The sequence below is a fragment of the Streptomyces sp. NPDC127197 genome (assembly GCF_042672405.1).
In the GTDB taxonomy this organism is placed as follows: domain Bacteria; phylum Actinomycetota; class Actinomycetes; order Streptomycetales; family Streptomycetaceae; genus Streptomyces; species Streptomyces flavusporus.
The window spans coordinates 1-114,475 of record NZ_JBHXVG010000009.1; the positions used below are offsets into that span (position 1 = coordinate 1).

Consider the following 114,475-nt stretch of genomic DNA (forward strand, 5'->3'; position numbering starts at 1 on the left):
GGCCTGGCCGTGGGGCGCGGTTTCGCCCCGGGGGGGTTTAATGCGCTTGGCCGTGTCCGTGGTGGTGTACCTGGTGGGGGTGCGGGGTTGGTGGTTGTTCGGGGCGGTGTTGTGGGGGGGGGGGGCCGGGGGGTTTTCGCCCTGCGGGGGGGGCGGGGGCGGCCGGCGGCGGGCCCCGGGCCCGGCTCCGCGGGCGCTGAGCACGGGGCACCTGAAAAAGGGGGGTGAACAGGAGCGCGAATGGTCAGGATGGAGGCATGGGATTCCATGTCGACTCCGAGGCCGGGCGGCTGCGCCGCGTCATCCTGCACCGGCCCGATCTCGAGCTCAAAAGGCTCACGCCCAGCAACAAGGACGCCCTGCTCTTCGACGACGTCCTGTGGGTCCGCCGGGCGCGGGCCGAGCACGACGGGTTCGCCGACGTGCTGCGCGACCGTGGCGTCACCGTCCACCTGTTCGGCGATCTGCTCACCGAGGCCCTGGAGATCCCGGCGGCCAGGAAGCTCGTCCTGGACCGGGTCTTCGACGAGAAGGAGTACGGGGTGCTCGCCACCGACCACCTCCGTGCCGCCTTCGAGGGCCTGCCCTCGCGCGAGCTGGCCGAGGCCCTCGTCGGCGGCATGACCAAGCGGGAGTTCCTGGAGGCGCACCCCGAACCGACCTCCGTGCGCTTCCATGTCATGGAGCTCGACGACTTCCTCCTCGCACCCCTGCCCAATCACCTCTTCACCCGTGACACCTCCGCCTGGATCTACGACGGGGTCTCCGTCAACGCCATGCGCTGGCCGGCCCGCCAGCGCGAGACGGTGCACTTCGAGGCGATCTACCGGCACCACCCGCTCTTCCGCGACACGGGCTTCCACGTCTGGTCCGAGGGGCAGGCCGACTACCCGTCCACCATCGAGGGCGGGGACGTCCTGGTGATCGGGAACGGCGCCGTCCTCATCGGCATGAGCGAGCGGACCACGCCACAGGCCGTCGAGATGCTCGCGCACAAGCTGTTCGCCGCGGGCTCCGCGCAGACCATCGTGGCCCTCGACATGCCCAAACGGCGTGCCCTGATGCACCTCGACACCGTGATGACGATGGTCGACGGTGATGTCTTCACCCAGTACGCGGGGCTCGGCATGCTCCGCTCGTACACCATCGAACCGGGCGTCGGCGAGAAGGAGCTCAAGGTCACCGACCACCCCCCGGAGCACATGCACCGGGCGATCGCCGCCGCGCTGGGCCTGAGCGAGATCCGGGTCCTGACCGCGACCCAGGACGTGCACGCGGCCGAGCGCGAGCAGTGGGACGACGGCTGCAACGTCCTCGCCGTCGAGCCGGGCGTCGTCGTCGCCTACGAGCGGAACTCCACCACCAACACGCACCTGCGCAAGCAGGGCATCGAGGTGATCGAGATCCCGGGCAGCGAGCTGGGCCGGGGGAGGGGCGGGCCGCGGTGCATGAGCTGTCCGGTCGAACGGGATGCCGTATAGAAATCCCACCGGGTGCATAGAAATGTCGACAGTCGTATAGACTTCCAGGAGTCCGTGTACCCGTACCTCTGGAGCGCCCGATGGCGACAGCCCCGACCTCACTCGCCGGCCGCCACTTCCTCAAGGAGCTGGACTTCACCGAGGACGAGTTCCGCGGCCTGATCGAGCTGGCCGCCGAGCTGAAGGCCGCCAAGAAGGCCGGGGCCGAGACCCAGTACCTGCGGGGAAAGAACATCGCGCTGATCTTCGAGAAGACCTCGACGCGCACCCGCTGTGCCTTCGAGGTCGCGGCCGCCGACCAGGGCGCCTCCACCACGTACCTCGATCCCTCCGGTTCGCAGATCGGGCACAAGGAGTCCGTGAAGGACACGGCGCGCGTCCTCGGCCGGATGTTCGACGCCATCGAGTACCGGGGCGACAGCCAGGCCAACGTCGAGGAGCTGGCGGCGTACGCGGGCGTTCCCGTCTACAACGGACTCACCGACGACTGGCACCCCACCCAGATGCTCGCCGACGTGCTCACCATGACCGAGCACAGCGCCGAACCGATCAAGGAGATCGCCTTCGCCTACCTCGGCGACGCCCGCTTCAACATGGGCAACTCCTACCTGGTCACCGGCGCCCTGCTCGGCATGGACGTCCGTATCGTCGCTCCGAAGTCCTACTGGCCCGCCCAGGAGATCGTCGACCGGGCCCGCGCGCTCGCCGAGACCAGCGGCGCCCGCATCACGCTCACCGAGTCCCTGGACGAGGGCGTCCGGGGCGCCGACTTCGTCGCCACGGACGTCTGGGTCTCCATGGGGGAGCCCAAGGAGGTCTGGGACGAGCGGATCGCCGCCCTCAGCCCGTACGCCGTGACCATGGACGTCCTGCGCGCCACCGGCAACCCGGACGTGAAGTTCCTGCACTGCCTGCCCGCCTTCCACGACCTGGGCACCAAGGTCGGCCGCGAGATCCACGAGCGGCATGGCCTTGAGCATCTGGAGGTCTCGGACGAGGTCTTCGAGTCCGCCCACTCGGTCGTCTTCGACGAGGCGGAGAACCGGCTGCACACCATCAAGGCCGTGCTGGTGGCAACGCTGGCCTGACCAGCGCCTTATGCTGTCCGGCGGCCCGGAGCCACCCCTTCCGCGGTCGCCGCGCGACCTGACCCGGTCGCACCCGCACCACCAGAAACGAGCACCACCCGTATGCCCCGCATCAAGTCCCCCGCCCTGCTGGTGGCCGATTCCGGCGCCGACCGCGAAGGTCACGGCCTGAAGCGCACCATGGGCCTGTTCCAGCTCATCTGCTTCGGCGTCGGCGCCATCGTCGGTACCGGCATCTTCGTCGGCCTGTCCGACTCGGTCGCCCAGGCCGGCCCCGCCGTCGTCGTCTCCTTCGTGCTCGCCGCGATCACCTGCGTGTTCACCGCGTTCGCCTTCGCCGAGCTGGGCGGCGCGATCCCCGTCTCCGGCTCCTCGTACTCCTTCGCCTACGCGGGCCTCGGCGAGACCACGGCCTTCCTGGTCGGCTGGTGCCTGCTCCTGGAGTACGGCGTCTCGGTGTCCGCCGTCGCGGTCGGCTGGAGCCAGTACGTCAACGAACTGCTCGACAGCCTCATCGGCCTGCAGCTGCCCGCCGCGCTCTCCGCGAGCCCCGGCGACGGCGGGGTCGTCAACCTGCCCGCCGTCCTGGTCATCGCCATGGCCGCCGTCCTGCTGGTGCGCGGTGTGCGCGAGAGCGCCCGGGCCACCGCCGCCATGGCGGCGCTCAAGCTCGCCATCCTCGTCGCGTTCTGCGCGATCGGCTTCAGCGCCTTCCAGGACGGCAACCTCGTGCCGTTCGCCCCGGCCGGACTGGCCGGCATCGGCGCGGGCACCACGGCCGCCTTCTTCTCGTACATCGGCTTCGATGCGATCACCACCGCCGGTGAGGAGGCGAAGAACCCGCGCCGGGACATCCCGGTCGCGATCCTCGTCTGCATCGGCCTGGTCACCCTGCTGTACTGCGCGGTCGCCCTGGCCGCGATCGGCGCCATCGGCGGCGACGAGGTCGGCGGCCGGCCCGCCGCGCTGTCGTACGTCGTCGACCAGGTCACCGGCTCCGGCGTCGGCGGCACAGTGATCGCCTTCGGCGCGGTCGTGGCCATCGCCTCGGTGGTGCTGGCGGTGATGTACGGCCAGAGCCGCATCCTGATGTCGATGTCCCGGGACGGGCTCGTCCCGCGCATCTTCGAGAAGGTGTCGCCGAGGACCGCCACGCCGGTCGCCGGCACCTTGATCATCGCGGTGGTCTTCGCCGTCCCGGCGGCCTTCGCGTCGCTGGACTCCGTGGTCAACCTGTGCACCATCGGCACGCTCGCCGTCATGGCCGTGGTCAATGTCGCGGTGATCGCCCTGCGCCGCCGCGAGCCGGACCTGCCGCGCACCTTCCGGGTGCCGCTGTACCCCGTGGTGCCGCTGCTCGGCGTCGCCTTCTGCCTGTACCTGATGTACGAGACCGGCCGGGCGACCTGGATCCAGTTCGCGGTGTTCCTCGCGGTGGGGCTCCTGGTGTACGTCGGCTACGGGCGCCGCAACTCGCGGCTGACCGAGGTCACGCCGGACGAGGGCGCCGCTGACGAGGTACTGCAGGGAGTCTGAACCACACCGCCTTGCCGGACTCGGTGGGGCGGTGACCGCAGGAGGAGCTGAGGGTGCGGATCAGCAGCAGACCGCGCCCGTGCTCCTGCCACGGGTCGGGGGGGCCGCCGTCGGGCCGGGTGAGGTCGCCCGGCGGCGCCGGGTCCGGGTCGTGCACCTCCACCTGGCAGGCGGTCGGCAGCAGCTCCAGCACCAGCTCTATCGGCGCGTTCCCGGCGGTGTGCTCCACGGCGTTGGCGACCAGCTCCGCCGTGAGCAGCTCCGCGGTGTCACTGTCGGCGCCGTGCTCCAGCTCGGCCAGCGCGGAGCGGACCAGCGTGCGTGCCACGGGCACGGCCGCGGCGGAGTGCGGCAGTGCGACACGCCAGGAGGCGGAGGCAGGGGGGCGTTCGTACAAGGCGAGTCCGTTCGTGGAGCAGGCTCCTGGGGCCGACATTCAGGCTGTCCTGCTTTCAACTTCAGGAATGGTACGACGCCCCTCGAAAGGGTCCCACGAGGGGCATCGCCGGGACCTTCGGCCCGTATGACCGGCTTACCCGGGTGAACGGGCGGTCTCGCACCGCTGCTCCCGCCGTTACCACGTTATTGACGTCCGATTACCTATGTGACGGGAGCGCGCCCTGGGACCAGGCCTGTGACCAGGCGTTATCGCGCAATCGTGACGGTAGTCACAGATAGGTGATAGCGTCGTGGGTAAGAGGTTCAGTGAGGCAGTGCCCGCCCGAGGAGGCCGCACCCCATGAGTCCCTTCACCGGCTCCGCCGCTCCCACCTCACGCTGGCGCCATCTGCGCGTCGACCGCACCGATGGCATCGCCACCGTCACCCTCGCCCGCCCGGAGAAACTCAACGCCCTCACCTTCGGCGCCTACGCCGACCTGCGCGACCTGCTCGCCGAGCTGGCCCGGGAACGGTCCGTGCGCGCCCTGGTGCTGGCCGGCGAGGGACGCGGCTTCTGCTCCGGCGGGGACGTCGACGAGATCATCGGGGCGACCCTGGCGATGGACACCGCCCAGCTCCTCGACTTCAACCGGATGACCGGCCAGGTGGTGCGGGCCCTGCGGGAGTGCCCGTTCCCGGTGATCGCCGCGGTGCACGGCGTGGCGGCCGGCGCGGGGGCCGTCCTCGCCCTGGCCGCGGACTTCCGGATCGCCGACCCCACCGCCCGCTTCGCCTTCCTCTTCACCCGGGTCGGCCTGTCCGGCGGCGACATGGGCGCCGCGTACCTGCTGCCGCGGGTCGTCGGACTGGGCCACGCCACCCGCCTCCTCATGCTCGGCGAGCCGGTGCGGGCACCGGAGGCCGAGCGGATCGGCCTGATCAGCGAGGTCACCGACGAGGGCAGCGCCGACGAGGCCGCGCAAGCGCTCGCGCGCCGCCTCGCCGAGGGCCCGGCACTGGCGTACGCCCAGACGAAGGCGCTGCTGACGGCGGAGCTGGACATGCCACTGGCGGCGGCAGTCGAACTGGACGCCTCGACGCAGGCCCTGCTGATGAACGGCGAGGACTACGCAGAGTTCCATGCGGCGTTCAAGGAAAAGCGACCTCCAAAGTGGAGGGGACGGTGAGTGTGCCCACCCCAGGGGCGCGGGGAACTGCGCGACCAGCCACACACAACCCGCAGTCGCCAGACAAGACCAGCCACCCCCTACGAGTCGCAATCATCGGCGGCGGCCCCGGCGGCCTCTACGCCGCGGCGTTGCTGAAACGCCTCCACCCGTCCCGCAAAATCACCCTCTGGGAACGCAACGCCCCCAACGACACCTTCGGCTTCGGAGTCGTCCTCTCCGACGAAACCCTGGGCGGCATCGAACACGCCGACCCGGTGGTGTACGAGGCCCTGCAGCAGCACTTCGTACGGTGGGACAACATCGACATCGTGCAGGGAGGCACCCAGCACACCTCCGGAGGACACGGCTTCGCCGCCCTCGGCCGCAAACGCCTCCTCGAGATCCTGCACGACCGCTGCCGCGCCCTCGGCGTAGAGCTCCGCTTCCGCACCGAGGCCCCGCACCCGGCCGACCTGGCGGACACACACGACCTGGTCATCGCCGCCGACGGCGTGCACAGCAGCACCCGCGAGGCCTACGCCCACATCTTCCGGCCCCAGGCGGCAGTCCACCGCTGCCGCTACATCTGGCTCGCCGCGGACTTCCCCTTCGACGCCTTCCGCTTCGAGATCGCCGAGACCGAGCACGGCGTGATGCAACTGCACGGCTATCCGTATGCGGCCGACGCCTCCACCGTGATCGTCGAGATGCGCGAGGAGGTGTGGCGGGCGGCCGGGTTCGCGGAGCTCGACGAGCAGGAGTCGATCAACCGCTGCGCCAAGATCTTCGCGGACGCGCTCCGTGGCCGGCCCCTGCGCTCCAACAACTCGACGTGGACCACCTTCCGCACGGTCGTCAACGAGCGCTGGTCGCACGGCAATGTCGTCCTGCTCGGCGACGCCGCCCACACCGCCCACTTCTCCATCGGCTCCGGCACGAAGCTCGCCGTCGAGGACGCGCTGGCGCTCGCGGCCTGCCTGGAGGAACAGTCTTCGCTGCAGCGGGCGTTGGCGGCGTACGAGGAGGAGCGCAAGCCGGTCGTCGCCTCCACGCAGCGCGCGGCCCGCGCCAGCCTGGAGTGGTTCGAGAACCTGGAGCTGTACCTCGGCCGGCCGCCCCGCCAGTTCGCCTTCAACCTGCTCACCCGCAGCCGCCGGGTCACCCACGACAACCTCCGGCTGCGCGATGCGCACTTCACCGAGGCCGTCGAGCGCGAGTTCGGCTGCCCGCCCGGCACGCCCCCGATGTTCACCCCGTTCCGGATGCGCGGCCTGACCCTGCGCAACCGGGTCGTCGTCTCGCCCATGGACATGTACTCCGCCACCGACGGCGTCCCCGGCGACTTCCATCTCGTCCACCTCGGCGCCCGCGCCCTCGGCGGCGCCGGACTGGTGATGACCGAGATGGTGTGCATCAGCCCCGAGGGGCGGATCACGCCCGGCTGCACCGGCCTCTACACCGGCAAGCAGGCCGAGGCGTGGAAGCGGATCACCGAGTTCGTGCACACGCAGGCGCCGGGCACCGCGATCGGCGTGCAACTCGGCCACTGCGGGCGCAAGGGCTCGACCAGGCTGATGTGGGAGGGCATCGACGAACCGCTGCCCCACGGCAACTGGCCGCTCGTGGCCGCCTCACCTCTCCCGTACAAGCCGGGCAGCCAGACCCCGCGACAGCTCTCCCGCGCCCAACTCACCGATCTGCGCGAGCAGTTCACCGCCGCGGCCTGGCGGGCCGCCCGCGCGGGCTTCGACCTGCTCGAACTGCACTGTGCCCACGGCTATCTGCTCTCCGGCTTCCTCTCCCCGCTGACCAACCTGCGCACCGACGCCTACGGCGGCTCCCTCGCCAGACGGCTCCGCTTCCCGCTGGAGGTCTTCGACGCCGTACGGGGCGTGTGGCCGGAGGAGAAGCCGATGACCGTCCGCATCTCCGCCGCCGACTGGGCCGAGGGCGGGACCACGGCCGAGGAGGCCGTCGAGATCGCCCGGGCCTTCGCCGCGCACGGCGCCGACGCGATCGACGTGTCGACCGGGCAGGTGGTGGCCGACGAGCGGCCGGAGTTCGGGCGGTCGTACCAGACGCCGTACGCGGACCGCATCCGTCACGAGGCGGGCATCCCGGTGATCGCGGTCGGCGCGATCTCCTCCTGGGACGACGTCAACTCCCTGATCCTGGCCGGGCGCACGGACCTGTGCGCGCTCGGCCGCCCGCACCTCTACGACCCGCACTGGACCCTGCACGCCGCCGCCGAGCAGGGCTACGAGGGGCCGGGCGTCGCCTGGCCGGCGCCGTACTGGGCGGGCAGCCGCCGCCCCCGGACCGGACGCACGGACGCCCCCAAGCCCCGCCTCACGCTGGGGGGTTGAGTTCCGCCTGCCCGCGTCACACGCCGACGAAGGCTGCGCCGGCGTCCCTCAGGCGTTCGTGCAGGCCACGGAAGACCGCGGCCGAGCGGACGCCGGGCCAGTTCGCGGGCAGCAGGCGCGCGGGCAGGCCGGGGTCCGTGTAGGGCAGATGGCGCCAGGAGTCCAGGGCGAGGAGGTAGTCATGGTAGGCCTCCTCGGGCGGGGTGTCCGTGCGCCGCTGCCAGTCCTGCAGCACGCGCGCGTGCCGGTCGAGGAACGCCTCGTGCTGCTTGGCGATCGCGGCCAGGTCCCACCAGCGGGCGACCGCCTCCCCGGTCGGCGCGAAGCCGAGGTGCTCGCCGCGGAAGAGGTCGACGTACGCATCGAGGCGCAGCCGCTGGAGGGTGTGCCGGGTCTCCTCGTACAGCCGGGCCGGGGCGATCCACACGCCGGGCGCCGCCGTGCCGAAGCCGAGGCCGGCCAGCCGGGAGCGCAGCACGTGCCGCTTCTGCCGCTCCGACTCGGGAACCGAGAACACCGCGAGCACCCAGCCCTCCTCCTCGGGCGGCGCGGTCGCGTAGATGCGCCGGTCGCCGTCGTCGAGCAACTGGCGGGCGTCCGGGGAGAGTTCGTAGCCGGCCGCGCCCTGCTCCGTGCGGGCCGGCACGAGCAGACCGCGCCGTTTCAGCCGGGACACCGACGAGCGTACCGAGGGCGCGTCCACCCCGACCGCGGCCAGCAGCCGGATCAGCTCGGCGACGGGCACCGGGCCGGGCATGGAGCGGCCGTACGCGCCGTAGAGCGTGACGATGAGAGACCGGGGAGCGTGCTGGTCGGACACGTTGATCATCTTAGGTCGTGCGGATCACTGCTGGTCACCCTCGGTACGTAGGCGGAACCTCTGAAGTTTTCCGGTCGCCGTGCGCGGCAGGGCGTCCAGGAAGACGATCTCGCGCGGGCATTTGTACGGCGCAAGTTCGGACTTGACGAAGCCGCGCAGCGCCTCGGCGTCCCGCTCGGCGCCCTCCTCGAGGACGACGAACGCCACCACGGCCATGCCGCGTGCCTCGTCGGGCCGCCCGACGACCGCCGCCTCCACCACGTCCGGATGACGCAGCAGCGCGTCCTCGACCTCCGGTCCGGCGATGTTGTACCCGGCGGAGATGATCATGTCGTCCGCGCGGGCGACGTAGCGGAAGTAGCCGTCGCTCTCGCGGACGTAGGTGTCGCCGGTGATGTTCCAGCCGCCCCGCACGTACTCGCGCTGCCGTGGATCGGCGAGGTACCGGCAGCCGACCGGTCCGCGCACGGCCAGCAGTCCCGGCTCCCCGTCGGGCAGTTCGCGCCCGTCGCCGTCCACCACGCGCGCGTGCCAGCCGGGGACGGGCAGGCCCGTCGTGCCGGGCCGGATGTGCTCGTCGGCCGCCGAGATGAAGATGTGCAGCAGCTCGGTGGCGCCGATGCCGTTGATGATGCGCAGGCCGGTGCGCTCGTGCCAGGAGTGCCAGGTGGCCGCGGGCAGGTTCTCGCCCGCGGAGACACAGCGGCGCAGACAGGTCACGTCGTGTCCGTCGAGTTCGCCGAGCATGGCGCGGTACGCCGTCGGCGCGGTGAACAGGACCGACACCCGGTGCTCGGTGACCGCGGGCAACAGCTGTTTCGGACCTGCCTGTTCGAGCAGCAGCGCGGTGGCGCCGGCCCGCAGCGGGAAGACGACGAGACCGCCGAGACCGAAGGTGAAGCCGAGCGGGGGGCTGCCCGCGAAGACGTCGTCCGCGTGCGGGCGCAGTACGTGCCGGGAGAACGTGTCGGCGATCGCCAGGACGTCCCGGTGGAAGTGCATGCACCCCTTCGGGCGGCCGGTGGTGCCGGAGGTGAAGGCGATCAGCGCCACGTCGTCGGCCGCGGTGTCCACGGTGGGGTACGGGGTGTCCGGCGCCGGGCGGTGCAGCAGGTCGTCCGGGGCGTCACCGCCGTACGTCGTGATGTGCAGCCCGGGGATCTCGGCCTTGGCGAGGTCGTCGACGGCACGGATGTCGCACAGTGCGTGCCGCACCCGCGCCATCTCGCAGATCGTGCTCAGTTCGTGCGGGCGCTGCTGGGCCAGCACGGTGACGGCGACCGCGCCCGCCTTCAGCACCGCCAGCCAACAGGCGGCCAGCCAGGGCGTGGTCGGGCCGCGCAGCAGGACCCGGTTGCCGGGGGCGATCCCGAGGCCGGAGGTGAGGATGTGCGCGAGCCGGTCGACGCGGGCGCGCAGCTCGCCGTACGTCCACGGCTCGCCGTGCGGGGTGCGGAACGCCGTGCGGTCGTCCGGGGGGCCGTGGAGCAGTTCGGCGGCGCAGTTCAGCCGTTCGGGGTAGCGCAGCTCCGGCAGGTCGAAGCGGAGCTCGGGCCACTGGTCGGGCGGCGGGAGATGGTCGCGCGCGAAGGTGTCGACGTGGGCGGAGCGGGTCAGTCCGGCCATGGCGGTTCGCCCCTTGCCTGGTGGGCGTCGGGTGGGCTCGCACAAGGAGCGTATCGCGTTGGTGACGACAGTCAATAGAGCGCGATACCGTCGAGGTGTCCCGCTCCGGAGGGAGGACGGCAGTGCCCGCATTCTCACTCGAACCGGATAAAACCGCCTGGTGTGCCGAGCTGCGCACCCTCGCCGCCGAACGACTGCGCCCGCTCGCCGAGAAGGGTGAACCCGGGCACGTCAACCGGCCGCTCCTCGCCGAACTCGGCCGGCTCGGGCTGCTGCAGCGGCTGTTCACCTCCGGCGCGCTCGACCTCTGCCTGATGCGCGAATCCCTCGCGTACGCCTGCACGGAGGCCGAGACCGCTCTCGCCCTCCAGGGCCTGGGCGCCCACCCGGTGCACGCCCACGGCACCCCCGCCCAGCGGGAACGCCTGCTGCCGGGGGTGATCGAGGGCACCACGGTCGCGGCCTTCGCGCTGAGCGAACCGGGGGCGGGGTCGGACGCGGCGGCGCTGTCCCTCGCCGCCGAGCCCGACGGCCCGTCCCGCTGGCGGCTCACCGGGGAGAAGTGCTGGATCTCCAACGCCCCCGAGGCCGACCACTACACCGTCTTCGCGCGGACGACCCCGGGTGCGGGCGCACGCGGGGTGACCGCCTTCCTCGTGCCGGGCGACCGGCCCGGCCTCACCGGCACCGGCCTCGACATGCTCTCGCCGCATCCCATCGGGGCCCTGGACTTCGACGCCGTGCCGGCGACGGCGGACGACGTGCTCGGCGAGGTCGACCGCGGCTTCCGCGTCGCCATGGGCACCCTCAACCTCTTCCGGCCCAGCGTCGGCGCCTTCGCGGTCGGGATGGCGCAGTCGGCGCTGGACGCGAGCCTCACGCACACCGCCCGCCGGGAGGCCTTCGGCGGCCCGCTGAGGGACCTTCAGACCGTGGCCCACCGGGTCGCCGAGATGGCGGTACGGACGGAGGCGGCCCGCCTGATGGTGTACGCGGCGGCGACGGCGTACGACGAAGGCGCCGACGACGTCCCGCAACGCGCCGCCATGGCGAAACTGCTCGCCACGGAGACCGCCCAGTACGTCGTCGACGCGGCCGTCCAGCTGCACGGCGCGCGGGCGCTGCGCCGCGGGCATCTGCTCGAACACCTCTACCGCGAGGTGCGCGCACCGCGCATCTACGAGGGGGCCAGCGAGGTCCAACGCGGCATCATCGCCAAGGAGTTGTACGCGAGCCTGGAGGCGACCCCGTGACCGCCGAGCGCATCGACCCGCCCGACCTCTCCCCGGCCACCGGCTTCTCGCACGCCGTCGTCGCCACCGGCTCCCGCACGGTGTTCCTGGCGGGCCAGACCGCCCTCGACACCGACGGCAAGGTCACCGGGACCACCCTTCCCGAGCAGTTCGAGAAGGCGCTGACGAATCTGCTGACCGCGCTGCGGGCGGCGGGCGGCACCCCGTCCGACCTCGCCCGTGTCACCGTCTACGCCACGGACGTCGCCGCCTACCGCGCTCACGCTGCCGAACTGGGCAGCATCTGGCGGCGGTTGGCGGGCCGGGACTACCCCGCGATGGCGGTCGTCGAGGTCGTACGGCTGTGGGACGAGGAGGCGATGGTGGAACTCGACGGGTTCGCGGTGCTGCCGTAGGGCCTGTCCGGCAGTCGGGACGGCCGGCGTAACAGTCGCCTCCGAAGGGGTGACGATCATGCTCGTGGGGATGCGCGGTCCCGGTCCCTGTGGAAGTACCTCACAGCAACCCCCTGCCACCTGGAGGTCGTTCCATGTCCCTGCCCCTGCGCACCGGCCTCGGCGCCGCCGCCACCGCCGCGCTCGCCCTGCTCGCCACCGCCCCCGCCCAGACTGCGACGGCCGAACCGTTCGAGATGGTCACGGTCGACCGGACCGGCCGTGTCGGCCGACGGCACCGTCACCCTCTCCGGCACCTACCGCTGCAGCGGCGCCACCGGACCGGTGTACGTCAGCTCATCGGTGCAGCAGACCTCGAACTCGTCGTCGGACCGTCACAGCTTCGGCGGGACCCGTGCCGAGTGCGACGGCGAGGCGCACCGCTGGGAGAACACGCAGCAGCTGTCACCGGGCGCGGTGGAGCCGGGCGAGGCCAGGGTGAAGGCCACGATCATGGAACTGAACTTCGAGAGCGGCCTGCCGCTACCCGTCTTCCACGCGTCGCAGCAGGAGGACGTCACGCTGGTCGCGGGCTGACCCCTCCGATCGCCCGGCGCCCGCCACCACCTCACACGGTGGCGGTCGCGGCCGTGAGGACGTCGACCGTGCGTCCGTTGCGGCTGTCGTCTACCGGCGGCCGCGCATGAGCAGATGGAGGAAGTACGGGGTGCCGATCACGGCGGTCATCAGGCCGGCGCCCAGCTGAGCCGGCGCGATCACGGTTCGGCCTGTCAGGTCCGCGGTGCAGACGAGCACGGCGCCCAGGAGCACCGCGACCGGGACCACCCGGGTGTGCTGCCGGCCCACCAGGGCCCGGGCCGCATGCGGTGCCACGAGCCCCACGAAGCCGATCGTGCCCGCGGCGGCCACGGCGGTGGCGCTGAGCAGGACACTCAGCACGAGGAAGCCCAGGCGGCCGCGTGACAGGTCGAGTCCCAGGAGTCTGGGGGTGTCCTCGTCGAGCGATATGAGGTCGAGTTCGGTGCGCCGCAGCACCGCGACGAGCACGCCTGCGGTGAGCACGGCCGCGAGCGGGACGACGTCCGGCAGGGTGCGCCCGTAGGTGGAGCCCGACAGCCAGGTCAGGGCCTTCGTCGCGTTGAACGGGTCGGTGAGAACGATGAGCAGGCTGATCAGTGCGGCGGTCCCGGTGGCGACGCCGAACCCGACGAGGACGAGCCGGTTCTGCTGGAACCCGCCTCGTGCGGCGAGCCCGAAGACGATGACGGAGCTGATCGCGGCGCCCGCGAACGCCGCGCCGGCCAGGCCCCACGATCCGGCCACGGGCGCCGTCGTGACGAGGAGCACGGCGCCGAGCGCGGCCCCGCCGGAGACGCCCAGGATGCCGGGTTCCGCGAGCGGGTTGCGGGTGACGGCCTGGACGAGCGTGCCGGCCAGGGCGAGGGCCGCGCCGGCGAGGAGTGCCGCGAGGACCCGGGGCACCCGGGTGTCCAGGACGAAGCCGACGGTCCGTCCTGCCCTGCCCTGGGCCCAGTTGACCACGTCGCCCAGCAACAGCTTGCTGTCACCGATCAGTACGGCGGCGATCGTCACCCCGACGAGGACGGCCACCAGGACGGCCGTGGTGGTCAGGAAGACGGCCCGGCTCCTGATGCGCAGCCGTTCGGATGCGGCGGCTCCCGCGGTGTCCCGGACCCGTGTGGCCATCACGATCAGGAACACCGCGCCGACGAGGCTGGTGGCGACGCCCGTCGGTACGGCGACCGCGACGTCCGCCGGCACGACGGCGCGCAGGAGTACGTCCGAGCCGAGCACCAGCGCGGCACCGGTCAGGCCCGCGAGGGGAAGGCTCGCGCGCGCCCGGGTGAACGCACGGAACCTGCGGGCGAGGGGGCGTACGAGGGCGGGGGCGCACAGGCCGACGAAGCCGATCGGTCCGGCGAGGGTGACGGCCGCCGCGGAGAGCAGCGCCGCGAGCACGACCGCGGTGATCCGGGTGGGGCGGACCGGGACGCCAAGTCCGCGGGCGGCGTCGTCACCGAGGGCCAGGGCGTCGACCCGGCGGGCGACGAGGAGCAGCCCGACGAGCCCGGCGACTGCGAGCGGCGCCATCTGCAGCACGCCGTCGAAGCCGTTCTGGGAGATGCTGCCCTGGTTCCACTGGTAGAGGCCCTCGGTCTGCTGGGGGAACAGCAGGAGGAACCCTTCGGTGATGGCGGTGAGGCCGAGGGTGAGGGCGCTGCCGGCGAGTACGAGCCGGACGGTGCCCGCGCCCAGTCCGGACAGGCCGAGCACGACGGCCGCCGCCGCGAGGCCGCCGACGAACGCGACGCCGGAGGAGGCGAACAGCGGGAGCGAGACACCGGTGACCGCGGCCAGGCCGAGGGCCAGGTAGGAGCCGGCGTTCACCGCGAGGGTGTCGGGTGAGGCGAGTACGTTGCGGCTGACCGCCTGCAGGGCGGCGCCCGCCATGCCGAGGACGGCCCCGACGAGCAGCCCCGCGGTCGCCCTCGGCAGCCGGGAGGCGATGACGACGGAGGCGTCGGCGGGGTCGGCCCGGCCGGTGAGTGCCTTCCACACCTCACCGGCGCCGACGGCGGCCGTGCCCTGCGTGATGTCCACGACCGCGAGGGCCGCGACCAGCAGGGCCAGAGCGGCCGTCACCGCGGCCGCGCCCGTCCGGGACGTGGCCGCCGGCGGACGGGTGGCGGGAGTTGTCGCGGTGACGGCCATGGCGCTACTTCGTCAGCTCGCCGACGAGGGCGTCGATGTAGGCGCCCATCGACTCCTGGCCGCCGAACATCCAGATTCCGTCGGGCAGTCGGTGGACGTTGCCCTTCTTCACGAACGGCAGCGAGGTCCACACCTTGTCCTTGGCCAGGGCGCCGGTGAACGGAGTGCTGCTCTTGTCCCCGTCGTTGCCGATGTAGGCGAACTGCACGTCGTCGCTCAGCTTGGTGAGCCCCTCGACATCAGTGGTGCCGAGCCCGTAGTCCTTGTCGCCCTCGACGGTCCAGGCGTTCTTCAGGCCGAGCTGCTCGTTGACCGCGCCGATGAGCGAGCCGCTGGTGAAGGGCCGGATCGAGACCTGGTTGGAGATGTCGTAGCCGTCGGCGAAGGCGAGCTCCGCGCCGTCGAGACCGGCGTCCGCGAGGGCCTTCTTGCCCTCGGCGACCTTGGTGTCGAACTCGTCCTTGAGCTTCTCGGCCCGCTCCGTGGTGCCGGTGGCCTTGGCGATGAGGTCGAGGTTCTTCGTCATCTGCCCGATCGGGTCGGAGGCGTTGGCGGACTGCACCTCCAGGACCGGGGCGACCTTGCGCAGCTGCTTCACGGCGGCCGGCGGCAGGTCGGTGCTGGCGACGATGAGGTCCGGCGACAGGGCGGCGATGGTGTCCATGCTGGGTTCGCCGCGGGTGCCGATGTCCTTGGGCTCGTTCTTCAGCGGGACCACGGTGTCCCAGGTCTTGTAGCCCTTGACGTCGGCGACGCCGACCGGGTCGACACCCAGCGATATCAGGAGCTCGACTTCGTGCCACTCGGTTCCGACGACCTTCTTGGCCGGCCCGTCGAGTTCGACCTTCGCACCGGAGGCATCGGTGAGGGTGATGCCCTCGCCGGCCTTCTTCGCGTCGTTGCTGTCGGCGGCGGGCTCGGTCGTGCCGCAGGCGGTCAGGGCAAGGGCCGCGGCGGTGGCGGCCGCCGCGGTCGTCAGGAGGCGTCTCATGAGGGTGTGGTGAGCCTTTCGCTTCGCGTGTGGTGTCGGCCGATCGCGCGGGTGCGCAGCCGGCCCGTGACGGGGTCGGTGTCGACCTCGACGCGGATGCCGTACGTGTCGGTCAGCCGCTCCGGTGTCAGTACGTCCTGGGGGAGGCCGTCGGCGACAACCCGTCCCTTGTGGAGCAGCACGATCCGGTCGGCGACGGCCGCAGCCTGGTCAAGGTCGTGCAGGACAGCACCGACGGCGATCCCGTGCTCGTCCGCCAGATCGCGGACGAGGTCCAACAGCTCGATCTGGTACCGCAGATCGAGGTAGGTCGTCGGCTCGTCGAGCAGCAGCACACCGGTCTCCTGCGCCAGGCAGCCGGCCAGCCAGACGCGCTGGAGCTGTCCTCCGGACAGGTGCTCGACGCCGCGCTCGGCGAGCTGCGTGACGCCCGTCATGGCGAGTGCACGGTCCACCGCCGCCCGGCCGTCCGGATCCGCCTTGCCCCAGCGGCCCCGGTAGGGGTAGCGGCCGAACTCGACGACGTCCCGTACGGTCAGCCCGCTGGGGGTGGGGCGCCCTTGGGTCAATAGGGCGACATGGCGCGAGAACTCACGAGATGTCAGGGCCAGGCCGTCGATGTCGGCGTCGATGACGAGCGTGGCGGTCCGGGGCCGCTGCAGCCGTGCGAGCGTACGCAGCAGCGTCGACTTCCCGCTGCCGTTCGGACCCACCAGGACGGTCACCTCGCCGGGCCGCAGCGCCAACGACGCGTCATGCACGACGTCCACGCCCTCGTACGCCACGGTGACACCCGTGGCCGACAGTTCATGACCGCGGGGACGCATGGCGGCAGAGATCTCATCACCGGCTTTCACGGCAGGTAGGTTAGCCTAACCTTAGGGGTTGTTGTGAAGAGGGAGGGGTGGCCGAGCGCAAGACGAAATTGCGCCAGACTCAGAAATGCAACCTTTTACGCGGTGTCTGGGAGGCGAAGCCGCCGGTGTCGTGGTGCTCGGCGTGGGCGAGCAGGACGGTGTGGTCCCCGGCGGTGACGTAGTCGTCGACCTCGGCGGCAACCCATGTCGCCGAATCCGGCAGGCGTGGCAGTTCCTCGCTCGGCGACCAGGCGACTTGGTCGAACTTGTCCGGGCCCGAGCGGGCAAAGGCCGCGGCGAGACCGGCCTGGGGCGTGCCCAGGACGTTGAGGCCGAAGCGGCCGGTGCGGCGGGTGATCGTCAGCAGTTGTGAGCGTGCGTCCAGCGACACCAGCACCATGGGGGCGTCAGGGACAGGGACACGCAGACGCTGACCGTGGTGCCGTGCGGGCGTCGGCCGTCCATGGCGGTGACCACGGCGACCGGGGACGCGACGGTGGCCATGGCATCGCGGAACGCCTGCTGCGCTGCGGTGTCGGGTGGCGGGGAAGCGGCGGCGGGCATTATCGGGCCGGTTCCGTGACGCGCGGGTCGAGCCCGTACTGGTCGCGGGCCGAGAGGTGGTCGCGCAAGGTCCAGCCTTCCCGGACGACCTCAAGAGCGCGGGCGGAGCGCGGGTCGTGCGGGCTGGGTACGGCGTCGGCCAACTGGCTCGCGCTCAGGGGCTCGTCGATCTGGTCGTAACCGAGCGGCAGGCCGATCATGGCGCCGAGGTAGCGCACGCGCTGGCGCAGGTCGACGGACTCGTCCAGCAGACGCTGCCGGTCGAGGGCGGCCCGGCGGGAGGAGGCGATGGTCGGCATGGAACCGGCGAACATCTTCACCTCGTCCGGGTCACGCCCGGCGCGCTTGGCGGCGTCGCGCAGTGCTTGGCGCTGGGCCCGGCCGTCTTCGATGGTGTAGGGGTTGGCATAGACCCCGTCGGCGTAACGGCCTGCCAGTTCCAGGCCGTATCTGCCGCCGCCTGCCTGGAAGATGACCGGCTGGCCCTGCTCGGACGGGGGGATGGGCAGCGGGCCGCGGGAGGCGACGTGGTGGCCCTGGAGGTTGACCGGCCGGATCTTGCCCATGTCGGCGAACCGCTTTCCGGGTACGTCGAGGACCCACGCGTCCTTCTCCCAGCTGCCCCACAGGGCCTGCACGATCTGGACGACCTCGTGGGCGCGCTCGTACTTCTCGGTGCGCGGGGGAATCGGGCGGCCGAAGTTCGCCGCGGCGGCAGGATCGGAGGTGGTGACCGCGTTCCAGCCGGCCCGGCCGTGACTGATCACGTCCAGGGCCTGGTCTTCGAGGTCCACGTCCAGGACCGGGGTGTCCGCGAAGAACAACAGCTGGATCTTGCCGCGTTCGGCGGCCTGTGCGTACCGCACGAACTGGTCCATGTCGGTGTAGCTGGACAGGTTCGCCCCCGGCAGGCGCCATGCCCCGGGTTCGGCTCCGTAGCCGCTGGTGAACTGCATGCACAGAAGCATCTGTCGGCTTGTCATGGTCGCTCCTCCAGGCGAGGCGAGAAAAACGGAGGGTGCATCCGTTTCCCTTTCGGCAATACGGAGGCATCCTCCGCATTGTCAAAAGGGCGGGATCCGACGAGCCGGAGAGGTGTGCCGTCACTGCTCTGCTCTGGACCGCTCAGCGGCTCAGGCAGATGCCAGCTTCCGGATGCGCGGATGGTTCTCCAGCGCCCACCGCACGGTCTTCGGCGGGCGCCCGAGCAGGGTTTCCAGCTGGTCGGTGACGCCGCGGTACCCCCCGCCGCCCATCAGTCGGGTCAGGGTCTTCAGGTGTTCCGCAATGTGCGGAAACTCGGCCAGGGCGCTGTCCACGTAGGTCTCGTTCCAGGTTTCGATCTCTTCGGGAACGTAGACGACCTGGCGTCCCAGTACGGCCGCGTAGTCCTCCGCGAACCCGTGCATGTCCTTCAGTTCCGGACCGGTGAGGTCGTAGGACTTCGAGATGTGCGGCGCCGGGTCGGCCAGGATCTTCACGCACAGCTCCGCCACGTCGTAACCCGCGATGGGCGCGAGCCGCTGGTGGCCGAAGGGCAGGCGCAGTTCACCGTCGCTCAGCGGGCCCAGCGCCAGCCAGGTCATCAGGGGGTTCTCGACGAACATGGCCGCCCGCACGTTGACGGTCGGGAGGCCGGACCAGTCCAGCACCTGCTCGGCGATCCAGTGGGCCCGTTGCTGCGGCGACCACTGGGTGACGAGTCCGCCGAGCCATGCACGCCGTTCTTCCTCCGGCGCTGTCATCTTCTCGAACGTCATGAAGGACTGTTCGTACTCGGAGATGTTGACGAAGACCTCGATGTCGCCCTGGGCGCGCGCCGCCGCGGCCATCAGGCTGACGGCGTCCGTGTAGTACGGCGACAGGCTCATGCTGAAGTAGATGCGGCGGCAGCCCTTCAGCGCGGCGGTCACGTCGGCGATGTTGAGCAGGTCACCGATGAACACCTCGGCCCCTGCCTGGCGGAGCGAGTGCGCGCGTTCGTCGTCCTGGCGCACGAACGCGCGCACCGGGTGCCCTTGTTCAAGCAGCATGTCGATCATCGTTCGGCTCACACCACCGATTTCGCCGGCGGCACCGGTGATCAGGATGGGGTTGCGCTCTGGCATCACTGTGTCCTCTGTCTGGTGGGGGTGAGTCAGCTGTTCAGGAGGTCAATGAAGGCGAAGGTGAAGTCGTCGAGCTCGACGGCCACTTGTGCGTGAGCCGTGGGCTCTGCTCCAGCCGGACGGTGCCGGCCGGGCGGATTCTGCGGAGCGTCATCGGGGCGCCGGGCCGTCGATGCGGGCGAGGAAGTCCAGGAGTGCGGCGTTGGTCTCGGCGGGACGCTCCTGCTGTGTCCAGTGCCCGCATCCCGGCAGCACCACCACGTCGTGCAGTTGAGGCGCGACAGCGCTCAGCGGGTTGCCCGATCCGCCCTGGCCACGGAACATCTCGCTCAGCGAGCTGCCCCCGTCCAGGCCGCGCAGCGAGGTGACCATGTCGCGGTCTCCCACCACGTACAGCGCGGGGACGTCGATCCCGCGGCCCCGGAACGGCGCGAGCAGTTCGTTGTTGCGTTCGATGTTCCGGTACCAGTTGAAGGCTCCGGTGAACGCCTGCTCGCCGTGCAGGGCGAAGTCCTCGGCGTACGCCTGGATGTCCTCCTCCGTCAGCCAGGCCGGGAGAGCGGGCGACTCCGGCATGGTGTCCAGCAGGCCCAGACCGTCGGGTATGACCAACGGGCGGGGCTCCCTGCCGAGGGGGTTGTCGCCCGAGGCGCCGACCAGGAGGCGGCGGAAGGAGTCCGGGATGTCCTTGGCGAACTCGGCGTCGGCGACTCCCGGTTGCTGGAAGTAGACCTGGTAGAAGCCCTCGCCGTACTGGGTGCGGGTGATCGAGGGCGGGACCATCCCGCCGGGCAGGATCGGCGGAATACTGAGCCCGGCCACCGCGCGGACCTTGTCCGGACGCAGCATCGCCGCGGTCCAGGCAACGGGTGCACCCCAATCGTGACCCACGACGACCGCCTGCTCCTCCCCCAACTCCTCGATCAGGGCCATCACATCGCCGACGAGGTGGAGCAGGGTGTAGGACGTGACGTCCGGCGGCTGCTCGCTGCGGGCGTAGCCGCGCTGGTCCGGGGCAACGACCCGGTATCCGGCCGCCGCCAGCGCCCCGAACTGGTGACGCCAGGAGTACCAGCTCTCAGGCCAGCCGTGCAGCAGCAGGACCAGCGGCCCCTGCCCCTGCTCGGCGATGTGCAGCCTGACCCCGTTCACGTCGACGAAGCGGTGGGTGAGCGAACTCTCCACAAGGAATTCCTTTGACTCGGTGAGTGCGTGCTACTGCTTCAGCTGGGCGTACATGGCGTCCAGGTCGGCGGACAGCTGGGACTTGACCCAGCGGGTGGTGTCGTCGGCCAGCACCTCGTGCGCCCCCGCCTCGATGCCGTCGAGCGCGGCCACGGCGACGTCGCGGGGGTCGGCCTTGGGCGCGTCGATACCCGACGTCATGTCGGTGTCGACGTAGGCCACGTGGAGCCCGGTCACCGCGATGCCGCGCGGCTGCAACTCCAGGCGCAGCGAGTTGGTCTGCGACCACAGGGCGGCCTTGGAGGCGCTGTAGGGCGTGCCGTCGGCCAGCCAGGACAGGGCGGAGTGGACGTTGAGGATGTGACCCCCGCCGTTGCGCTCGATGATCGGCGCGAAGGCCCGGGTGACCAGCAGCGGCCCGTAGAAGTTGGTCTCCAGATCCCGGCGCACCTCCTCCATCGGGGAGTTGAGGTACGAAGCGCCGACGGAGGCGCCGGCGTTGTTGATCAGGATGGTGACGTCCTGGGCCTGCTCGGCGGCGGCTGCCACGGATGCGGGGTCGGTGACCTCGAGCGCCAGCGGAACGGCACCGGGGTGCGTCACCGAGCGCGGGTCACGGGCCGAGGCGTAGACCTTGCCGGCACCGCGCGCGTAGAGCTCCTCGACCAGCACCTTGCCGATGCCCCGGCTGCCTCCGGTGACGAGGACGGTGGCGCCCTTGATCGCTGTCACGACTACCTCCAGAAAATGGGAAACCGATCGGTTTCATTCACCGTAAACCGATCGGTTTCTGCGTGCAAGTCGTATGAGCGCGGCGCGCGGCGTCGAGGTGAAGTCGGTGGATCTCGGGCTTCCGGGAAAGTCGGCCGGCATCCGTCGGTTCAGGCCGTGCTCGCCCGGCCTGCGGCGGGTGACGTCGCGAGCCCGCCGACGGTGATCGACGCGGCCTGGTTGCGCGAACTGTGCCTGGCGGGCGGCGCGGACGACGCGGCCACGGTCGGCCTGGGCTCCCGGGACCTGGTCGGCGGGCGCAGGTGGAGCGAGGAGCTCAGGCGGAGTTCAGTGGAGGGGCTTGCGGAGTGCCGCGTCGTACGGCTCGGCGCCGCGGGGGTGCCCGGCCGGCACCTCTTCGCCCCCCGCAGAGGGACCCGGTCGCTGGTGCCTTATGAGGGGGAATGGATCAGGCCCCTGGGTGACGATCAGCCCCACGTCTGCGGCGGCTCGACGGACGTAGTACTGGCCGCGGGCCTGTCCACGAAAGGGTTGCGGCCTGGGGGAGGGGTCGTCCAGGGCGAGATGGCGTCGGGCATGTCGCCCATGTGGATCTCGGCGTTTCTGCTACGGCCATCGGGCTTCGCTCCGATGGCCGGAAGGCAAGGGCGTGAAGTCACGGGAACTGCTCCGGCTGCCGGAGACGGGCATCAGTCCGGAGAGCGCATCAGACACCGAGCCTGCTCGAAAAGGGATGCGTCAGCGCATGCCTGCCGCGTCGAGCAGGGTGGCCACCGTGGGCGCGATGAGCCCGGTCAGCTTGTCGGCTCCGATCCCCGCGCGGGCGCTGGCGCCGTCGAAGACCAGGCTGAGCTGCCGGGCCAGCAGGTCGGGATCGTTCGCCCCGCCCTGTTCGGCCTCGGACCGGAAAAAGGCTGTCAGGTTCCCCTTGACCTGGTGGGCCACCCGGCTCGCGGGGTGGCTCGGATCCTTGAGCTCGATCTGCACGGCCAGGTACCGGCAGCCCTGGAACTCGGGCGCACCCGCCTGTAGTTCCACCTGCTCGAAGACGTGCAGGATGCGCTCGCGGGGTGAACGGCCGTCGTCCGCGGCGGGCAGGAGCGTCGCCACGTAGGCAGAGGCGCGCTCCTCCAGGCTCGCTGCCAGCAGTTCGTCCTTGCTCTCGAACAGCTGGTACAGGGATCGCTTCGACACCCCCGCCGCCTTGCACAGCGCCTCGACGCCGATACCGACACCCTCTCGGTAGGTGAGCGTGGCCGCCGCCTCCAGCAGCCGCTCTCTGGTACTTGGCTTCGCTTCCGTGGTCATACCGCGAGATTAACTCGATGCGGACGAATTGAAAACCGATCGGTTTTCAGGGGGTGCCGGGGCGATGTCCGGCGCCGCGCACAGTTGATCGGTTGATTTCGACGACCTCCTCCAGGGTGGGCGTGGACGTGAGGGCGGCGAAGTGCTCCATCAGGCGTCACGCGTGCGCGGGGCGTCGGCCCGGTCGGCGGCGCCCAGGGCCGGCTCCAGTTCCTTAAGGGTCAACTAGGTGCAGTAGGCGGGCGCGCCGGGCTGCTGGCGCCAGGAGTCGGCCAGCGGGCCGGCGTCGAAGGGGTCGAAGCCGGTGTCGTCCACGAGGTGCATGGCCACGCGTCGTGCCTCATTGGAGTCGGCCGCGACCGGGATGGCGATGCGGCCCGGGGTTCCCGCCGGAACGCCCTTGGTCTGCTGGGTGCCGGCCAGGGCGGCGTTCCATGCCTTGACCACGGGCCGCCCCAGCTGCTCGGCGATCCACAGGCTTTCCACCCGTCCGTTGTCCACCGCGTCGATGTGCCCGTTGAGGTGGGGGTGGTAGTAGTTGGAGGTGTCGATGACCACCGTCTCGCCGGGTGCGGAGGCGAGCAGGCCGGCCAGTTCCGGGACCCGGTGGAAGGGGATGGACAGGATGATCACGTCCTTGTCCTGGACGGCAGCGGCAGGGGTCGCCGCGCGCGCTCCGAACTCCAGCACGTCGTCCGGGACGGCCTCGGGGCCCCGGGCGTCCGCCACCTGAACGTCGTGCCCGGCCGCACTCAGCTTGCGGGCCAGATTCCCCCGATCGCCCCTGCACCGATAACAGCAATTCTCATGATTTGTCCCTTCGAAGATTGCACCACCCCTGAGGGCGGCAAGATGTGATGAATGTGCGGACGGGGCTGCTGGCCGTCGCCGGGAAGTCCCGTCGGGTCCCGGGTGCCCCGGCAGCCGACTATGAGGGAGCGGCCCGTGGTCTACGCGTCGTCGTCCCGCTCGCAGTATCCGCTCTCGATGAGCATGCGGAGACGGCCGAGTGACTCCTCGTCAGTGGCGCCGGTGCCGCTGATCCAGGCAACGGAAATCGCCGCGAGGAACAGGTCGTAGCCCTTCACCGACGGACGCACGTGCCCCGCGAGCTGCGCGGCCCGCACGTACTCGTCAGTGGTGGTGATGAGGGTGTCGCAGGGAAGCGTGAGCGGGTTGCCCGGCTCTTGCGCCCGGGCCGCGGCCATGAGCGGTTCCGGCAGTCCGCTGAAGGCGCTGAAGTACTCCTCCATCGCCCGCAGCCACTGCCGCAGCACCTCGGAGGCGTCACCGAGCTGGGCGATGTCCGCCTGGCGGGCCACCAGCTCCTCGGAGCGCGTCTGCAGCACGGCCGCCAGCAGCGCCTCCCGGGTGGGGAAGTGCCGGTACAGCGTGCCGGGCCCGACGCCCGCCTCCTTGGCCACCGCCTCCAGAGACGTGCCGACCCCATACTTCAGAAAGTGACGCTGCGCTGCTTCCAGGAGGGCGGCACGGTTGCGCTGGACGTCCACACGGGGCCTGCGCCCCTGCTGTCCACTGGCGCCCATACGCCCTCCCGCCTTTTGCGACTCACCAAAACGGAGGCTGTCTCCGTGCACACCCCACACTAAACGGAGGCAGCATCCGGTCAACTCGAATCGCCGCTCCGCCGACATCTGGAAGGGCACGCCCGACCCAGGCGCCCGGCCACACGGCGCCGGGGATGGGCACGATGTGCCCGCCGCGGGTGAGCAGCCAGGCCAGGGCCAGTGGGGAGACGGTGATGCCCTTGGCGGCGGCCAGGTCGGCGAGGCGGTCGACGGCCTCGACATTCTTCCCGAAGTTGCCGGGCTGCCAGCGCGGGTCGTGGACGGCGCCTGACCCACACATACGGCAGGAGAGCCGATATCCGCCATGCCGCTGCCTCCCACCAGCGATACTGGACGCATGGATGCGACGACCACCGCCTCCCGCGCTGAGGTGCTGCGGGACCGTTACCGCAGTCGGTTGCCCGAGTGCCTGCAGGAGCTGGCCGGCCCTGTTGAGGGCACCGTCGACCTGCCGCTCCACATCGTCTGGTCCGGGCGGACGAGTTACAGTCTGGACCGCCCGAAGTCCCGCATGACGCTCTACCGGACGGTCCTCGCCGAGGGCCTGCGCGAGGACCTGGCGGCTTTCCTTCACCACCGGCTGCTGGCCGAGCAGTGGCCCGTTCTGCGTCGCTTGGTCAGCCCCTACATCCGCGAGGTCTGGGAGGACGCCTTCCCCGAACTGCCCCGCACCGCTCCGGCCGACACGACCACCGCGTGAAGCTCACCCCGCTCCACGAGCGTCTCCTTGCCGACATCCTCGACCTCGGCTCCCCCTATCCTCTGGTCCTCACCGGCGGATACGCCGTGCAGGCCCACGGCCTGGTCGAACGCATCAGCCGTGACCTCGACGTCGCCACCGAGAACCCCGCCCCGATGGACGAGATCGTCGCCTCCCTCACAGCCGGCCTCACCACGCATGTCCAGACCGACCCGCTCAGCGGCCGGTTCCTCGTCACCGACCCGGACACCGGCGAGGAGTGCGAGGTCGACGTCCTCAAGGAGGCATTCTGGGCCCCACCTGCCCAGACCCCCTACGGCCCGGTTCTATCCCTCGACGACGTGATCGGTACCAAGGTCCGCGCCCTCGCCGACCGCGGCACCGTCCGCGACCTCATCGACGTCCAGGCCGCCTCCCGCCACCGCTGACCTCGAAACCCTCGGCCGCCGCCGCGCCCACGACGAGTTCAGCCTCGAGGACCTCCACGACCGGCTCACCGGTGCGGACTGGTACGAGGACGAGGACTACGCCGCGTACGGGCTCACCTCCCGGCAGATCGAAAAGCTCAAGAGGTGGGCGCTGGAGTGGGCGGAGGACCTGGCGGCGCGGATCCATGACGAGAACGCCTGACGGGAGGCCGTACCCCTCTCCCGTTGGCATGATCACGCGCTGGTCGTGGTGTCGAGGAGCTCGGCCCGGACGGTCTTGCCGCCGGACGGGTAGGAGACGCAGTCCCAGTGGTCGGCGAGGGTGGCGACGAGCGACAGGCCGCGCCTGCCGGCGCGGAGCGCATCGGGCTCGGAAGGATCCGCGGGTAAAAGTCCCCGCGGGCGTCGGTGACTTCCGCGCGCAGGCGCCCGGCCGACGGCTCGAAGACGAGCGTGAGCCGGAAGTCGCGGCCCGGCACGCGGCCGTGAAGGACGGCGTTGGCGGCAAGCTCTGCGACGACGATTTCAGCACGCTCCGTAAGGTCCTGCGGAGCGCCACAGGAGCGCAGCTCGGTCACGGTGAGGAGCCGGGCGAGCCGGGCGCCGCGCCGCGTGGACGACAGCAGTTGCGTAAAGGTGTGGGCGGGGGCGTCGAGTTGGGGAACGGCGTGGTTCATGACGCCAGCGTGGCGGCCGGATGCGGGTGGGTACGAGCGTGACGCCCCGTACGCGGAGTCAGTGTACGGACACGCGAAGTGGACAGTACGCCGGGAGTGCCATCACGCTGAGTGGTGAGTGGGGGCGGTAAGGAGCTCGTCGCGGTGCGGTACGGAGAGAGGGGCGGCGGATGGACATCGTCGAAGGGGACGAGGCCGGAGCCGAGCACGCAACCAGAGGCGCCGGCGCACGGGCGGTTCCGGCGGGGGAGTGGGAGCGGGAGCCTCCCCCGTCCGACAGCTTGCGCACGTTCGGCGCGGTCGTCCAGGCACTGCGCGAGCACGCGGGGCTCAGCCGGGTCGACCTCAGTGCCCGGGTCCAGTACTCCAAACACACTGTGGAATCGGTGGAGTTGGGCCGCCGGATGCCGGACCAGGCGTTCGTGGAGCGCGCGGAGGAGGCACTCGGCAACACCGGTGCGCTGCGGAAGGCCGCCCGTCATCTGACCCGGGGCGAGGCGGGTCTCGCGACGTGGTTCCGCCGGTGGGCGCGGCTGGAGCGGGAGGCGGTGAGCCTGTGCACGTACGAGTGCCGGTTGGTGCCGGGATTGTTGCAGTCGGAGGCGTATGCGCGGGCGGTGTTCGACAACAGCATCCCGCTGCTGACCGATGAACAGACGGAGGCTCAGCTCGCCGCACGGATGGAGCGGCAGACGATGATGAAGGAGCGGCCGACCGTGCCGTTCGGCTTCATTGTCAGTCCTTAGCGGATCGGAAGTTCGCTGGTGATTCATGTTCGTGACAACGAGGACGGTGACGGCTTGATCTTGCACACCGCGCGTCTCTTCATCGACGGCCCGATGAGAAGGGTCCTGGAGCTCGCCGCCGCGGTGCGGGATTCCGGGGGATCGCTGTCCCTCGACATTGAGCTGCGGCGTTTCATCCGGACCACGCGCGCGACCGTCGCCACGGACTGGGTGTGCCCGCTCGCCACCGTGACTGCGCTGCTCGACCATGTCGCCGGTCTCTGCGCCGACGGTACAGAAGCCCCGCCCCGGGAATTCCGGCAGTTCCTGGAGCGAGCCGGCGCCGGAGCGGACGCCGCCGCGTACCTGCACTCCCTGGCGGAGAAGCTCCGCGCCCTGGAACAGGACCCGCAGGACGACTACGACGAGCTCCCTTTGTCCCGCTGGGAGATCGACGTCAGATTCCCCCAGCTTTCCGGATTCGGGGTCAACTGGGTGTACGAGGGGGAATTCGCGACCCTTGAGGAGTCCCTGGAGGCCGCGATCGATTCCGAGCACCCCTACTGCGGTGAGTTCCTGGCTCCGCTCGCCGCGGAGGCCCAGTCCGCGCTGGTGCTCTTCCCGGGGGAGCGGGCCATGCAGGACGGCTTGTCCCCCGTCGTCGGCTGGGCGACCCCCCAGGCGCTGCGTGACCTGCTCCAGGCCGTCGACGACCACATGCAGCAGGAACACGTCGCACTGCCCTGACCCGACATCCACCAGAGGTCCCGTCTGCCATGCCGTCCGTGAACCGGTCCGCCACCTGTCCCGACCGTGAAACCGCCCTGTGGGCCACGCAGCAGGTCGTCACCGCCAACGAGCGGCTCATCCACCGCTGGCTCGCCCAGGGCACTCGCCCGCGCCTGACCATCGAGGCGTCCTGGCCGTCGCGGCCGGAACCGGTCGGCCGGGTGCTGTTGCAGGCGATGATGCCGGCGGGGCGGGAGCCCGTCGATGTGCGTGCCGCGCGGGTCGTGCTCAGGCGGGACCCGTCCGCCCCGCACGGTTTCGTCGTCCACGCCACGTTCCCCGTCTACCTGTAGCCAGTCCACCCCCGATCATCGGTAAAGGCCGATCCCCGTGCCCTTGAGCCCTCTCGAACACGACCGCCGCTACGGCGAACTGGACCAGGTGGTCCGTGCCTACGTCGGGCAGCCGGCGGACGACACCCCGGACGCGCCCGGCGAAGCCTTGACGGCCTACCTCCGGTATACCTGGCACACCCGGCCCTGGGCACTGGCTGTCGCCGAACGACAGGTGCGGGAGTACGCCGAGAACCCGCCCGGACGGCTCCGGCTGCGACTGGGCGAGTTCTACGCCATTCCCGACGTGGGCCTGCCCGAAGGCGAGGTCCAGGAGTGGCTGTTCACCCTCGCCGACCACCTCAAGCGCAGCATCGAGCAGGGCGAGGTGCCGCCGCCCGCCACGCTCGCCACCCACTGGGAGTGGCATGCTGGCCCGTTGCTCGCGCGCGAGAGGCGAGTGACCGTGATGGATGCGGCCCTGGGGTTCCTGGCGGCGGCGCCCGTTGCCGCGCGCCGCCGCCGACGGAGGGTGAGAGCGAGTGCTCAGCGGGGGTGAGTGTTCACTCCGCACCGACTGCGGCGAGGAGCTCGACCCGTGACGGTCCCGGATCGGAGTAGTGGGGCGCCGTGCGGCCGAGTTCGGCGACCATTCCCTCCAGGCGGGGGTCGGTGAACGTCTCCTCGGCGGTCGCCAGCAGCGAGCCGATGTCCGCGAAGGCCCGCAACAGCTCGGGATCCCGCAGCTTGGCGGTGTCCAGCGCCCGCCTGAAGTGCCAGTCGCGGTCGTCGGTCTCGTACGGGACCGGGACGTCGTGTGTGGCGGCGTCGATCTCGGCGAGCCGGTGCCGGTCCCAGTCGGCCAGGCCCTGCTGGATCGGGGCCAGGGAGGTCCGGGTGAACTCGTCGAACCGCAGGGCGAGTTTCTCCGGCTCGTCGGGGCCCGCCGTGCGCAGGAGGTCGCGCAGGGCGGTGGCGTGCAGGGCGCCCATGGACATGCCCAGGCCGAAGAGCGGATTGGTGGTCGCCCAGGCGTCGCCGACGCTCAGCACTCCGGTCGCCACCGGCCGACCGCCGATCACGAACCGCCGGTGCCTGCTCTCCATGCCGGACATGGCCATGATCCCGCTGATCGGCTCGCCCTCCTCGGCCAGATATGCGACGTCGGGGAACAGCGCCACCGCCCGGTGCCAGGCGCCGGCTTCGCGCAGCCCCCGCAGGGCGCGGTCGCGGCGGGACACCCCCACGGACAACGCCCACGTCCCCGCGTCGCCCTCGATGGCGACGGTCGTCACGCTGTCGTAGTGGGCCACCCGCCAGACCGGCCACTTCGGCAGCTTGCCGTCGGAGGAGCGGAAGTACCGGGTGTAGGCGAGGAATCCGTTCTCGGCGCGCTCCTCCACCGGTCCGGGGGCGCCGAGGTCCCGGAGCATCCCGCCCAGCGGCGAGTTGCGGCCGCCCGCGTCGACGACCAGGTCGGCGTGCACGGCCTCGCCGCCACGGGTGAGCACCCCGGCGACATGTGGCCGCCCGGGCACCCGCTCGTGGCCGGTCAGGAGTGCGGAGACGGCCGTGTCACGGCGGACGGAGAGCCCCGGGGTGCGGGCGGCCACGGCGGAGAGCGCGGCCTCGACGACAGGGCGCCGGGCGGCCATCATGGCGAACCGCTCATCGCCCGGACGCCGACCGCCGATGGCGTCCAGCCCCCACGCGCCACTGAGCAGATTGCACGGCACGCCGCCCAGCGCCGTCAACTCGGAGACCACCTCGGGCAGTTCGTCCACCAGCGTCCGGAACGCCGCCGGCAGCAGGATGTGCGGATGCCGGAACTGGCCGACTCCGGGCCGCTCCCACACGTCCCACGCCTCTTCCGCACCGCCCCGGGGAGCGCCCGGATCCCGGTCCAGCACCGTGACCCGGTGCCCCTCCCGGGCCAGCAGCATCGCGGCCGTCATGCCGACGGGTCCGGCTCCCACCACAACTACGTCCATCTCAGTGCCTCCTGGTATCGATCAGCGACAGGAGCCACCCTCGGTCTGCTCGCTGCTCACCCACCAGACAGGTCCGGTGCCCGCGGTTGCTCGTTTCTGCTCGGTTGCTGCTCACCCGGTCACTGCGGCGTCAGCGGGCATCCGTCCCGTAGATCTCCCGACGCCACAACGCGTCGCAGACCCGCGCGATGCCCACGCTCAGGTGTCTGCGGTACGTGCTGAAGGGCAGCCCCAGCCGCGCGGCGACCGCCTCCTGGGTGGGCGCGCCGTGCAGATAGGTCGCCGCCACCGCCCGGTGGTACTTCTCGCCGCCCCGCTCCGCGCGCAGCGCGTCGACGGACTCGGCCAGGAGGTCCGCCAGTTCGGCCCCCGGCCCGGCGGTCAGCCTGCTGCGGGCGAGCGGGTTCAGCGCGAGATCCTCCGCCCGTGAGAGTCCGCGCAGTGCGTCCCGTACGGCGGTGTCGAACTCCGGCCGGGACAGTACGGCGTACTCGGCGCTCCGCCCGGAGACCACGGCCGGTGTCTGGGGGACGCCGGGCACGCCCGACAGCATCAGTCGGGTCCTCTGCTCCGCCCACGCCCGCACCGACTGTGTCCGCCAGTCGACCGTGTACAGGTCGTACGTGAGGTGCCCGACCCGCGGTCGGTTCCCGATCGTCGTCAGACCGAGGCTCGTCAGATAGGGCCGCCAGAAGTCCCCGGAGCGTATGGCGACGTACATCCAGGCCACCCGCCCCTCGGCGCGGGCGACCTCGGCCACACCCCGCCACTGGTGGAGGTCCTCGACCGGTGAGATCTTCGGGTAGCGCGGCGAGGTCAGGGAGAAGCGGGCCATCGCCAGATGCTCCCCGTCACGCAGTGCGGCCGTGCTCCGGGTGTGCGACCAGGCCGCCGCGACCACGGGGTCGACGTCCTCGCCGTGCGGCTCGGTCAGCTGCAGCCAGGCCGAGAAGCCCACGATCTCGTCGTCCCGCGTGGTGCGGCAGACCCGGAACGCCTCCGGCTGCCGGTCCAGCCAGAAACGGGCGGCGGCCGCCGAATCGGGCCCTTCGACCTCGGTCACCAGGTCTAGAACCGTGGCGTGGTCCGCCGGTTCGCAGGCGGTCGACACCACCTCGCCGCCGCGCCAGCTGTTGTAGTCGGCCATGTGCCGGCCGGTCCGGTACAGGAACATGAACGCGCCGACGGCCGGGAGCATCCCGCTCTCGGGAGCCGACCGGATCTGTTCGAGCAGGTGGCGGCTGAGCCGACCGTGCAGCTCGGCGAAACCCTCGGGGTCGCGCCAGCGCAGGTCCGCCTCCAGCACCTCACGCACCACGTCGTGCGGGAACAGGCCGTGCCGGGCGGACTCGACGAAGGGCAGGCCGCGCAGCCAGGCGAACATCGGCGCCGCTTCGTCCCCGAGTACGGCACGCAACAGTGTCTCGGTGGTCACGTACGCGTGGGCGCACACTTCCAGGGCCCGGCGGTGCACCGGGGAGGGGACCTCGCCGATCAGCCGGGGCAGCAGGGTGGCGATGGCGTCCCGGCTGGGCTCCCAGCCCGCCGACCCCGCCGAGTCCCCCACCGCCACCGCCGCCGCGAGCGCCAGGGCGAGCGGGTGGCCACCGGTGAAGGCCAGCAGGGCGGACCGCGTCCCCTGCGGCACGCCACGGGCGCGCAGGAAGGCCGTGGCCTCCTCCGGGGCGAGGTTGCGCAGGGCGACCGTGCGCAGCAGATCGGCCCAGCCCGGATCGGAGATCCACCCCGCGTCCGGTGGCTGCCGCCCCGCGACGACCACCAGCGCGTCGGCCGGCAGCCGGACCAGGAACCGGTCCCGCAGCCAGCCTTCGAGCCCCTGGCAGCGCTCGAAGGTGTCGACGAGCAGGACGGCCCGCTCGTCGGTGAGCACCGCCCCGGCCTCCTTCTCGAACGCCTCGGGCGTGGGCTCCATGAGCCGGCCGTCGACCTCGACCACCTCACGTCCCGCCGCCCGCGCCTCGGCGGCGAAACGGCGCAGCAGCATGGACTTCCCGATGCCGCCGGGCCCGTGCACGTACAGCACCGCGGGCGCCTTCGCTTCGCCGGACAGCGCGGAGCGGAAGAGGCCCAGCTCGGCCATCCTCCCCGTGAAGACGCGGTCCCGCGCCTGCTGTACCTGATCCCCCACCCTGTTCGCCCCACCGCTCATGGAGCCCCCCTCTCCGGCCGTGACCCACACGGCCAACGGCAGACTCACACCACAAGGGCCCGCCAGCAAACTGACGGGTCCTCAGGGATGCGGTGAGGCTGGGGCTTTACGATGGCCGGTGGTCGAACCGGCCGCATGGAGAGCGTGGTTCGGTCACGACCCCTCGGCGGCAGACTTCAACGCCTTCAGCCATGCCCTCAGAGCGCCTTCCAGGGCCGTGCGCATCCCCTCCGGGTCGGCTTCCACCGGTGCCCCCGCCCAGGATTCGAGGGTCGTGACGACCGTGGCGTCCCCGTCCGGCTCGAAGATCCAGACGTGGACGCCCTCGATGCCGTGGGCCGGGCCGCCCCACACGGTGCGGCGCAGGGGGCGTACCTCCATGACGCGTGAGCTGATGCTCATGCCCGCCGTCTCCCAGTCGAAGACACTGCCCTCGGCGAAGTCCCCGGACAGGTGGGCCTTGTCGATGCCCACGTTCCAGCTCGGCCAGGCGTTGACGTCGGTGTGCAGGGCCCAGAGCGTTTCGGGGGTGGAATCGATGGTGGTGGTCAGCTCGACGATGACGGGGGCTGAACGGTCGATGTCCTTCATGGCTTCCTTCTCTGCGAATTGGTCGTACAGGGTGCTCAGTCCCGATCGGCGATCCAGGAACCGTGGATTCCGGCGGCGGCCCTGCGCGGCAGGTGCACGGTGGCGACGGGCGCGGCCGTGATGTCGGTGGCGTCCAGGACGAGGAGCTGGGAGGCGTCCGCGTGCAGGTCACTGACGACGGTCAGCAGATAGCCGTCGTCCTCCGAGGTGCCGTGCTCGGCGGGTACGAAGAGCGCCTCGCTGGGCAGTCGCCCGTCGCCGACGCTCCGGACGGAACGTGCCCCGGTGGTTCGGTCGTACTTGACGACGCCGAAGTTCCCGACGCCCCGGTCGTCCGGGAAGGAGATCGCGTACTGGTAGCGGTGCCTGCGGCCGGTGAGCTCCTCGTTGATGGTGGGGAACTCCACGACCAGGTCGTCGACGGTCTGCTCGCGTACGGTGCCGGCCACCAGGTCGATCACCCACTGCCGGTTGAAGGAACGGGAGTTGGGGGTGGCCCCGCGCTCCGGTGAACCCACCCACCAGTTCCAGGACCGGCGGAAGCCCTCCCGGTCCACGGTGGGGCCCTCCAGCACGATGCGCCCCCGGTCGTCCTCGTAGGCGTTGGCCGCGTGCAGCATCGATCCTGGCTCAATGCCGAACCACCGGACCTGCGCGGCCCCGCCCTCCCCGCGCGGCAGCACACCGATCCTGGCGGGCTGCTCGTCCTTCCAGGCGTAGGGGATGCCCGAGGTCTCCGTGGGGTCGAAGGTCACCGTTCCCTCGACGAAGACCACGTACCGCTCGGTGACGGCGAAGTCGTGCTTGAGTGACGCACTGGCGCCCGGCACGTCCTCGCTGCGCAGCAGTTCCCCCTTCTCCGAGGCGACGTGGTGGGTCAGATACGGCGGGAACGGCGAGGAGCTGAAGAAGTGCAGTTCGCCGGTGGCCGGGTCGTGCTTGGGGTGGGCGGTCATGACGTCGGTGAGCTTTCCGTCGAAGTCGTACGGCCCGACCGTCTCCAGCTCCGGTGTCAGCTCGAAGGGCAGGTTGGACTCGCACAGCGCCAGCAGCCGGCCGGCGTGCTCGATGACGTGGGTGCCCGCGGTGCTGGCCGTCAGGTCCGGGCCGTGCTCGGTCATGTAGGGCGCCCCGCCCAGCGCCGGCGTGCGGACCCAGCGGTTGCGATACCACTCGGCACGCCCGTCGCGCAGCCGGATGCCGTGCACCATGCCGCTGCCTTTGAACCAGTGGGTGGGGGTGACGCCCGGCTTGGGGTTGTGGCCGTTGCGGATCAGCCGTCCGGACAGTTCGGGGGGCAGGTGCCCCTCGACGCGCAGGTCATGGGCGGTGATCTCGTCGACGTGCGGGGTGTAGTGGCCGGTCAGATAGGGCTTCATGAGGGTTCCTTCTCTTTGATCGGTTCGCTGGTACGGGTGGTGGCGCGGGTGCCGATCCTTTGGTGGGCGCCTGCGCCGATCGCGGCCAGCACGGCGATGACGGCCGCGCCGACGAGGGCGCGGCGGTATCCGTGCGCCAGGGTTGCCGGGCCGGCCACGGCGGTACCGGCCGCCGGTGCCGCGAGGGAGGCGAGGACCGCGAGGCCCAGGGCCCCGCCGACCTGCCGCGTGGTGTTGACGAGCCCGCCCGCCACGCCCACGTGATCTGCGTCCACGCCGGTCACGCCGAGCGCGGTCAGCGGCACGAAGGCGAGACCGAGGCCGAGGCCGATCAGCACGGTCGGGCCGAGCAGGTCGGTCAGGAAAGTGCCGTCGAGCGGAAGACGGGCCAGCCAGAACAGTCCCGCGGCGAGGAGCGCGAAGCCGGGCACGAGCGTTCCCCGCAGCCGTCCAGCCAGCGCGGAGGCCGCCATGAGGGCGGCTGCCAACGGGAGTTGGGTGAGTCCGGACTTCCACGGGTCGTAACCGAGGACCTTCTGCTGGTAGAGCGGCAGGAAGAAGAAGGTGCCGAGCCACACCATGCCGAGCGGCAGCATGAGCAGATTGCCCGCCACGACCGGCCGGTTGCGCAGCAGCGCGGGAGGGATCAGCGGGTTCTCCGCGCGGCGTTCGACCGAGACGAGGTTCAGCAGCAGGAACACCCCGGCCACCGGCAGCAACATGCCGAGCGTGGTGGACCCGTCGTCCCGTGCGCCGAGGCCGTACACGAGCAGGACCAGGCCGGCGGTCATGACGAGAGCACCCGGCAGATCGAGCCGACCGGTGCGGCCACGCGCGTCGCGGGGGACGAGGCGCGGCACGGACAGCAGCAACGGTACGGTGCCGATCGCGCTCACCGCGAAGACCGACCACCAGCCCACGACGTCGGTCAGCACCCCGCCGAGGAGGACCCCTGCCGCGCCGCCCGCCGCCGTGGCCGCTCCCCACAGGCCGAGCGCCCTGCCGCGGACCGGGCCCGGCGAGGACTGCGCCAGCAGGAGGGCCAGGGCGGCTGGTGACAGCACGGCGGCGCCGACACCCTGCACCGCCCGCGCGGCGATGAGCGGTCCTGCCCCCGAGGGAATGCCCGCCGCGAGCGATCCGGCGGCGAACAGGGCGAGCCCGGTGAGGAAGACCCTGCGGCTGCCGAACAGGTCGGCCAGCCGTCCGCCCACCGGCAGCAGGGCGCCGAAGGCGAGCACGTAGGCGCCCACGACCCAGGTCAACACGGCCTGCCCGGCGCCGAGATCACTCCCGATGGCGGGCAGCGCCACGTTCACGACGGACGTGTTGAGGACGACGAGGAACTGCGCGGTGGTGAGCAGGGCGAGTACGGCACCGGAGCGCTGTGCGGGTGGATGCGGGGAGGGTGTGAGAGCAGGCATGACGGCCTTTCAGACGGCTGGCCGGGCAGACGGACGCCCCACGGTGGGGCTCCCGGGCTGTCGATCGCGTCGGCGCTGCCCATGCTGTCCCGGCTCGCCGGGCGGCCCCCAGATCAGTCGGATGCTCACTGGTGCTCAGTGGTGCTCGCCGACGACACGTGGCTGGCCCACGCATCGACGTAGGGTGTGCCTTGTCGTGTCGATGCGCCGCACGCGGGGGTTCAGGGGGGATGGCGATGGAGCGGGTGCCCGGCAGTCTGGCGGAGCGGCTGAACTCCGCGCGGGACAGGGCGTTCGTCGGACGGTCCGCGGAGTTGGGGCGCTTCGGAGCCGCTCTGCGACAGGAGCCGGGCGCGGGGGCCGTCCTCTACGTGCACGGTCCCGGCGGGGTCGGCAAGTCGGCGCTGCTGAGGCGGTTCGCTGACGAGGCCCGCGACGCGGGACGCATCGTCGTCGAGGTCGACGGCCGGCTCATCGACCCCTCGCCGCTCGGTTTCGAGGCGGAGGCGGCCAAGGCGGCGGGCGCGGGCCCCGGGGACGAACTCGTCCTCCTGGTCGACGCGTTCGAGCGCTGCCAGGGGCTGGAGGGCTGGCTGCGCGACAGGTTCCTGCCGCACCTGCCCGAGCGTGCCGTCGTCGTGATCGCGGGTCGGCTGCCGCCGAGTACGGCGTGGACGGTCGACCTCGCCTGGAGCGAGGCCCTGGAGATCCTGCCGCTCGCGCCGCTGGACCCGGCCGCCTCCGCCGCCCTGCTGGAGCGCAGGGGGGTGGCACCCGCCCTCCACCAGCCCGTGCTGTCCTTCACCGGCGGCCACCCCCTGGCGCTGACTCTCGCGGCCTCGGTCGCCGTCAGCGACGCCGGCCCGCAGGCGACCTGGGAACCGACCCCCGACGTCATCGCCGCCCTGCTGGCGGCCCTGATCGGTGAACTGCCCTCTCCCACACACCGGATGGCCCTGGAGACGGCCGCCCACACCATGACGACGACCGAGGGGCTGCTGAAGGCGGTGATCGGCGAGCAGGACGCCGCAGAGATGTTCACCTGGCTGCGCGGCCTGCCGTTCGCCCAGTACGGCCGCCACGGCCTCTTCCTCCACGACCTCGTTCGCGAGATTCTCGACCGGGACCTGCGCTGGCGCGACCCGCAGGGCTACGAGCAGATGCACCGCCGGGCCGGCCACCATCTGCTGGCCCAGGTCCGCACCTCGTCCGGCGCCGACGTGATGAGCGCTCTGCGCGCACTCACCTACCTCAAGCGGTATGGCCCGATGGCGCCCTACTTCCAGGACCTGGACCAAGAAGGAGACGTCTACGAGGACAGCCTGCGCCCCGAGGACCACGAAACGCTGGTGAGGATGGCGCGGGAGGTCGAGGGCGAACGGTCCGCGCGGTTCGTACGGCACTGGCTGGCGCACCAGCCCTCGGCGTTCATGGTGTACCGGCGCACCGACACGGGCGAGACCGTCGCGTTCATGACCTGGCTGCGGATGACCGCGCGGAGCGAGGAGGCCGAGGCCGACCCCGTCGTGGCGGCGGCCTGGGACCACGTCGAGCGGAGCGCGCCGCTGCGCCCGGGCGAACACTTCCTCCTGGCCCGCTTCATGGTGGATCCGGTGACGTACGGCGGGATATCCCACGTCGGTCACCTCATGCAACTGCGCATCTGCGTCGACTGGATCAGATCCCAGGGACTGGGCTGGTCCTTCATCCTCAGCTCCGACGCCGCGCTGTGGACGCCCCTGATGTCCCACCTCGGGCACCGGCAGGTGTTCGAGACACCGTGGGACCAAGGGCGCGTGTTCACGGCGTTCGCCTGTGACTGGCGCGTCACCCCGCTGGAGATCTGGTTCGACCGTACGCAGCCGGGGGCCCTCTCCGACCCGTCCGTGCTCCCGGCTGCCGACCGGCCGGACGAGGCGGCCCTCACCCGGGCCGACTTCGACCGGGCGGTCCGGGACGCCCTGCGCGCCCTGCACCACCCCGACGACCTGCGGTCCAACCCGCTGCTGTCCAGCCGTACGGTCGCCGTCGAGGCCGAGTACGGCAACAGCGATCCCGTGGACGCGCTCAGGCGCCTGCTCACCGAGACGGTCGAGGCGCTGCTCGACGAACCCCGAGCGGTGAAGGCGCACCGGGCGGTGGCGACGACCTTCCTGGAACGACCGCGCACCCAGGAGGCGTCCGCGCAGCGGCTCGGCATCCCCTACAGCACCTACCGGCGGCATCTCGCGCAGGGGATGGAGCGCGTGTGCGAGCTCCTGTGGAGGAGGGAGCGGAGCGGAGCGCCCGCCGAGTGACCACACCCATGCGCGATGAGCAGGACTGAGCAGCAAAGCGGGCTTCCGGGTGAGCGGTCATCCGCGACAGCATGAGCGGCACCCCGCCGGATTCTCTCAACCGCCCCATAAAAAACGGATGTTGAGTCAGAATCCGCTCATCCCCGTGCACGCCGGTGTGGCGCGGGGAACCCAGGATTCAGGAAGGCTGTGCATGAGCACCAAGACCGGACCCCAGCGCTACCCCGGCTCCAGCCGAGCGAACTGGTACCAGGACGACCACCCCGGGGACGCGATGGAGGTCAACGTCGTCGTCCTGCACACCACGGAGGGCCGCACCCTGCCGGGCTACGGCGGCGGCTCCTCGGCACCGAACCTGACCGCGGTCCCCGATCTCGCGGCCAAGAAGCTGAGGTGGTACCAGCACTTCGACATCGAGACCTCCTCCCGGGCCCTGGTCAACAAGGGCGGCGGCGTCGAGACGAACACCCTGAACGTGTGCCAGGTCGAGCTGGTCGGCACCTGCGACCCCAAGACCCACGCCAAGTGGAAGGCCGCCGACCAGGCACACGTCTACTGGCCGGATGCCCCCGACTGGGCTCTCCGGGGCGTCGCCAGGTTCCTGGCCTGGATGCACGAGGAGCACGGCGTTCCGCTGTCCGGCCCCAGGCAGTGGCCGGCGTATCCGACGTCGTACGCCAACGGCGGCGGCCAGCGGATGACGGGAGCCGGGTGGGAGAAGTTCAAAGGGGTGTGCGGGCACATGCACGTCCCCGAGAACGTCCACGGCGACCCCGGCGCGATCGACTTCGCCCGCATCCTCAAGTACGCCAAGGCCGAGCTGGACCTGGACGACGACACCTCCCCGGAGAAGCCCGAGCCGCCCGCCAAGCCGACGGTGCCCGCGTTCCCCGGCCGGAAGTACTTCCGCGACGGGGCCTCGAACCAGTACGTTCTCCAGCTCGGCAAGCAGCTGGTGAAGCGCGGCTTCGGCGACCACTACAAGGTGGGGCCCAGCCGGACGTGGAGCGAGGCCGACCGCCTCAACGTCCGCGACTTCCAGAAGTCCCGCAAGGAACTCCGCGGCGACGCCGACGGCCACCCGGGTCCGCTGACGTGGCGTCTGCTGTTCTCATGACCTGCTCCTGACCGGAGGGCCCGGCCGAGCGCCTGGTCGCGGCGCGAAGCACCTCAGGTGTTCCATGCAGCATTTTGACCATGCGAAAGTCCCAGAGAAGTCCCAGGAGCGCCGCCGCACCCCCGATGATCCGCATTTATGCAGGTCAGAACGGGTGCGACGGCGTTCTTGCGAAGGACGCTCAGATGTCCCGGAAAATCTCGATCTGCGCCCCGATCGAGTTCAGCCGCTCGGCCAGATCCTCGTAACCCCGGTTGATGACATACACGTTGCGCAGCACGGACGTGCCCTCCGCCGCCATCATCGCCAGCAGGACGACGACCGCGGGGCGCAGGGCCGGCGGGCACATCATCTCGGCGGCGCGCCAGCGGGTCGGGCCCTCGACCAGGACGCGGTGCGGGTCCAGCAACTGGAGGCGGCCGCCGAGGCGGTTGAGGTCGGTCAGGTAGATCGCGCGGTTGTCGTAGACCCAGTCGTGGATGAGGGTCTTGCCCTGTGCGGAGGCCGCGATCGCCGCGAAGAACGGCACGTTGTCGATGTTCAGGCCGGGGAACGGCATCGGGTGGATCTTGTCGATCGGCGCCTCCAGCTTGGAGGGTTTGACGGTGAGGTCCACCAGCCGCGTACGGCCGTTGTCGGCGACGTACTCGGGCGTGCGGTCGTGGTCGAGTCCCATCTCCTCCAGGACCGCGAGCTCGATCTCGAGGAACTCGATCGGTACCCGACGCACCGTCAGCTCCGACTCCGTGACGACGGCGGCGGCGACCAGGCTCATCGCCTCGACCGGGTCCTCGGAGGGGGAGTAGTCGACGTCGACGTCGATGTTCGGCATGCCGTGCACGGTGAGCGTGGTGGTGCCGATGCCCTCGACCTTGACGCCGAGCGCCTCCAGGAAGAAACACAGGTCCTGGACCATGTAGTTGGAGGAGGCGTTGCGGATCGTGGTCACGCCGTCGTGGCGGGCGGCGGCCAGCAGCGCGTTCTCGGTGACCGTGTCCCCGCGCTCCGTCAGCACGATCGGGCGGTCGGGGCGGACGGAGCGGTCGACCAGCGCGTGGTACTGGCCCTCCGTCGCCGCGATGTCCAGGCCGAACCGGCGCAGCGCGATCATGTGCGGCTCGACGGTCCGGGTGCCGAGGTCGCAGCCGCCGGCGTAGGGCAGCTTGAAGCGGTCCATGCGGTGCAGCAACGGGCCGAGGAACATGATGATGGAGCGGGTGCGGCGGGCCGCCTCCGCGTCGATGGAGTCGAGGTCGAGGTCGGCCGGCGGCACGATCTCCAGGTCGATGCCGTCGTTGATCCAGCGGGTGCGCACGCCGATGGAGCCCAGCACCTCCAGCAGGCGGTACACCTCCTCGATGCGGGCGACCCGACGCAGTACCGTGCGGCCCTTGTTGAGCAGTGAGGCGCACAGCAGTGCCACGCACGCGTTCTTGCTCGTCTTCACATCGATGGCCCCGGACAGCCGGCGACCGCCGACCACCCTGAGATGCATCGGACCCGAGTAGCCCAGGGAGACGATTTCGCTGTCCAGGGCTTCACCGATACGGGCGATCATCTCAAGGCTGATGTTCTGGTTGCCGCGCTCGATGCGATTGACGGCGCTCTGGCTGGTTCCGAGCGCCTCGGCAAGCTGCGACTGTGTCCAGCCCCGGTGTTGCCGGGCGTCACGGATGAGCTTGCCGATGCGTACGAGGTAGTCGTCTGCCATGGGGCTGAGGTTATCTCAGATATGAGATGGCGCCCGTTGGGGGGTCCATTCGGGTGACGGCACGTCAACGCCGTCCCGTGGAACGGGTTCGACGCCATCCGAAAGGTCCGGGCAAATCAACCGATGTCGTACGACGTCCCGTGCTGCTGTGCGTGCGACGCGGCCCATGCCTGCCGCCCGTCGTGAGGGACCAGGAGCGCCGGTTGATGTTCAGGCGCACGCCGGGAAGGATGCGGAAACTCTTGCGGAACGTGAGTGGCATACGTGTCTCCCTTCGGGTCGGCCGGGCGGACCCGGCCCCACTCGGTTACCCTGACTTCGCGTACTGAAAGGCGAATTCGACCGGTTCCTCGAAGGTGACGGCCGGCACCGGCTCTTCCGCAACAGCCGGTACGGCCGGGGTGATGACGTAACGGTGCCTGGTGACCTCACCGTCCTCCGTCCGCAACTCCAGAACCCCCGGGTCGGGGCACCGCCACGTCAGTCGCGTGACGGACTCTCCGGCGGGGGTGGTCAGACAGCTCCAGCCCCGCCCATCGGCCCGGAGTTCGAATGCGGATGTCTCCATCGCCCCCCAGTCGAAGGGGCTGCTGTGCCAGTGGCCGATCAGTGATTCGTCCAGGCCGGTGCGGGGGTCGGTGGCGTCGCGCTCGGCGATCCAGAGCAGGAAGGCGGTGTCGGCGCCTCCCACGTCGACGGTGCGGGTGCCGTGCATGAGGACGCCCACGCCGTGCTCCTCGTCGCAGGGGCAGCAGAACTCGATGCCGACGTACGGAATCCCGTCCCTGGTCATCTGGTGGACGTAGACGGCGACGACGTGGAGGTGTGCCTCGAGGTCTCCCGCCATGGTGGCGTCGGTCAGCTGCTCGGTAGCCGGGGCGCGGAGTGTGTGGTGGTGGGTGAGCAGTGCGGGCCGGAGTGCGGCGAAGAGGTCGGGGAGGTGGTCGACCGCCCGGGCCACCGACGCGATCTCGGCGTCGTCGAGGGGGTGGTCCTCCCGCCCCTCGGGCGCGTAGTGCACGGGGACGGGATTTCCCGTGGCGGCGGTCCAGGTTTCCGCCGGCAAGGGCACGCGTGTGGTCCAGGCGGCGTCGTCCCGGAAGAAAACGGTTCGATCCATCGTCGCCAGAGAACATCACAACGAGGCCGGGCATGACCATCCCGGCCCCATGTACTAGAGTTATCTCGACATCGAGATATCTGCCGAGGCGCACCTCGGCCGCACGCCGTCATCGGTCTGGCGGTAAGGGTTGCCTAACTTAGCCTTACCTTAGCGGATTGGCCAAGACGGCGTGGCGGCAGGATGCGGTGGTACGCGCACATGAATGAAGGAGACTGTCGTGTCGGCGAACAGCTTCGACGCCCGCAGCACGCTGCAGGTGGGCGACGAGTCGTACGAGATCTTCCGCCTGGACAAGGTGGAGGGCTCGGCCCGGCTCCCCTACAGCCTTAAGGTCCTGCTGGAGAACCTGCTCCGCACCGAGGACGGCGCGAACATCACCGCCGACCACATTCGCGCCCTCGGCGGCTGGGACTCGCAGGCCCAGCCCTCGCAGGAGATCCAGTTCACGCCGGCCCGCGTCATCATGCAGGACTTCACCGGCGTTCCCTGTGTCGTCGACCTCGCCACCATGCGTGAGGCCGTCAAGGAGCTCGGCGGCGACCCGGCGAAGATCAACCCGCTGGCCCCGGCCGAGCTGGTCATCGACCACTCCGTCATCGCCGACAAGTTCGGTACCAACGACGCCTTCCGGCAGAACGTCGAGCTGGAGTACGGCCGCAACAAGGAGCGCTACCAGTTCCTGCGCTGGGGCCAGACCGCGTTCGACGAGTTCAAGGTCGTCCCGCCCGGCACCGGCATCGTCCACCAGGTCAACATCGAGCACCTGGCCCGTGTCGTCATGGTCCGCGACGGCAAGGCCTACCCCGACACCCTGGTCGGCACCGACTCGCACACCACGATGGTCAACGGCCTCGGCGTCCTCGGCTGGGGCGTCGGCGGTATCGAGGCCGAGGCCGCGATGCTCGGCCAGCCGGTCTCGATGCTCATCCCGCGCGTCGTCGGCTTCAAGCTGACCGGCGAGCTGAAGCCCGGCACCACCGCCACCGACCTGGTGCTGACCATCACCGAGATGCTCCGCAAGCACGGCGTGGTCGGCAAGTTCGTCGAGTTCTACGGCGAGGGTGTGGCCGCCACGAGCCTCGCCAACCGCGCCACCATCGGCAACATGTCGCCGGAGTTCGGCTCCACCGCCGCGATCTTCCCGATCGACGACGAGACCCTGAACTACCTGCGCCTGACCGGCCGCTCCGAGCAGCAGGTCGCGCTCGTCGAGGCGTACGCCAAGACACAGGGCATCTGGCTGGACCCGGCCGCCGAGCCGGACTTCTCCGAGAAGCTGGAGCTCGACCTCTCCACGGTCGTCCCGTCCATCGCCGGCCCGAAGCGCCCGCAGGACCGCATCGTCCTCGCCAACGCCGCCGAGCAGTTCAAGATCGACGTCCGCAACTACGTCAGCGACGAGTACGAGGCGAGCAAGGAGTCCTTCCCGAGCTCCGACGCCCCCTCGTCCATCCCGAACGGCGCGCCGTCCAACCTGGTCACCGTGACCGCCCCCGACGGCTCGACCTACACGCTGGACCACGGTGCTGTGACGGTCGCCGCCATCACGTCCTGCACCAACACCTCCAACCCGTACGTCATGGTCGCCGCCGCCCTGGTGGCCAAGAAGGCGGTCGAGAAGGGCCTGACCCGCAAGCCCTGGGTCAAGACCACCCTCGCCCCGGGTTCGAAGGTCGTCACCGACTACTTCGACAAGGCGGGCCTGACCCCGTACCTCGACAAGGTCGGCTTCAACCTCGTCGGCTACGGCTGCACCACCTGCATCGGCAACTCCGGCCCGCTGCCGGAGGAGGTCTCCAAGGCCGTCAACGACCACGACCTCGCCGTCACCTCGGTCCTCTCCGGCAACCGCAACTTCGAGGGCCGCATCAACCCCGACGTCAAGATGAACTACCTGGCGTCCCCGCCGCTGGTCGTCGCCTACGCGATCGCCGGCTCCATGAAGGTGGACATCACCAAGGACGCCCTGGGCACGGACCAGGACGGCAAGCCGGTCTACCTGTCCGACATCTGGCCGTCCGAGGCCGAGGTCAACGACGTCGTGGCGAACGCCATCGGCCTGGACATGTTCAGCAAGTCCTACTCCGATGTCTTCGCGGGCGACGCCCAGTGGCAGGCGCTGCCGATCCCGACCGGCAACACCTTCGAGTGGGACCCGCAGTCGACGTACGTCCGCAAGCCCCCGTACTTCGAGGGCATGACGATGGAGACCACGCCGGTCTCCGACATCTCGGGCGCACGCGTCCTCGCCAAGCTGGGCGACTCGGTCACCACCGACCACATCTCCCCGGCCGGTGCCATCAAGGCCGACACCCCGGCCGGCAAGTACCTCACCGAGCACGGCGTCCAGCGTCGTGACTTCAACAGCTACGGCTCCCGCCGCGGCAACCACGAGGTCATGATCCGCGGTACGTTCGCCAACATCCGCCTGCGCAACCAGATCGCGCCGGGCACGGAGGGCGGCTACACCCGCGACTTCACGCAGGACGGCGGCCCGGTCTCCTTCATCTACGACGCCTCGCAGAACTACCAGGCCGCCGGCATCCCGCTGGTCGTCCTGGCCGGCAAGGAGTACGGCTCCGGTTCGTCCCGTGACTGGGCGGCCAAGGGCACCGCACTCCTGGGCGTCAAGGCCGTCATCGCCGAGTCGTACGAGCGCATCCACCGCTCCAACCTCATCGGCATGGGCGTCCTGCCGCTGCAGTTCCCGGAGGGCCGGTCCGCCGAGTCCCTCGGTCTGACCGGCGAGGAGACCTTCTCCATCTCCGGCGTCACCGAGCTCAACGAGGGCACCACGCCGCGCACCGTCAAGGTCACCACCGACACGGGCGTCGAGTTCGACGCGGTCGTCCGCATCGACACCCCCGGTGAGGCCGACTACTACCGCAACGGCGGCATCATGCAGTACGTGCTGCGCAGCCTGATCCGTAAGTAAGCCGCAACCGGGCTCACCGGTACGGGTCGTTCGGGCCGCAACCCTCACAAGGGTTGTGGCCCGACGCGTTTCCTGTTGCCCGCCCCACTGGCAACAGGAAACCCCCGGCGCTCGCCGTACATCCCACCACCCGGTTGGCACAATGCCGTTTGGGCTTGAGCGGTCGGTCAGTCCGTGCCACGCTCCGAGTTCGTCTTCCTATCATCCGGGGCGGTGAGGCACACCACGAGCAGCATGATCAGCAGACCGCTGTGCGGACCCATCGGATCGCACAACTGGCCGATTATTCTGATCGGTTGCAGTTCTTCGAACAGGATGGGCAGCGCTAGCTTCGACACCGACTGGAATACCCTATTCCGCACGGTTCGCGTCCTCTCCGTTCCGGTTCTCCCTCGGGTTTTCGCCCAACGCCCGTTTATCTGTAAGGTGTTGGGACTTGCTCGGAACGGGTCCTACGATGCAGCTCTCCACCGCCCGCTCGACAGGCGTTTCCCGTTACCCATGTGCAAAGCCTCCGGGAAACCGGATGGATCCGAAGGGGGAATCGGCGATGATGTTCGGAGAAGAGCTTCGACGGCGGCGTATCGCGGCGAATATGTCCCTTGCCGACCTGGCCCGGACCGTGCACTATTCCAAGGGCTATCTCAGCAAGATCGAAACCTGCGCGAAAATACCCGCTCCGGGCCTGGCCCGGCGGTGTGACGCCGTTCTCGACGCGGGAGGAGCGCTGGCCGCTCTGGTCCCCGATCGCGCCCGCCCCGAAGCTCCGGCGGAAGAGAGTTTCGACGCAGAGGGCGAGGTATGGTCCATGGTTCTGCTGCCCGACGGTACGAGTTCGTTCCAGCCGATGGCCCGACGGGAAGCCGTCATGGCCGGCGCGGCATCGCTGCTGGGGCTGGGCGTCAGGCCCCGCAGCGCGGCCGCGGCGGCCCGTCTCGAGAGCACGCTCCCGCACTACCGTCAGCTCTTCGACCACACCCGGCGCATGGGCCAGTTGCTCAGCCCCGGCCTGCTGCTTCCCACCGTGATCACCCAGGCCCACTCACTGGCCGGGCTCGCCCAGCACAGCCGCGGCCGGCTCCGCGACGACACGCTGAAGCTCTCCTCCCGGTACGCCGAGTACGCGGGCTGGATGGCTCAGGAGTCGGGGAACGACCGGGCCGCCCTGTGGTGGACGGGCAGGGCCGCCGAGTTCGCGGCCAAGGGCGGCGACCCCCATCTGCGCGCCTACGCGCTGGTCCGCCGCGCGCTGATCACCCTGTACCGGGACGACGCCGTGCAGACCGTCGAACTGGCCCGCCGGGCCCAGTCCGACCCCGCCATTCCGGCCCGCATCCGGGGCCTGGCCGCCCAGCGCGAGGCACAGGGACATGCGCTCGCGGGCGACTACGACAACTGCCGACGCGCCCTCGACCGTGCCGCTGAACTCCTCGCCGCCCCCTCCGACGGCGGGCCGGTGATCGGCACGGGGACCGTGTCCGACCCGGCGGCGATGGTCACTGGCTGGTGCCTGCATGAACTGGGCCACTTCGATGAGGCCATCCTCATCCTCGACCGCGAGATCGCCATGATCCCCCGTGACGCCGTTCGCTCGCGCACCCGCTACGGCGCCCGGCTCGCGCTCGCCTACGCGGAGGCCGGCCACCTGGACAAGGCGTGCGCGCTGACCGAAAGCCTCCTCGCCGACGCCGACGCCGTCGAATCGGCCACCATCGCCTCCGATCTGCGGCGCATCTCGAGGACCCTGGCGCGCCGACGGCAGGATCCACGCGTACGGCAGTTGATTCCCAAACTCACGTCGTCTCTCCAGACCACGAACATTTGACGGATGGACAGGAACCGTGCCAAGCGTCTTCATCAATTACCGGACCAGTGACTCACTGGCCACCGCGACCCTGCTAGACCGGGAATTATCGGACCGTTTCGGCGCCGACGAGATATTCCGGGCCGGACGGTCCATCGGAGGCGGGAAGAGATTTCCCGACGAGATTCGCAAAGCGCTACGGAAGTGCGATGTCCTGCTCGCTCTCATCGGCCCCGGATGGCGCGACGCACGGACCGCGGACGGCAGAAGGGCACTCGACGACGAGAACGACTGGGTGCGCTTCGAGATCGTCGAAGCCCTCGCATTAGGCCTCTCGGTCATTCCCGTACTCCTGGACCGGACACCGCGGCTGGTCCCGGCCGACGTGCCCGAGCCCCTCGCTGCACTGCCCGAGTTGCAGAACCTGACGCTGGACCACCGGCACCCGGACGACGGGATCGACCACATCGCAGAGGCGATCGTCACCGCGGTGCCCGCACTGGGCACGAAACCGAACAGCAGTCGGCGCGGCCTCGGGAACGGGCCGACAGCCGGCGACGGCGCCTTCCGGGGAAACCTTTTCCTCGGCAGAACCCGTGTGGACGGGGATGTCGTCGGCGGTGACAAGAACGTCTGGGGAACGGGCGAGCGGCATGGCTGACCAGCACGCCGTCCACTCCCCGGACGAACCGCGGGACTCGGACGCGCCAGACGCCACAGACCCGCCCGGCGGCGATAGCCACGCCGCCCGTCACGAGAACCCGCCGTCGGACGACCTCGGCGCCCGGCTGGAGGACGAGGCACACGCTCGGGATCTCGGCGATTTCGTCACCTTGCTCGAACAGGCCCTGGAGCCCTTCCTGTCGTCCGGGCCCGTGTCGGTGAACGGGAACTTCTTTCTGGGCGAGACCCGGTTGCGGGACGCGGTGGGCGGCGACAAGTACAGCGCCGCCGAGGCCATGGCCTTCTCCGGCCGGGTCGACAGCGGCGAGGTGCCTGCCCATGTGCTTCGTGAGATCCGGGCCACGTTCGTGGAGCCCCGGTGCCAACGACAGCTGGAACAGCGGCTGGCGACGACGGCCGTGATCCTCCACCGGGTTCCCTCCGGACGGGGAGCCACCACCAGCGCTCTGCGGGGCCTGGACCGCCTGAGCAAGGGCGACGTCTGGAAGCTCAACCCGGAGGTGCGGATCGGCTCGCTGCGCGTCGAGCGCCTGGAGGAGGGCGGCGGCTACTTCGTCGAGTCGCTGCAGCCCGAACAGGCCACGGCGCTGCGCCCCTTCCACCTCGAACGGCTGTCGGCCGAGCTGAAGGAGCGGCAGTGCCACCTGATCGTCAGGCTCGCTCCGGCGGCTCCGCTCCTGGAGCGCGGGATGCTCGACGAGTGGCTGTTCGACGCCGACCCCGAACCACCGGATGCCCATGAGCTGGTGCGGCGCCATGTCGCCCGGCACCTGGACGTCGATCGGCACGACGCGAGGCTGGCGTTCCTGCGGCACGCCGAGGTGCGGGATCTGATCGACACGGCGGTCAACGACGGGTTGCCCGTCCGGCGCATCGCTGACCTGTCCACACTCCTCACCCTGGTCGGCCAGGGGCAGGCGGAGGTGTCCGACGTCCGAGACCGGATCTCCCCGGAGAGCGACGATCTGTTCCGCGACTGGTTCGACGGGGAGCGGGAAGGGGGTCGGCTGCCCTTCGTACTCTCCCTCGCGGTCCTCGACCGGCTGCAGGAGAGCGCCGTCGACCGGGCCGAGCGGCTGCTGGCCGACAGGATCCGCGCGCTGGAGCACCCGGACGGCGGTGAGCCCTCGAAGGCCTTCGGCGAGCCCCGCCGCAACCGGCTCGCGGCAGCCCGGGCGGAGTGCTACGACACCGTGGCCATGACCCAGTACGGGCCGAGTGCCGTACGAGCACTCCGCTACCTCGACAGCCGGACCGCCCAGCGTGTGCTCCGGCACGTCTGGCAGGAACACGGCGAGGCGCGACAGCTGGTCGTGGACTGGCTCGGAGACCTGGCCGACGATCCCGCACGGATCGTCCGGCTGCGGGCCGGGGGCGCCCTGGGCCTGCTCAGCCTCGACGACTTCGAGCACATCCGCCGCCGGTTCCTCATCGATCGGGCCGCCGCAAAGGACGTACGGCACCGCGAAGTGGTCCTCGCCGCGCTTCGCATTCCCGCACGTGACCCCGGGCTGGCTCCGCTGGTCAGCCGCATGATGGACGACTGGAGCGGCTCCGCACAGCCCGCCCGGCTCAAGTGGACGGCCGCCCGCGCGCTCGGCGCGAGCGTGGGGCGCACCATGGCGGGCCGGGCGCTGCGGCTGCTGAGACGACTTGCGGCCGAGAAGGACAGGAGGCTCGTACCGGCCATCGGCGACAGCGTCACCGAGCTGTTCATGGACCACGAGAAGGACCTGACCGGTCTGGTCCTCGACCATCTGCTCCAATGGACGGACGCCGAGGAGTCCCCGCTGGTGGAGCTGCGGGACGCGGGCATCGCGTGCTTCCTCCAACTCTGCTACCGGGTGCGGGTGGAGCTGTCCGAGGCGGCCGTGCCGTGGCCGACGATGCTGTGGCTCGTCGCCAGTGACGACCGGCATCTGCGGCGGGTGGCGACCCTGTTGCACCGGACCCTCGACGCCCCGCGGCTGTTCCGCCCGGGCTACGAGCTGCTCTACCGATGGGTCGCGCTCGCCGGGGACGAGCACATGCTGCGGGAACCACTGGCAGCGCTCGTGTCGGCGGTTGCGCAGACCCCGCGGGACGCCGACGCGCTGCGCGGTCACCTCCTCGATTGGCGTGCCGACAACGGCACCCTCACGGAAACGATCGACGTTCTCCTGGCGTCCCTCGACGAGCGGGTCGGCCCGGGCGGACTGAACGGAAGGGAAGACCCGGAGTGAGCACCGACGGCAGGACGGACATCATCCGTCGGCACAAAGTCAGCCGCGCCACCCTCAGACGCGAGCAGCGCGTCACAGAGGGCAACACCGTCATCGTCTTCGTCGACAAGCGGGGGCGCATGTTCGTGGCGGACCGCGCCCTGACCGCCGGCGAGATCTGGTTCGACGCGCCCCAGGTGATGTACGAGGTGGACACGGGCGTTCACCACGACTCCTTCTCCCTCGAACTGCCCTCCTCGGAGGAGGCGTTCTCCTTCCGAGCCGACATCGCGATGTCCTGGCAGGTCCGGGACCCGAAAGCGGCGGTCGAGGCACGGCTCGCCGATGTCGGGTCGATCTACCGGCCGCTGGTGCAGCAGGAGTTGCGGCGGATCAGCCGACGCTTCGCCATTGAGGACAGCGCCGGAGCCGAGGACGCCATCAACGCCGAGTTCGTCTGTGAACGCCTGCGGCTGCCCCACGGACTGGGCCTGCTCGCCTGCTCCGTCACTCTCGGTCTGGACTCCGGGACGCAAGCGCACATCGCCGCACGGACGCTGAAGAAGCGGGCCAAGGAGAGCCGTGAGCAGGAGCACGAGGCCAAGCTGGCCGAGGCCGACTTCTCCGCGATCGAGGAAGACGTCGCACACCGGCTTCGCAGGCGCCGCAAGCAGGAGGAGCTGGAACTGGAGAGGATGCACGAGGAACACCGCATAGCCCTGCAGACCATGCGCATGGAGTTCTACGACCAGGCGCTCCAGGACGAGCGGTACGGACTGATCAAACTCCGCCTCGAACGGTCACCGGACGACGTCGACGGTGTCATCGAACTGGTCCAGCGGCACCGGCAGATCCCCTGGGAAGAGGCGCGAGCGTTCCTCGCGACCGCGATCGACGGCGGTCTCGTGGGCACGAGGGACGTGGCGGGACTCGTCTACCAAGCGGCGGAGACGCTCACCGACGGAATGCGTGAGGGCGGCCTGCGGCCCGGGAACCGCCCGGAACTGCAACGGCCCGCCTCGGATGGGGACGAGAGGAAGTACTCTGACGCCGGGTCCGTGCAGGAGGCTCAGAGCGAACGGGCGATGCCGGGTGACGCGGAGAAGGGTGAGCAGGATGAGTACCCTGTCTGACTCCCTCGGGCCGGACGCGTCCACCATGAGCCCGCTGACCGACCTCCCCGTCGTCGGGCCGGCGGTCGGCTGGGTCGACGCCGCGCTCAACGACTTCGGCTTGGCGCCGGCCGTCAACCAGCTGATCGAGCTGGTCCTGCTGGCTGTCGGGGGCTACCACGCGGCACGTTGGATCATCGGCCGCGCCGTCCCCTGGCTCGCTGGCTTCCTCGTCGGCCCCGTCAACGGCCTCGTCGACGGACTGCGGGCCGTCTGCCTCCTTCCCGACCTGGCTGTCGCCCGGACGGCGCGGCTGACCAACGCCCGGCCGCCCGCGCTGCTCTATTCGTATGGCAACGCCGTACTCAACGCCGCCGATCATGTGCAGTCGGCCGTCCGCAAGGGTCTGCCGACCCTCGCCGTCATCGGCCGCTGGCCGGGCAGGCTCACCTGCGTCACCCTCGTCCTGGCCTTCGCGTACTGGAACGCCGCCTACTGCACGGGCGTTGAGGGCCGACGCTGCGAGAGCCCGGCCGCCCAGTGGGTCGGTTCCGCCAACTCGCTGTTGGAAGCCGAGGAGGACGCAGGGGAGCAGGGGGAGAACAAGGCCGGGAACGACAAGGGGAAGAGCCGGGAGAAGGGCTAGCACGCTGCGGGCCGCCTGTGGCTACGCTTCGCATGCCGCTGTGCTGGACGGGATGCCGTCGGCCCCGGACGGCCCTCCGGTACTGCATCGGCTGGAGTAGGAGACGCCGGAGCTGCCGGTGCTCATGCTCACCGCGCGGGACGCGCTGGAGCACAGCGTCGACGGGCAGGGGTGGGCCGGTGGCGCGGTACGCGTCCTGGGTGATCTGGCCATGGACCATCCGCGTACCGGGCGCGGACTGGGCCACGACATCAGGTCGGCCGAGGACAGACCGACGAAGGACGGGAGACGAGGGCCCGGCCGCGCGGACGCTCACTGCGGACCCGCCTCCTGCTCTTCATCGGCGCGACCCTCGTCGTGGTGTGCACGGCGATGGTCCTCACCACCGCCCTCGCGCAACGTGCCTATCTGCTCGGCAATCTGGACGACCACGTCACCGACGCCGCCCGCCGCAGCCTGCGCGGCGCCTCCCTCCATCCGGAGTCGGAGAGGGACCTGACGTTCCTCAACGAGCGCAGGCAGCCCGCCGGCCTGCTCGGCGGCGACGGCACGATCCTCTCCGCGGCGGTCGTCACCCAGGACGCCGCGCCCTACGCCCTCACCGCCGACCAGCGGGTCACCCTCACGGGTCTGAGGATCGACGGCTCCCTGCACACCCGGACCGTCCCTGGCCTCGGCACCTACGGATCACCGCCCTCCAGTCGGACGGGGGCCGCGTCCTCACAGGCCTCCCGATGGACGACGTACAGGACATGATCAGCGGCCTGGTCGTGATCGAGGCGGTCGTCGCCGGCGCCGGGCTCACCGCCGCGGGCTGTGTCAGCGCCATGGTCATCCGACGACAACTACGCCTCCTCGGCCGAGTCGCCGCCACCGCCGTCGAGGTCTCTCGCGCGTTGCTGACGCCGGCCGAGGTCACCGGACTCACCTGGTGCCCGAGGCCGACACGGACCCCGGCAGCGAGGCCAGTCAGGTCGGCGCCGTGCTCAAACGCCTGATCGACCACGTCGAGACCTCGCTCTCCGAACGACGGCGCAGCGAGGACCACATGCGCCGCTTCCTGGCCAACGCCAGCCAAGAACTGCGCACGCCGCTCGCCTCGATCGCGGGGTACGCGGAGCTGATGAACCGCGGCACGGACCGCATCGAGCCGGTGCTGGCCTGGCGTCGCGTCTCCGCCGAGTCGGCGCGCATGACGGGCCTGGTCAAGGACCTCCTGCTGCTCGCCCGCCTCGACGAGGGCCGCCCATTGCAGTCGACCAAGGTCGACCTTGCGGCGCTGGTCGCGGAGGCGGTGTAGGGCGCCCGGGCTGCCGGCGACGGCCACGACTGGCAGCTCGAACTGAGCCTGGGCACCCCGCCGCTGGTCGTAGGCGACGAGGCCCGCCTGCACCAGGTCGTCACGAATCTGTTGGCCAACGCGCGTGTGCACACGCCTGTTGGCACGACGGTCGTCGCCACCGTGGAGGCACATGACAGTCACTGCCTTATACACATCCGCGACAACGGCCCCGGCATCCCACTCGACCTCCTCCCGACCGTCTTCGAACGCTTCACCCGAGCGGACACGTCCCGTACCCGCGCCGCTGGCACGCCGGGCGGCTCGGGCCTGGGCCTCGCCATCGCGCCGCAATCACGACGGCCCATGGGGGCAGCATCGAAGTCGTCAGCGAACCGGGCTGTACGGAGTTCACGGTGGTACTGCCGATGCCCGGAGGGGTGACCGGGCGTCTGCGCTGTCACAAGCCGGTCATCGAAGCCAGAAAACGCAGTGCCTGAGCGTCGTCCTCGGCATTTCCACTCGTGCGGATGTGGGGGTGCTCCGCATCGAACGCGGCGACCTCGCGGCAGGCGGCCTCTGCCTCGACGACGGCTGCCGTCAGGTCTTCCGGAGACCGCCGTCCTTCCGCAACGTAACTTCGCATGTTCAGCAGATCTTGCAAGGCCTTGTCTCTGCCGCGAGCCAACTGTCTGCGCTGTTCGACCAAGACAGTGCGGTCGCCCGCTTCATTGGGTGAAGTCACCGCACCAGCTTCCCATGAGGGCCGTCGGACATCGGCGGGATTCACGAGACCGGCGATCGACGCGCGACGGATGTTCGACGGTGGGTCACGGTGAGGAACGGGTGTTCCTCCATGTCGTCCCGAACGGGCCGGCCCAGGACCGGCCCGCCGGGCAGAAGGCGGGCAGAAGGCCCCAGAACTACGGAAGTTTCACGAAGGGCGACAGGAACGCGCGAGCGCCCGGGGTGTCCAGACGGTACGTCACGTTCGTCGCGTAGCACGGCGTGTCGCCCGTGATCGTGGTGGCGGCCAGGACGTTCCGGCCTCCGATCACCGCGAAGTTGGGGCCGCCCGAATCGCCGTAACAGGCACCGCCGTTGCCCTGTGGGGCGGTCATCGCGAGACGGACCCAAGCGTCGTTGAGGGCGTCGAAGGTGACAGGCGCCTTCATCCGAACCCCGCCGCCGGGGTGGGTCTGGCCGCCGGGGCCGTTCACCGCCTCCTGGGTGCCGTACCCGGCGACGAGCCAGTCGGTCGAGTTCAGCCCCTGCGGGCCCAGCGCGTCGAGCTGGCCGGCCTTCGGCAGTGTCGCCGGCGTGAAGGACCAGCGGGCCTTCATCTGCGCGGCGGGCAGTTCGATCACCGAGATGTCGTGCGTGTCGGAGGCGGGCCCGGGGAAGCCGGGGTGGCTGTGGGCGGTGCCCCGGACGGCTACGGCGTCGGCCTGGGCGGCCGGGTTGCCCGGATACTTCTTGGCGGCGGCGTCCAGTCCGGACTGCACGTCCTGGTCCAGAGAGACGTAGAACTTCACGTTGTCCGGCCAGTCGGTGGTGCAGTGCGCGGCCGTCAGGAACGTGTCCGCGTCGATCATGGTGCCGGAGCAGACCCAGTCCACCCGGTCCGGGGTCGCCGGGTTGTCGTCGTTGTCCCACGTCGCGACGAGCGCGCCGACCTCGGTGCGTTCGGGGGCAGGCGTCGCGTTGTAGGAGTTGATGGCCAAGGACGGCAGCGCGGTGGTGAGCACGGCCGCACAGGCCGCCGCGGTGACGGCGGTGGCGCGTATGGCTGACAAGAGACCTACCTCTTCTGCAGGTGTGAGCAGATGTTTTTTTCTGTGGGAGGTGGGCCAAGTGAAGCGCCTGGGGCGGATTGCGGCAAGAGCGGGCCCCCCGCGCCGGCCGGCGGGCGCCCCTGCCCCACCACCACGTCAGCGTGGCGGTGGGGCAGGGGCGCAAACGCAGCGTCACTGCCGGTGACGCCCGTTGTGCAAGCCCACGCTCAGCGATGGGTGCTCGACGAGAGCAGTTCCACCTCGGCAACGGTCGCCTCGCCGTCCAGGACCAGGCGGTACTTCTCGTACGTACCCGGTGACCCCACGGAGAACGCGCGGGTCTGTCTGCCCCAGGTGAAGGACTCCCCGGAGCGCTTGTCCAGGGTCCGCCATGTGGTCCCGTCGGACGAGCCCTGGAGGGTCCAGCCGGTCGGGGCCTTCGTGTGGTCGGCCGACGACGTCAGCGTGTACTGCACGGCCCGGGCACGCCCGGACACCGGCAGCTCCACCGACGTCACGCTCGCGTCCGTCACGGACGTGTTGTCGAACAGGGGACCCGCGCCCTGGAGCACGTCCGTGCGGGGCGTCGGCACCTTGTCGCCCTGGGTGATCGACACCGGCGCGGCGTTCTTGCCCGTGCCCCACTTCGAGGGCTTCGGGCCCATGTCGAAGTCCAGGACTCCGCCCTTCGCGAGCAGCGAGTGGGGGAGTGAAGTCGACGACCAGGTACGGCCGTTGACCTTCAGGTCCTGGACGTAGACGTTCTTCGCGCTGTTCTTGGGGGCCCGGACCACCAGGTCCCGGCCGTTCTCCAGATGGACGGTGGCCTTGGTGAACAGCGGGGAGCCGACCGCGTACTCGCCGCTGCCCATCACCAGGGGGTAGAAGCCGAGGGCGGAGAAGAGGAACCAGGCCGACTGCTCGCCGTTGTCCTCGTCGCCGTGGTAGCCCTGGCCGATCTCGCTGCCGGTGTAGAGCCGGGACAGCACCTCGCGGACGTTCTTCTGCGCCTTCCAGGGCTGTCCGGCCGCGTCGTACATGTAGATGGCGTGGTGGGCGACCTGGTTGGAGTGCCCGTACATGCCCATCCGGACGTCCCGCGCCTCCGTCATCTCATGGATCACGCCGCCGTACGAGCCGACGAACTCCGGCGACGCCGTCTCGGGCGTGCTGAAGTACTCGTCCAGCTTCTCCGCGAGCCCGGACCGGCCGCCGTACAGGTTGGCCAGGCCCCGGCTGTCCTGCGGGGCGGTGAAGGCGTAGCCCCAGCCGTTGGTCTCGGTGTAGTCGTAGCCCCACACGCGCGGGTCGTACCTCGAGGACTCCACACGCCAGTTGCCCTGCGCGTCCTTGCCCTGGAAGAAACCGGCCTCGGAGTCGAAGAGGTTCACATACTCCTGGGCGCGGTCGAGGAAGTACGCGGACTCCTCCTTGTAGCGCTTCTCGCCGGTCTCCCGGTACAGGGCCCGGCCCATCTGCGCGATGCCGTAGTCGTTGAGGTAGCCCTCCAGCGCCCACGACAGGCCCTCGTGCGTGTCGGTGCTGGTGTAGCCGAGGAAGGGTGAGGTCGCCATGCCCTTGCGGCCCACGCCCGACGACGGCGGCACCACCGTCGCGTTCTTCACCGCAGCGTCGTACGCCGCCTTCGCGTCGAAGTCGACGCCCTTGACGTACGCGTCCGCGAAGGCGACGTCCGAGGACGTACCGGTCATCAGGTCGGCGTACCCCGGCGAGGACCAGCGCGAGGTCCAGCCACCGTCCTTGTACTGCTGCACGAACCCATCGACCATCTCGCCTGCCTGAGAGGGCGTCAGCAGCGAGTACGCCGGCCAGGTCGTCCGGTAGGTGTCCCAGAAACCGTTGTTGACGTACACCTTGCCGTCCACGATCTTCGCGCCGGTGTGCGTCGGGGTGTCGGGGCTCGGCATGGGCGAGAACGGGGAGGCGTACTGGTACTTCGAACCGACCTTCTCGAAGCCGGAGTTGGGGTACAGGTACAGCCGGTACAGGCTGGAGTACAGCGTCGTCAGCTGGTCCGGCGTCGCGCCCTCGACCTCGACCTTGCCGAGCAGCCGGTCCCACTGCCGCTGGGCGCGGTCCTTGACCTCCTCGAAGGACGTGCCGTCCGGGATCTCCTGGCGCAGGTTGTCCTTGGCCTGGTCGACGCTGATGAGGGAGGTCGCGAGCCGCAGCGTGACGGTTCGGTCGTCGGCCTTGAACCGCAGGTACCCCTTGACCCCGCTCGACGCCCCGTCCGTCACCGGCTTGTCGAACACGCCGTAGACGAAGAGGCGGGTCGCTCCCGTTGACAGCCCGGACTTCACGTCGGAGTAGCCGGTGACGATCCCGTTCTCCTTGTCGAGCGTGAGGCCCGCCTGGTCCGTCACGTTGTCGAAGAGAACGCTCGCGTCGTCACCGGGGTAGGTGAAGCGGAGCACCGCCGCGTGGTCGGTCGGCGCCATCTCGGCCTTCAGCCCGTTCTCGAACCGTACGCCGTAGTAGTACGGCCGCGCGGTCTCGTTCTCGTGCCGGAAGGCCAGCTCCCGTGCCTCACGGCCGTTGTCCGGGGTTCCCGTGGCGACGGACGGCATCACCTGGAAGGTCTGCCGGTCACCCATCCAGGGGCTGGGCTCGTGGCTGGCGCTGAACGCCTGGATCGTCGGCAGGTTGTCCGCGTTGTTCGCACGTGCATAGTCGTACAGCCAGCTCAGCGAGCCCGCGTTGGTCACCGGCGTCCAGAAGTTGAAGCCGTGCGGCACGGCGGTCGCCGGGAAGTTGTTGCCGCGCGAGAAACCGCCGCTGGAGTGGGTGCCGCGGGTGGTGACGGCGTAGTCCGACAGGTGCGCCTTCGGCTTCTCAGGGGCCCTGACCTTCAGGGACACGTCGTCCACCCAGCCACGGAACTTCGCCGGGCCGGCGGGGGAGTCGTACGCCACCAGGATCCGGTCGACGGTCTTGCCCGCCGCGACCGAACCGATCCGCGAGACGACGTTGTTCCACTGGTTGACGTACAGCACCTTGGCGGCGCCCTGCCCTCGCGGCGACAGCGTGAAGCCGTGCTGGTCGGTGGCGCCCAGGTCGCTCAGGTGGGTGCCGTCGGTGAAGGCCAGGTCCACCGAGACGTTGGTGGCGTCGTAGTCGCGGTCGCCGTCCGCCATCGAGGGGAAGATGCGGTACGAGAGTTCGGTGTCGCGGCCGACGGCCACGTCGACGTCGAAGACCTTGTTGTACGAGTACGCCCGCCCGTCCGCGGTGTGCCGGCCGGCGTAGCGCAGCGCCCGCTTGCCGGTGAAGCCCGCGCCCGCCTTCGCGGTGGGCGAGCCGCTCGGGCCGCGGTCGACCAGCGAGAGCATGTCCTGCGGTACGGGGCCGTCATCGCCGCCCGTGGAGAACTGCACGTCCGCGAGCTGGAGGATGCCGCCGCCGTGGTTCTTGCTGACGTCGAGCCGGTAGTGCCGGTACTCGGCGGTGGCGGTCTCGGCGATGTCGTACGTCCTGGTCTGGAAGCGTTCCGGGAAGGACTCGCCGGTGCGGGTGTCGAGGGTCTTCCAGTCCTTGCCGTCGGTGGAGCCCTGCAGGGTCCAGTCCGCGGGGTCGCGTTCGTCGTGGTCGTTGGCCGAAGTGAGCGCGTACCTGGTGATTTTAGCTGGTTTGTCCAGATCGAACTCGACCCAGCCGGTGGGCTCGAACGTCAGCCACTTGGTGCTCGGCTCCGTGTCGACGAGGTTCTCCTTCACCTCGCCGGCGCCGGAGTTCTCGCCGCTCGCCCGTACGTCGGTGACATGGTCGGTCACATTGCCCGGAATGCCGCTGCTGTACCCGCCGTCGACGCCGGCGGCGCGCTTGCTGCCGTCCGGCGCGGTGTCGACGGTGTTGAGCCAGTCCGGGGCCGACTCCCCGGCCTCGAACGACGACGTGAACTCCCGGTCGGCGGTGGGCGCTTCCGGCAGTGCGATTGCCACACCCTGTGAGCTCACGGCCAAAGCGAAGGCGGTCGCCGTCACGACCGCCGGACCCCATCTGTGCCGAACTCTGTGCTGCATGAGCGAGCACCCTCCCTGCATCACGCTGGACAACGTTGTCAGCTTCGTGCGCAAGGTCCAGTAGTGGCTCAAGTGGTCAGCGCTGTCAAGGGTGTTGGCTGTGGCGTTCGGGCTCAATGTCGCGGATTTTTCCGGCAAGGCGCACACAGGCAGCTCATATTTCCGCGAGGTCTCAACTCGGAAAAGCCGACGGCCAACCTTGCATTCGATCTTGCTCCGCTGGCGGGAAGTGGACTATACCTGTCGGCGTCCGCGTAGCCGTTCGACGGTGGCCGGGGCACAGGTAGTTGCCGTGCCTGAACGCACTGACCACCGAGTATCTCCCAGCCCTGGCCCATCAAGTACGAAGCACTTCCCGCACGACTTGTACGTCCTAGCGTGGCCCGACTGCGGTGCCGGGGAGGTTCCGGTTCACCGCCTGAGTCCTGAAGGCGAGGACTTGAGCGTGACTCCGCCCACCGCTGAAGCAGCGAGCTTCCTGCGCCGCCGACTAATCGGCGCAGAGGGCCGGCCCGGCCCTGTTGAGGATGTTCAATGCGCCGACGTGGTCCGCGTTGGCGGCGAAGCCGCACGCTGCGCACTCGAACTTCGCTTGGCTGGTGCGGTTCTCCTTGGCAACGTGCCCACATTCCGGGCAGGTGCGGGAGGTGTTGTGGGCGTCCACGGGGATCACGCGGCGACCGGCGCTCTCAGCCTTGTTCGCCAGGATTCCGAAGAACAACCCCCAACCCGCATCCAGGATGTTGCGGTTCAGCCCGGCTTTGGCGGTGGCCTTGTTCGGAAGGAACACACCGTCGCGCCTGGGGTCGGGCTTGGGCGCGGGCCTCTTGGTCATGCCCGCCGTGTTCAGTCTCTCGTGGGCGATCACGTCATGCTTCCGCACGAGTGCGCTCGCTGTCTTGTGGTGATGGTCGAGCCGTTGACGTCGCACCTTCGTATGCAGCTTGGCGACCTTCCGAGCCGCGGCACGGTGCTTCTTGGTCCGGCGTTTCGTGCGCTTGGGGAAGGTGTCCAGAAGCCGCTGTGCCTCCGCCAGCTCCTTGGCGGACTTCTCCATAAGGCGTGGGTTGGTGACGTGATTGCCGCTCGAGTCGGTGAAGAAATGCACCGTGCCCATGTCGATGCCGACGATCGATCCTGTGGCCGGAAGCGGCTTGGCAGGCACGTCGTCACAGGCGAGAATCACGTACCAACGGCGGCCTTCCCGCTTGACACTCACCGTTTTCACCCGACCGAGTACGGGTCGGTGCTGGTGGACCCGGACATGTCCGACGCCTTGCAGGCGTACTCGGGTCTGCGTGTCGTGCGGGGTGGAATCCCAGCGGCAGCCGTCGCCGTTCTTCGGGAACTCAACGGTATCGAAGTGTCCTACGCCTTTGAACCTGGGGTATCCGGCCTTCTCGCCTTTCTTGATACGACTGAAGAAGGCGGCGAACGCTTTGTTCAGCCGACGAAGGGTTGCCTGCTGGGAGGAGAACGACCAGCGTGCCTGGTCCGGGTCGAAGTTGCGGATCTCCGAAAGCTGGGCGGATTGCCGTCCGTAGCTGATGTTCGTCTTCGACGCGTGCTGGTAAGCGTCGCGCCGCTCCTGAAGCGCGGCGTTGTAGAGGGTGCAGTGATCCCGGAGCATGTCCCGGAGCGCCTGCTCCTGGCGCACGGTGGGTCGGAGAAGGAATTTGTAGGCGCGTCTCAAGCGATCGTCTCCTGGCCTTCCTTCAGGGGACGTTCCCACTGCGTCTCGATGTACTGCTGCACTGTCTTCACGGAGACGACGCCGACCGAGGCGGCGAAGTACGACGACGACCACAGTGTGGGCAGGCGGCTCTTGAGGTGCGGGAATTCTTCCCGCAGTACGCGGGAGGTGAGGCCTTTGAACTGGTTGGCCACATGTGAGGCCGACGCCTTCGGGTCGTGCTTGAGGAACAGATGGACATGGTCGGGCAACACATCGAGTGCCGCGATATGCCACCCCCGTTCGCCAGCCTTCTGTTCGATCAGTTCACGAAGACGTTCCGCTACCTGGCCGTCGAGGACTGGTCTGCGGTACTTCGAGCACCACACCACATGCAGCCCGAGGTCGTACACGCCACCAGAGAACCGGCGAGCCTTATTGGTCGCAGACACGTGATCAATATACACATGCCGCAGGTCTATTGCGGGTGCTCTCCGGGAACATGGCCGAAGTGATATTGCGGCGCTTCGCACCGCACGGCCAAGGATTCGATTAACCGCTGGCCAAAGCCGGCGGTCTCCTTGAAGGTAGGTCTGATGGGATCCACTTCCGACGTCAGCAGCAGCTCAGAAGGTGTAGGCCGCCGCGATGTGATCAAGCGTTCTGCCGCGCTCGGTCTGATCTCCGTACCGACGATGAGCTTCCTTTCCGCGTGTGCCAGCAGCGGGGGAGGTGACGAGGACAAGGCCGAATCGGGCAAGAAGACCGCGAAGAACCCGCTCGGCGTCAACGACAGCGCGCAGATGGAATTCGTACTGTTCGACGGCGGCTTCGGCAAGGAGTATGCCGAGGACGCTGTGAAGATCTACGAGCAGAACTTCCCCAAGGTGGACGTGAAGTTCTCCGCCACCCAGAAGATCCAGTCCACGCTCCAGCCCCGCTTCAACCAGGGCACCCCGCCGGACCTCATCGACAACTCCGGTGCCGAGCAGATGGACATGGGCGTCCTCTCCAGCAAGAACCAGCTCGCCGACCTCACGCCGCTGCTGGACGCCCCGTCGTACGACGACCCGGACAAGAAGGTCCGCGACACGCTGCGCCCGGGCATCGTGGAGATGGGCCAGTTGGACGGCGATCCGGTCTGGATCATGTACTACGCCTACACGGTGTACGGCGTCTGGTACTCGCAGAAGGCCCTGGACTCGCTCGACGAGCAGTACCCCGAGACCTGGGACCAGATGCTCGTGGTCTGCGAGAAGGCCAAGAAGAAGGGCATGGCGGGCTGGACGTACGCGGGCAAGTACCCGTACTACCTCCCCTTCTCGCTCTACCCGATGATCGGCAAGGTCGGCGGTGTCGAGGTCCTCGACGCCATCGACAACCTGGAGCCGAACGCCTGGAAGCACCCGGCGGTCAAGGCGTGCTTCGACGCCTACTACGAGCTCTACAAGAAGGGCTACGTCCTCAAGGGCACCCCCGGCCTGGACCACATCCAGTCGCAGACCGCCTGGGCCCAGGGCAAGGCCCTGTTCATCCCGAACGGCTCCTGGGTGGAGAACGAGTCGGCGAACGTCATCCCCAAGGACTTCGACCTCGCCGTCTCCGCGCCCACCGGCATCGACTCCTCCGACAAGCTGCCCTTCGGCACCATCTGGGCCTCCGGCGGTGAGCCGTTCATCGTCCCGGCCAAGGCGAAGAACACCGCGGGCGGCATGGAGCAGCTGCGCATCATGCTGAGCGAGGCGAGCTCCAAGAACTTCACCAGCAAGGTCAAGTCGCTGACCGCGTACAACGGCGGTACCGACGGCATCACCCTCACTCCGGGCCTGAAGTCCGGTGTCGCAGCGCTGGACAAGGCCGGCGAGAACGTGGTGAATCCGCGGATGCAGGACTGGTACGTGCAGCTGCAGAAGGAGAAGATCGGTGTGGCCGGTCTCGGCGAGATGATGGCCGGTCGCCTCACCCCGGCCGAGGCCATCAAGAAGATCCAGGGCTTCGCCGACGAGACCGCGAAGGACACGTCGATCAAGCACTACAAGCACCAGTAGGTCCCGTGAGGATCAGTCACCAGCGGCTGCACCCGCGCGCAGATCGGGGTCGATAGCAATGCAGCACGGCAAGTACCGGTTCATCATGGGGTTCCTCGCGGTGCCCCTGGGGCTGTACGGACTTTTCGTCGTCTGGCCGTTCATCCAGTCCATTTACTACTCGTTCACGGACTGGACCGGTCTGAGCCCTGAGTTCAAGATGGTCGGCTTCGACAACTACGAAAGGATGCTCGACGACGACATCTTCTGGAAGTCGTTGCAGCACAGCCTGTTGTTCGCGTTGTTGTTGCCGCTGGTGACGATCGGTTTCGCGCTGTTCCTCGCCTTCATGATCAATGTGGGCGGACGGCGCAGAAAAGGCGGCCCGGCGATCACCGGTGTCCGCGGTTCCTCGTTCTACAAGATCGTCTACTTCTTCCCGCAGGTGCTGTCGATCGCCATCGTCGCGCTGCTGTTCGCCTTCGCGTACAACCCGGACAGCGGAGCGATCAATTCGATCCTGCGCGGGGTCGGGCTCGACAGCGTCCAGCCGCTCTGGCTGGGCGACCCGAACCTCGCCCTGTGGGCCGTGATGGCGGTGATCGTCTGGTCCACGGTCGGCTTCTTCGTGGTCCTGTTCTCCGCGGGCATGGCCTCCATTCCGGCCGATCTGTACGAGGCCGCGCTGCTCGACGGCGCCGGCCGCGCCAACACGTTCTTCCGGATCACCCTGCCGCTGCTGTGGGACACCGTGCAGTCCGGCTGGGTCTACATGGGCATCCTCGCCCTCGGCGCCGAGTCCTTCGCGGTCGTACACATCATGACGACCGGGCCAGGCGGCCCCGACTATTCGACCACGGTCATGGTTCTGTACGTGTACCAGAAAGCGTTCCGTGATGGGCAGGCCGCCTACGCCACCACGATCGGTGTGGCCCTGCTCATCGTCACGCTGGCCTTCGCCGCGGTCGTGATGCGGCTGGGGCGGCGCGAGCGGCTGGAGTTCTGACAGATGAAGACGACCGAGACCACCGCTCCCGTACCGGCCGAGTCCGGTATGCCCGTCACCAAGACCGGTGCCCCGGCCGAAGTGCCGTCCAGGGAAAAGAAGGAGGGCACCGCCCTCAACGTCTTCTCGCACGGCATTCTCGTCATCTGGGCGCTCATGGTCGTCATGCCGCTGCTGTGGGCGGTGATGACGTCCTTCAAGGACGACAGCTCCATCTTCGGCTCGCCGTGGTCACTGCCGGACAAACTGCACTTCTCGAACTGGTCGCGGGCGTGGACCGAGGCCAACATGAGCGACTACTTCCTCAACACGATCCTGGTGGTGGGAGGTTCGCTCGTTGGCACGCTGGTGCTCGGCTCGATGGCGGCATACGTTCTCGCCCGCTTCGACTTCCCGGGCAACCGCTTCATCTACTACCTGTTCATCGGCGGCATGAGCTTCCCGATCATGCTCGCGCTGGTCCCGCTGTTCTACGTCGTCAACAACATGGGCCTGCTGAACACGATCCACGGCCTGATCCTGGTCTACATCGCGTATTCGCTGCCGTTCACGGTGTTCTTCCTGACGGCGTTCTTCCGCACCCTGCCGACATCGGTGGCCGAGGCGGCCTTCGTCGACGGCGCTTCCCATACCCGCACGTTCTTCCAGATCATGCTCCCGATGGCCAAGCCAGGCTTGGTCAGCGTCGGCATCTTCAACTTCCTGGGCCAGTGGAACCAGTACATGCTGCCCACGGTTCTCAACACCGACCCCGACAAGCGGGTCCTCACCCAGGGCCTGGTGCAGCTGGCTGTCAGCCAGGGTTACAAGGGCGACTGGTCCGGCCTCTTCGCCGGTCTGGTCATGGCGATGCTGCCGGTGCTCGCGGCCTACATCGTTTTCCAGCGCCAGGTGGTACAGGGGCTTACGGCGGGGGCGTTGAAGTGACGCGTGGTGGGATTGTGACCGCGAATTCGGCGCCACGCCCTCGGCCCGACCTGCCCGTGCTGTTCGCAGGCGTGACGATTGCGATGATCCCGATGCTGGTGGTCTATCTGTCCTTCCAGCGCCAGGTGCAGGCGGGTCTGACCTCGGCGACCCTGAAGTAGCGTTCCGTAACCGGTTGCACGCACACCGCTTCCGCGCTCGGGAGCGGTGTGCGTGCTGTGTGCACGATCCCGGAAACTGTTCAACCTCTTGACGGGAGGCACCCCGTGCGGCTCAGCTTAGAGTTCACTAGTTGGACATAGACGGGGCCTCATCGAGGCGGTCCCGTGCGCAGGAGGTCGTCGTGGAGACTCCGGGGTCGCAGTCGTCGCTGCACCGAGCCAACCTGGAGCGGGTCGTACGAGCCGTGCGGCTGGCGGGATCCCTCACCCAGGCGGAGATCGCAAGGACGACCGGACTGTCCGCGGCGACGGTCTCCAACATCGTCCGGGAGCTCAAGGACGGCGGAACGGTCGAGGTCACGCCCACCTCGGCGGGTGGCCGGCGGGCCCGCAGCGTCTCGCTGAGCGGTGACGCCGGGATTGTCATCGGGGTGGACTTCGGGCACACGCATTTGCGCGTCGCGGTCGGGAACCTCGCCCACCAGGTGCTGGCCGAGGAGTCCGAGCCGCTGGACGTGGACGCCTCCGCGGCGCAGGGCTTCGACCGGGCGGAAGTGCTGGTCGACCGGCTGATCGCGGCCACCGGAGTGGACCGGGCCAAGATCGCCGGGGTGGGCGTCGGCGTTCCCGGCCCGATCGACGTGGAGTCCGGGACGCTGGGCTCGACCGCCATCCTGCCCGGATGGACCGGGGCCCGGCCCGCCGAGGAGCTGCGGGGGCGGCTCGGCGTACCCGTGCACGTGGACAACGACGCCAACCTGGGCGCCCTGGGCGAGCTGGTCTGGGGCAGCGGCAAGGGCGTGCGGGACCTGGCGTACATCAAGGTCGCCAGCGGTGTCGGCGCCGGCCTGGTGATCGACGGGAAGATCTACCGGGGCCCCGGCGGCACAGCAGGGGAAATCGGGCATATCACGCTTGATGAATCCGGGCCCGTCTGCCGCTGCGGAAACCGCGGCTGCCTGGAGACCTTCGCAGCCGCGCGCTATGTGCTCCCGCTCCTCCAGCCCAGCCACGGCACCGGCTTGACCATGGAAGGGGTCGTACGGCTGGCGCGGGACGGCGACCCGGGCTGCCGTCGGGTGATCGCCGACGTAGGCCGTCACATCGGCAGCGGAGTCGCCAATCTCTGCAACCTCCTGAACCCGAGCCGCGTGGTGCTGGGCGGCGATCTCGCCGAGGCCGGTGAGCTGGTGCTGGGGCCGATCAGGGAGTCCGTCGGCCGCTACGCCATCCCCAGCGCGGCGCGTCAACTCTCCGTTCTCCCAGGGGCACTTGGGGGCCGTGCGGAGGTGCTCGGAGCGCTCGCCCTCGCACTCAGCGAGATGGGCGATTCGACCCTTTTGGACGGAAGTGCGGCCGGTGCGCTGAGGGCTGCGGCACCCGCCTTCACTTAGAGAACGGATGGCACCGTTGCCAACCCGTTAAGGATTTACTTCTTGACGTCGCACGTGTGGCCGAGTTGACTTCCAGCCACCTCGGCCGCAACGACGCGGCCTCGTCAGGGAGGTTATGAAGTGAACACGCGTATGCGTCGTGCCGCAGTCGCCATTGCCGCGGGTGCGATGGCCGTTTCTCTCGCCGCCTGTGGCAGCGCTGAGGAAGCGGGCGGCGGCGACAACGACTCCACCGGCTCCGCCGCCAAGGGCGACGACATCAAGGTCGGCCTCCTCCTTCCGGAGAACCAGACCGCGCGCTACGAGAAGTTCGACCGGCCGCTGATCGAGCAGAAGATCAAGGAGCTGACGAACAACAAGGCGGAGATCCAGTACAACAACGCCAAGCAGGACGCCAACCTGCAGGCGCAGCAGGTCGACACCATGATCACCAACAAGGTGGACGTGCTGATCCTGGACGCGGTGGACGCCAAGGCCATCAAGAACTCCGTGCAGAAGGCCGTCGACGCCGGCATCAAGGTCGTCGCTTACGACCGCCTGGCCGAGGGCCCGATCAGCGCTTACACCTCGTTCGACAACGTTCAGGTCGGCAAGACCCAGGGCGAGGCCCTCCTGGAGGCGCTCGGCGACAAGGCCAAGGACGGCCAGATCGTCATGATGAACGGCTCCGTCACCGACCCGAACGCCGCCCAGTTCAAGGAGGGCGCGCACTCCGTCCTCGACGGCAAGGTGAAGGTCGGCAAGGAGTACGACACCAAGGAGTGGAAGCCGGAGAACGCCAACTCCAACATGGAGTCCGCGATCTCGGCGCTCGGCAAGAACAAGATCGTCGGCGTCTACTCCGCCAACGACGGCATGGCGGGCGGCATCATCACCGCCCTGAAGTCGGCCGGCATCGACGTCCCGGTCACCGGCCAGGACGCCGAACTCGCCGCCGTCCAGCGCATCGTCGCCGGTGAGCAGTACATGAGCGTCTACAAGCCGTACGCCCCCGAGGCCGAGGCCGCCGCCGAGATGGCCGTCGCGCTCGCCAAGGGCGAGTCCCTGGACTCCATCGCCAAGGACAAGGTCTCCAGCGACAGCGCCAAGGATGTTCCGTCGGTTCTGGTCCCCGTCACCTCGCTGACCAAGGACAACATCAACGACACCGTCATCAAGGACGGCGTCTACACGGTCGACGAGATCTGCACCGGCAAGTACAAGTCGGCCTGCGCCAAGATCGGCCTGAAGTAAGCAGCCGCAAGTCCCTTTGAAAGTACGGGAATCACCCAGGAACTCGTCCTGGGATTCCCGTACGGGACTGCAGTTCTCCAGGCTCCTCCGGCGCCCCGCGTACATACAGCCCCGCAAGCTCGTGCGGGGCGCCGGACGGAACATCCCCCAGTCTTCTGCACAACCTCCCGCCGGGTCAGGCGGCGAAGGAGATGGTTCACGTGTCCGCTACGCCCGTGCTGGCGTTGCGCGGGGTCTCCAAGCGGTTCGGTGCCGTTCAGGCGCTCACCGACGTAGAGCTTGAGGTCCACGCCGGTGAAGTGGTCGCCCTGGTCGGCGACAACGGCGCCGGAAAGTCCACGCTGGTCAAGACGATCGCCGGCGTGCACCCCATCGATGAGGGCGTCATCGAATGGGAAGGCAAGTCCGTTTCGATCAACAGGCCGCACGACGCCCAGGCCCTGGGCATCGCGACGGTCTACCAGGACCTCGCGCTGTGCGACAACATCGACGTCGTCGGCAACCTGTTCCTCGGCCGTGAGCTGCGGAAGTGGGGCGTCCTCGACGAGGTCGAGATGGAGCGCCGCTCCCAGGAGCTGCTGAAGACGCTGTCGATCCGCATCCCCAGCGTCCGCATCCCGATCGCCTCGCTCTCCGGCGGTCAGCGCCAGACCGTGGCCATCGCCCGCTCCATGCTCGGCGAGCCCAAGCTGGTCATCCTCGACGAGCCCACCGCGGCCCTCGGTGTCGAGCAGACCGCCCAGGTCCTCGACCTGGTCGAGCGGCTGCGCGAGCGCGGCCACGCCGTGATCCTGATCAGCCACAACATGGCCGATGTGAAGGCCGTCGCCGACAAGGTGGCGGTGCTGCGCCTGGGCCGCAACAACGGCGTCTTCGAGGTCAAGACGACCTCGCAGGAGGAGATCATCTCCGCCATCACCGGCGCCACCGACAACGCCGTGACCCGCCGTGCGGCGCGCACGACCGGGGAGGTTTCCCAGTGAGCATCGACAAGACCTCCACGTCCCCGCAGGACGAGACCGTCGTCGAGAACCCCGAGGCCGCCGCGGCCGCGGTGACCGCGGTCGACCCGCGGCTCCTGGTGCGCGAGCAGGGCCTCGCCGGCTACCTCGGTGAGTTCAAGCGCAAGATGAAGGCGGGCGAGCTGGGCTCCCTGCCCGTCATCGTCGGCCTGGTCGTCATCTGCGTCGTCTTCCAGTCCCTCAACTCGGCGTTCCTGTCCGCGCAGAACATCAGCGACATCACCGTCACGATGGTCGGCACGGGCATGATCTCCGTCGGCATCGTCTTCGTGCTGCTGCTCGGCGAGATCGACCTGTCCGTCGGCTCGGTCAGCGGCGCGTCCAGCGCCATCGCGGCCGTGATGGCGGTCAACCAGGGCTGGCCCGAGTGGCTGGCGGTGCTGTTCGCCGTCGGCGCGGGCGTCGTCATCGGCGCGGCGCACGGCTTCTTCTTCGCGGTCCTCGGCGCTCCGGCGTTCGCGGTCACCCTGGCCGGTCTGCTCTTCTGGCTGGGCTTCATGCTCCAGACACTGGGCGAGAACGGCACGATCAACCTCGACAGCGACGGCTTCATCGGCCAGCTGACGACGTACTTCTTCACGGACATCGCCGCCGCGTACGGCCTGGCGGCCGTGGTGACCGCGGTCTTCTTCATCACCTCGTTCCTCGGGAACCGGCGCCGTGAGGCGGCGGGCGTCCCGTCGCGGCCGCTGAGCGACACGCTGCTGCGGACGGGGCTGCTGGCGGTGGTCTCCTTCGCCGCGGCGTTCATGTACAACCAGTACAAGGGCCTGCCGCTGGCCACCGTGATCTTCCTGGTGTTCCTCGTCGGCACGGACTTCGTGCTGCGGAGGACGTCGTACGGGCGCAAGGTGTTCGCGCTCGGTGGCAGCGTGGAGGCTTCGCGGCGTGCGGGCATCAATGTCACCGCCGTGCGGATCTCGGTGTTCGCGATCTCGGGTGGCTTCGCCGCGATCGGTGGTCTGTTCCTGGCGTCGAAGATCGCGTCTGCCAACCAGAGTGCGGGTACGGGTGACCTGCTGATGAACGCGATCGCTGCGGCGGTCATCGGTGGCACCAGCCTCTTCGGTGGCCGGGGCCGCACCTGGAACGCCCTCCTGGGTGTCCTGGTGATCGTCTCGATCCAGTACGGCCTCCAGCTGGAGTCCATTGCCGAGCCGGTGAAGTACATGATCACGGCGGGTGTGCTGCTGACGACGGTGGTTATCGACTCGATCACCCGGCGTACCCAGAAGACCGCTGGTCGAGCGTAGAACTCTCGCCGTAGGGGCGCGGGTGGACTGCCGCGTGCCGGTCCGTTGTGGCCGGTCGCGCAGTTCCCCGCGCCCCTTGGGCGTTGTACTGAAGGGCGTTCCTGGGTAGAGCCGAACGCGTGATGTATGACGCACCGCCCCGGCGTCGGTTGCCTGGGCGGAACATTAGACTCGTCAGGCCCGGCAACAGCTCGAACAGCTCTACTGCAAGGAGGCACGGGTGCCGCTGCTGACCCGCATCAGGGGACCGCGTGATCTGGACCGGCTCAGCCTGGAGGAGCTGGACCAGCTGGCGGACGAGATCCGGACCTTCCTCGTCGAGGCGGTTTCCAAGACCGGCGGCCACCTCGGCCCCAATCTCGGTGTGGTCGAGCTGACCATCGCCCTGCACCGCGTGTTCGACTCGCCCAAGGACAAGGTGCTGTGGGACACCGGCCACCAGGCGTACGTCCACAAGCTGCTCACCGGCCGGCAGGACTTCGGCAAGCTGCGCAGCAAGGGCGGTCTGTCCGGCTACCCGTCGCGCGCCGAGTCCGCCCATGACGTCATCGAGAACAGCCACGCCTCCACGGTCCTGGGCTGGGCCGACGGCCTCGCCAAAGCCAACCAGCTGCGCAAACGCGACGACCATGTCGTCGCCGTGATCGGTGACGGCGCCCTGACCGGCGGTATGGCCTGGGAGGCCCTGAACAACATCGCCGACGGGGACCGCCCGCTGGTCATCGTCGTCAACGACAACGAGCGGTCGTACGCCCCGACGATCGGCGGCCTCGCCAATCACCTCGCCACCCTGCGTACGACGGACGGCTACGAGCGCTTCCTGGCCCGCACCAAGGAGGTGCTGGAGCGGACGCCCGTCGTCGGCCGGCCGCTCTACGACACCCTGCACGGGGCCAAGAAGGGCCTGAAGGACTTCATCGCCCCGCAGGGCATGTTCGAGGACCTCGGTCTGAAGTACGTCGGCCCGATCGACGGGCACGACATCGAGGCGCTGGAGTCGGCGCTGGGCCGGGCCAAGCGGTTCGGCGGGCCGGTCATCGTGCACTGCCTCACCGAGAAGGGCCGCGGCTACAAGCCCGCCGAGCAGGACGAGGCCGACCGCTTCCACGGCATCGGCCCGATCCACCCCGACACCGGGCTGCCCATCAAGGCCTCCGCCGCCAGCTGGACCTCCGTCTTCGGCGACGAGATGGTCAGGCTGGGCCGGGAGCGGGACGACATCGTCGCCATCACGGCCGCCATGCTCCAGCCGGTCGGCCTGAAGAAGTTCGCCGACGCCTTCCCCGACCGGATCTACGACGTCGGCATCGCCGAGCAGCACGCCGCCGTCTCCGCGGCCGGCCTCGCCACCGGCGGACTGCACCCCGTCTTCGCGGTGTACGCCACCTTCCTCAACCGCGCCTTCGACCAGGTCCTCATGGATGTCGCCCTGCACAAGTGCGGTGTGACGTTCGTGCTCGACCGGGCCGGCGTCACCGGAGACGACGGCGCCTCCCACAACGGCATGTGGGACATGTCGATGCTCCAGGTCGTGCCCGGCCTGCGCATCGCCGCGCCGCGCGACGCCGAGCAACTGCGCACCCAGCTGCGCGAGGCCGTCGAGGTGGACGACGCGCCGACCGTGCTGCGCTACTCCAAGGGCGTCGTCGCTCCCGCCGTACCCGCCGTGGGCCGTATCGGCGGCATGGACGTGCTGCGCGAGCCCGGCACCACCACCCCCGACGTGCTGCTGGTCTCCGTCGGCGCCCTCGCGCCGATGTGCCTGGAGATCGCCACGCTCCTCGACAGGCAGGGCATCTCCACCACCGTCGTCGACCCGCGCTGGGTCAAGCCGGTGGACGAGGCCATGGTCCCGCTCGCCGAGCGGCACCGTGTGGTCGTCACCGTGGAGGACAACTCCCGGGTGGGCGGCGTCGGATCGGCCGTCGCGCAGACCCTGCGGGACGCGGGCGTCGACGTTCCGCTGCGGGACTTCGGCATCCCGCCGCGCTTCCTCGACCACGCCTCCCGCGCCGAGGTCATGGCGGAGATCGGGCTCACCGCCCCGGACATCGCCCGCCAGGTCACCGGGCTGGTCGCCAGGCTCGACGGACGCTACGAGCGGTCCGCGGCCGACGAGATCGAGGCCGCACGCGACTGAACCCCCTGAATGGGCCGGTTGCACCACGGTGAAGTGGTGAAACCGGCCCATCAGCGTGAAACTGCTCACGCCGGGGCATACGCGCACTACGCCCCCTCTCGATCATGTCGAGGCCGACAAGCGTGGGAGGTATGCCGTGAGCAGCACCCTCTTCCGGACGAAGAAGGTCGAGCAGTCGATCCTCGATACCGAGGAACCCGAGCACGCGCTCAAGAAATCCCTGTCCGCCCTGGACCTGACGGTCTTCGGCGTCGGCGTCATCATCGGCACCGGCATCTTCGTCCTCACCGGCACGGCCGCGAAGAACCACGCCGGACCGGCCGTGGCGCTGTCCTTCGTGGTGGCCGGCGTCGTCTGCGCCCTGGCCGCGCTGTGCTACGCGGAGTTCGCCTCCACCGTCCCGGTGGCCGGCTCCGCGTACACCTTCTCGTACGCCTCCCTGGGCGAACTGCCCGCCTGGATCATCGGCTGGGACCTCGTCCTGGAGTTCGCGCTGGGCACGGCGGTGGTGGCCGTCGGCTGGTCCGGTTACATCGCCTCGCTGATGGGCAACGTGGGCTGGCACATGCCCGAGGCGCTCGGGACCCGGCAGGGCGCCGACGGCTTCGGCTTCGACATCCTCGCCGCCGCCCTGGTGCTCGTCCTCACCGTGATCCTGGTGCTCGGCATGAAGCTGTCCGCGCGCGTCACCTCGCTCGTCGTCGCCATCAAGGTGACCGTCGTCCTGGTCGTGATCATCGCGGGTGCCTTCTTCATCACGGCCGACAACTACAAACCGTTCATTCCCGATGCGCGGCCCCAGGAGGCGGGGAAGAGCCTGGAGTCGCCGCTCATCCAGCTGATGTTCGGCTGGGCGCCGTCCGACTTCGGCGTGATGGGCATCTTCACCGCCGCCTCGGTCGTCTTCTTCGCGTTCATCGGCTTCGACGTCGTGGCCACCGCCGCCGAGGAGACCAGGAACCCGCAGCGCGACATGCCCCGCGGCATCCTCGGCTCCCTGTTCATCTGCACCGCGCTCTACGTCCTGGTGTCGATCGTCGTCACCGGTATGCAGCACTACAGCCAGTTGTCGGTGGACGCCCCGCTCGCCGACGCGTTCAAGGCCACCGGGCACCCCTGGTACGCGGGCTTCATCAGCTTCGGCGCCGCCGTCGGCCTGACCACCGTCTGCATGATCCTGCTGCTCGGCCAGACCCGGGTGTTCTTCGCGATGAGCCGGGACGGCCTGCTGCCCCGCTTCTTCTCCCGCGTCCACCCGCGGTTCAGGACCCCGCACCGGCCGACCATCCTGCTCGGCGTCCTCATCGCGATCCTCGCCGGATTCACGCCCCTGCAGGAACTCGCCGCGCTGGTGAACATCGGCACACTGTTCGCCTTCGTGGTCGTCGCGCTGGGCGTGATCATCCTCCGCAGGACCCGCCCCGACCTGCACCGCGCCTTCCGCACCCCCTGGGTGCCCGTGCTCCCGATCGTGTCCGTGCTGGCCTCCCTGTGGCTGATGCTGAACCTGTCCGCCGAGACCTGGGTGCGGTTCGCCATCTGGATGGCGATCGGCTTCGTCGTCTACTTCCTCTACGGCCGCTCCCACAGCCGTCTCGGACGCCACGAGGAGACCACCGTCGCCGAGGTGATGAAACCGGCCCGCGGCGACGAGGAGTGACCGCCTCAGTTTGAGGCTCCGGCCCCGTATGTCCTGTTTCAGTGGGGCATACGGGGCCGGATAGCGTACGGCGTATGCGCGCCGAGTCCCTCGCCCCGCCACGCTCCGTGTCCGCACCGGGGGAGAAGCACGGCTACTGGACCCGGCTGCTGCCCCTGCTGGCCGGGCTGGCCTGTCTCACCCGGGCCCCCTCCTTCGTCCGGCCGCTGTGGAATCCCGACGAGGGCTATCTCGCCGTACAGGCGCGGATGCTGGCGCACGGGGGAGAGCTGTACGAGACGGTCGTGGACCGCAAGCCGCCGCTCGTGCCGTGGCTGTACGAGGGGATGTTCGCGGTCGCAGGATCCGAGTCGCTCACGCCGGTCAGGGCGCTGGCGGTGCTGGCCCATCTGCTCACCGCCGTCCTGCTCGCCTCGCACGCCCGGCGTCGCTGGGGCGATCGCGCCGGCCGCACCGCCGGCTTGCTGTACCTGCCGGCCTCCGTGGGGCTCAACCCCGAGGACGCGCAGGCCGTCGGCTTCGAGGTGTTCATACTGCCCTGCACGGCCGCCGCGATGTGGTGTGCGGACCGCCGCCACTGGGGAGCCGCGGGGGTGGCCGTCGCCTGTGCCTTCCTCACCAAGCAGACCGGGGCGGCCGTACTGCTGCCGGTGATGTGGCTGTGCATCCGTGCGGGCGGTGGCTCGCGGGGAGGGCTGGTGCGGCTGGGCGCGGGGGCCGTGCTGCCGGTGCTGGGCGCGGCCCTGGTCACCGACCCGGCCGGCTTCCTCTTCTGGACGGTCACCGGATCGGGGGCGTACGCCTCCTTCACGGGCTCCGAACTCCACGTACTGGGCCGGGCCCTGGCCAACACCGCGATCCTGGCCGTGGGGTGCGCGGGCCTGATCCCGCCGGTCGTGCGGGTGCTGCGCATCGCCCGCACCGGCGCCGCCGAGCTGTGGCTGTGGTTCGCCGCGTCGGCTGGGGCGGTGCTGGCCGGCTTCCATTTCTTCGGCCACTACTACCTGCAACTCCTGCCGCCGCTGGTCCTGTTGGCGACGGCCGCGCTGCACATCCTGCCCCGCGAGCGCCTGATCGCCGCCGTCCTCACCTCGGCCTGCTGCTGCACCCTCTTCCTGGCCTGGGGCCTGCTGGCCCCCCGCACCGAACTCGCCCACGCCCAGCGCCTGGCGGACGCCACCGCCCGCCGCACCGACCCCGGTGACCGCGTCCTGATCTGGGGCATGCACCCGGAGACGTACTGGCTCGCCGACCGCACCCCCGCCAGCCGCTACCTCACCGCCGGCCTCCTCACCAACTACAGCGGCGGCCGCAACGGCCCCCAGGTCGGCGAGAAACACGCCGTAGAGGGAGCCTGGCCGGTCTTCCGCGCCGAGTTGGCGGCACATCCCCCCGCCCTGATCATCGACGACTCCCGAGGCAAGCCGTACACCCCGGAACGCCTGCCGACCCTACGACGGTTGCTGTCGGCGGGGTATGAGGAGGTGGGGGAGGCGGACGGGGCGGTGCTGTATGCCCGAGTGGGTTAGCTGCCCGCTCACCTCACAGCCCGCGGCCCCACGACCTCCGCCCCCAACTCCCCGACCCGCCGCCGCAGTTCACGGTCCGCCGTGACGACCAGGCAAGAGCGTTCGCCGGCCTCCGCCACCAGCTCGACGATCCGATCGTCCCCACTCCCGTCCGCCGCCTCGACCCGTACCCCCGCTACGGACGACACCCCGCGGGCGGCCCCCTCCACCACAAGGACGATGTCCACAGGCTCCGCCCGCCCCGGCACCCCATCCGCCGCCAGCCGATCCCGCAACCGCTCCGCCGCCCCGCGCCGATCCCGCCACCACCCGTCAGGCACCGAACCGACCACGTTGGCAGCGTCGACGATGACCAGGAGCGGGGCACTCATGCCACCCAGGGTCGCACGAGCCGCCGAGAGGGAACCCGGCAGACCCGATTAAAGTAGGGGCGTGTCAATGGTCCGTGCAGTGAACGGCAACTGGCTCATACGCGGCCGTGACGGGCGGCTCAGCGCCTACGCCCCGAGTGACGAGGCCGTGTGGTGCTGGGCCGAGCGCCATCCGGGCGGCGCCTGGCTGCCCTCCCGCAAGGTGGGCGGAGACCAACGTCTGCACCCCGGGCTCGCCGTCGGCCAGGGCGCCGACGGATACGCGCACCTCGTGGCCTGGCGGCCCACTGCGGGCGGCGAGGCGGGCCTGGTTCACTCCACACACTTCCGCCCCCACCTCGCCGCCCTCGACTGGATGCCGATCGGTCACCCCAACAAGAAGGGTGCTCGGACCGGGATGCCCGCCGTGGCCGTCGACGCCGAAGGACGTGCCTACGTCTTCGTCCGCAATCGCGGCAGGGGCGTCCACACCATCAACCAGAAGGAGCGCGGCGGCTGGAACGGCTGGCACGACCTCAGGGGCTCCAAGGTGGACGAGGAACTCGTCGCCGTCACGGGGGAGTCGGGCCGGGTCGAGGTGTACGCCACCAGCCCCACGGGCGTCCTGCGCTGGTTGCAGCAGGAGCCGGGCGCGCGTCCGGTCGCGGCCGACCCGCTGCCCGTACGGATCGAGCCGGGCACGCTGAGTGCGTTGCCCACCTCGAAGGAGTACACGACGCTGTTCTACGCGGACCCCGAGGGCATGCTGTACGCCTGGCGTCCCGGCGGCGAGCCGATCGCGCTGGTCGCCGCCGCGGGGCCAGGGCCCGTGGCGGTCCTGCGCTGCGTCCTCGAGGGCCATGACTGCACCCTGCTGGCCCAGCGTTCGTCCTCCGGGAGGGTGGCCTTCGCGGCGTATCCCACCGAGCAGGAGGCGGCGGGCCTGTGGTGGACCGAGTCCGGACCCCAGCTGCCGGCGGGCGCACGGGTCGCGCTGGCGGAGGACACCGAGGGCCGTGTCGTCGCCGCGACGGCGACACCGGACGGCCGACTGCGGCTGACCCGGCAGAAGGACGAGCCGGGGTTGGCGTTGACCGCGTGGCAGGTTGTCTGAGCGGCGTGTGGTGCCGGGCGGCGGACGCCCGAGGAGGAACGACCTGGAGCTGTACGTGAAAGAGGGCCTCCGCACACCGCGGAGGCCCTCTTCACTTACGCCGTACGGCCGTTACGCCGGAACCGACGCCACACCCGGGGCCAGGAACCGCTTCCCGTTCACCCGCTCGGAGACACCCTCACGGTCCAGGTACGGCGTGATGCCGCCCAGGTGGAAGGGCCAGCCGGCGCCCGTGATCAGGCAGAGGTCGATGTCCTGGGCCTCGGCGACGACGCCCTCGTCGAGCATGAGCCCGATCTCCTGCGCCACCGCGTCCAGCACCCGGGTCCGCACCTGCTCCTCGGTGAGGACGGTGTCGCCCTGCTTCAGCAGCGCGGCGACCTCCGGGTCCAGCTCGGGCTTGCCGCTGTCGTAGACGTAGAAGCCGCGCTTGCCCGCCTCGACGACCGCCTTGAGGTTCGGGGAGACGGTGAAGCGGTCCGGGAACGCCTTGTTGAGCGTCTCGGAGACGTGCAGGCCGATCGCCGGACCGACCAGCTCGAGCAGGACCAGCGGCGACATCGGCAGGCCCAGCGGCTCGACCGCCTTCTCGGCGACCTCGACCGGCGTGCCCTCGTCGATGACGTTCTGGATCTCGCCCATGAAGCGGGTGAGGATGCGGTTCACGACGAACGCCGGGGCGTCCTTCACCAGAACCGCCGTCTTCTTCAGCTTCTTGGCGACACCGAAGGCGGTGGCCAGCGAGGCGTCGTCGGTCTGCTCGCCGCGGACGATCTCGAGCAGCGGCAGAACCGCGACCGGGTTGAAGAAGTGGAAGCCGACGACCCGCTCGGGGTGCTTCAGCTTCGACGCCATCTCCGACACCGACAGGGAGGAGGTGTTGGTGGCAAGGATCGCGTGCGCCGGGGCGACCGCCTCGACCTCCGCGAACACCTGCTGCTTGACGCCCATCTCCTCGAACACGGCCTCGATGATGAAGTCCGCGTCCGCGAAGCCCTCGGCCTTGTCCAGGACACCGGAGACCAGCGCCTTGAGGCGGTTGGCCTTGTCCTGGTTGACCCGGCCCTTGCCGAGCAGCTTGTCGATCTCGGCGTGGACATACCCCACACCCTTGTCGACGCGCTCCTGGTCGATGTCCGTCAGGACGACGGGCACCTCGAGGCGGCGCAGGAAGAGCAGGGCGAGCTGCGAGGCCATGAGGCCCGCGCCCACGACGCCGACCTTGGTGACCGGACGGGCCAGCGACTTGTCCGGAGCACCCGCCGGACGCTTGCCGCGCTTCTGCACCAGGTTGAACGCGTAGATACCGGCGCGCAGTTCACCGCCCATGATCAGGTCGGCGAGGGCCTTGTCCTCGGCGTCGTAGCCCTGCTGGAGGTCGCCGTTCTTGGCGGCGGCGATGATGTCCAGGGCGCGGTAGGCGGCCGGGGCCGCGCCGTGCACCTTGGAGTCGGCGAAGGCACGGCCGCGCTCGACGGCCTGGTCCCAGGCCTCGGTGCGGTCGATGACCGGGCGCTCGACCTCGATGTCGCCCTTGAGGACGGAGGCCGTCCACAGCAGCGACTGCTCCAGGAAGTCGGCGCCCTCGAAGATCGCGTCGGCGATCCCGAGGTCGAAGACCTGCTGGCCCTTGAGCTGCTTGTTCTGGTTGAGCGAGTTCTCGATGATGACGCTGACCGCGCGGTCCGCGCCGATCAGGTTCGGCAGCAGCGTGCAGCCGCCCCAGCCCGGGACCAGGCCCAGGAACACCTCGGGGAGCGAGAACGCCGGGACGGCCTTCGAGACGGTCCGGTACGTGCAGTGCAGACCGACCTCGACGCCGCCGCCCATGGCCGCGCCGTTGTAGTACGCGAAGGTCGGCACGGCGAGGCCGGCGAGGCGCTTGAAGACCTCGTGGCCGCCCTTGCCGATGGCGAGCGCGTGGTCGTACTCCTTCAGCAGCTCGACGCCCTTGAGGTCGGCGCCGACCGCGAAGATGAACGGCTTGCCGGTGATGCCGACGCCGACGATGTCGCCGTCCGCGGCCTCCTTCTCGACCTGGTCGATGGCGGTGTTGAGGTTCGCCAGCGAGGCCGGGCCGAAGGTGGTCGGCTTGGTGTGGTCGTGCCCGTTGTCCAGGGTGATCAGGGCGAACCGCCCGGCCTGGAAGGGCAGATCGAAGTGGCGTACGTGCGCCTGGGTGACGACCTCGTCCGGGAACAGCTCGGCCGCACCCTTCAACAGCTCAGCGGTGGTGCTCACTTGTCCCCCTCGAAGTGCGGGTTCTCCCAGATGACCGTCGCGCCCATGCCGAAGCCGACGCACATGGTGGTCAGGCCGTAGCGGACGTGCGGCTGCTCCTCGAACTGGCGGGCCAGCTGCGTCATCAGACGGACGCCGGAGGAGGCCAGCGGGTGCCCGAAGGCGATGGCGCCGCCGTACTGGTTGACGCGCTCGTCGTCGTCGGCGATGCCGTAGTGGTCCAGGAAGGCCAGGACCTGGACGGCGAAGGCCTCGTTGATCTCGAACAGGTTGATGTCCTCGATCGACAGACCGGCCTTGGCGAGGGCCTTCTCCGTGGCCGGGATCGGGCCGTAACCCATGACCTCCGGCTCGACGCCCGCGAAGGCGTAGGAGACCAGGCGCATCTTGACCGGCAGGTTGTTCTCGCGGGCGAAGTCCTCGCTCGCGATGATCGACGCGGTGGCGCCGTCGTTCAGACCGGCCGCGTTACCGGCGGTGACCCGGCCGTGGACGCGGAACGGGGTCTTGAGGCCCGCCAGGTTCTCCAGGGTGGTGCCCGGGCGCATCGGCTCGTCGGCGGTGACCAGGCCCCAGCCCGTCTCCCCGGCCTCGGCGTTCGTGCGTCGCACCGAGATCGGCACCAGGTCCTGCTGGATCTTGCCGTTGGCGTACGCCTTGGCGGCCTTCTCCTGCGAGCGCACCGCGTACTCGTCGGCGCGCTGCTTGGTGATGTGCGGGTAGCGGTCGTGCAGGTTCTCCGCGGTCATGCCCATGAACAGGGCCGACTCGTCGACCAGCTTCTCGCTGACGAACCGCGGGTTCGGGTCCACGCCCTCGCCCATGGGGTGGCGGCCCATGTGCTCGACACCACCGGCGATGACGGCGTCGTAGGCGCCGAAGGCGATGGAACCGGCGGTGGTCGTCACCGCGGTCAGGGCGCCGGCACACATGCGGTCGATGGAGTAGCCGGGCACGGACTGCGGCAGCCCGGCGAGGATGCCGGCGGTGCGGCCGATGGTCAGGCCCTGGTCGCCGATCTGGGTGGTCGCAGCGATGGCGACCTCGTCGATCTTCTTCGGGTCGAGACCCGGGTTGCGGCGCAGCAGCTCCCGGATCGCCTTCACGACGAGGTCGTCGGCGCGGGTCTCGTGGTAGATGCCCTTCGGGCCCGCCTTGCCGAACGGGGTGCGGACGCCGTCGACGAAGACGACGTCCCTGACGGTACGAGGCACGATGGCTCTCCTCCAGAGGTGCGGGGGCGCTGAGCGCGCGCTTATGACCATGCTACTAATGAGTAACGTAGCTGCACAGTCCTGCTGGGTCGAGCGGTGAAGGTCACACCAGCGGGCGTCGCTTTGTCGGGCGCCTACCAGCTTCCTGAAAGGAGCGACCAGGTGAGGCGCCCCTTCAGGGGCGCGGGGCTGTATCGATATGCGGCTCCTCCCCCACTCTCGGCTTCGCTCGAGCGGGGGGACTCCCACCGCGGGTGCGAGCAACCACACACGACCTTTGGCCGCCGCACGACACAAACCCCTACGGCGCCTTGGCGGCCAACGCAGCCACCAGAACCGGCGTCACCAGCGCCACCTGCCATGCCCGAGCCCCATGTCCGACCAGCGCGGCAGCAACGGCCTCCCCGTCGGCAGACTTCGGCGGCTCCCAGCACAGGCGCCGCACGGTGTCCGGCGCGATCAGGTTCTCCTGAGGCAGGTTGAGCTGCTCGGCCAGCGCGGACACCCCGGTGCGCGCCGCGGACAGTCGAGCCGCGGCCGCCGGATCCTTGTCCGCCCACGCCCGTGGCGGTGGCGGCCCGGCCACCGGCTGCCCCGGCTGCGGCAGCCGGTCCTCGGGCAGCGCCTTCGCGCGATCCACCGCGGCCTGCCACTGCTCCAGCTGCCGCCGCCCCACCCGGTGCCCGAACCCGTTCAGGGCCGACAGAGCGTGCACATTCGCCGGCATGGAAAGCGCGGCCTCGACGATGGCCGCGTCGCTGAGAACCTTGCCCGGCGATACGTCTCTGCGCTGGGCGATCCGGTCCCGCATCTGCCACAGCTCCCGCACGACGGCCAGCTGCCGACGACGCCGTACCTTGTGCATCCCCGACGTACGACGCCACGGATCCTTACGGGGCTCGGGCGGCGGAGCCGACGCGATCGCGGCGAACTCCTGCCGGGCCCACTCCAGCTTGTCCTGCCGGTCCAGCTCCTTCTCCAGGGCGTCGCGCAGATCGACGAGCAGCTCCACGTCGAGGGCCGCGTACCGAAGCCAGGGCTCGGGGAGCGGGCGGGTGGACCAGTCGACCGCGGAGTGCCCCTTCTCCAGGACGAAGCCGAGTACGTTCTCGACCATGGCCCCCAGGCCGACCCGCGGAAACCCGCAGAGCCGCCCGGCCAGCTCGGTGTCGAACAGCCGCGTGGGGATCATGCCTATCTCCCGCAGGCACGGCAGGTCCTGGGTGGCCGCGTGCAGCACCCACTCCACGCCGGACAGCGCCTCGCCCAGCCCCGACAGGTCGGGGCAGGCGGCGGGGTCGATCAGCGCGGTGCCCGCGCCCTCCCGGCGCAGCTGCACGAGGTAGGCGCGCTGTCCGTAGCGGTAACCGGAGGCGCGCTCGGCGTCCACGGCTACCGGGCCGGAGCCGGCGGCGAAGGCGGCGATGACCTCCGCGAGGGCGGCCTCGTCCGCGATCACGGGCGGAATGCCCTCGCGCGGCTCCAGCAAAGGGATCGGTGACAGGTCGGGCGCCCCTGCTGCAGAAGTTCCGCCGTCGTCCGGAGGGGCGCCCCCGGTGGTTCGCAGTGAAGTGTCTGCTGCGGTGTCTTGGGCGTCGGTCACCTGTCAAGGGTATCCGTGGATGGACAGCGCCCGCCGACGGAACGTTCCGTCGACGGGCGCGCGAGGGTCGTAAACCAGTCAGGCCGGTGCGGGACCGGGTGCACGACGGGCGGGGGAGGTAGGGCGGATCGGCGGCCGATCCGGTTCACGTCCGTGGTGGTGAGGCGGGGTGGCGGGGGAGGGGTGGCTCGAAGGGTCGGGGTGCGGTGAGTGTCAGTGGATGATGCCGGTGCGCAGGGCCACCGCCACCATCCCGGCGCGGTCGCCCGTGCCGAGCTTGCGGGCGATGCGGGCGAGGTGGCTCTTGACGGTCAGGGCGGACAGGCCCATCGAGACGCCGATCGCCTTGTTCGACTGGCCTTCGGCGACCAGCCGCAGCACCTCCACCTCGCGGCCGGACAGCTCGCGGTAGCCACCCGGGTGACTCGGGGCACCCGGGGGGCGGCGGTGCAGACGGGCGGCAGCCGCGCCGATGGGAGCGGCACCCGGTCGGGTGGGGAGCCCGACGTTGGTGCGGGTGCCGGTGACGACGTAGCCCTTCACACCGCCCGCGAGGGCGTTGCGCACCGCGCCGATGTCGTCGGCGGCGGACAGGGCGAGACCGTTGGGCCAGCCGGCGGCGCGGGTCTCCGACAGGAGCGTGAGGCCGGAGCCGTCGGGCAGATGGACGTCGGCGACGCAGATGTCGCGGGGGTTGCCGATGCGGGGACGAGCCTCTGCGATGGACGAGGCCTCGATCACATCGCGCACACCGAGCGCCCACAGATGGCGGGTGACGGTGGAGCGGACGCGAGGGTCGGCCACGACCACCATGGCGGTCGGCTTGTTCGGGCGGTAGGCGACCAGGCTTGCGGGCTGCTCGAGGAGAACGGACACCAGGCCTCCTGGGGTGCGGGACGGGGCCGGCTCGTGGGGGGTGAAGGGGGACGAACCGTGCTTTCAAGGTCACAGACGTCTTCGGCACCAAACCGGTCCGCCTTTAGAAAATGATCGCGATCCGGTGAGTAACAATTTGTGCAATTCGGACACGCGGTCGATCATTCGAAGATCGAACAGCTTCGGTTCGCGTCGTGGTACGGCCGAAAGTGGTCGTATCGACAAAGAGATCGGCCTGAAGCGGCCCGGCCGGGTGACGCTCAGCGCGACTGCGGGCCGCGCCGCTGGGGCAGCGTCACCACCGAGGCGTCACCCGGACCGGCCGGCGGCAGGCCCGCGACCTGCGCGAGCAGATCGCACCAGGACGCCAGATGCGCCGCCGTGTCCGGCGCCCCGCCCAGGCCCTCCCGCGGTGTCCACGAGGCACGGATCTCGATCTGCGAGGCGGACGGGCGCGCGGACAGCCCGCCGAAGTAATGGGAGCTCGCGCGCGTGACGGTACCGCTCGCCTCCCCGTACGTCAGACCGCGCGCCTGCAACGCCCCCGTCAGCCAGGTCCAGCACACCTCCGGCAGCAGCGGGTCGGCGGCCATCTCCGGCTCCAGCTCCGCGCGCACCAGCGTCACCAACCGGAAGGTACCCCGCCAGGCGTCATGCCCGGCGGGGTCGTGCAGCAGCACCAGCCGGCCGTCGGCCAGGTCCTGGTCGCCGTCGACGACGGTGGCCTCCAGCGCGTACGAGTGAGGGGCCAGCCGCTGCGGCGCGCGGGTGGGCTCGACCTCGATCTGCGGCCGCAGCCGCGCGGACCGCAGTGCGTCCACGGCGGCCCGGAAGGGCAGCGGAGCCGTCTCGCCCGCATGCAGGTCCTCCTCCTTCGGGTCGTCCGTTCCGCCAGCGTCGTCCGACAGTCGTCCCTGAGCCGCAGCCATGCGGTGCAGATTAAGCGGAACGGGGGCTGAGTGCAGGGTGACACCCCGCCCGCCTGTTGGTGCCGGCCTCGCCGGGGGCTGCCGCCCCCAGGCCCCCGCCTCGTCGTGGGTGGTTCCTGCCGCACGGTGGGTGCGGGACCGTGTGTGGCTGGTCGTGCAGTTCCCCGCGCCCCTTGAGGCCGGCTGCCCCTGCCCCCGTTGTCAGTGCGGCGTGCGAGACTTTCGTCGTGAGTGCGAACGGAAGCCCCTCGGGCAAGCAGCCGACAGCGACGTATGACTCCGCCTTTCTGAAGGCGTGCAGGCGTGAGGCCGTGCCGCACACGCCTGTGTGGTTCATGCGGCAGGCCGGGCGCTCGCTGCCCGAGTACCGCAAGGTGCGCGAGGGCATCCCGATGCTCGAGTCCTGCATGCGGCCCGAGCTGGTCACCGAGATCACGCTGCAGCCGGTGCGGCGGCACAACGTGGACGCGGCGATCTACTTCAGCGACATCGTCGTCCCGCTCAAGGCCATCGGCGTCGACCTGGACATCAAGCCCGGCGTCGGTCCGGTCGTCGAGCGCCCGATCCGTTCCCGCGCCGACCTTGCCCAGCTGCGCGATCTGACCCCCGAGGACGTGTCCTACGTCACGGAGGCGATCGGCATGCTGACCGCCGAGCTCGGTCGGACGCCCCTCATCGGCTTCGCGGGCGCCCCGTTCACCCTGGCGAGCTACCTCGTGGAGGGCGGCCCGTCCCGCACGTACGAGAACGCCAAGGCGATGATGTACGGCGACCCCGAGCTCTGGGCCGACCTGCTCGACCGCCTCGCGGACATCACCGCCGCGTTCCTCAAGGTGCAGATCGAGGCGGGCGCGAGCGCGGTCCAGCTCTTCGACTCCTGGGCCGGTGCTCTCGCCCCCGCCGACTACCGGCGCTCCGTCCTGCCCGCCTCGGCGAAGGTCTTCCGCGCGGTCGAGGAATACGGCGTCCCGCGCATCCACTTCGGCGTCGGCACCGGCGAGCTGCTGGGCCTGATGGGCGAGGCCGGTGCGGACGTCGTCGGCGTCGACTGGCGGGTCCCGCTGGACGAGGCCGCCCGCCGGGTCGGTCCCGGCAAGGCGCTCCAGGGCAACCTCGACCCGACGGTTCTGTTCGCCCCGCAGGAAGCCGTCGAGGCCAAGACCCGCGAGGTCCTGGAGGCGGCGGCGCAGCTGGAGGGACATGTCTTCAACCTCGGCCACGGCGTCATGCCGTCCACGAACCCGGACGCGCTGACCCGCCTCGTGGAGTACGTCCACACGCGGACGGCCCGCTGACTCACCACGCCTGCCGGGGCCGTGCCCGCCTGCCGAACAGCAGGCCGCGCGGTTCCGGCGGCGGTGGCGTGCCCGGCTTCAGCGGCCAGGCGAGCAGCATGCCGGCGAGGAAGCCGACGATGTGGGCGGCGTAGGCCACGGTGCCCACGTCGGAGACGCCCTCGCCGGCGGAGTACACCGCCTGGAGCGCGAACCAGAAGCCCAGCACCAGCCAGGCCGGCAGGCGCAGCGGCAGGAAGATCAGGAACGGCACCAGGACCCACACCCGGGCCTTCGGGTACAGCACCAGGTAGGCGCCGAGGATCCCGGCGATCGCCCCGGACGCGCCGATCAGCGGTTCGGACGAGTCGTCGTTGAGGAGCGCGAAGCCGTACGAGGCCGCATAGCCGCAGACGGCGTAGAAGAGCGTGAACCGCACATGGCCCATGCGGTCCTCGATGTTGTTGCCGAAGATCAGCAGGAAGAGCATGTTGCCCAGCAGGTGCAGCCAGCTGCCGTGCAGGAACATCGCGGTGAGCACGCTGAGTTCCGGCGACTTGTCGTAACCCGGCGGGCCGACCACGCAGCCCGGGCCCTGCGGCCCCACCGCGATGTCGCCGGTGGGCACCAGCCGCGGCATCTGATGGTGAATCAGTTCGCGTGGCACCACGGCATATTGGTCCAGGTAGGCCTGGAGATGGCACAGCTGGGCCAGGCTGCCGTCGCCCGCCACGGAACCCGCCATGCCGGGCATGGACAGGAACACGGCGACGTTCGCCGCGATCAGCGCGTATGTCACCCAGGGCGTGCGGCGCGCCGGGTTCACGTCATGGACGGGGATGACCACAAGGAAGTAGTGCCCGCGATAAGTCCGCCGAACCGGTGAACGCGGCCGTCCGGGTGTGCGTATGTCTTCTCGACCGGCCGCGGCACGGCGAGGCGCGTCGCGGGACGACGTGAGGAACAGGCGATGAACGACCGAGTTACTCCTGCGATGCAGGCCACGCCCGACGGCGAGGCACAGATGGCGCTGGTGGTTCACCTCCCCTGGGAGGACGTCGCCCGGCTCGGCCAGGAGGCCGGCCGGCTGGCGCAGCAACTGCAGCGCCCGGTGACACTGGACGAGGCGGTGAGCCACCGGCTGCGATCCGTCTCCCCGGGCGCGCACGCGAAGCCGGCGGGGGCTCAGCCGACGGCCATGCCGTCCGCCGCATCCGTGTCGTCGCTACCGTCACGCCCGCCGGCGGAACAGGCACGGCAAGCGATCGACCGCATCAACGGCACGGCGTAGTCGCCGGAGAGGGGCAACGCCCTCAGGGACGCGGGGAACTGCGCGACCAGCCCCCCACTACCCGCACCCGGCGACACACCGGCACCCCTACGGCGCCCCCCGAACCACCCTCCCCGCAGCCTTCCGCGCAGCGACCAACACCGGATCCCACACCGGCGAAAACGGCGGCGCATACCCCAGATCCAGCGCCGTCATCTGCTCCACCGTCATCCCGGCGGTCAGCGCCACCGCCGCGATGTCCACCCGCTTGCCCGCCCCCTCCCGGCCGACGATCTGCACGCCGAGAAGCCGCCCGGTGCGGCGCTCGGCGAGCATCTTGACGGTCATGGGGGAGGCGCTCGGGTAGTACCCGGCGCGGCTGGTGGACTCGATGGTCACCGTCTCGAACTGCAGCCCCGCCCGCCGGGCGTCCTTCTCGCGCAGCCCGGTACGGGCGATCTCCAGATCGCACACCTTGCTCACCGCCGTGCCCACCACGCCGGGAAACGTGGCGTAGCCGCCGCCGACGTTCGCCCCGATGATCTGGCCGTGCTTGTTGGCGTGGGTGCCGAGCGCTATATGCCGTTCGCGGCCGGAGACGAGGTCGAGGACCTCCACGCAGTCGCCGCCCGCCCAGATGTTCTCGTGCCCGCGTACCCGCATCGCCAGGTCGGTGAGCAGCCCTCCGTGCTCGCCGAGGGGCAGTCCCGCCGCCTTCGCCAGCGCGGTTTCCGGGCGTACGCCGATGCCGAGCACGACGACGTCCGCCGGGTACTCGGCGTCCGCCGTGGCCACGGCCCGTATCCGGCCGTCCTCGCCCATGTGCAGCTTGGTGACCTCGGCGTCGTTGACCATGGTGATGCCCATGCCCTCCATGGCCCGGTGCACCAGGCGGCCCATGTCCGGGTCGAGGGTGGACATCGGTTCCCTGCCGCGGTTGACGACCGTGACCTCGAAACCGCGGTTGATGAGCGCCTCCGCCATCTCGACGCCGATGTAGCCCGCGCCGACGACGACCGCACGCCGGCCCCGCGTGCCTGTGAGGGTGTCCAGGAGGTCCTGGCCGTCGTCCAGGGTCTGCACCCCGTGGACGCCGAGGGCGTCGATGCCCGGCAGGTCGGGGCGGATCGGGCGGGCGCCGGTGGCGATCACGAGTTTGTCGTACGCCGTCCAGGACTCCGCCCCGGAATCGACGTCACGCGCGCGTACCCGCCCTTCCTCGACGTCGATCTCCGTGACCTCCGTGCGCAGGCGCAGATCGATGCCGCGTGCGCGGTGCTCCTGCGGAGTGCGCGCGATCAGCTCGTCCCGGTCGGAGACCTCGCCGCCCACCCAGTACGGGATGCCGCATGCGGAGTAGGAGGTGAAGTGGCCGCGCTCGAAGGCCACGATCTCCAGCTCGTCCGGGCCCTTCAGCCGGCGGGCCTGTGACGCCGCGGACATCCCCGCGGCGTCACCGCCGATCACGACCAGGCGCTCTGCCCCGTTGCTGCCACGGCTCATGCTCATGCGGACACGCTACGGGGACCGGGCTTTTCAGTCCTGCTCGCCCCGCTGCTCCTCCCCGGCGCTCTCCGGCGCAGGCCGGGCGGTGGGCAGCGGACCCAGCGCCGTCATCGCGTTCTCCGCGGCCGGGCGGCGCGACAGCCGGGGCCGTACGAGGCGCAGCCAGAGCAGGACGAGCAGCGCGGCCAGTGCGGCGAACGGCAGCACCGCGGCGACGGCCACCACGATCCAGCGCAGCATCGCCACGAACGCGTCCCAGCCGCCCGTCAGCGCGTCCACGAACCCGGGATCGTCGTCGCCCTCGGCGGCCTTCTTCACCGGCGTCTCGGACAGGGAGAGCGTGATGGTGGCCAGGCTCGTACGGTCCTTCAGGGACGCCTGCTGGGCGAGCAGCGCCTCCAGGTCGGCCTGGCGGCCGCTCAGTTCGCCCTCCAGCTCCACCACGTCGCTGAGTTTGGTCGCCCGGTCCATCAGCTCGCGGATCCGGGCGACGCTGGCGCGCTGCGTCCTGATCCGGCTCTCCACGTCGACGACCTGGTCGGTGACGTCCTGTGCCTTCGCGGTGCGGTCGAGGAGCTTGCCGGCGCCTTCCAGGTCGGTGAGGACGTCCTCGTACCGGTCGGCGGGCACGCGCAGGACCACGCGGGTGCGCTCGTTGCCCTTCTCGTCCCGCGTGGTGGTCTCGCTGCCGACGTAGCCGCCGGCGTTCTCGGCGGTGGCGCGGGCGTCGTCCAGAGCCTTGGGCACGTCCTTGACCTGCACGGTCAGGGATGCGGTGTGGATGATGTCGCTCGTGCCGAGCTGGGGCGGCGCGGTGGCGCGGCCCGAATCGGCACGGTTGCCGCTGTCGGGGACGCCCTCTTTGACGCCCGCCTGGGCGCCCTTGGAATCGGCCTGGGCCGCGGCCTCGCCGGCACTGCTGTCGCTTCCACTGTCGTCCGCGCCGGTGCAGCCCGTGAGGGCGAGGGCGGTGGCGATCAGGATCCCGGCCAGGGCCTGGATGGGCCGTCGTACGGAACGTCGTGAACGTCGTGCGCGCATGTGGGTGCATCCCCCCGAGGGTCGTGACGACTGACGCTTCTTCGACGCCGGGACAGGGCGGGACGTTTGACCGGGCCGGTCCCGATGCGGTCACGGTCGGGACTCGGTGGGGCCACGGGGTCACGGCGGGACTGTCAGTGGCCTCTGAGAAGGTGGAGCCATGAACGGAGCACGCACGGACGCCGGGCATGTCGTCGTCATCGGAGCCGGAATCGCCGGGCTGGCCGCGGCGCACCGGCTGCTGGCGCGGGGGGCACGGGTGACCGTGCTGGAGGCGTCGGACCGGGTCGGCGGGAAGCTGCTGCCCGGCGAGATCGCCGGCGTGCGGGTCGACCTGGGCGCCGAGTCGATGCTGGCGCGCCGGCCCGAGGCGGTGGCCCTCGCCCGCGAGGTGGGGCTGACCGACCGGCTCCAGCCGCCGGCGACCGCGTCCGCCTCGCTCTGGACCCGCGGCGCCCTGCGCCCCATGCCCAAGGGGCAGGTCATGGGCGTGCCCGGCACCGCGTCCGCCCTCTCGGGGGTCCTGTCCGACGAGGGCCTGCACCGCATCGAGCGTGACGCCGACCTGCCCCGCACCGAGGTCGGCGACGATGTGGCGGTGGGGGAGTACGTGGCGGCGCGGCTCGGCCGCGAGGTCGTCGACCGCCTGGTGGAGCCACTGCTTGGCGGGGTGTACGCGGGCGATGCGTACCGCATCTCGATGCGGTCGGCCGTCCCCCAGCTCTTCCAGGCCGCCTGCACCCACACCTCACTGACCGAGGGGGTGCGGGAGATCCAGGCCGGGGCGGCCGCGGCCCAGCAGAGCGGGCCGGTGTTCATGGGCATCCGGGGCGGCGTGGGCAGTCTGCCCCTCGCCGTCGCGGAGTCGGTGCGCGCCCGCGGGGGCGAGATCGTCACCGGGGCACCCGTGACGGAGCTGCGCCGGGATCCGGCCGCCGGGTGGCGGATCGTTGCCGGCGACCGGGTGCTGCATGCCGACGCCGTGATCGTCGCCGTGCCCGCGCCCGCCGCGGCCGGCCTGCTGCGCGCAGAGGCTCCCGCCGCCGCTGCCGAGCTCGTCGCCGTCGAGTACGCGTCCATGGCTCTGGTCACCCTCGCCTACCGCAGGTCCGAGGCGCACCTTCCCGAGGGCAGTGGGTTCCTGGTGCCGCCGGTCGACGGGCGGACCATCAAGGCGTCGACGTTCGCCTCGCAGAAGTGGGGCTGGATCGCCGACGAGGACCCGGACCTGGTCGTGCTGCGCACATCCGTCGGGCGGTACGGCGAGACGGAGATCCTCCAGCGCGACGACGCCGGGCTCGTGGAGGTCTCGCGCACCGACCTGCGCGCGGCGACCGGCCTGGCGGCGACCCCCGTCGAGACCCGCGTCACCCGGTGGTCCGACGGCCTGCCCCAGTACCCCGTCGGCCACCACGCGCGCGTGGCCCGCATCCGGGAGCACATCGGCAAGCTGCCGGGACTGGCCGTGTGCGGCGCGGTGTACGACGGCGTGGGCATCCCGGCGTGCATCGCGAGCGCGTACGCGGCGGTGGACCAGATCCACGGTGACATGGGCGCTGTGCAGGAGCTCACCGCGAACCCGGTGCAGAGCCTGCACGGCGGAGCGGGAGAATAAGGGACATGAGTGACGACGCCCCCACCACCGGCCCTGCTCGGATCCCGAACAAGGGCAAGCTGGCCAAGGACCTCAACGAGGTCATCCGCTACACCCTGTGGTCCGTGTTCAAGCTGAAGGACGTACTGCCCGAGGACCGCGCGGGCTACGCCGACGAGGTCCAGGAGCTGTTCGACCAGCTCGCCGCCAAGGACGTCACCGTCCGCGGCACCTACGACGTCTCCGGGCTGCGTGCCGACGCCGACCTGATGATCTGGTGGCACGCCGAGACCAGCGACCAGCTGCAGGAGGCGTACAACCTCTTCCGCCGTACGAAGCTGGGCCGCGCCCTGGAGCCGGTCTGGTCGAACATGGCGCTGCACCGCCCCGCCGAGTTCAACCGCTCGCACATCCCGGCGTTCCTTGCCGACGAGACGCCCCGCGACTACGTCAGCGTCTACCCGTTCGTGCGCTCCTACGACTGGTACCTCCTGCCCGAGGAGGACCGCCGCCGGATGCTCGCGGACCACGGCAAGATGGCCCGCGGCTACCCGGACGTGCGCGCCAACACGGTCGCCTCGTTCTCCCTCGGCGACTACGAGTGGATCCTCGCCTTCGAGGCCGACGAGCTTTACCGCATCGTCGACCTCATGCGCCACCTGCGCGGCTCGGAGGCCCGGCGGCACGTCCGCGAGGAGGTGCCCTTCTTCACCGGGCGCCGGAAGTCCGTGACGGAGCTGGTCGCGGGCCTCGCCTGATCAGTGTGTGGGCCGGGTGGCCGTTGCCTTCGGGGTGCGGCCGCCCGGTGTCGTCGGCTTCGGTTCCGGGTGCGGTGCGCAGGCCGCCCGGCCCGACGGGAGGCGGCCCTGCAGCAGGTACGCCTCCATGTGGCCGTTGACGCAGGGGTTCGCGCCGCCCGCGATGCCGTGCGTGCCGGCGTCCCGTTCGGTCACCAGGACGGAGCCCGACAGCCGGCGGTGGAGTTCGAGGGCGCCGCGGTACGGGGTGGCCGCGTCCCGCTCGGCGGCGAGGATCAGCGTCGGCGGCAGCTCCCCGGGCCCGGTCCGCACATCGAGGGGCTGCTGACGCGGCGCCGGCCAGTAGGCGCACGGCAGGTTCATCCACGCGTTGTCCCAGGTCTCGAACGGTGCCATGCGGGCGAGCCGGGTGTTGTCCCGGTCCCAGACCTTCCAGTCCGTCGGCCAGGGCGCGTCGTTGCACTCGACGGCCGTGTAGACCGCCCTGGAGTTCTCCGCCTCCACCGCCTTCTCCTCATGGGGCGCGGCCAGGTCGACCAGCGGCCGCGGATCGCCCTTCAGATAGGCCGACAGCGCCTCGGCGCGGCGCGGCCAGAAGTGGTCGTAGTACCCGGCCTCCAGGAACATGCTCTGCAACTGGCCCGGGCCGACCTTGCCGCCGGCCGGCTCGGCGGCGAGCCGCGCCCGTGCGGTGTCGTAGCTGCGCTGCACCTTCTCCGCGGTGGCGCCCAGCCCGTACACGGTGTCGTGCCCCGCGATCCACGCCTTCAAGTCCGCCCAGCGCCCCTCGAACGCGGCCGACTGGTCGAGGTTGTTGCGGTACCAGATCTGCGCCGGGTGGGGGTTCACCGCGGCGTCGAACACCATGCGCCGTACGTGGGAGGGGAACAGCGTCGCGTACAGCGCCCCGAAGTAGGTGCCGTACGACGCGCCCACGAAGGTCAGCTTCTTCTCGCCGAGCGCCGCGCGCAGGACGTCCAGGTCGCGGGCGTTGTTGAGGGAGTGGTAATGCCTGAGCGCGCTCCCGGACCGCTGGGCGCAGCCGCGGGCGTAGGCCTTCGCCCCCGCGATGCGCTCCTGTTTGTACGACTCCGAGGGGTGCGTCGGTGCCTGCGAGGGCGCCTTGAAGTAGTGCTTGGGGTCCTGGCAGGACAGGGGTGCGGAGCGGCCGACGCCGCGCGGGGCGTAGCCGACCAGGTCGTACGCGGCCGCGAGGCGCTTCCACTCGGGGAGTCGACCGAGCAGCGGAAAGTGGAAGCCGGAGGCGCCGGGGCCGCCGGGGTTGTAGACCAGGGCGCCCTGGCGCGGCACCTTGCGCTTGCTGTTGTGCGGGTCGCGGTGGGTGGCCCGCACTCTGCTGACGGCGAGTTCGATCTGCCTGCCGTGGGGCTGCGCGTAGTCGAGCGGCACGGTGACCTTGCCGCACTCCATGGTCTCCGGCAGGTCCTGTGCGTCGGGGCACTTGCCGAAGTCGATGCCCTCGGCCTGTGCGCGGGCGGCGGCCACGGCGGTGCCGCGCATCTCGGCCGCCATGTCCGGGGCGCCGGGTGCGCCGTCGGCCGGGGCGGCGACGAGCGTGGTGAGGAGCAAGGAACCGGCGGCCGTGTAGAGGACGGCAGCTCTCATCGCGTATCCCTTCGGAGCGCGGCAGCAACAAAAGGGATATTTCGGGCTATTGCGGGTGAAGGCAAGCACCGAACGGCCGGTGCCGTCGCCAATGCGCCCGTACGCCCCCAGGCCCTGTCCGCCCGGGAGGCCCACGGCGAGTACGTGTGGGCCTCGGTTCGGGGGAGGCCCGGTCAGCGGCGGAGCAGTACCCGGCGGGCGCGTGCCATGCGGGAGCGCGGACGAGGTGTCGTACCCGCCCGCTCCAGCCACCACTCCCGCAACTCCCGCCGCACGCTGGCGTCTTCGGGCCGCTCGCCGAGCAGCAACTGCTCGGCGAAGTGCAGTGCGTCGCGCCGGTAGCCGCCGGTCATCGGGTGCCGGTGGGCGTACGCGAGGAAGGTGGGCCGGTAGGCGTCACCGAGGATCTCCGGCAGCTCCGGCGCGACCTTCGCCACCACGTCCGCCCGCTTCCCGGCCAGTGCCCGCGCCTGCACCCCGAGTCGCACCCGGTCGAACCCCTCCGGCACGGGCGTACCGGCGACGAGCGCAGACAGCAGCGCGGCCTGCGCGAGGCCGAGCCGCTGGCGAGCCGGGTCGGAGGCCTGCGTCGAGGGGGCCGGCCCGGCCGTCGGGAGAGCGGCTCGGTCCGGCTCACCGCCCCTTGCCCGCCCCTCCTCCAGGGCATCCCGAATCGCCACCAACTCCCGCTCCAGCTCCGCCGGTTCGGGGAAGTTCTCGTCCCGCTCCAGCAGCACTCCCGGCGGTGAGACACGGGACGCGAGGTCGGTCAGGATGTCCAGGACCGGCTGCGGGACCGGGTGGGCGTGGCTGTCGTGCCAGACGCCCTCGCGCTCGAAGCCGCCCGCCACATGGACGTAGGCGAGGGCCTCCAGCGGGATCTCGGCGAGCGCCTTGGCCGGGTCCTCGCCGCGGTTGACGTGGTTGGTGTGCAAGTTCGCCACGTCGATCAGGAGCCGTACGCCGGTGCGGTCGGCCAGCTCGTACAGGAACTGGCCCTCGGTCATCTCCTCGCCCGGCCAGGAGATCAGCGCCGCGATGTTCTCCACGGCGAGCGGAACGGGCAGCGCGTCCTGCGCGATGCGCACGTTCTCGCACAGCACGTCGAGGGCGTCCCGGGTGCGCGGCACCGGCAGCAGATGCCCGGCCTCCAGCGGCGGGGACGCGGTCAGCGGGCCGCCGGCCCGGACGAACGCGATGTGCTCGGTCACCAGTGGCGAGCCCAGCGCCTCCGCCCGCTCGGCGAGGGCCGTCAGCCGTGCGGGGTCGGGCCGCTCGGCGCCGCCGAGGCCCAGGGAGACGCCGTGCGGGACGACCGTCACCCCGCGCTCACGCAGCCGCAGCAGCGCGTCGGGGAGATGGCCGGGGCAGACGTTCTCGGCGACGACCTCGACCCAGTCGACGCCCGGCATGGCTTCCACGGCGTCCGCGATCTCCGGCCGCCACCCGATTCCGGTCCCCAGTCGCTCCATGGCCCCCTCCTTCACGTCCGGTCTGCCACCTGGATCCGCTGTGTCGTCTCCTTCGACGGCCCGCTGTTCCGGCGTGAGGGGGGTATGGCCCCGGCCTCGGGGCACGAACCCTTCGGCGCGCACGTTCAGAGCAACATTTGAGGTTGGCGTGGCCGGCACCAGAAGGTACGGACGGGAGGCCCCGGACGTTCACGACCGGCCACGGAACGCTCAGCGCAGCGCCGGATGGTCCGCGACCACCGTGCAGGAACCGGGAGCGATCTCCGTGAACCCGGCGTCGCGGACCAACGGCAGCCCGATCGAGGTGAGTTCGCGCCAACGGGCCGGGTCGGCGGTGCGCACGGCCAGCGGGAAGCCCGCGTCCCGCCAGGCCGCGCGCTCCTCGTCCGACAGCTCCCACCAGGCGAGCTGGGCGCCGTGACCGGCCTGGGCCATGGCCTTGCCAGCCGACATCTCCACGTCCGGGTTCAGCCACAGCACCGGCGCGCTCCGGTCCGCCTCGACGGGCGGTTCCGGGTCGTCGAGGTCGGTGCCGGAGACCTGGAGCTTCGCCAGCTCCTTGGGCCAGCCGTCGAGCGGAACGGGCGGGAACACCCGTACCTCCGCCGCCTTGCCCGTGACCGTGATGCCGGGCAAGGCCTCCGCCCGCCGCCACTCGGCGCCACGCGCCCGCCGCACCACCTTGCGGATCCGGGCGTCCTGCCAGTCCCGCATCGCCTGCGCCCACTCGCCCTCACCCAGCGACCGCTCGTCGCTCAGCATCACCAGGACGGCACGGGCGGCCGTCTCCAGGGCGTCGGTCCGGGCAGGTGGCGCCCCTCGCTCGATCCGCACGACAAGCGGCAGCACAAACTGCGGCGCGGTGTCGCGTGCGCTGGGCTCGGACCGGAAGGGGCTGTCGTTCAGTTCGCTGGTCACGTCGTCCAGTCTGCCAACCTCAGGGTCACGGGGCGGTATCGGTGTGTGGCTGAGCCGCGTGGGCGGCCTCGATCAGCTCGGACACCTTCACGAACCGGTACCCCTGCCGGCGCAGCTCCGGCACGATCACCCGCACCGCGCGCTCGGTCGTCGGGGCCGCGCTGCGTGTGCAGTGCAGCACGACGACCGACCCCGGCCGTACGCCGTCCAGCACGTCCCGGGCCACGGCGTCGGCGTCCGTCGCGAACGCGTCCCCGCTCACCACGTCCCACTGCACCGCGGTCAGGCCGGCTCCGCCGAGCGCGCGCAGGGCCCGTCGGTCGTAGCAGCCGCCGGGGAAGCGGAAGTACGGCTTCGCGTCCGGTACGCCTGCTCTGCGGAAGGCGGCGTACGCCCGCTCCACGTCCGCCCGCATCCGGTCCTCGGCGACCGTCGGCAGCCCGTAGCAGTCAGGCGTGAAGGCGTAGTGGCTGTAGGAGTGGTTGGCGATCTCGAAGAGGGGGTCCCGGCCGATGCTCCGGGCCTGGACGGGGTACTCCTCCGCCCAGCGTCCGGTCATGAACACGGTGGCCGGCACCTGCAGCGACCGCAGCGTCGCGATCAGCGAGGGGTTGTCGAAACGTTCGCCCGCGGCCGCGCGGGGACCCTGGTCGGCGGTCATGTCCGCGTCGAAGGTGAGCGCGACCGTCCTGCCCTGGGTGCGCGGCCCGTTGGTGAAGACGGGGGTGAGGCCTTCGGGGCCCTGGGCGAGGGTGGGCGCACGGGAGTCGGCGGCCGACGGGCCCGGGCGGGCCGGGCGGGGCTGCGGGCGCTCGGTGCCGCCGCAGCCGACGAGGGCGGCGCCGAGTACGCAGACGGCGGTGAGACGTCGTACGGGAAGGATCACCGAATGAACATAAGCAGAAAAGCATATAAACAGGGCACTCGGTCCTTGGTGTCCCTTCGATGTCACCCGCTCAGCTGTCGTCGATCTCCGGAACCGCGTGCGTGGCGCCCGCCGCTCGTGCTGCGGAGTGGTGGTCCGGCGTGTGGGTCTCCAGGAAGCGCAGCAGCTCCACCGGGATGGGGAGGACGAGCGTCGAGTTCTTCTCGGCGGCGACTGCCATCACCGTCTGGAGCAGCCGCAGCTGCAGCGCGGAGGGCGTGTCGGCCATCTGCTGCGCCGCCTCGGCCAGCTTCTTCGACGCCTGGAGCTCGGCGTCCGCGTTGATGACCCGGGCCCGCCGCTCGCGGTCGGCCTCTGCCTGCCGGGCCATGGACCGCTTCATGGTCTCGGGCAGCGACACGTCCTTGATCTCAACGCGGTCGACCTGCACGCCCCAGCCCACGGCCGGACTGTCGATCATCAGCTCCAGGCCCTGGTTGAGCTTCTCGCGGTTGGACAGCAGATCGTCCAGGTCGCTCTTGCCGATGATCGAGCGCAGCGAGGTCTGGGCCATCTGGGAGACCGCGAACTTGTAGTCCTCGACCTTGATGAGCGCGCTGGCCGCGTCGACCACCCTGAAGTACACGACCGCGTCCACACGCACGGTCACGTTGTCCCGGGTGATGCCCTCCTGGGCGGGCACGGGCATCGTCACGATCTGCAGGTTGACTTTGTGCAGCCGGTCGACGATCGGGATGATCAACGTGAATCCGGGCGGACGCACGGAACCTCTGAGCCGGCCGAGGCGCAGCACCACACCGCGTTCGTACTGCTTGACCACCCGCGCCGCTGCGGCGAGATACAGCGCGCCCGCGGAACCGACCGTCGCGGCCACGGCCAGGAGTTCGTCGAGCATGACGACCCCCCTCACCCGGAGGAGCGTAATGAGTGAAAGCCTTCTCCTGTTAAAGATATGCCCGGTATCGGGTCCGGGGCCATGGTCGGTCCCGGACCCGATGCGGGCCCCGGTCAGGGCGAGGTGACCTTGACCGGTTCGGTGCCGGACGCACTGTGCCGCTCGGCCCAGCTCTCCAGCGCCGTACGGCAGGCGTGGTCCAGGTGGTGGAGGCCAGAGAGGTTCAGCTCGATCGGCCGGTCCTGGGGCAGTGACTCCAGGCTGTCGAGTATTTTCGGCAGCCTGAGGAACGTCGCGTTGCCCGACAGATAGACCTGGATCGGGCCGGCGCCCTTGTCTATGACCTCCATCTTGAGGTGCGAGGCCTCCCAGGCGGTCTTGATGACCGCCAGGGCGAGGCCGATCAGGACGCCCTCGAACATGTTCACGGCGACGATGGCGACGGCGGTGACGACGAGGATGAGCGCCTCGCCCTTGTGGCTCCGCCACAGCGTCGCGATCTGCCGGAACGGGATCAGCTTGAAGCCCGCGTGGATCAGGATGCCGGCCAGGGCGGGGACCGGGATCAGCGCCAGGGCCCACGGCATCGCGGCGGCGAACAGCAGCAGCCAGACGCCGTGCAGCACCCGCGACGCCTTGGTCTTCGCGCCCGCGGCCACGTTGGCGGAGCTGCGCACGATCACCGCGGTCATCGGCAGCGCGCCGAGCAGACCGCACACGGTGTTGCCCGCGCCCTGGGCGACCATCTCCTTGTTGTACTCGGTGCGCGGACCGTCGTGCAGCCGGTCCACGGCCGCTGCGCTGAACAGGCTTTCCGCCGAGGCGATCAGCGCGAACGCGACGATCGTGCCCCAGATGGCCGGGCTGGCCAGCTCACCGAACGCCTCGGCCCCTGGCGGCTGGATGACGCCGAGCAGACCCTCCACCTGGACGGTGGCGACCGGCAGGCTGAAGGCCAGGGTGGCGACCGTGGCCAGGACCACCGCCGCGAGGGCGCCGGGCACGGACTGCACCTGCTTCGGCATCTTCTTCCACAGCACGATGACGACGATGGTGCCCGCGCCGATCGCGAGGGAGGCCAGGGCCTCGGTGTTCCCGAACGCGTCGGCGAACGCCCGGGGCAGACCCACGATCTTGCCGATGCCGCTCTCCGGGGCCTTCAGGCCCGCCGCCGCGTAGATCTGGCCGGCGATGATTACCAGGCCGATGCCGCACAGCATGCCCTCGACGACGGAGACGGAGATGGCCCGGAACCAGCGGCCGATCTTCAAAAAGCCCATGGCGAGCTGAAGCAGACCGGCCATCAGCACGATCACACCGAGCGTGGCCACCCCGAACTCGCTGACGGCCTCGAAGACCAGCACGGTCAGGCCGGCGGCCGGGCCCGACACCTGGAGGCTGCTGCCGGGCATGAGCCCGGTGACGAGGCCGCCCACGATACCGGTGACCAGGCCGAGTTCGGCCGGGACACCGGAGGCGACGGCCACGCCGACGCACAGCGGCACCGCGACCAGGAAGACGACGATGGAGGCGCCGAAGTCCTGCTTGAGATAAGGGTATTTGTGGGGGCTTTTCTGGGGGTTTTTGTGAGGGGAATTGGTCATGACGGGATTCACAGGGCCTCGAACGCGTCGGTGGCCGTGCGGTGTTCGCGCACGGTGCCGGTGTGTACCTCGTAGTACCAGCCGCGCAGTCGCAGTCGGCCGTCCGCGAGTCGCTGCTCGACGCACGGGTAGGAGCGCAGGCGCAACAACTGGGCCAGCACATGCTGTTGCACCGCTTCGGCGACCGTCGGGTCCGCCGGATCGGCGGACTTGGGCTCGTCGGCGGCGTGCGCCAGCCAGTCGCGCACGGCAGGTACGGCATCGAGGTCGTCGCCGCGCACCAGCGCGCCGACGGCACCGCAGTGCGAGTGGCCGCAGACCACGACGTCCTGGACGCCGAGCACCTCCACGGCGTACTCGATGGTGGCCGCTTCACCGGTGGGGTGGCCGGAGGGGTAGGGGGGAACGATGTTGCCCGCGGTGCGCAGCTCGAACAGCTGGCCGGGGCGGGCGCCCGTGATCAGGGCCGGTACGACCCGGGAATCGGAGCAGGTGATGAACAGGACCTCGGGGGACTGGCCCTGTGCGAACCGGGCGAACTCCTCAGGGCGTTGTCCGAACGTGCGGGCGTTGTCGATGAGGGGCTGCATGATGTGGTGATTCCTCCTGGCGCACCGTCAGGGCGCGTCGGGCGGGCAGGACAGAGGTGGGGGGACTGCTCTGCTCTCAGCAGCGGAAGACCTGAAGTGCCGCCGGAGAGTGGGCTGTCGAGGGTCTCGACGCATGGTCGTGTGCGGCGCTGCGCACGCTCGCGTCGGATTCGGCCCCCTGATCCCGCGCCGGCAGCGGGCGCTCGGGCGCGCAGGGCGCGGGGTCGACCGCGCGGTGGCGGTCGCGGATACGCAGGGGACCGGTCGGGTCCCCGAACTGCGTGTCGTGGTGGCACGCGGCGTCCTGGGCGCGCAGCACCTTGCCGGAGGGGTTGGTTCCGGGCTGGGCCTCGGCCTCTGCGTGACGGGTTGTGTACGCATGTGCGAAGGACGCCGTGGACGTGAAGAACGGGAGGGTCAGCAGGAGGGCAGCCAGGACCGAGTACAGCGTGCGGGCCGTCCCACCTCGAAACATGAGCCTCCCTCCGGTTTGTTCACGTCTCTAGTCCGTACCAACGGTTGGTCAACGGTTGGTCAAGAAAGACATTAACCCTGCAAAGTTGTTTGCAGGGTTAACTCGGCGTTTCGACCCGGAGAGAGCCTCAAAAGCAAGGGTGGTTTGGCGTGATCCAGCCCTTGAATCTGGGGGGTTGGTCCGCTACTGGGTGTCGACCAGGCGCTTCGCGTCCCGGGCCAGTGCGGTCAGCCGGGAGATCGCGCGGAAGTACTTCTTGCGGTAGCCGCCCTTCAGCATGTCCTCGCTGAACAGCTGATCGAACGGCAGTCCCGAGGCCAGGACCGGAACCTCCCGGTCGTAGAGCCGGTCCGCGAGGACGACGAGCCGCAGCGCCGTCGACTGGTCCGGAATCGGCCGTACATCCGTCAGGCACACCGCCTTCAGGCCGTCGGTCAGGGCGCCGTAACGGCTGGGGTGGACCCGGGCGAGGTGGTCCAGCAGGTGCGGGAAGTCGTCGAGCGAGGCGCCCTCCGTGGCGTACGCCGCCTTTATCACCTGTTCGTCCGAATACGGGGCCGGAGCCTGAGGCAGGCCGCGGTGGCGGTAGTCCTCGCCGTCGATGCGCAGGGTGCGGAAGTGGGCGGACAGGCCCTGGATCTCGCGCAGGAAGTCGGCCGCGGCGAAGCGGCCCTCGCCGAGCTTGCCCGGCAGGGTGTTCGACGTGGCGGCGAGCGCGACGCCCGCGTCGACCAGCTTGCCGAGCAGGGTGGAGACCAGGACGGTGTCACCCGGGTCGTCGAGCTCGAACTCGTCGATGCACAGGAGACGGTGGCCGGACAGCGTCCGCACCGTCTGCTGGAAGCCGAGAGCTCCGACGAGGTTGGTCAGCTCCACGAACGTGCCGAACGCCTTCAGCGCGGGCTCGGCCGGGGTGGCGTGCCACAGAGAGGCGAGCAGATGGGTCTTGCCGACGCCGTAGCCGCCGTCGAGGTAGACACCGCGCGGTCCCGCCGGGGGCTTGGGGGACCTGGACCTGCCGAACCCGAAGAATCCGCGCCTGCCCGTGCCGGGCACTCCGCCGAGGCCGGTGGCGAAGCCTTCGAGGACCCCTACCGCCTCGCTCTGGCTGGGCTGGTTCGGGTCCGGGATGTAGGTGCTGAAGCGCACCGAGTCGAAGCGGGGCGGGGGCACCATCTCGGCGACCAGGCGATCCGCGGGGACATGCGGCTCGCGGGCGCACAGGGAGAGCGGGCCGGCTTCGGCTATCGGGCTCCGCCCGGCGGCGGTAGAGGTGGACACGCTTACCCATGCTAAGGGGTGGCCCGGGTCCGGCTGTGGGCTGCGGGCTGTATGTGGCCGGGCCCACGGTGGGGGTCCCCCGCTCGGGGGAAGGCGAGACGTCGGACGGTTCCTCCCCCGCGTGGAACACTGCACTGCATGCGACGCCTGTTCCCTGTGACCGACCGGCCGGACGACCGCGAGTGGAGCCTCGCCGAGCTGGCCGCCGCCTATGCCTATCCCGAGCCCCGGCCGGGAGAGCCGGTGGCGTGGGTGCGGGCCAACATGGTGAGCACGCTCGACGGCGCCGCCCAGCACGACGGTCGCTCGCAGCCCATCTCCAACGCCACCGACATGCGGATCTTCGGCACGCTCCGGGCGCTGGCGGACGTGGTCGTGGTCGGCGCCGAAACGGTCCGTCAGGAGGGGTATCGCCCGGCACGCGCGCGTGCGGAGTTCGCGGGGCTGCGCAAGGCGGCCGGGCAGGGGCCCGCGCCCGCGATCGCGGTGGTCACCGCGAGTCTGGATCTGGACTTCTCGCTTCCGCTGTTCACCTCGCCCCTGGTTCCGACCCTGATCCTCACGGGCGCCGCCGCGGCCCCGGACCGGATCGTGGCGGCCGAGAAGGCCGGCGCCCGGGTGGTGGTCGCCGGTGACGGCGTCGGAGTGGAGCCCGCCCGGGCCGTACGGGCCCTCGCCGAGCTGGGGTACACCCGACTGCTGACCGAGGGCGGCCCACGGCTGCTGGGCCAGCTGGTGGCCGCCGGGGTGCTCGACGAGCTGTGCCTGACCGTGTCCCCGATGCTCACCGCGGGCGACGCGCAGCGGATCGCAGGGGGGCCGTCGGTGGCGGTGCCGCAGCGTTTCGCCCTGGCGTCCCTGCTGGAAGAGGCCGGGTTTCTGTTCTCCCGTTACCGTCGGTCCTGAGGTCGGCGGAATTGTCCGTTCCGTTTAGCTTTCGCCGGGCACACTAGGACTCGCAGTACCCGTGCGATCACGGGGCAGGATGGTTTCCGCAGGGCCTGGTACGGCCCACGGAGGAGAAGGGGCGCCTGGTGTTCACAAGCGTTTTGATGATCGAGAAGGCCCTGACGTCCGCCGACGTGGAGTTCGTCACCACCTTGCACGGGGACGAGCCGGTCACCTTCCACGTGCTGCTCCAGCCGCGCGGCGAGCAGGCGGACCGGTTGCTGCGCGCCATCGACGACCTCGCCCTCGGCGATCTCGACGAGGCGGTGCGCGAGGGCGAGACCCCGGAGGGGGAGGCGGCCAGAACGGAGGGGCAGCGGGCGCTCGAGGTGTCCCTGCAGGCGCTGCGGGCCTCGGGCAGCGAGGCGGAGGGGCGGCTGATCGAGGCCCACCCGCTCGATGTGCTCAAGGACCTCGTCGAGGAGACCGGTGCCGACGAGGTGATCGTCCTGACCGATCCCCACTACGTGGAGGAGTTCTTCCACCGGGACTGGGCTTCGCGGGCCCGGCACCGGGTCGGAGTGCCCGTGCTGAAGTTGTTCTCGCACAGCAAGGCATAGTGAGGCGCTGTCGGCCGCAGGCAATAGGCTGGGGCCCGCGTTCGCTCGCGGGCGCTGATCGTCGCATTCGGATCTTGGGGAGATACACGCATGGCACCCGGCCTTCCTACCGCCATGGACCGACCGCACTTCATCGGCATCGGCGGCGCCGGGATGTCGGGCATCGCGAAGATCCTCGCGCAGCGCGGTGCCAAGGTCGCCGGCAGCGACGCGAAGGAGTCGGAGACCGCCGAGGCCCTGCGCGCGCTGGGTGCGACCGTGCACATCGGGCATGCGGCCGAGCACCTCGCGGACGACGCCAGCTGTGTCGTGGTGTCGTCGGCGATCCGTGCGGACAACCCGGAGCTGGCCCGGGCGGCCGAACGGGGCATCCCGGTGATCCACCGCTCCGACGCGCTCGCCGCCCTGATGGACGGCCTGCGCCCGATCGCGGTCGCGGGCACGCACGGCAAGACGACCACCACCTCGATGCTGGCGGTGTCGCTGTCCGAGCTGGGCCTGCACCCGTCGTACGCCATCGGCGGCGACCTCGACGCCCCCGGCTCCAACGCGCTGCACGGCGAGGGCGAGATCTTCGTCGCCGAGGCGGACGAAAGCGATCGCAGCTTCCACAAGTACGCGCCCGAGGTGGCGATCGTCCTCAACGTCGAGCTCGACCACCACGCCAACTACGCGTCGATGGACGAGATCTACGAGTCGTTCGAGACGTTCGCCGGGCGGATCGTGCCCGGTGGGACGCTGGTGATCTCGGCGGACCACGAGGGCGCCCGGGAGCTGACCCGGCGGCTGGCCGGGGCCGTGCGGACGGTGACATACGGGGAGGCGGACGACGCCGACGTACGCGTCCTGTCGGTCGTGCCGCAGGGGCTGAAGAGCGAGGTCACCGTCCTTCTGGACGGTACGGAACTCACCTTCACCGTCTCCGTCCCGGGCCGCCACTACGCCCACAACGCGGTCGCCGCCCTCGCGGCGGGCGCGGCCCTCGGCGTGCCGGCCGCGGAGCTGGCCCCGGCGCTGGCCGCGTACACGGGAGTGAAGCGGCGCCTGCAGCTGAAGGGCGAGGCGGCGGGCGTTCAGGTGATCGACTCCTACGCCCACCACCCGACCGAGATGACGGCGGACCTGGAGGCGATGCGCGCGGCGGCGGGCGACGCGCGCATCCTGGTCGTCTTCCAGCCGCACCTGTTCTCCCGCACCCAGGAGCTCGGCAGGGAGATGGGCCGGTCCCTGGCCCTGGCCGACGCCTCCGTGGTTCTGGACATCTACCCGGCCCGCGAGGACCCGATCCCCGGCGTGACCAGCGAACTGATCATCGAGGCGGCCCGCGCGGCCGGCGCCGACGTGACACCGGTCCACGACAAGGCGGAGGTGCCCGAGGTCGTGGCGGGAATGGCGAAGGCCGGTGATCTCGTTCTGACCATGGGCGCGGGCGATGTCACCGACCTCGGCCCGCGCATCCTGGACCGCCTGTCGAAGTGAGGGGCTGAACGCTCATGTCGTACGACGTCGAAAAGCCGGACGAGCAGTGGCGTGCGGAGCTGACGCCGGCCGAATACGCCGTACTGCGCGAGGCCGCCACCGAGCCCGCGTTCACCGGCGAGTACACCGACACCAAGACCAAGGGCGTCTACTCCTGCCGGGCCTGCGGTGCCGAGCTGTTCACCTCGGAGACCAAGTTCGAGTCCCACTGCGGCTGGCCGTCCTTCTTCGACCCGAAGGACACCGACGCCGTGGAGCTCGTCGAGGACCGCTCGCACGGCATGGTGCGCACCGAGGTGCGATGTGCGCGGTGCGGATCCCATCTCGGGCATGTGTTCGAGGGTGAGGGGTATCCGACCCCCACGGACCAGCGGTACTGCATCAACTCGATCTCCCTGAGGTTGCAGCCCGAAGGGGAGTGAGCGCACGTTGTGGCGTGCGTCACGCAAGGTTTAGGGTTGAAGCACCTGGAGGATCTCCCCGCAGGGCGAGCCGAACGACGGTGTGTGCCGGGGCCTCCTCCAGGTGAAGGAAGTGGTCCCGTTGTCGGTCGCATGGGACGACATCGGCGGTCTCGTCGATGCTCATGAGCGGTTCCTGGCCGGTGCACGGGTCGAGTCGGACGTACGCGACTCGGTGCTCGACTCCTGGAAGCGGTGCCGGTTCGCGGGGCTCGAGCCGCACCGGCTGCTGATCCCCTACGCGCCGGACCTCGCGGTCGAGGACCCGCTGCTGCGCGCCGCCGAACCGGTGCTCAAGCGTCTGACCGCGTCGTTCGAGAAGGTGAGCATGGCGGTCGTGCTGTGCGACGGGCAGGCCCGCCTGGTCCAGCGGCACGGCGGTGACCGGCAGTTGCTCGCACTGCTCGACGAGGTGAACTTCGCCCCGGGCTTCTGCGCGTCCGAGGAGGTCGCCGGCACCAACGGCGTGGGCACCGCACTGGCCGAGCGGCGGCCCGTCTATGTCGTCGGCCGTGAGCACTTCGCCGACTGCCTGTCCCTGTTCACCTGCGCGGGCGCACCCGTGCGGAATCCGCTCAGCGGGCGTATCGAGGCCGTCCTCGACCTCACCTGTCTGCGGGACGAGGGCGACCCCGCCATGGTGCGGCTGGTGCACGATGCCGCCCGGGACATCGAGACCCGGCTGCTGGAGCAGGCGACGGAGCGGGAGCGGGCGCTGCTCACCGCATACCGTCGGGCCTCGCATGCCGCGGACGGCGGCGGCGCATGGCCGCGGCAGCCCGAGCAGGCGCCCGCGGGCGCCGAGGCCGGCCACGACGGCACGGACCTCGGCCGGCTCGATCTCGCCGTGCTGCGGGAGAAGGCCGAGGAGCTCATCGCCTCACCGCACCTCACCTTCGACGAGGTGGCCCTCTCCGGTGGCCGAGTGGCGATCCTGCTGCGCCGGCCGATCAGGGGTGATGCCGGTGAGACCGGCGTCGTGGTCGAGGCCCGAGTGCTCGGCGAACCGCGACTGCGGCACGTGGAACTGGCAACGGACGGCCCCGCCGCGCCCGGGGCAACGCCCGTATCCGCCGCCCTCCCGACGGTGACTGCCGTGCCGGTCCCGACGCCGGGGGCTTCTGCCGCGCCGGTCACCCCTGGTGTGGCGCCGGCTTCCGGGGCGGGTTCGTCTGCCGTCTCGGCGGCTCCTGCGGCCGGCTCGTCTGCGGTGTCGGCGGCTCCTGGGCCGGGTTCGTCTGCTGTGCCGACGCCTCCTGCCGTGTCGGCATCTTCTGCCGCGTCGGCCCAGGCTGCCGTATCGCCGCCTGCGTCGGATGCTCCCGCCGCGTCACCGTTCCTGGCGGCGTCGAGCACGGCTTCCGTGCCGTCGGCGTCCGCCGTCGTCATGCGGACGGTCGGATCCGCACCGGCCGACCCGGCTGCGCCCGCTGTTTCCCCGCCGGAGGCGCCCGCTGCCCGCGCTGTTTCCCCGCCGGAGGCACCGGCTGCGCCAGCTGTCCCCGTGCCGGAGGCACCGGCTGCGCCCACTGTCCCCCCGCCGGAGGCGCCCGCTGCGCCCGCTGTCTCCGCGTTCACCGCGCTGCGGGAGGACGCCGGTGACTCGGCCGCCGACGGCTGGCTGTTGCTCGTCGGTGAGCCCGGTGTCGGTCGGCTGGCCGTGCTGGCGCGCAGGCGGCTGGAGCTGTTGCACGACGCCGGCGTCCGGATCGGAACGACCCTCGACGTCGCGCACACCGCGGAGGAGCTGGCGGAGGTGACCGTTCCGCGGTTCGCCGACTTCACCGCCGTAGACCTGCCCGCCTCCGTGCTGCGCGGCGACGAGCCGGGGCCGCTCGGCGAGGACACCGCGCTGTGCCGGGTCGCACTGGGCGCCATACCCGAGGAGTCCCCGTTGCAGGAGACCGGTGGAGCGGTCCACTACGGCCCGGCCACGCCGCAGGCCCACGGTCTGGAGAGCGGCCAGTCGGTGCTGGAACCCGTCCTGGCCGCGGCCGAAGGCCGGCACGGCCAGGACGCGGAGGGGACCGAGCGGATGCTCGCGGCGGGCGTCCACTCCCTGATCACCGTTCCGCTGCAGGCGCGCGGCGCGACCCTCGGCGTGGTCAGCTTCTACCGCTCGCGGCAGCCCGCCCCCTTCGAGGACGACGACCTGTCCCTCGCCCAGGAACTGGTCGGTCGCGCCGCGATCTGTATCGACAACGCCCGCCGCTACACGCGCGAGCACACCACCGCTCTCGCCCTGCAGCGCAGCCTGCTGCCCCGGGGGCATCCCGAGCAGAGCGCGGTCGAGGCCGCCTTCCGCTATCTGCCCGCGCAGGCCGGCGTCGGCGGCGACTGGTTCGACGTCATCCCGCTGTCCGGCGCGCGGGTGGCGCTGGTCGTGGGCGATGTCGTCGGCCACGGTCTGCATGCAGCCGCGACGATGGGCCGACTGCGTACCGCCGTGCACAACTTCTGCTCCCTGGACCTGCCGCCCGACGACCTGCTCACCCACCTCGACGACCTGGTCGGACGGCTCGACCGCGGCGAGGGCTGGGCGGTGGAGAACACCCATCCGGACGCGGGCATCGTCGGCGCCACCTGCCTGTACGCCGTCTACGACCCGGTGTCCCGGCGCTGCAGCCTCACCCGTGCCGGGCACCCCGTCCCGGTGGTCGTCGGACCCGACGGCACCGTGGAGTTCGTCGACCTGCCGTCGGGGCCGCCGCTCGGGCTCGGCGGGATGCCCTTCGAGACCGTGGAGCTCGACCTGGCCGAAGGCAGCCAGCTCGTGCTGTACACCGACGGCCTGATCGAGGACCGGCTGCGTGACATCGACACCGGCCTGGAGCGGCTGCGTACCGTACTGGCCTGCGCCGGCCGGCCGCCGGAGGAGACCTGTGACGCTGTCCTCGACGCGCTGCTCGCGGACCGGCCGAGCGACGACGTGGCCCTGCTGGTGGCCCGTACGAACGCACTGGGGCCGGAGCGGGTCGCGCAGTGGGAGCTGCCCAGCGACCCGGCGGTGGTCTCCCGCACCCGTGCGGCGGTCACCGACCAGATGGCCGCCTGGGGGCTGGACGACATGGCCTTCACCACCGAACTCGTCGCCAGCGAACTCGTCACCAACGCCATCCGGCACGCGACCGGCCCGGTCCGGCTGCGGCTGCTGCGTGACCGTGCGCTGATCTGCGAGGTCTCCGACGGCAGCAGCACCTCACCCCGGCTGCGCCGCGCCCGGACCGAGGACGAGGGCGGGCGCGGGCTGTTCCTCGTCGCCCAGCTCACCGAGCGCTGGGGGACCCGCTACACCACGGACGGCAAGGTCATCTGGACGGAACAGCCACTGCCCTGAGGGGCGTCAGCCGGCGGACTCGGCGGCGTGCGGGCTGATCACGCCGAAGGTCACCAGGGCGATGATGACCAGGCCGAGGGCGATGCGGTAGTGCACGAACGGCATGAAACTCCTGGTCTCGATGAACTTCATGAACCAGGCGATGACGGCGTACCCGACGGCGAAGGCGATGAGAGTGGCCAGCAGCGTCGGACCCCAGGTGGCGTGACCGCCCTCGGTGGCGTCCTTCAGTTCGTAGAGCCCGGAGGCGAGGACGGCCGGGATGGCGAGCAGGAAGCAGTACCGTGCGGCGGCCGCCCGAGTATAGCCCATGAACAGGCCGCCGCTGGTGGTGGCGCCGGACCGGGAGACACCGGGGATCAGTGCCATCGCCTGGCACAGGCCGTAGACCAGGCCGTCCCGGACGGTGAGGTCGTGCAGGGTCTTGCCCACGACGGCGGTGCGGTGGCGGCCGCCGACCTCGGCGCGGGCGGCGATGCGGTCGGCGATGCCCAGGACGAGGCCCATGGCGATGAGCATGGTGGCGGTCAGGCGCAGGTCGCGGAACGGGCCCTCGATCTGGTCCTTGAAGGTGACACCGAGCACGCCGATGGGAATCGAGCCGATCACCAGCATCCAGCCCATGCGGGCATCCTGGTCCTGGCGCGCCTTTCGGTCCACCAGGGAACGGCACCAGGCGCTGACGATGCGGCCGATGTCGGCGCGGAAGTAGATGAGCACGGCGGTCTCCGTGCCGATCTGTGTGATCGCGGTGAAGGCCGCGCCCGGGTCCTGCCAGCCCGAGAAGGCCGCGACGAGCCGCAGGTGCGCGCTCGAGGAGATGGGCAGGAACTCGGTCAGGCCCTGGATCAGGCCGAGGATGATGGATTCAAACCAGCTCATGGGGTCAGCCGTTCAGTATTTCGACGTCCAGACGTCCGCAGATGGTTGCTCGGGGAAACCTGTGCGGTCTGTGTGTGTTAAGCACGTTTTAAGGTGTTCAGTGTGGCTCGATGGCTCCAGTCCTTCCGAAGACCCCCGATGGTGCACGCCGTCGGCCGTGCGAACGCGTCCGCGGCCGGCACCGGCGTGTCGTCGCGGCTGACGGCGCTGCGGTCGACCGCGGCCGGGATCGGCACGACGCTGGACGAGGAGACCACCTGCTCGGAGCTGACCAGCGCGGTGTCCGACCTGATCGGCGGTGCCGCGGCGATCGTGCGGGGCGGTACCGAGACGGAGTCGGTGTACGAGGCGGTCAGCGGCGACGCCGCCGTGCTGCCCGACATCGCGTGGGCCGCGGCGGTGGTCCGCAGGGTGGGCAGCCGGGTCGGACGGCACGAGGCCGGCCCGGCGCTCTGTGTGCCGCTCGCCAGCGGCGAGGACCACTACGGCGTCCTCGTGTGCGCCCGGCAGGAGGGGGTTTTCACGCGCTCGGAGACGGACGCCCTCGCCCTGTTCGCCGAGCGGGCCGCCTCGCACGTCCGGCACGCCCGCGAGTATGACCGGATGGGTCGCATAGTCGGCGATCTTCAGCGCGCGCTGCTCGCCGAGCCCGGCCGGCCGCATCCGAACCTGGACGTCGCGATCCGCTATCTGCCCGTGGGGCACCGCGCCCTGGTCGGCGGTGACTGGTGCGAGACCGTCCGGCTGCACTTCGGGCGGACGCTGCTCGTCGTCGGTGATGTGATGGGGCACAGCATTGAAGCTGCCGTGGACATGACCGCCTACCGTTCGGCCCTGCGCTACATCGCCTCCGCCGACCTTCCGCCGCACCGGGTGCTGCGCCAGCTCGACGACATCGCCTCCAGCGAGTCCGACCGCCGGCCGGCCACCTGTCTGATCGTGCGTGTCGACCCCAACCGCGGACAGGTCACGCTGGCCAGCGCCGGCCATCTGCCGCCCGCGGTGATCGACGGCAAGGGCGACACATCGCTGCTCCCGGTGCCGGTCGGCCCGCCGCTGGGCACGGGACTGGGCGGTTACGAGCCGGCCACGTACGAGCTGGACGCCGAGAGCACCCTGGTGCTGTTCACCGACGGGCTCGTCGAGCACCGCGGCGAGGACATCGACCAGTCCCTGGACCGACTGGCGAGGCTCCACTTCAACGCTTCGGAGGGGGTCGAAGGCATCCTCGACACCGTCCTGGCCCGCCTCGACGCCCGGCACGCGGAGGACGACGTGGCTGTCCTGGCGGCCCGGCTGCGGCACCGGCCGCCCCCGGTGCACGAGGTCTTCGGGCACGCCTGAACGTTCCCACCACGGTCGGGTTCCTTACGAATCCGGGACATCCGGGGGCGGCGGCGCCACCTGCCGGTACCGAGTGCGAGGCTGGCGGCATGGAACAGCAGTCGTACGGGGCCCGGGTGCTCGTCGTCGATGACGACCCGACCGTCTCCGAGGTCGTCTCCGGGTATCTCGACCGGGCCGGATACGTCGTGGACCGGGCCGGTGACGGCCCCGACGCCCTCGCGCGGGCCGCCGCCCACTGGCCGGACCTGGTGGTGCTGGACCTGATGCTGCCCGGCATGGACGGCCTCGAGGTGTGCCGGCGGATGCGGGACCGCGGACCCGTGCCGGTCATCATGCTCACCGCGCGCGGCGACGAGGACGACCGGATTCTCGGCCTGGAGGTCGGCGCCGACGACTACGTCACCAAGCCGTTCAGCCCTCGCGAGCTGGTCCTGCGGGTGGAGTCGGTACTGCGCCGCGCCCGGCCCGGCCGGCAGCCCGCCGGCACCCTGCGGACCGCCGGGCTCACCGTCGACCCCGGCGCCCGGCGCGCCGCCAAGAACGGAGTCGAACTCGCCCTGACCATCAGGGAGTTCGACCTGCTCGCGTTCTTCCTCCGGCATCCCGGACGGGCGTTCAGCCGGGAGGAGCTGATGCGCGAGGTGTGGGGCTGGGACTTCGGCGACCTGTCCACGGTGACCGTCCATGTGCGGCGGCTGCGCGGCAAGGTGGAGGACGATCCGGCCCGGCCGCGGTTCATCCAGACGGTGTGGGGCGTGGGTTACCGCTTCGACTCCGCCGACGGGGAGGCGTGAGCCGTGCGCGACACCCTGCTCATCGCCCTGTTCGCCTTCCTCGGTGCCGCCGCGGCCGGGCTGCTCGGGGCGGGCGTGCTGCTGCTGATCCGCCGGCGCTCGCTCACCGCGCACCTCGCCGTGGTCGTCGCCGTCGCCGTCGGTGCCATGCTCGCCGGCACGCTCGCGGTGGCGCAGGCGATGTTCCTGTCCCGGCACGACCTGACCGTCGTGACCACCGTCGTCGCGATGGCAGCCGTGGTCTCCCTGGCCACCGCCCTGCTGCTCGGCCGCTGGGTGGTCGCCCGCAGCCGCGCCCTCACCCTCGCCGCCCGCTCCTTCGGCGACGGCGGCGACTTCACCAGCCCCGACGGCCCGGCTACCGCCGAACTAGCCGCGCTGAGTCGGGAGTTGGAGGCAACCAGCCGTAAACTCGCCGAGTCCCGGGACCGCGAGCGCGCCCTGGAGAGCTCCCGGCGCGAGCTGGTCGCCTGGATCTCGCACGACCTGCGCACCCCGCTCGCCGGACTGCGCGCGATGTCCGAGGCACTGGAGGACGGTGTCGCCGCCGACCCCGACCGCTATCTGCGGCAGATCCGCGCCGAGGCCGAGCGGCTCAACGACATGGTGGGCGACCTGTTCGAGCTCTCCCGTATCCACGCGGGGACGCTGGCGCTGAGCCCGAGCCGGATCTCGGTGTACGACCTCGTCGGCGACGCCCTCGCGGGCGTGGACCCGGTCGCCCGCGAGCACGGCGTACGGCTCGTCGGCGACCGGGTCGAGCCGGTGCCGGTCGAGGTGGACGGCAGGGAGATGAGCCGGGTGCTCGGCAATCTGCTGGTGAACGCGATCCGGCGGACCCCGGCCGACGGCACGGTCGCGGTGGCCGCCGAACGCTCGCCCGACGGTGTGGTCCTGTCCGTGACGGACGGCTGCGGCGGAATCCCGGACGAGGACCTGCCGCGCGTCTTCGACACCGGCTGGCGCGGCACCGACGCGCGGACGCCACCGGCCGGGGCCGGGCTGGGACTCGCCATCGTTCGGGGCATCGTGGAGGCCCACCACGGCCGGGCCGCCGTACGCAACGTCACCGGCGGCTGCCGATTCGAGGTGACGCTTCCGACGGCCGACACCTGACGCGCCCCCCCGGTGAAGGCACGCACTGCCGTCACAGCACCTCGGACGTCACCTGCTCCTGAACCCGGAATACTCCTGAACCGGGAGCCGGACGGTGAACACCGTCCTCCCCGGTTCGCCGGTCAGCTCGATCGTGCCGCCGTGGGCCCGTACCAGTGAGCTCGCGACCGACAGCCCGAGCCCGCTGCCGCCGCGGTCGCGGCTGCGGGCCTTGTCGACGCGGTAGAAGCGGTCGAAGACCCGCTCCCGGTCGGCGGCCGGAATCCCGGGTCCCCGGTCGGTGACCCGGACCAGCGCCGCGCCGGCCGTCACGGAGGTCTCCACGCACACCTTTGTGCCGGCCGGCGTGTGCACGGCGGCGTTGGTGAGCAGGTTGTCCAGCACCTGCCGGATCCGCTGCTGATCCAGCCGCAGCCGCACCGGCCCGTTCCCGGTCGTCACCGTCAGCGGGTGGCTCGGGTGCGCGGCGCGGAAGGCGTCCGCGGCCTGCTCGACCAGCTCCACCAGGTCGGCGTCCGCGAGCCGCAGCGGGGCCTCCACCTCGGCGGCGTCCAGCCGGGCGAGCAGCAGCAGGTCGTCCAGGAGGAAGCCCATCCGGGCGGCCTCGGCACGCAGCCGCGCCAGATGCTTCTCCCGTTCCTCGGGCGCGTTGGCGGCCGCGTACTGGAACAGGTCCGCATAGCCCCGTACCGACATCAGCGGCGTCCGCAGTTCGTGCGAGGCGTCCGCGACGAACCGGCGCAGCCGCTGCTCGGCCTCGGCGCGCACGGCGAGGGAGTCGTCGATGTGCTCCAGCATGGTGTTGAACGCCGTGCGCAGCTCCTCCACCTCCGGCCCGCCGCCTGGGCCGTCGGCCCGCAGTGGCAGCCGCGCCGCCGACTCGGTCAGATCGTGCGAGGCGATGCCGTGCGCGGTGTGCGCCATGTCGCTCAGCGGCTTCAGCCCGCGCCGCAGCATCTTCCGGCCGAAGATCACCAGCGCGATCAGCGCGAGGACGAACGTCACGACCTGGATCGTGATCAGCCGGCTGATCGTGTCCTCCATGTCGTCCATGGGCGCGGCGCTCACCAGGACAACTCCGGCTTCGACCTCGCAGGCGCGCAGCCGGTACGTGCCCTTGCCCTCGAGGTGGTCGGTGCGCAGGAGCTCGGTGTCCGCGGTGGACTGCGCCCGGGCCAGGGCGGTGAAGTCGTCGACGTCCCGCGGCAGGTCACCGGGGTCCTCGGGCCTGCGGAGCACGGGCTTGCCGTCCGACACGTCGTACACGGCGTAGAACCAGCTGTAGTACTTCTTTCCCGAGAGCGTGCCGTAGTCCGCGATGCTCTTGGACTGGGCGATCTGGCCCTGCGCCAGCTGCGTGTCGAGCTGGGCCGACAGGTAGTCCCGCATGTACGTCGTCAGGGCCGTGCCGACGACGGCGAACACGACCAGCGCCAGGGCGCCCAGGCCCAGCGCCAGCCGGGTGCCCAGGCGGAGCCTGCGGTACGTCTGCCGGAGCCGGCGGATCACTCGGCGGCCTGCCGGATCACGTATCCGAAGCCCCGGACGGTGTGGATCAGCGGGGAGCCGGTGTCGTCGAGCTTGCGGCGCAGCCGGCTGACGACCAGTTCGACGACGTTGGAGCGGCCGCCGAAGCCGTACTCCCACACATGGTCGAGGATCTGCGCCTTGGTGAGCACGGTCGGCGACTTGCGCATCAGATAGCGCAGCACCTCGTACTCGGTCGGAGTCAGCGTCAGGAGTTTCCCGCCGCGCCGCACCTCTCGGGTGTCCTCGTCCATCGTCAGGTCCGCCACCTGGAGCACCGACCGCTGGAAACCGGGCACGGAGGTGCGCCGCAGCACCGTCCGCAGCCTGGCCATCAGCTCCTCCACGGCGAACGGCTTGACCAGATAGTCGTCACCGCCCCGGGTGAGCCCCGCCACCCGGTCGGATATCCCGTCCCGCGCGGTGAGGAACACCACCGGCACCATCGTCCCCGAACTGCGCAGCCGGTCCAGGATGCCGAAGCCGTCGATGTCCGGCAGCATCAGATCCAGCACGACGATGTCCGGATGGAACTCGGCGGCGCGGCGCAGTGCCTCGTCGCCGGAGTTCGCCGTGACCGCCTCCCACCCCTCGTAGCGGGCGACCGTGGCGACGAGGTCGGCGATGGGCGGGTCGTCGTCCACGACCAGGAGCCGTACTTTTTCCACCCGTTCATAGTGCGCCAACCGTTCTCCCATGCCAGACCAGGTGACCATCCCCGTCCACATCGATATCCACTTGAAAGTCGTACGACAGGAATTCGACAGCTCCCGCCAGCGAAGCTCGGAGTCCTCAGGCCCCGATCAAGGAGTTGCCGTCCGTGACGACAGTCCAGTCACCTCCCGCGCCCACCGCGGCGCTGCGCCCCAAGGTGGTGGCCCGCACCGGTCTGTACGCCGTGCTGGCCGCAAACGTGGCCGTGGTCACCGTCTTCTTCGTCCAGGCAGGGTTCGCCTCCAACGCGCTGATCGTTCTGGGCCGGCTGGCCGGGCTGTACGGCGCCCTCCTCATGGCGTTCCAGCTGCTGCTGGTGGCCCGGCTGCCCTGGCTCGACCGCCGGATCGGCATGGACCGGCTGACCCTGTGGCACCGCTGGGTCGGCTTCTCACTGCTGTGGACGCTGCTGGCCCATGCGGTGTTCATCACCTTCGGTTACGCCGACTCCTCGGGGCTGGACCCGGTGAACCAGCTGATCGACCTGGCCGAGACCGTCGAGGGCGTGCTGCGCGCGGCCGTCGCGCTGACGCTGATCATCGTGATCGGTACGGTCTCGGCGCGGTTCGCCCGACGCCAGCTGGCCTACGAGACCTGGCACTTCATCCACCTCTACACCTACATCGCCGTCGTCCTGGCCTTCTCGCACCAGGTGGCGGTCGGTACGACCTTCGTCGCCTCGCCGGCGGCCACCGCGTACTGGTGGACCCTGTGGGGCGTCGCGCTCGGCTCGGTAGCCGTGGGCCGTGTGGTGCTGCCGCTGTGGCGGAACCACCGCCACCAGTTGCGCGTCTCGGCCGTCGTCCCCGAGAACGACAACGTCGTCTCCATCTACGTCACCGGCCGCGACCTCGACCGGCTGCCCGCACGGGCCGGCCAGTTCTTCCTGTGGCGGTTCCTCACCCGCGACCGCTGGTGGCAGGCCAACCCGTTCTCCCTGTCGGCGGCCCCGGACGGCCGCACCCTGCGCCTGACCGCCAAGGCCGCCGGCGACGGCACCGCCGCCCTGCGCCATCTGAAGGCCGGCACCCGGGTCTTCGCCGAGGGCCCCTACGGTGCCTTCACCACCATGCACCGCACCCGCCCCGATGCCCTGCTCATAGCCGGCGGCGTCGGCGTCACCCCCATCCGGGCCCTGCTGGAGGAGCTGCACGGCCACGCCGTGGTGATCTACCGCGTGTCCAGCGACCGGGACGCCGTCCTCTACGACGAGCTGCGCGACCTCGCCCAGGCGAAGGGCGCCGAACTGTATCTGGTCACCGGCCCGGTCGCCCCGGACAAGCTGGCGCCCGGCGAACTGGCCCGGCTGGTCCCGGACGTGGCCGACCGCGACGTCTACGTCTGCGGCCCGCCCGGCATGACGGCCGCGGTGCTGCGCAGCCTGCGCGAGCTCGGCGTACCCAAGCCGCAGATCCACTTCGAACGCTTCAGCCTGGCCGGATGACGGGGACGAGGTACCTACCGTGAAACGAGCACTTCCTGTCCTGGTCCTGACCGTTGCCGGACTGATCCCCGTCTGGCGGTACGCGCCCTCGGACGGCACGACCACGACCGAGGCCGCCCAGCCAGTCGCGACCCCCTCCGCGCCCTCCACCGCGGGAACCCCCGGCACCTCGACCCAGGTCGTCGTCGGCTCGACCGTCCACACGGAGAAGGGTGACGTGCAGGTGGAGGTGACGTTCGACGGTGGCGAGATCACCGCCGTCCGGATGCTG

91 protein-coding genes and 8 pseudogenes are annotated in these 114,475 nt (G+C 70.4%); 49 read left to right on the top strand and 50 right to left on the bottom strand.

The annotated features are described in order from the left end of the window. The first annotated feature begins 257 nt into the window (after positions 1-257). The 3 genes from ACFVJQ_RS16155 to ACFVJQ_RS16165 all read left to right on the top strand — a co-directional run bounded on the left by ACFVJQ_RS16155 (position 258) and on the right by ACFVJQ_RS16165 (position 4,105). Positions 258-1,481: an arginine deiminase gene (locus tag ACFVJQ_RS16155; protein WP_224736427.1), complete on the top strand. Its 1,224-nt coding sequence runs from the start codon at positions 258-260 to the stop codon at positions 1,479-1,481. Positions 1,482-1,561: 80 nt separating this feature from the next. Beyond that, positions 1,562-2,569, top strand: a complete 1,008-nt coding sequence (argF, locus tag ACFVJQ_RS16160) for an ornithine carbamoyltransferase (protein ID WP_385509497.1) — start codon at positions 1,562-1,564, stop codon at positions 2,567-2,569. 102 nt (positions 2,570-2,671) lie between these two features. Further along, positions 2,672-4,105, top strand: a complete 1,434-nt coding sequence (locus ACFVJQ_RS16165) for an amino acid permease (RefSeq protein WP_385509498.1) — start codon at positions 2,672-2,674, stop codon at positions 4,103-4,105. Here the strand turns inward: ACFVJQ_RS16165 and ACFVJQ_RS16170 are convergent. Continuing rightward, the gene (locus tag ACFVJQ_RS16170) at positions 4,059-4,541 is read right to left on the bottom strand and encodes an ATP-binding protein (RefSeq protein ID WP_385784337.1); all 483 of its coding nucleotides are present in this window, start codon (positions 4,539-4,541) and stop codon (positions 4,059-4,061) included. The two genes, ACFVJQ_RS16165 and ACFVJQ_RS16170, sit on opposite strands and share 47 nt — an antisense overlap. Before the next feature lie 303 nt (positions 4,542-4,844). On the opposite strand from ACFVJQ_RS16170, the gene ACFVJQ_RS16175 reads away from it, so the two are divergent. After that, a complete protein-coding gene (locus ACFVJQ_RS16175) occupies positions 4,845-5,672 on the top strand; it encodes an enoyl-CoA hydratase family protein (protein WP_385784340.1) in 828 nt (275 codons plus the stop codon). Then, complete coding sequence (locus ACFVJQ_RS16180; protein WP_385784343.1) at positions 5,657-8,020, top strand: bifunctional salicylyl-CoA 5-hydroxylase/oxidoreductase; 2,364 nt, start codon at positions 5,657-5,659, stop codon at positions 8,018-8,020. The genes ACFVJQ_RS16175 and ACFVJQ_RS16180 overlap by 16 nt, the downstream gene beginning before the upstream one ends. A gap of 16 nt (positions 8,021-8,036) precedes the next feature. Here the strand turns inward: ACFVJQ_RS16180 and ACFVJQ_RS16185 are convergent, their stop codons facing one another. Continuing rightward, complete coding sequence (locus tag ACFVJQ_RS16185; protein WP_385784346.1) at positions 8,037-8,849, bottom strand: PaaX family transcriptional regulator C-terminal domain-containing protein; 813 nt, start codon at positions 8,847-8,849, stop codon at positions 8,037-8,039. Between the two features lie 15 nt (positions 8,850-8,864). Continuing rightward, positions 8,865-10,466: an AMP-binding protein gene (locus tag ACFVJQ_RS16190; RefSeq protein ID WP_385509504.1), complete on the bottom strand. Its 1,602-nt coding sequence runs from the start codon at positions 10,464-10,466 to the stop codon at positions 8,865-8,867. 122 nt (positions 10,467-10,588) lie between these two features. Between ACFVJQ_RS16190 and ACFVJQ_RS16195 the strand changes: the two genes are divergently transcribed. From ACFVJQ_RS16195 to ACFVJQ_RS16205, 3 genes and pseudogenes are all read left to right on the top strand, one after another. Beyond that, positions 10,589-11,719, top strand: a complete 1,131-nt coding sequence (locus tag ACFVJQ_RS16195; protein WP_385784349.1) for an acyl-CoA dehydrogenase family protein — start codon at positions 10,589-10,591, stop codon at positions 11,717-11,719. Then, on the top strand, positions 11,716-12,114 hold the full coding sequence (locus ACFVJQ_RS16200; protein ID WP_385509506.1) for a RidA family protein: 399 nt from the start codon (positions 11,716-11,718) through the stop codon (positions 12,112-12,114). The genes ACFVJQ_RS16195 and ACFVJQ_RS16200 overlap by 4 nt, the downstream gene beginning before the upstream one ends. Before the next feature lie 140 nt (positions 12,115-12,254). Further along, positions 12,255-12,690, top strand: a pseudogene (locus tag ACFVJQ_RS16205) (DUF6299 family protein). A 90-nt stretch (positions 12,691-12,780) separates the two neighbouring features. On the opposite strand, the gene ACFVJQ_RS16210 reads toward ACFVJQ_RS16205, so the two are convergent. The 12 genes and pseudogenes from ACFVJQ_RS16210 to ACFVJQ_RS16265 form a co-directional block, all read right to left on the bottom strand. After that, positions 12,781-14,847, bottom strand: a complete 2,067-nt coding sequence (locus tag ACFVJQ_RS16210) for an iron ABC transporter permease (RefSeq protein ID WP_385509507.1) — start codon at positions 14,845-14,847, stop codon at positions 12,781-12,783. Positions 14,848-14,851: 4 nt separating this feature from the next. Beyond that, the gene (locus ACFVJQ_RS16215) at positions 14,852-15,838 is read right to left on the bottom strand and encodes an ABC transporter substrate-binding protein (protein WP_385509509.1); all 987 of its coding nucleotides are present in this window, start codon (positions 15,836-15,838) and stop codon (positions 14,852-14,854) included. Beyond that, on the bottom strand, positions 15,835-16,665 hold the full coding sequence (locus ACFVJQ_RS16220; RefSeq protein ID WP_385784752.1) for an ABC transporter ATP-binding protein: 831 nt from the start codon (positions 16,663-16,665) through the stop codon (positions 15,835-15,837). Before ACFVJQ_RS16220 ends, ACFVJQ_RS16215 begins: the two co-directional genes overlap by 4 nt. Before the next feature lie 109 nt (positions 16,666-16,774). Further along, a pseudogene (locus tag ACFVJQ_RS16225) lies at positions 16,775-17,259 on the bottom strand (flavin reductase family protein). Further along, positions 17,259-18,242: an LLM class flavin-dependent oxidoreductase gene (locus tag ACFVJQ_RS16230; protein WP_385784354.1), complete on the bottom strand. Its 984-nt coding sequence runs from the start codon at positions 18,240-18,242 to the stop codon at positions 17,259-17,261. The pseudogene ACFVJQ_RS16225 and the gene ACFVJQ_RS16230 overlap by 1 nt, the downstream one beginning before the upstream one ends. 150 nt (positions 18,243-18,392) lie before the next feature. Further along, positions 18,393-19,367 carry an NmrA family NAD(P)-binding protein gene (locus tag ACFVJQ_RS16235; protein WP_385784357.1) on the bottom strand — a complete coding sequence of 325 codons (975 nt, stop codon included), beginning with the start codon at positions 19,365-19,367 and terminating at the stop codon, positions 18,393-18,395. Between the two features lie 150 nt (positions 19,368-19,517). Then, positions 19,518-20,552 carry an alpha/beta fold hydrolase gene (locus ACFVJQ_RS16240; RefSeq protein WP_385784360.1) on the bottom strand — a complete coding sequence of 345 codons (1,035 nt, stop codon included), beginning with the start codon at positions 20,550-20,552 and terminating at the stop codon, positions 19,518-19,520. A gap of 30 nt (positions 20,553-20,582) precedes the next feature. After that, positions 20,583-21,284 carry an SDR family oxidoreductase gene (locus ACFVJQ_RS16245; protein WP_385784362.1) on the bottom strand — a complete coding sequence of 234 codons (702 nt, stop codon included), beginning with the start codon at positions 21,282-21,284 and terminating at the stop codon, positions 20,583-20,585. Positions 21,285-22,022: 738 nt separating this feature from the next. Further along, complete coding sequence (locus ACFVJQ_RS16250) at positions 22,023-22,592, bottom strand: TetR/AcrR family transcriptional regulator (RefSeq protein ID WP_385784365.1); 570 nt, start codon at positions 22,590-22,592, stop codon at positions 22,023-22,025. 225 nt (positions 22,593-22,817) lie between these two features. Continuing rightward, entirely contained in the window at positions 22,818-23,321 is a 504-nt protein-coding gene (locus tag ACFVJQ_RS16255) for an NADPH-dependent F420 reductase (protein WP_385784368.1), read from the bottom strand. Positions 23,322-23,542: 221 nt separating this feature from the next. Continuing rightward, on the bottom strand, positions 23,543-24,139 hold the full coding sequence (locus tag ACFVJQ_RS16260) for a TetR/AcrR family transcriptional regulator (RefSeq protein ID WP_385784370.1): 597 nt from the start codon (positions 24,137-24,139) through the stop codon (positions 23,543-23,545). Positions 24,140-24,161: 22 nt separating this feature from the next. Next, positions 24,162-24,461, bottom strand: coding sequence for an aldo/keto reductase (locus ACFVJQ_RS16265; protein ID WP_385509516.1), 300 nt, complete (start codon positions 24,459-24,461; stop codon positions 24,162-24,164). 57 nt (positions 24,462-24,518) lie between these two features. On the opposite strand from ACFVJQ_RS16265, the gene ACFVJQ_RS16270 reads away from it, so the two are divergent. Both ACFVJQ_RS16270 and ACFVJQ_RS16275 read left to right on the top strand, forming a co-directional pair. After that, complete coding sequence (locus tag ACFVJQ_RS16270) at positions 24,519-24,881, top strand: hypothetical protein (RefSeq protein ID WP_385509517.1); 363 nt, start codon at positions 24,519-24,521, stop codon at positions 24,879-24,881. Continuing rightward, positions 24,878-25,511 (top strand): annotated as a pseudogene (locus ACFVJQ_RS16275) (nucleotidyl transferase AbiEii/AbiGii toxin family protein). Before ACFVJQ_RS16270 ends, ACFVJQ_RS16275 begins: the two are co-directional and overlap by 4 nt. Positions 25,512-25,543: 32 nt before the next feature. On the opposite strand, the pseudogene ACFVJQ_RS16280 reads toward ACFVJQ_RS16275, so the two are convergent. Next, a pseudogene (locus ACFVJQ_RS16280) lies at positions 25,544-25,986 on the bottom strand (ATP-binding protein). A 170-nt stretch (positions 25,987-26,156) separates the two neighbouring features. Here ACFVJQ_RS16280 and ACFVJQ_RS16285 point away from each other — a divergent pair. From ACFVJQ_RS16285 to ACFVJQ_RS16300, 4 genes and pseudogenes are all read left to right on the top strand, one after another. Further along, a pseudogene (locus tag ACFVJQ_RS16285) lies at positions 26,157-26,723 on the top strand (Scr1 family TA system antitoxin-like transcriptional regulator); the annotation flags it as partial. A gap of 63 nt (positions 26,724-26,786) precedes the next feature. After that, on the top strand, positions 26,787-27,458 hold the full coding sequence (locus ACFVJQ_RS16290) for a hypothetical protein (protein ID WP_385784373.1): 672 nt from the start codon (positions 26,787-26,789) through the stop codon (positions 27,456-27,458). A gap of 29 nt (positions 27,459-27,487) precedes the next feature. Beyond that, positions 27,488-27,793, top strand: a complete 306-nt coding sequence (locus ACFVJQ_RS16295; RefSeq protein WP_385509520.1) for an RNase A-like domain-containing protein — start codon at positions 27,488-27,490, stop codon at positions 27,791-27,793. A 37-nt stretch (positions 27,794-27,830) separates the two neighbouring features. After that, a pseudogene (locus tag ACFVJQ_RS16300) lies at positions 27,831-28,205 on the top strand (hypothetical protein); the annotation flags it as partial. 130 nt (positions 28,206-28,335) lie between these two features. On the opposite strand, the gene ACFVJQ_RS16305 reads toward ACFVJQ_RS16300, so the two are convergent. The 5 genes from ACFVJQ_RS16305 to ACFVJQ_RS16325 form a co-directional block, all read right to left on the bottom strand. Further along, positions 28,336-29,763, bottom strand: coding sequence for an NAD(P)/FAD-dependent oxidoreductase (locus ACFVJQ_RS16305; RefSeq protein ID WP_385784376.1), 1,428 nt, complete (start codon positions 29,761-29,763; stop codon positions 28,336-28,338). Between the two features lie 130 nt (positions 29,764-29,893). Continuing rightward, positions 29,894-31,933, bottom strand: coding sequence for an ATP-binding protein (locus ACFVJQ_RS16310; RefSeq protein ID WP_385784379.1), 2,040 nt, complete (start codon positions 31,931-31,933; stop codon positions 29,894-29,896). A gap of 153 nt (positions 31,934-32,086) precedes the next feature. Beyond that, complete coding sequence (locus ACFVJQ_RS16315) at positions 32,087-32,524, bottom strand: SRPBCC family protein (RefSeq protein ID WP_385509523.1); 438 nt, start codon at positions 32,522-32,524, stop codon at positions 32,087-32,089. 35 nt (positions 32,525-32,559) lie between these two features. Next, complete coding sequence (locus ACFVJQ_RS16320) at positions 32,560-33,903, bottom strand: carotenoid oxygenase family protein (RefSeq protein ID WP_385784382.1); 1,344 nt, start codon at positions 33,901-33,903, stop codon at positions 32,560-32,562. Further along, positions 33,900-35,327, bottom strand: coding sequence for an MFS transporter (locus ACFVJQ_RS16325; protein ID WP_385784385.1), 1,428 nt, complete (start codon positions 35,325-35,327; stop codon positions 33,900-33,902). The genes ACFVJQ_RS16320 and ACFVJQ_RS16325 overlap by 4 nt, the downstream gene beginning before the upstream one ends. Before the next feature lie 236 nt (positions 35,328-35,563). On the opposite strand from ACFVJQ_RS16325, the gene ACFVJQ_RS16330 reads away from it, so the two are divergent. Both ACFVJQ_RS16330 and ACFVJQ_RS16335 read left to right on the top strand, forming a co-directional pair. Further along, positions 35,564-37,624, top strand: coding sequence for an ATP-binding protein (locus tag ACFVJQ_RS16330; protein ID WP_385784388.1), 2,061 nt, complete (start codon positions 35,564-35,566; stop codon positions 37,622-37,624). A 193-nt stretch (positions 37,625-37,817) separates the two neighbouring features. Next, positions 37,818-38,741 (top strand): peptidoglycan-binding protein, encoded by a 924-nt coding sequence (locus ACFVJQ_RS16335; RefSeq protein WP_385509527.1) that lies wholly within the window; start codon positions 37,818-37,820, stop codon positions 38,739-38,741. 181 nt (positions 38,742-38,922) lie between these two features. Here ACFVJQ_RS16335 and ACFVJQ_RS16340 read toward each other — a convergent pair whose 3' ends face one another. The 3 genes from ACFVJQ_RS16340 to ACFVJQ_RS16350 form a co-directional block, all read right to left on the bottom strand. Further along, positions 38,923-40,452, bottom strand: coding sequence for a UDP-N-acetylglucosamine 1-carboxyvinyltransferase (locus ACFVJQ_RS16340; RefSeq protein ID WP_224733952.1), 1,530 nt, complete (start codon positions 40,450-40,452; stop codon positions 38,923-38,925). A 64-nt stretch (positions 40,453-40,516) separates the two neighbouring features. Further along, entirely contained in the window at positions 40,517-40,714 is a 198-nt protein-coding gene (locus ACFVJQ_RS16345) for a DUF4236 domain-containing protein (protein ID WP_385509529.1), read from the bottom strand. A gap of 45 nt (positions 40,715-40,759) precedes the next feature. Continuing rightward, complete coding sequence (locus tag ACFVJQ_RS16350; protein WP_385784393.1) at positions 40,760-41,572, bottom strand: DUF6985 domain-containing protein; 813 nt, start codon at positions 41,570-41,572, stop codon at positions 40,760-40,762. A gap of 205 nt (positions 41,573-41,777) precedes the next feature. On the opposite strand from ACFVJQ_RS16350, the gene acnA reads away from it, so the two are divergent. The 7 genes and pseudogenes from acnA (at position 41,778) to ACFVJQ_RS16385 (ending at position 52,736) form a co-directional block, all read left to right on the top strand. Continuing rightward, entirely contained in the window at positions 41,778-44,510 is a 2,733-nt protein-coding gene (gene acnA / locus ACFVJQ_RS16355) for an aconitate hydratase AcnA (RefSeq protein ID WP_385784396.1), read from the top strand. Positions 44,511-45,063: 553 nt separating this feature from the next. After that, entirely contained in the window at positions 45,064-46,335 is a 1,272-nt protein-coding gene (locus tag ACFVJQ_RS16360; protein ID WP_385509778.1) for a multiprotein-bridging factor 1 family protein, read from the top strand. A 16-nt stretch (positions 46,336-46,351) separates the two neighbouring features. Continuing rightward, on the top strand, positions 46,352-46,975 hold the full coding sequence (locus tag ACFVJQ_RS16365; protein WP_385509532.1) for a toll/interleukin-1 receptor domain-containing protein: 624 nt from the start codon (positions 46,352-46,354) through the stop codon (positions 46,973-46,975). Then, positions 46,968-49,220: a hypothetical protein gene (locus tag ACFVJQ_RS16370; RefSeq protein WP_385784399.1), complete on the top strand. Its 2,253-nt coding sequence runs from the start codon at positions 46,968-46,970 to the stop codon at positions 49,218-49,220. Before ACFVJQ_RS16365 ends, ACFVJQ_RS16370 begins: the two co-directional genes overlap by 8 nt. Further along, the gene (locus tag ACFVJQ_RS16375) at positions 49,217-50,332 is read left to right on the top strand and encodes a hypothetical protein (RefSeq protein ID WP_385509534.1); all 1,116 of its coding nucleotides are present in this window, start codon (positions 49,217-49,219) and stop codon (positions 50,330-50,332) included. The genes ACFVJQ_RS16370 and ACFVJQ_RS16375 overlap by 4 nt, the downstream gene beginning before the upstream one ends. Continuing rightward, positions 50,316-50,957 (top strand): hypothetical protein, encoded by a 642-nt coding sequence (locus ACFVJQ_RS16380; RefSeq protein WP_385509535.1) that lies wholly within the window; start codon positions 50,316-50,318, stop codon positions 50,955-50,957. The genes ACFVJQ_RS16375 and ACFVJQ_RS16380 overlap by 17 nt, the downstream gene beginning before the upstream one ends. Before the next feature lie 372 nt (positions 50,958-51,329). Continuing rightward, a pseudogene (locus ACFVJQ_RS16385) lies at positions 51,330-52,736 on the top strand (sensor histidine kinase). On the opposite strand, the gene ACFVJQ_RS16390 reads toward ACFVJQ_RS16385, so the two are convergent. From ACFVJQ_RS16390 to tnpA, 5 genes are all read right to left on the bottom strand, one after another. Beyond that, complete coding sequence (locus tag ACFVJQ_RS16390) at positions 52,697-52,981, bottom strand: hypothetical protein (RefSeq protein ID WP_385509536.1); 285 nt, start codon at positions 52,979-52,981, stop codon at positions 52,697-52,699. The pseudogene ACFVJQ_RS16385 and the gene ACFVJQ_RS16390 overlap by 40 nt on opposite strands. Before the next feature lie 178 nt (positions 52,982-53,159). Beyond that, the gene (locus ACFVJQ_RS16395; RefSeq protein ID WP_385509537.1) at positions 53,160-54,032 is read right to left on the bottom strand and encodes a trypsin-like serine protease; all 873 of its coding nucleotides are present in this window, start codon (positions 54,030-54,032) and stop codon (positions 53,160-53,162) included. Positions 54,033-54,238: 206 nt separating this feature from the next. After that, entirely contained in the window at positions 54,239-58,054 is a 3,816-nt protein-coding gene (locus ACFVJQ_RS16400; RefSeq protein ID WP_385784404.1) for a GH92 family glycosyl hydrolase, read from the bottom strand. A 490-nt stretch (positions 58,055-58,544) separates the two neighbouring features. Then, entirely contained in the window at positions 58,545-59,747 is a 1,203-nt protein-coding gene (locus tag ACFVJQ_RS16405; protein ID WP_385509540.1) for an RNA-guided endonuclease InsQ/TnpB family protein, read from the bottom strand. Then, positions 59,744-60,178, bottom strand: a complete 435-nt coding sequence (gene tnpA, locus ACFVJQ_RS16410) for an IS200/IS605 family transposase (RefSeq protein ID WP_385784407.1) — start codon at positions 60,176-60,178, stop codon at positions 59,744-59,746. The genes ACFVJQ_RS16405 and tnpA overlap by 4 nt, the downstream gene beginning before the upstream one ends. A gap of 144 nt (positions 60,179-60,322) precedes the next feature. Between tnpA and ngcE the strand changes: the two genes are divergently transcribed. From ngcE to ACFVJQ_RS16465, 11 genes are all read left to right on the top strand, one after another. Further along, positions 60,323-61,774 (top strand): N-acetylglucosamine/diacetylchitobiose ABC transporter substrate-binding protein, encoded by a 1,452-nt coding sequence (gene ngcE, locus ACFVJQ_RS16415; protein ID WP_385509543.1) that lies wholly within the window; start codon positions 60,323-60,325, stop codon positions 61,772-61,774. Positions 61,775-61,832: 58 nt separating this feature from the next. Further along, positions 61,833-62,759 carry a carbohydrate ABC transporter permease gene (locus ACFVJQ_RS16420; protein WP_385509544.1) on the top strand — a complete coding sequence of 309 codons (927 nt, stop codon included), beginning with the start codon at positions 61,833-61,835 and terminating at the stop codon, positions 62,757-62,759. Positions 62,760-62,762: 3 nt separating this feature from the next. Next, on the top strand, positions 62,763-63,686 hold the full coding sequence (locus ACFVJQ_RS16425; RefSeq protein ID WP_385509545.1) for a carbohydrate ABC transporter permease: 924 nt from the start codon (positions 62,763-62,765) through the stop codon (positions 63,684-63,686). Between the two features lie 14 nt (positions 63,687-63,700). Next, positions 63,701-63,847 carry a hypothetical protein gene (locus ACFVJQ_RS16430; protein ID WP_385509546.1) on the top strand — a complete coding sequence of 49 codons (147 nt, stop codon included), beginning with the start codon at positions 63,701-63,703 and terminating at the stop codon, positions 63,845-63,847. A 182-nt stretch (positions 63,848-64,029) separates the two neighbouring features. After that, on the top strand, positions 64,030-65,241 hold the full coding sequence (locus tag ACFVJQ_RS16435; protein WP_385509547.1) for an ROK family transcriptional regulator: 1,212 nt from the start codon (positions 64,030-64,032) through the stop codon (positions 65,239-65,241). A 132-nt stretch (positions 65,242-65,373) separates the two neighbouring features. Next, positions 65,374-66,474, top strand: a complete 1,101-nt coding sequence (locus ACFVJQ_RS16440; RefSeq protein ID WP_385509779.1) for a sugar ABC transporter substrate-binding protein — start codon at positions 65,374-65,376, stop codon at positions 66,472-66,474. A 191-nt stretch (positions 66,475-66,665) separates the two neighbouring features. Further along, complete coding sequence (locus ACFVJQ_RS16445) at positions 66,666-67,457, top strand: ATP-binding cassette domain-containing protein (protein WP_224733961.1); 792 nt, start codon at positions 66,666-66,668, stop codon at positions 67,455-67,457. Beyond that, entirely contained in the window at positions 67,454-68,749 is a 1,296-nt protein-coding gene (locus ACFVJQ_RS16450) for a sugar ABC transporter permease (RefSeq protein ID WP_224733962.1), read from the top strand. The genes ACFVJQ_RS16445 and ACFVJQ_RS16450 overlap by 4 nt, the downstream gene beginning before the upstream one ends. A 220-nt stretch (positions 68,750-68,969) precedes the next feature. Continuing rightward, a complete protein-coding gene (dxs, locus tag ACFVJQ_RS16455; RefSeq protein ID WP_385509548.1) occupies positions 68,970-70,889 on the top strand; it encodes a 1-deoxy-D-xylulose-5-phosphate synthase in 1,920 nt (639 codons plus the stop codon). A 136-nt stretch (positions 70,890-71,025) separates the two neighbouring features. Then, positions 71,026-72,549: an amino acid permease gene (locus ACFVJQ_RS16460; protein WP_385509549.1), complete on the top strand. Its 1,524-nt coding sequence runs from the start codon at positions 71,026-71,028 to the stop codon at positions 72,547-72,549. A 74-nt stretch (positions 72,550-72,623) separates the two neighbouring features. Next, complete coding sequence (locus ACFVJQ_RS16465) at positions 72,624-74,078, top strand: ArnT family glycosyltransferase (RefSeq protein ID WP_385509550.1); 1,455 nt, start codon at positions 72,624-72,626, stop codon at positions 74,076-74,078. A gap of 8 nt (positions 74,079-74,086) precedes the next feature. Here ACFVJQ_RS16465 and ACFVJQ_RS16470 read toward each other — a convergent pair whose 3' ends face one another. Further along, positions 74,087-74,449, bottom strand: coding sequence for an NTP pyrophosphohydrolase (locus ACFVJQ_RS16470; protein WP_385784416.1), 363 nt, complete (start codon positions 74,447-74,449; stop codon positions 74,087-74,089). Positions 74,450-74,516: 67 nt separating this feature from the next. On the opposite strand from ACFVJQ_RS16470, the gene ACFVJQ_RS16475 reads away from it, so the two are divergent. Next, complete coding sequence (locus ACFVJQ_RS16475; RefSeq protein WP_385509780.1) at positions 74,517-75,542, top strand: hypothetical protein; 1,026 nt, start codon at positions 74,517-74,519, stop codon at positions 75,540-75,542. A gap of 111 nt (positions 75,543-75,653) precedes the next feature. Here the strand turns inward: ACFVJQ_RS16475 and ACFVJQ_RS16480 are convergent, their stop codons facing one another. The 5 genes from ACFVJQ_RS16480 to ACFVJQ_RS16500 form a co-directional block, all read right to left on the bottom strand. Then, complete coding sequence (locus ACFVJQ_RS16480; RefSeq protein WP_385784419.1) at positions 75,654-77,783, bottom strand: 3-hydroxyacyl-CoA dehydrogenase NAD-binding domain-containing protein; 2,130 nt, start codon at positions 77,781-77,783, stop codon at positions 75,654-75,656. Beyond that, a complete protein-coding gene (locus ACFVJQ_RS16485; RefSeq protein ID WP_385509553.1) occupies positions 77,780-78,997 on the bottom strand; it encodes a thiolase family protein in 1,218 nt (405 codons plus the stop codon). Before ACFVJQ_RS16485 ends, ACFVJQ_RS16480 begins: the two co-directional genes overlap by 4 nt. A 301-nt stretch (positions 78,998-79,298) precedes the next feature. Beyond that, positions 79,299-80,600: a ribonuclease D gene (locus ACFVJQ_RS16490; protein ID WP_385509554.1), complete on the bottom strand. Its 1,302-nt coding sequence runs from the start codon at positions 80,598-80,600 to the stop codon at positions 79,299-79,301. A 213-nt stretch (positions 80,601-80,813) separates the two neighbouring features. Further along, the gene (locus ACFVJQ_RS16495; RefSeq protein ID WP_003993737.1) at positions 80,814-81,476 is read right to left on the bottom strand and encodes a response regulator transcription factor; all 663 of its coding nucleotides are present in this window, start codon (positions 81,474-81,476) and stop codon (positions 80,814-80,816) included. Positions 81,477-81,736: 260 nt separating this feature from the next. Continuing rightward, positions 81,737-82,405, bottom strand: a complete 669-nt coding sequence (locus ACFVJQ_RS16500) for a DUF3000 domain-containing protein (protein WP_385509555.1) — start codon at positions 82,403-82,405, stop codon at positions 81,737-81,739. 227 nt (positions 82,406-82,632) lie between these two features. On the opposite strand from ACFVJQ_RS16500, the gene hemE reads away from it, so the two are divergent. Next, complete coding sequence (hemE, locus tag ACFVJQ_RS16505) at positions 82,633-83,700, top strand: uroporphyrinogen decarboxylase (protein WP_385509556.1); 1,068 nt, start codon at positions 82,633-82,635, stop codon at positions 83,698-83,700. A gap of 1 nt (position 83,701) precedes the next feature. Here the strand turns inward: hemE and ACFVJQ_RS16510 are convergent, their stop codons facing one another. Further along, positions 83,702-84,526 (bottom strand): rhomboid family intramembrane serine protease, encoded by an 825-nt coding sequence (locus ACFVJQ_RS16510; RefSeq protein WP_385509557.1) that lies wholly within the window; start codon positions 84,524-84,526, stop codon positions 83,702-83,704. A 123-nt stretch (positions 84,527-84,649) separates the two neighbouring features. On the opposite strand from ACFVJQ_RS16510, the gene ACFVJQ_RS16515 reads away from it, so the two are divergent. Next, entirely contained in the window at positions 84,650-84,970 is a 321-nt protein-coding gene (locus tag ACFVJQ_RS16515; protein ID WP_129803300.1) for a hypothetical protein, read from the top strand. 87 nt (positions 84,971-85,057) lie between these two features. On the opposite strand, the gene ACFVJQ_RS16520 is transcribed toward ACFVJQ_RS16515, so the two are convergent. Beyond that, the gene (locus ACFVJQ_RS16520) at positions 85,058-86,458 is read right to left on the bottom strand and encodes an FAD-dependent oxidoreductase (RefSeq protein WP_385784426.1); all 1,401 of its coding nucleotides are present in this window, start codon (positions 86,456-86,458) and stop codon (positions 85,058-85,060) included. Positions 86,459-86,485: 27 nt separating this feature from the next. Then, entirely contained in the window at positions 86,486-87,496 is a 1,011-nt protein-coding gene (locus ACFVJQ_RS16525) for a DUF4349 domain-containing protein (protein WP_385784429.1), read from the bottom strand. Between the two features lie 160 nt (positions 87,497-87,656). Between ACFVJQ_RS16525 and hemG the strand changes: the two genes are divergently transcribed. Next, a complete protein-coding gene (gene hemG, locus ACFVJQ_RS16530; protein WP_385784432.1) occupies positions 87,657-89,111 on the top strand; it encodes a protoporphyrinogen oxidase in 1,455 nt (484 codons plus the stop codon). 5 nt (positions 89,112-89,116) lie between these two features. Beyond that, complete coding sequence (gene hemQ / locus ACFVJQ_RS16535; protein ID WP_385509561.1) at positions 89,117-89,848, top strand: hydrogen peroxide-dependent heme synthase; 732 nt, start codon at positions 89,117-89,119, stop codon at positions 89,846-89,848. Here hemQ and ACFVJQ_RS16540 read toward each other — a convergent pair whose 3' ends face one another. From ACFVJQ_RS16540 to zapE, 9 genes are all read right to left on the bottom strand, one after another. Then, positions 89,849-91,474: an alpha/beta hydrolase gene (locus ACFVJQ_RS16540; protein WP_385784436.1), complete on the bottom strand. Its 1,626-nt coding sequence runs from the start codon at positions 91,472-91,474 to the stop codon at positions 89,849-89,851. Between the two features lie 173 nt (positions 91,475-91,647). Further along, complete coding sequence (locus ACFVJQ_RS16545; protein WP_385509563.1) at positions 91,648-92,946, bottom strand: DUF692 domain-containing protein; 1,299 nt, start codon at positions 92,944-92,946, stop codon at positions 91,648-91,650. A gap of 210 nt (positions 92,947-93,156) precedes the next feature. Further along, positions 93,157-93,873, bottom strand: coding sequence for an aminoacyl-tRNA hydrolase (locus tag ACFVJQ_RS16550; protein WP_385509781.1), 717 nt, complete (start codon positions 93,871-93,873; stop codon positions 93,157-93,159). 16 nt (positions 93,874-93,889) lie between these two features. Beyond that, positions 93,890-94,750: a polysaccharide deacetylase family protein gene (locus tag ACFVJQ_RS16555; RefSeq protein WP_385784439.1), complete on the bottom strand. Its 861-nt coding sequence runs from the start codon at positions 94,748-94,750 to the stop codon at positions 93,890-93,892. Between the two features lie 70 nt (positions 94,751-94,820). Next, the gene (locus ACFVJQ_RS16560; protein ID WP_385784757.1) at positions 94,821-95,645 is read right to left on the bottom strand and encodes a slipin family protein; all 825 of its coding nucleotides are present in this window, start codon (positions 95,643-95,645) and stop codon (positions 94,821-94,823) included. A 113-nt stretch (positions 95,646-95,758) separates the two neighbouring features. Then, the gene (locus tag ACFVJQ_RS16565) at positions 95,759-97,249 is read right to left on the bottom strand and encodes a SulP family inorganic anion transporter (protein ID WP_385509565.1); all 1,491 of its coding nucleotides are present in this window, start codon (positions 97,247-97,249) and stop codon (positions 95,759-95,761) included. 8 nt (positions 97,250-97,257) lie between these two features. Next, on the bottom strand, positions 97,258-97,839 hold the full coding sequence (locus ACFVJQ_RS16570) for a carbonic anhydrase (protein ID WP_385509566.1): 582 nt from the start codon (positions 97,837-97,839) through the stop codon (positions 97,258-97,260). Positions 97,840-97,915: 76 nt separating this feature from the next. Further along, a complete protein-coding gene (locus ACFVJQ_RS16575; protein WP_385784443.1) occupies positions 97,916-98,314 on the bottom strand; it encodes a hypothetical protein in 399 nt (132 codons plus the stop codon). Between the two features lie 183 nt (positions 98,315-98,497). Further along, on the bottom strand, positions 98,498-99,595 hold the full coding sequence (gene zapE, locus ACFVJQ_RS16580; protein WP_385784446.1) for a cell division protein ZapE: 1,098 nt from the start codon (positions 99,593-99,595) through the stop codon (positions 98,498-98,500). A gap of 138 nt (positions 99,596-99,733) precedes the next feature. Here zapE and ACFVJQ_RS16585 point away from each other — a divergent pair, with 138 nt between their 5' ends. The 5 genes from ACFVJQ_RS16585 to ACFVJQ_RS16605 all read left to right on the top strand — a co-directional run bounded on the left by ACFVJQ_RS16585 (position 99,734) and on the right by ACFVJQ_RS16605 (position 106,380). Then, positions 99,734-100,501, top strand: coding sequence for a pyrimidine reductase family protein (locus ACFVJQ_RS16585; protein ID WP_385784449.1), 768 nt, complete (start codon positions 99,734-99,736; stop codon positions 100,499-100,501). A gap of 128 nt (positions 100,502-100,629) precedes the next feature. Next, complete coding sequence (locus tag ACFVJQ_RS16590; protein WP_385509571.1) at positions 100,630-101,103, top strand: indole-3-glycerol phosphate synthase; 474 nt, start codon at positions 100,630-100,632, stop codon at positions 101,101-101,103. 90 nt (positions 101,104-101,193) lie between these two features. Beyond that, positions 101,194-102,582 (top strand): UDP-N-acetylmuramate--L-alanine ligase, encoded by a 1,389-nt coding sequence (gene murC, locus ACFVJQ_RS16595; protein WP_385784452.1) that lies wholly within the window; start codon positions 101,194-101,196, stop codon positions 102,580-102,582. A 14-nt stretch (positions 102,583-102,596) separates the two neighbouring features. After that, the gene (gene msrB, locus ACFVJQ_RS16600) at positions 102,597-103,004 is read left to right on the top strand and encodes a peptide-methionine (R)-S-oxide reductase MsrB (protein ID WP_385784455.1); all 408 of its coding nucleotides are present in this window, start codon (positions 102,597-102,599) and stop codon (positions 103,002-103,004) included. Between the two features lie 112 nt (positions 103,005-103,116). Beyond that, positions 103,117-106,380, top strand: a complete 3,264-nt coding sequence (locus ACFVJQ_RS16605) for a SpoIIE family protein phosphatase (protein ID WP_385784760.1) — start codon at positions 103,117-103,119, stop codon at positions 106,378-106,380. Between the two features lie 6 nt (positions 106,381-106,386). Here ACFVJQ_RS16605 and ACFVJQ_RS16610 read toward each other — a convergent pair whose 3' ends face one another. Then, positions 106,387-107,262, bottom strand: coding sequence for an undecaprenyl-diphosphate phosphatase (locus ACFVJQ_RS16610; RefSeq protein ID WP_385509574.1), 876 nt, complete (start codon positions 107,260-107,262; stop codon positions 106,387-106,389). A 102-nt stretch (positions 107,263-107,364) separates the two neighbouring features. Here ACFVJQ_RS16610 and ACFVJQ_RS16615 point away from each other — a divergent pair, with 102 nt between their 5' ends. The 3 genes from ACFVJQ_RS16615 to ACFVJQ_RS16625 all read left to right on the top strand — a co-directional run bounded on the left by ACFVJQ_RS16615 (position 107,365) and on the right by ACFVJQ_RS16625 (position 110,519). Next, positions 107,365-108,606, top strand: coding sequence for a PP2C family protein-serine/threonine phosphatase (locus ACFVJQ_RS16615; RefSeq protein WP_385784458.1), 1,242 nt, complete (start codon positions 107,365-107,367; stop codon positions 108,604-108,606). Positions 108,607-108,695: 89 nt separating this feature from the next. Further along, positions 108,696-109,403: a response regulator transcription factor gene (locus tag ACFVJQ_RS16620; RefSeq protein WP_385509576.1), complete on the top strand. Its 708-nt coding sequence runs from the start codon at positions 108,696-108,698 to the stop codon at positions 109,401-109,403. A gap of 3 nt (positions 109,404-109,406) precedes the next feature. Next, a complete protein-coding gene (locus ACFVJQ_RS16625) occupies positions 109,407-110,519 on the top strand; it encodes a sensor histidine kinase (RefSeq protein ID WP_385509577.1) in 1,113 nt (370 codons plus the stop codon). 48 nt (positions 110,520-110,567) lie between these two features. On the opposite strand, the gene ACFVJQ_RS16630 is transcribed toward ACFVJQ_RS16625, so the two are convergent. Both ACFVJQ_RS16630 and ACFVJQ_RS16635 read right to left on the bottom strand, forming a co-directional pair. Further along, positions 110,568-112,028: a sensor histidine kinase gene (locus ACFVJQ_RS16630; RefSeq protein WP_385509578.1), complete on the bottom strand. Its 1,461-nt coding sequence runs from the start codon at positions 112,026-112,028 to the stop codon at positions 110,568-110,570. Then, the gene (locus ACFVJQ_RS16635; protein ID WP_385509579.1) at positions 112,025-112,714 is read right to left on the bottom strand and encodes a response regulator transcription factor; all 690 of its coding nucleotides are present in this window, start codon (positions 112,712-112,714) and stop codon (positions 112,025-112,027) included. Before ACFVJQ_RS16635 ends, ACFVJQ_RS16630 begins: the two co-directional genes overlap by 4 nt. Before the next feature lie 152 nt (positions 112,715-112,866). Here ACFVJQ_RS16635 and ACFVJQ_RS16640 point away from each other — a divergent pair, with 152 nt between their 5' ends. Further along, positions 112,867-114,204, top strand: coding sequence for a ferric reductase-like transmembrane domain-containing protein (locus ACFVJQ_RS16640; RefSeq protein WP_385784463.1), 1,338 nt, complete (start codon positions 112,867-112,869; stop codon positions 114,202-114,204). A gap of 19 nt (positions 114,205-114,223) precedes the next feature. Continuing rightward, a pseudogene (locus ACFVJQ_RS16645) lies at positions 114,224-114,475 on the top strand (FMN-binding protein); the annotation flags it as partial.

What these genes read in the sequence shown, in the direction of transcription:
- ACFVJQ_RS16515 (WP_129803300.1), top strand. Translation starts at nt 84,650, where the DNA reads ATGAACGACCGAGTTACTCCTGCGATGCAGGCCACGCCCGACGGCGAG.
- ACFVJQ_RS16425 (WP_385509545.1), top strand. Translation starts at nt 62,763, where the DNA reads ATGAAGACGACCGAGACCACCGCTCCCGTACCGGCCGAGTCCGGTATG.
- ACFVJQ_RS16335 (WP_385509527.1), top strand. Translation starts at nt 37,818, where the DNA reads ATGAGCACCAAGACCGGACCCCAGCGCTACCCCGGCTCCAGCCGAGCG.
- ACFVJQ_RS16500 (WP_385509555.1), bottom strand. Translation starts at nt 82,405, where the DNA reads ATGGCTGCGGCTCAGGGACGACTGTCGGACGACGCTGGCGGAACGGAC.
- hemG (WP_385784432.1), top strand. Translation starts at nt 87,657, where the DNA reads ATGAACGGAGCACGCACGGACGCCGGGCATGTCGTCGTCATCGGAGCC.
- ACFVJQ_RS16250 (WP_385784365.1), bottom strand. Translation starts at nt 22,592, where the DNA reads ATGACCACGGAAGCGAAGCCAAGTACCAGAGAGCGGCTGCTGGAGGCG.
- ACFVJQ_RS16465 (WP_385509550.1), top strand. Translation starts at nt 72,624, where the DNA reads ATGCGCGCCGAGTCCCTCGCCCCGCCACGCTCCGTGTCCGCACCGGGG.
- ACFVJQ_RS16340 (WP_224733952.1), bottom strand. Translation starts at nt 40,452, where the DNA reads ATGGCAGACGACTACCTCGTACGCATCGGCAAGCTCATCCGTGACGCC.
- ACFVJQ_RS16210 (WP_385509507.1), bottom strand. Translation starts at nt 14,847, where the DNA reads ATGGCCGTCACCGCGACAACTCCCGCCACCCGTCCGCCGGCGGCCACG.
- ACFVJQ_RS16310 (WP_385784379.1), bottom strand. Translation starts at nt 31,933, where the DNA reads ATGAGCGGTGGGGCGAACAGGGTGGGGGATCAGGTACAGCAGGCGCGG.
- ACFVJQ_RS16525 (WP_385784429.1), bottom strand. Translation starts at nt 87,496, where the DNA reads ATGCGCGCACGACGTTCACGACGTTCCGTACGACGGCCCATCCAGGCC.
- ACFVJQ_RS16350 (WP_385784393.1), bottom strand. Translation starts at nt 41,572, where the DNA reads ATGGATCGAACCGTTTTCTTCCGGGACGACGCCGCCTGGACCACACGC.
- ACFVJQ_RS16345 (WP_385509529.1), bottom strand. Translation starts at nt 40,714, where the DNA reads ATGCCACTCACGTTCCGCAAGAGTTTCCGCATCCTTCCCGGCGTGCGC.
- ACFVJQ_RS16610 (WP_385509574.1), bottom strand. Translation starts at nt 107,262, where the DNA reads ATGAGCTGGTTTGAATCCATCATCCTCGGCCTGATCCAGGGCCTGACC.
- msrB (WP_385784455.1), top strand. Translation starts at nt 102,597, where the DNA reads ATGTCGTACGACGTCGAAAAGCCGGACGAGCAGTGGCGTGCGGAGCTG.
- ACFVJQ_RS16585 (WP_385784449.1), top strand. Translation starts at nt 99,734, where the DNA reads ATGCGACGCCTGTTCCCTGTGACCGACCGGCCGGACGACCGCGAGTGG.
- ACFVJQ_RS16545 (WP_385509563.1), bottom strand. Translation starts at nt 92,946, where the DNA reads ATGGAGCGACTGGGGACCGGAATCGGGTGGCGGCCGGAGATCGCGGAC.
- ACFVJQ_RS16185 (WP_385784346.1), bottom strand. Translation starts at nt 8,849, where the DNA reads ATGATCAACGTGTCCGACCAGCACGCTCCCCGGTCTCTCATCGTCACG.
- ACFVJQ_RS16235 (WP_385784357.1), bottom strand. Translation starts at nt 19,367, where the DNA reads ATGCCAGAGCGCAACCCCATCCTGATCACCGGTGCCGCCGGCGAAATC.
- ACFVJQ_RS16295 (WP_385509520.1), top strand. Translation starts at nt 27,488, where the DNA reads ATGCCGTCCGTGAACCGGTCCGCCACCTGTCCCGACCGTGAAACCGCC.
- ACFVJQ_RS16445 (WP_224733961.1), top strand. Translation starts at nt 66,666, where the DNA reads ATGGTTCACGTGTCCGCTACGCCCGTGCTGGCGTTGCGCGGGGTCTCC.
- ACFVJQ_RS16420 (WP_385509544.1), top strand. Translation starts at nt 61,833, where the DNA reads ATGCAGCACGGCAAGTACCGGTTCATCATGGGGTTCCTCGCGGTGCCC.
- murC (WP_385784452.1), top strand. Translation starts at nt 101,194, where the DNA reads ATGGCACCCGGCCTTCCTACCGCCATGGACCGACCGCACTTCATCGGC.
- ACFVJQ_RS16560 (WP_385784757.1), bottom strand. Translation starts at nt 95,645, where the DNA reads ATGCTCGACGAACTCCTGGCCGTGGCCGCGACGGTCGGTTCCGCGGGC.
- ACFVJQ_RS16440 (WP_385509779.1), top strand. Translation starts at nt 65,374, where the DNA reads ATGCGTCGTGCCGCAGTCGCCATTGCCGCGGGTGCGATGGCCGTTTCT.
- ACFVJQ_RS16170 (WP_385784337.1), bottom strand. Translation starts at nt 4,541, where the DNA reads ATGTCGGCCCCAGGAGCCTGCTCCACGAACGGACTCGCCTTGTACGAA.
- ACFVJQ_RS16380 (WP_385509535.1), top strand. Translation starts at nt 50,316, where the DNA reads ATGAGTACCCTGTCTGACTCCCTCGGGCCGGACGCGTCCACCATGAGC.
- ACFVJQ_RS16260 (WP_385784370.1), bottom strand. Translation starts at nt 24,139, where the DNA reads ATGGGCGCCAGTGGACAGCAGGGGCGCAGGCCCCGTGTGGACGTCCAG.
- ACFVJQ_RS16305 (WP_385784376.1), bottom strand. Translation starts at nt 29,763, where the DNA reads ATGGACGTAGTTGTGGTGGGAGCCGGACCCGTCGGCATGACGGCCGCG.
- ACFVJQ_RS16520 (WP_385784426.1), bottom strand. Translation starts at nt 86,458, where the DNA reads ATGAGCATGAGCCGTGGCAGCAACGGGGCAGAGCGCCTGGTCGTGATC.
- ACFVJQ_RS16570 (WP_385509566.1), bottom strand. Translation starts at nt 97,839, where the DNA reads ATGCAGCCCCTCATCGACAACGCCCGCACGTTCGGACAACGCCCTGAG.
- ACFVJQ_RS16270 (WP_385509517.1), top strand. Translation starts at nt 24,519, where the DNA reads ATGGATGCGACGACCACCGCCTCCCGCGCTGAGGTGCTGCGGGACCGT.
- ACFVJQ_RS16190 (WP_385509504.1), bottom strand. Translation starts at nt 10,466, where the DNA reads ATGGCCGGACTGACCCGCTCCGCCCACGTCGACACCTTCGCGCGCGAC.
- ACFVJQ_RS16315 (WP_385509523.1), bottom strand. Translation starts at nt 32,524, where the DNA reads ATGAAGGACATCGACCGTTCAGCCCCCGTCATCGTCGAGCTGACCACC.
- argF (WP_385509497.1), top strand. Translation starts at nt 1,562, where the DNA reads ATGGCGACAGCCCCGACCTCACTCGCCGGCCGCCACTTCCTCAAGGAG.
- ACFVJQ_RS16320 (WP_385784382.1), bottom strand. Translation starts at nt 33,903, where the DNA reads ATGAAGCCCTATCTGACCGGCCACTACACCCCGCACGTCGACGAGATC.
- ACFVJQ_RS16265 (WP_385509516.1), bottom strand. Translation starts at nt 24,461, where the DNA reads ATGTGTGGGTCAGGCGCCGTCCACGACCCGCGCTGGCAGCCCGGCAAC.
- ACFVJQ_RS16370 (WP_385784399.1), top strand. Translation starts at nt 46,968, where the DNA reads ATGGCTGACCAGCACGCCGTCCACTCCCCGGACGAACCGCGGGACTCG.
- ACFVJQ_RS16565 (WP_385509565.1), bottom strand. Translation starts at nt 97,249, where the DNA reads ATGACCAATTCCCCTCACAAAAACCCCCAGAAAAGCCCCCACAAATAC.
- ACFVJQ_RS16175 (WP_385784340.1), top strand. Translation starts at nt 4,845, where the DNA reads ATGAGTCCCTTCACCGGCTCCGCCGCTCCCACCTCACGCTGGCGCCAT.
- ACFVJQ_RS16470 (WP_385784416.1), bottom strand. Translation starts at nt 74,449, where the DNA reads ATGAGTGCCCCGCTCCTGGTCATCGTCGACGCTGCCAACGTGGTCGGT.
- ACFVJQ_RS16215 (WP_385509509.1), bottom strand. Translation starts at nt 15,838, where the DNA reads ATGAGACGCCTCCTGACGACCGCGGCGGCCGCCACCGCCGCGGCCCTT.
- ACFVJQ_RS16220 (WP_385784752.1), bottom strand. Translation starts at nt 16,665, where the DNA reads ATGCGTCCCCGCGGTCATGAACTGTCGGCCACGGGTGTCACCGTGGCG.
- ngcE (WP_385509543.1), top strand. Translation starts at nt 60,323, where the DNA reads ATGGGATCCACTTCCGACGTCAGCAGCAGCTCAGAAGGTGTAGGCCGC.
- acnA (WP_385784396.1), top strand. Translation starts at nt 41,778, where the DNA reads ATGAAGGAGACTGTCGTGTCGGCGAACAGCTTCGACGCCCGCAGCACG.
- ACFVJQ_RS16330 (WP_385784388.1), top strand. Translation starts at nt 35,564, where the DNA reads ATGGAGCGGGTGCCCGGCAGTCTGGCGGAGCGGCTGAACTCCGCGCGG.
- ACFVJQ_RS16165 (WP_385509498.1), top strand. Translation starts at nt 2,672, where the DNA reads ATGCCCCGCATCAAGTCCCCCGCCCTGCTGGTGGCCGATTCCGGCGCC.
- ACFVJQ_RS16575 (WP_385784443.1), bottom strand. Translation starts at nt 98,314, where the DNA reads ATGTTTCGAGGTGGGACGGCCCGCACGCTGTACTCGGTCCTGGCTGCC.
- ACFVJQ_RS16400 (WP_385784404.1), bottom strand. Translation starts at nt 58,054, where the DNA reads ATGCAGCACAGAGTTCGGCACAGATGGGGTCCGGCGGTCGTGACGGCG.
- hemQ (WP_385509561.1), top strand. Translation starts at nt 89,117, where the DNA reads ATGAGTGACGACGCCCCCACCACCGGCCCTGCTCGGATCCCGAACAAG.
- ACFVJQ_RS16155 (WP_224736427.1), top strand. Translation starts at nt 258, where the DNA reads ATGGGATTCCATGTCGACTCCGAGGCCGGGCGGCTGCGCCGCGTCATC.
- ACFVJQ_RS16475 (WP_385509780.1), top strand. Translation starts at nt 74,517, where the DNA reads ATGGTCCGTGCAGTGAACGGCAACTGGCTCATACGCGGCCGTGACGGG.
- ACFVJQ_RS16360 (WP_385509778.1), top strand. Translation starts at nt 45,064, where the DNA reads ATGTTCGGAGAAGAGCTTCGACGGCGGCGTATCGCGGCGAATATGTCC.
- ACFVJQ_RS16540 (WP_385784436.1), bottom strand. Translation starts at nt 91,474, where the DNA reads ATGAGAGCTGCCGTCCTCTACACGGCCGCCGGTTCCTTGCTCCTCACC.
- ACFVJQ_RS16620 (WP_385509576.1), top strand. Translation starts at nt 108,696, where the DNA reads ATGGAACAGCAGTCGTACGGGGCCCGGGTGCTCGTCGTCGATGACGAC.
- ACFVJQ_RS16325 (WP_385784385.1), bottom strand. Translation starts at nt 35,327, where the DNA reads ATGCCTGCTCTCACACCCTCCCCGCATCCACCCGCACAGCGCTCCGGT.
- ACFVJQ_RS16230 (WP_385784354.1), bottom strand. Translation starts at nt 18,242, where the DNA reads ATGACAAGCCGACAGATGCTTCTGTGCATGCAGTTCACCAGCGGCTAC.